Origin of the sequence: Nocardia sp. NPDC060249 (genome assembly GCF_042728755.1) — a bacterium.
Classification (GTDB): domain Bacteria; phylum Actinomycetota; class Actinomycetes; order Mycobacteriales; family Mycobacteriaceae; genus Nocardia.
Genome location: NZ_JBHXAQ010000002.1, coordinates 1,328,137 through 1,411,463, shown reverse-complemented (window position 1 = coordinate 1,411,463; position 83,327 = coordinate 1,328,137). Strand labels below are relative to the sequence as shown.

The window sequence follows — 83,327 nt, the reverse complement described above, 5'->3', positions numbered from 1 at the left end:
TTTCGATCGCGGCGGTGACCGCGGCGGCTACCGCGGCAGCAACGACGACCGCCCCCGCGGCGGTTCCGGCGGCGGCTTCCGTCGCAACGAAGGTGATGACCGTTCGCGCGGCAGTGACCGTGGCGGCAGCTCCGATCGCGGTGGATTCCGTCGCAACGAGGGCGGCAGCGACCGTCCAGGTGGCGGCTTCCGTCGTAGCGACAGTGATGACCGTTCGCGCGGTGGCTCCGATCGCGGCGGCTACCAGAAGCGTGACGACAAGGGTGGATACCCGCGTCGTGACGACAGCGGTAGGGGCGGCTACCAGCGTCGCGACGACAATGACCGTGGGCAGAGGCGGGACGACGACCGCGGTCGTGGCGGCTTCAAGCGTGACGCGCGCTCCGGTGGCAGCCAGGGCAAGTTCGTCGGCGAGGACGGCAAGCCGCTCGACGGCACCTACCGCGAGAAGCGTCGTGAGCGCGACAGTGATGTGCTCGGCGTGGTCTCGGCGGCGGCCGCCTCCGATATCGACGAGTCGATCACCGATGACGACAGCACGGCCACGCCCGGTGCGTCGGCAGGCACCTCCGCGGCGGCGAGCGACAAGCTCGCCACCGACGAGTCGGTGGCGTCCACTGAGCAGTCCGAAGACAACGCGAGCTCGGCCACGGCGCGGGTAGCCGACACCGACGACAAGGCGATCATCGACGGCGGCGAAGGTGACCGTCCCCGTGACGCCGACGAGTCCGATAGCGACAGCTCTCGGGCCGACGCGGATCTCGACAGCCGGTCCGGTGCCGCCGATCGCGGCTCGGACCGTAGCGACCCGATCGACGTAGACCGTGACGATTCCGAGTTCGACGAGAGCCCGCGCAACGCCGATCGTGACAGCGTTGCCCGAGGCGAGTCGGATCGCGACGATCGCTCGCGGGGGACCGACCGTGACGACCGTTCCAGCGGTTCGGATCGGGCCGGCGGTGACGCCGATCGTGGCGAGCGGCGTGGGTTCGCGGATCGCGGTGCCCGTTCGGACCGTGACGACCGGTCGCGCAGCGGCTCGGCGTCCGGTGGTGCGTCGCGGTCGGGTGACTTCGGCGATGACCGTCGTCGTGGCGGTGAAGGTGCTCGTACGACGGGCGGGCGGCCGGATGATCGCCGGGCGGCTCGGCCCGAAGAGCCCGATCTGCCCGAGGACGTGCAGGCTTCCGATCTGGATCCGGCCGTGCGCCGCGACCTGCTGAGCCTGGACAAGAACAACGCCGATTCGGTGGCCCGGCACATGGTGATGGCCGTCGAGTTGCTCGAGGACGACCCGCGCCTGGCACTGGCACACGCTCGGGCCGCGCGGCAACGTGCGGGCCGCATCGCGGTGGTGCGTGAGACCGCCGGTGTGGTGGCCTACCACGCCGAGGAATGGGCTGAGGCTCTCTCGGAGCTGCGGACCGCACGACGCATGTCGGGCGGCGCCGGGTTGCTCGCGGTGATGGCGGACTGCGAGCGCGGTCTCGGCAGGCCGGAACGGGCCATCGAGCTCGGTCGCAGCGAGGAAGCACAGACGCTCACCGGTGACGAAGCCGCCGAGCTGCGGATGGTCGTCGCGGGCGCCCGGATGGATCTGGGTCAGTTCGACCAGGCCGTCGTGACGCTGCAGGCCTCCGATCTTGACCCGTCACGCACGGGCTCCGCCGCCGCGCGCCTGTTCTACGCCTACGCCGACGCGCTGGTGGCGGCAGGCCGTACCGAGGACGGCCTGCAGTGGTTCCTCAATGCCGCGGCCGCCGATCTCGACGATGAAACCGACGCCGAGGAACGGGCAACCGAACTCACCGGCGACGCGCAGTAGAACTACAAAGGCCGCAGGCCCGGGAACACACAGGCTTCCCGGCCCGCGGCCTTTTTGCGTATCACCGGAGGTCGGATACGCAGCGGTGTCTGCTGGATGGTTTCACCGGAGCATCGCCGACTCGGGTATGGCGCAGATGTACTCGGTCTGCTCGGGCGGTGGACCGGCCTCCTGTGGAGCGGGCAATCGAGCATGCTGCGTGAGCAGGGCCTACTTCGGTCGGCAGCCGGGGGCTGGTGCACCGGTGAGCGTGCGCGACGCGCTGGGTGAGACATCCACAACTGGGGACATCGCGCACAAACACAGGGCACATGCTCGATCATGAAGAGTGCGAGCGCTATTCGACAGCCGAGGGGAACCGAAGCTGTCGGTGCCTTCGCCTAGGGTCGCAGAGATGTCCGACCCGGCAGAGACGATGAAGTGAGGGTGGATGGACCGGCTACGCGATCGATACGAGGCATTGCTGCTCGACCTGGACGGAACGCTGTACCGTGGACCCGATGTGATCGAAGGTGCGCCCAAAGCGCTCGCCCCGAACGGTGATTCGGCACAACGGCTCGTGTACGTCACCAACAACGCCGCACGTGGTCCCGGTGCCGTGGCGCACCACCTGGACGAGCTCGGCTACCCGGCCACCGCGGACGATGTGGTGACCAGTGCGCAAGCCGCCGCCCGCATGCTGGCCGAACGGCTGAGCCCCGGCGACCGGGTGCTCGTCGTCGGCACCGACGATCTGGCCGCCGAGGTGAAGGCCGTCGGCCTCGAGCCCATCCGCCGGTTCGGCGAGACCCCACCGGCGGCAGTCGTGCAGGGTCACTCACCGACGACCGCGTGGCCCGATCTCGCCGAAGCCGCCTACGCCTTGCGCGCCGATGCGTTGTGGATCGCCGCCAATGCCGACCGCACCCTGCCCAACGAGCGCGGGCTCGCCCCCGGCAACGGCTCGATGGTCGCGGCCCTGGCGACCGCCTCCGATCGTGCGCCCCTCGTAGCGGGCAAGCCCTACGCGCCGCTGATGGAAGACGCGATCGACCGGGCGGGCACCCGCCGCGCCCTGGTCGTCGGCGACCGGCTCGACACCGATATCGAGGGCGCCAACGGCCTGGGTCTCGACTCGTTGCTGGTGCTGACCGGAGTCAGCACGCTCGATGAGGTGATCGGCGCGCCCGCCGCCCGGATTCCGACCTATATCGCCGCCGACCTCGACGCCCTCAACAACGAGACCGTGGCGGAGGCGGCCGCACCGGCGGACATAGCGGAACTGTTGCGACAGTATCCCGGCCGGGCGGTACGGGTGCGCGCGGCCGATTCGGAAATCCGATAGCGTTGACGCCACGATGAGTACTGCGAGTTCACCGCCGAACGGCGCGTCACAGCCACCCCGGCCCGGGATTCCCGTGCCGGGTGCTCACCTGCCCGGCGCACCGGTGCAGCAGGAACCGGCCGATCCGTACCGGATCAAGACCGAGGTCGACGCGCTCCTCGCCGAACTCGGCCCGTGTCCCGTCGCCGGTCCGGCGGAGAACACCGAGGTCGGTGCCGACATCACCCGCCGTGCGCGCATCCTCGAGCAGGCGCACGACGTACTGGTGGACGCGCTGGCGACAGTGGACAAGATCTGAGGTGGCCAGACGAGCGCGAGTGGACGCCGAACTGGTTCGCCGCGGATTGGCGCGATCGCGAGAACACGCGGTCGAACTGATCAGCGCGGGCCGCGTCCTGATTGCCGGAACCGTCGCCGTGAAACCGGCGACGGCGGTGGAGACGGGAACCCCGCTGATCGTGCGGGAAGAACCCGACGAGGTGTCGTGGGCCTCGCGGGGCGCGCACAAACTGCTGGGCGCGCTCGCGGCGTTCGAACCCGAGGGGCTCGGCCTCGCGGGTAAGCGGTGTCTGGACGCGGGCGCGTCGACCGGTGGGTTCACCGACGTGCTGCTCAACAAGGGCGCGCGTGAGGTGGTCGCGGTCGACGTGGGCTACGGCCAGCTGATCTGGCGGTTGCAGAACGACGACCGGGTCCGCGTGTTCGACCGCACCAACGTGCGCAACATCACCCCCGAATCCATCAGTGGCACAGTCGAAATCGTTGTCGGTGACCTGTCCTTCATCTCGCTCGGGCTCGTCCTGCCTGCGCTCGCGGCGTGCGCTGGCGACGGCGCCGATCTGCTGCCGATGGTGAAGCCGCAGTTCGAGGTCGGCAAAGACCGGGTCGGTTCGGGTGGTGTGGTGCGTGACCCGGCGCTGCGAACCGAAGTGGTGTGTGAGGTGGCGACCGCCGCCGCCGCGCTCGGACTGCGCACCCTGGGTGTGGTCGCCAGCCCGCTGCCGGGCCCGTCGGGCAATGTCGAGTACTTCCTGTGGTTGCGCAAGGTCGGTCCGTTCGACTACGACGCCGAGCAGGTGCGGTCGCTGGTCGCGCAGGCTGTCGAGGAGGGTCCGCAGTGAGTACGCATGCCGGCGGCAGGGAGATCCTGCTCGTCGCCCATCCCGGTCGCGCGGAGATCATCGAGACCGCGCACCGGGTGGCGAAGATCTTCGCCGAAGCGGGGATCTGTCTGCGGGTGCTGGCCGACGAGGCCGACAGCACCCGGTTCGAGGACGAAGCCGGATATCCGGTGCGGGTGGTGCCGCACAGCCCGTCCGCGGCCCAGGGCTGCGAGATGGTGCTCGCCCTCGGCGGTGACGGCACGTTCTTGCGCGCGGCCGAACTCGGCAGGCCCACCGGTGTGCCCGTGCTCGGAATCAACCTGGGCCGCATCGGTTTTCTCACCGAAGCCGAGGCCGAGCACCTCGACGAGGCGCTCTCGCAGGTGGTCGATCGCGACTACCAGGTGGAAAACCGGATGACCATCGACGTCACCGTGCGCGTGGACGACACGATCGTCGAACGTGGCTGGGCGCTCAACGAGGCCAGTCTCGAGAACGCCCAGCGGATGGGTGTCCTGGAAGTGGTGCTCGAAGTGGACGGGCGGCCGGTCTCGGCGTTCGGCTGCGACGGCATCCTCATCTCCACCCCCACCGGGTCGACCGCCTACGCGTTCTCGGCGGGTGGGCCGGTGGTATGGCCCGAAGTCGAGGCGATGCTGGTGATTCCGAGCAATGCGCACGCGTTGTTCGCGCGGCCACTGGTGACCAGCCCGGATTCGCGGATCGCGGTGGAAACCGTGGCGACCGGGCACGATGCGATCGTGTTCCTCGACGGCAGGCGAACCCTCGCGTTGCCGCGTGGTGGCCGTGCCGAAGTGGTGCGCGGCGAACATCCGGTGCGCTGGGTACGGCTGGATTCGGCGCCCTTCGCCGACCGGATGGTGCGCAAGTTCCAACTGCCGGTCACCGGCTGGCGGGGCAGACAGCGAACGGAAGAGCACTGATGCTGACAGAGATCAGGATTGACGGACTCGGTGTCATCTCGACGGCCACCGCGCAGTTCCATGCCGGTCTGACCGTGCTCACCGGTGAGACCGGTGCGGGCAAGACCATGGTGGTCACCAGCTTGCATCTGCTCAGCGGTGCGCGCGCCGACGCGGGACGGGTGCGCCTGGGCGCGGCGAAAGCCGTGGTGGAGGGCCGTTTCGTCGTCGACGACGTGAACGACGCGGCACGCGCGGCGGTCGGTGAGGTGCTGGAATCGGCGGGCGCCGAGGCCGACGAGGACGGCAGCGTGATCGCGGTCCGCACCGTCAACAGCGACGGGCGTTCGCGCGCGCATCTCGGCGGGCGCGGGGTGCCCGCGGCGGTGCTCGGTGAGTTCACCTCCCGGCTGCTGACCGTGCACGGCCAGAACGACCAATTGCGGTTGCAGCGGCCCGAACAGCAACTGTCGGCACTGGACCAGTTCGCCGGCGACGGCGTCGCCGGACTCCTGCGCAAATACCAGGTGCATCGTCGGTCCTGGCTGGACGCGCGAACCGAGCTGCTCGAACGCACCGCGCGCAGTAGGGAATTGGCGCTGGAAGCCGACCGGCTCAAGCACTCGCTCACCGAGATCGACGGCATCGCGCCCGAACCCGGTGAGGACACCCGCCTGGTGGCCGAGATCCGCAGGCTCAGCGACCTCGATTCGCTGCGCGAGGCGGGCGTCGCCGCGCACGAGTCACTCTCGGGCCCGACCGACGCACCGGCCGACGGTGGCGGCGTGCTCGATCTGCTCGGCGGTGCCCGCGCCCGACTGGATTCCGCCGACGACCCGGCCCTGGCCGCGCTGGCTCCGCGGCTCGGTGAGGCGATCGCGGTGGTGGTCGACGTGACCACCGAACTCAGCAGCTATCTGTCGGAATTGCCGTCCGATCCCAGCGCGCTGGACACGATGCTCACCCGTCAGGCCGAGCTCAAATCGCTGACCCGCAAATACGCATCCGACATCGACGGTGTGATCGCGTGGGCCGAGGAGTCGCGCTCGCGCCTCGACTCGCTCGATGTGTCCGAGGACGCGCTGGCCAAGCTGGCCGGTGAGGTCGAGACGGCCGCGGGCAAGGTGCGCGAGGCGGCGCGCAAACTCAGCGCCGCGCGCGCCAAGTCGGCGGGCAAGCTGGCGAGCGCGGTGAGTACCGAACTCGGTGGGCTCGCGATGGGGAAGGCGCGCCTGGAAGTCCAGGTCCGCCCGCTGCAGGCAGGCCCGCAGGATTCGGCGCCGCTCGATGTCGACGGCGCGCACCTGCACGCGGGGTCGAACGGGTGCGACGAAGTCGAATTCCGGCTCTCCGCGCACTCCGGGGCCCAGTCGCTGCCACTGAGCAAAAGCGCGTCCGGCGGCGAACTCTCGCGGGTGATGCTGGCCCTGGAAGTGGTGCTCGCCGGTTCCGATCACGGCGCGACCATGGTGTTCGACGAGGTCGACGCGGGTGTCGGCGGCCGGGCCGCGGTGGAGATCGGCAAGCGCCTGGCGCGCCTGGCCCGCACCCACCAGGTCATCGTCGTCACTCACCTGCCCCAGGTAGCGGCCTTCGCCGACACCCATCTGGTGGTGAACAAGTCCGATGATGGAAAAGGCAAGGTGGACAGCGGCGTTCGCACCTTGACCGACGACGAACGAGTGGTGGAACTGGCCCGCATGCTCGCGGGCCTCGATGACACCGAGACCGGCCGCGCGCACGCGGAAGAACTCCTGGAAACCGCAAGGGCCGAACGAGCCCCGGCTTAGTCGATCAGGTGCTGTAGGCGACGAAGGAGCGAGCAGCACCTGATCGACGGAACACAAGGGGCGCGCGAACTCGGGCGCTCCGGCGCTCCGGAATTACCGCAGGGCTTTGCGCACGCCGCCGAGGAACTGGTTGATCAGCTGACGCAGGCCGAACTCGAGCGCCGAGGCGGGCACAGGCAGCGACGGCTCGGACTCCATTGTGTACACCACCTTGGTGCGGCCATCGGCGGTGTCGGCGAAGTCGACCGTGCCGATATGACGCTTGACCGGCGCACCCTTGACGATCTTGTATTCCATCCGCTCGCCGGGAACCAGGGCGGTGGTCTCCTCGGTGATGCCGACCTTGCCGATGCCGAGCAGGTACTGGGCGCCGACGCCCGAGGCCGGATCGCCCGCTGTGACGAGCTTGATCTGGATCGGCAGGTACGGGCTGAGGCTGTCACGCTCGGTGAAGAGGCGGTAGACGATGTCGCGAGGTGCGTCGAAGACCGTTTCGACGGTGCTACGTGGCATGGATGTGTCTCCTGTCCGAAATGTCTGTGACCCGGAGCATACGGGTAGTCGTCACCCGGGCTCCGACCGGCGCGCCTCCACCAAAGGTTGAGGGTTTGGCTTCATCATCGGCCTCATGAAGATGCCGGCGCTGTTGTCACGGAACACGGAAACGCTGCCCGGTGTCGCCGGGATCGCCCGGGTGGATCGCGATACCGGACGATTGCTGCGGCGCGTCGGTCCCGGGGACGTGGTCGTCCTCGACGAGACCGACCTGGACCGCCACACCGCCGATCGGTTGGTCGAGGCGGGGGTGCTCGCGGTGATCAACACCTCGCCGTCGATTTCCGGCAGGTACCCGAATCTGGGCCCGGAAGTGTTGGTGGCCAGCGGGATCGTGCTGATGGACACGGTGTCCTCCGACGCGTTCGGCAGGATCAAGGACGGGGCCAAGGTCCGCATCGACGGCGGCATCGTCTACGCCGACAGGCTCACCAAGAAGGAACCCGAAGTCCTGGTCGAGGGCATCGAGTTCGACGAGTCGACCATCGCCGACCGGATGATCGAGGCACGCAACGGCCTCGCCGATCATCTCGACGCGTTCGCGGGCAACACCACCGAATTCGTGCGCACCGAGAGCGCACTGCTGATCGATGGTGTCGGCGTGCCCGATATCGAGCTGGACATGCGTAACCGGCACGTGGTCGTGATCGCCGACGGTTCGGGCCATCTGGCGGAATTGCAGCGGCTCAAGCCGTTCATCAAGGAGTACGCGCCGATTCTGATCGGTGTGGGCAGCGGCGCCGACACCTTGCGCAAGCTCAAGTACACGCCCGACCTGATCGTCGGTGATCCCGACGAGATCAGCACGGCGACATTGAAATCCGGTGCCGAGATGATCCTGCCCGCCGACACCGACGGCCATGCCAAGGGCCTCGAGCGCATCCAGGACCTCGGTATCGGCGCCACGACGTTCCCGTCGTCGGGTTCGCCGACCGATCTCGCGTTGATGCTGGCCGACCATCACGGCGCGTCGATGATCGTCCTGGCGGGCGCACCCGCGTCGCTCGAGGACTTCTTCGATCGTGGCCGTCGTGACAGCAATCCGGCCACCTTCCTGACCCGATTGAAGGTCGGCGCGAAGCTGGTCGACGCGAACGCGGTGTCGACCCTGTACCGGCACCGATCCGCGGGCGCGGCGGTGGCGCTGGTGGTGCTGGCCGCCCTGGTGGCGATCGTGGTGGTGATCCTGGCCTCGCACAACGGTTCCGAGGTGCTGAACTGGGCGATCGAGTACTGGAACAGCTTCGTCCTGTGGGTGCGTGGTCTGCTGTGATCTCACTGCGTCAACACGCCATCTCGATCGCGGCGATCTTCCTCGCACTCGCGGTCGGCGTGGTGCTCGGGTCACACACCCTCGCGGGCGACATGATCTCGGGCCTCCGGTCGGACAAAACCGACCTGAACACGCAGGTAGACGAACTGAGCGCGGAGAACGCCCACCTCACCGCCCGCCTCGACTCCGCCGACCAGTTCATCGCGGGCTCGGCGGCCCGCATCCTGAACGGCACCCTGGCCGATCGCACCGTCGTCGTCCTGACGACCCCCGATGCCGACCCCGCCGACATCGACGGCGTGAGCAATTCCCTGCTCACAGCGGGCGCCACAGTGACCGGCCGCATCGCCTTGACGGAGTCCTTCGTCGACGCGGGGGAGGGCGACCGCCTGCGCTCCACCCTGACCAATATCGTCCCCGCGGGCGCTCAACTGAACACCGGCGCCGTGGACCAAGGCAGCCTCGCGGGCGATCTCCTCGGCCTGGCCCTACTCCAGGACCCGGCGACCAACCACCCTCGCAGCACTCCCGAGGAACTGGCTCTGATCCTTGAAACCCTTCGGGGCGGCGACTTCCTCACCTACGCCGACCCCCCGACGCGACCCGCGCAACTAGCCGTCGTCATCACCGGCAACGGCGTCGAACCCGACGCGGGCCAGGGCGCGACTGTCGCCCGCTTCACCGCCGCCCTGCGCGCCCGCGCCGCGGGTACCGTCCTCGCGGGCCGCGCGGGCGCCGCCGAAGGCAACGCCCCCATCGCCAACGTCCGAGCCCAGGCGCCCCTCGCGACAACAGTCACGACGGTAGACAACATCGACCGCGAAATAGGCCGAGTAACAACTACACTCGCGCTGACCGAACAACTCGCCGGCGGCGCCGGCCGCTACGGAACAGGCCCGACGGCGACCTCACTGACTCTGGTAGCCATGCCCCGTTGACGGAGCATCTCACCGCCATCGATCGAGATGCCGAAGGGTGACGCACTGCGCGGTGCGTCACCCCCTCACCGGGTCCAACTCGGGTATGGAACCCAACACACCTCACCCGTCTGTCCGCCGGAACCGTCCGCCCGTCTTCGCGCCCGGCCCTCGAGCCACCACAGTTGATCGGGGAGGTAGACGGCAGTTGTCGTCAGTGCGGCGGAATGTGCACGTCAGCCGAATTTTTGACAATTCGATGGCATTCGGCCACAGCTCGCCCGGTGCTGTCGGCGCCGGGACCAGCGGTGATCCGCTCGGCGAGAACTCAGGGTAACTTCTCGGGCAGGCTCAGAGGTCGATCAGCGCCTCTCCGCAGGCCCGCGAACCCAACACGCCGCCCGCTAACGACCGGCAAAATACGCGGAGAGACGCACTAGCGGTACAGTGGTGGTCCGTGGGTCATCAACGGAATCAGGCTAAAAGTGCCACCAAGCACATCTTCGTGAGCGGTGGCGTCGCCTCCTCATTGGGTAAGGGTCTCACCGCCTCCAGCCTCGGTCAGCTCCTGACCGCGCGCGGTATGCGGGTGACGATGCAGAAGCTCGACCCGTATCTCAATGTCGATCCGGGCACCATGAACCCGTTCCAGCACGGCGAGGTGTTCGTCACCGAAGACGGCGCCGAGACCGACCTGGACGTGGGTCACTACGAACGTTTCCTCGATCGCGATCTCACGATGGACGCGAACGTGACCACCGGCCAGATCTATTCGACGGTGATCGCCAAGGAGCGTCGCGGCGAGTATCTGGGCGATACGGTGCAGGTCATTCCGCATATCACCGACGAGATCAAGAGCCGCATCCTGGCGATGCAGGGTCCCGATCTCGAGGGGCATGTGCCGGATGTGGTGATCACCGAGATCGGTGGCACCGTCGGTGACATCGAGTCGCAGCCGTTCCTCGAGGCGGCCCGCCAGATTCGTCACGACGTGGGTCGCGACAACGTGTTCTTCCTGCATGTGTCGCTGGTGCCGTACCTGGCGCCCTCGGGTGAGCTCAAGACCAAGCCGACGCAGCATTCGGTGGCCGCGCTGCGCAACATCGGTATCCAGCCCGACGCGCTGATCCTGCGATGCGACCGCGAGGTCCCGCAGGGTCTCAAGAACAAGATCGCGCTGATGTGCGACGTCGATGTGGAGGCGTGCATCTCCACGCCGGACGCGCCGTCGATCTACGACATCCCGAAGGTGCTGCACAGCGAGGGCCTCGACGCCTATGTGGTGCGCAAGCTGGGGCTGCCGTTCCGCGATGTGGACTGGAAGGTGTGGGGCGATCTGCTCGATCGCGTGCACAGCCCGCGCGAGACCGTCGAGGTGGCGCTGGTCGGCAAGTACGTCGATCTGCCGGACGCTTACCTGTCGGTGACCGAGGCGCTGCGCGCGGGCGGTTTCGCCCACCGCGCCAAGGTGAACATCCGCTGGGTGCCCTCGGACGAGTGCGAGACCGAGGCCGGTGCCCAGGCGGCGCTGCGTGATGTCGACGCCGTGCTGATCCCCGGTGGGTTCGGCATCCGCGGCATCGAGGGCAAGCTCGGGGCGATCGGCTACGCCCGTCGCCGCGGTATCCCGCTGCTCGGTCTGTGCCTCGGTTTGCAGTGCGTGGTCATCGAGGCGGCGCGGTCGGTCGGTATCGCCGACGCGAACTCGGCCGAGTTCGAGCCCGGGACCAAGAACCCGGTCATCTCGACCATGGCCGACCAGGAAGACGTGGTCGCCGGCGAAGCCGATCTGGGCGGCACCATGCGACTGGGCGCCTACCCCGCCACATTGAAGAAGGGCTCGGTCGTCGCGCAGGCGTACGGCACCGAGAACGTGTCCGAGCGGCACCGGCACCGGTTCGAGGTGAACAACTCCTACCGTGACGCCATCGCCAAGAGCGGGCTGGTCTTCTCCGGCACCTCGCCCGACGGGCACCTCGTGGAGTTCGTCGAGTACCCGGCCTCGGTGCATCCGTTCTTCGTCGCCACTCAGGCGCATCCGGAGCTCAAGAGCCGTCCCACCCGGCCGCATCCGCTGTTCGCGGCGCTGATCAACGCCGCGTTGAAATACAAACTGGCCGAACGCCTTCCCGTAGACTTCCCGGAGGAAGAGCTCGCGGAGCAGACCGCGGAAGCCTAGGAATATCGGCGATAGGAACGCATGAGCGAGCCCGGTAGTCACGACTTCGAGACGGTGTCGAGCCGGGTGCTCTACAGCGGCGCGATCCTGGCCCTGCGCCAGGATCAGGTCAGGATGCCGGACGGCCGGGTCGCCGAGCGCGAGGTGATCGAGCACCACGGTGCTGTCGCGGTGCTCGCGCTCGACGACGACGGCAACGTGGTGCTGATCCGGCAGTACCGGCATCCGATCGGCACCCGGCTGCTGGAGCTGCCCGCCGGGCTGCTCGATATCGACGGTGAGGACCCGCTCACCGCGGCCAAGCGTGAGCTGGCCGAGGAGACGGGCCTCGCCGCCGCGCAGTGGTCGGTGCTGGTGGATGTGGCATTGTCGCCGGGTTTCACCGACGAGGCGCTGCGTGTGTTCTTCGCGACCGGTCTCAGCGCCACCGACCGGCCCGACCCCGAGCACGAGGAAGCGGATCTCGAGCTGGTGCGGCTGCCGCTCGACGAGGCGGTGCGCGCCGCGCTGGCGGGGCAGATCGTGAACGCGACCGCGGTCGCCGGAGTGCTCGCCTACGCGGCGGCCCGGGTGAGCGGGGTTGCGTTGCGCGCTGCCGACGCACCGTGGCCCGGTCAGCCGACGAGGTTCCTGCGGCGCAAAGCCGCCGAGGCGCAGTCGGCGCCGACTCCCGGTAACCACGCGTGAGCAGGTCAGCGGCCCGCGCTTCGGCAGCGTTTCCCGCCACCGCGGTCGGCGGGGACTAGACAGGGCACGGCGTGCTCGAGCGGGAGATCGACGCCTATCTCGACCATCTCGCGGTCGAGCGCGGAGCCGCGCGCAACACCCTCGGCGCCTACCGTCGCGACCTCGCTCGCTACCGGAGTTTCTTGACCGGGCGCGGTGTCGCATCGTTGGGTGCGGTGGCCCAGGGCGATGTCGCCGAATTCACCATGGCGTTGCGCGCCGGCGGCGCCGATCATCCCGCGCTGGCCGCGGGTTCGGTGGCGAGGGCGCTGATCGCGGTCCGCGGGCTGCACCGGTTCGCCGCCGCCGAGGGCATCACCGATACCGATGTGGCGCACGCGGTGAAACCCCCCGCGCCCGGTCGCCGGTTGCCCAAAGCGCTGCCCTACGACCAGGTTCTGCGACTGCTCGAATCGGTGGGTGGCGAACCGGAGGGTTCCGACGGTGGCCCGCGCGGACTGCGTGACCGAGCGCTGCTGGAGCTGCTCTATTCCACCGGCGCGCGCATTTCGGAAATGGTGGGACTCGACGTCGACGACATCGATGCCGAGCAACGCTGTGTGGTGCTGCACGGCAAGGGCGGAAAGCAGCGTCTCGTTCCGATCGGCCGTCCGGCTCTGGCGGCCGTCGACGCGTATCTGGTGCGCGGTCGGCCCACCCTCGCCGCGAGCGGAAAAGGTTCCGGCGGAGCTCTTTTCCTCAACGCCCGCGGCGGCAGACTGTCGCGGCAGAGCGCGTGGCAGGTCTTGCAGACCGCCGCCGAACGCGCCGGAATCGGGGCGACGGTCTCGCCGCACACCCTGCGCCACTCCTTCGCGACCCACCTGCTCGACGGCGGCGCCGATGTGCGCGTGGTGCAGGAACTGCTGGGCCATGCCTCGGTGACCACCACCCAGATCTACACGCTCGTGACGGTGAGCACGCTGCGTGAAGTGTGGGCCACGGCCCACCCCCGCGCGACGTGAACCGGCACCTCCGATACCCGCTGAGCAGGTATCGTGCGAACACGCCCGGCGTTGCCATGCCGTACCTCACGGGTCCGAGCGGTAGCGTCTACCCAGAGTTGGACCGTACGAAAGCGAGCCGGTCCCCGATCGGCCTCGCTACCCTCGACAGGGGTTACCGGCAAGGAAAACGTATAAGGAGCAGCGGATCGTGACGACAGCGGAAACACCGTGGGACGGTGGACCGGAACAGGTCGCCGAGGCCGTCGAGATGGGCCCGACCGGCCGCCCGCTGCGACTGGTACCCGACCCACCCCAGGTCCAGCGACATGGCGACGCACTCGTCGTCGCCATGTGCAACCAGAAGGGCGGGGTCGGAAAGACCACCTCGACCATCAATCTCGGTGCGGCACTGGCCGAGTACGGTCGCCGGGTGCTGCTCGTGGATCTCGACCCGCAGGGTGCGCTCTCGGCCGGGCTCGGGGTGGCACACCACGATCTCGAACTCACCGTGCACGACCTGCTGATCGGCGGCAAGGCCAGGGTCGACGACGTGCTGCAGACCACCAAGGTCGACGGCATGGATCTGTTACCCAGCAACATCGACCTCTCCGCCGCCGAGATCCAGCTCGTGAACGAGGTCGGCCGCGAACAGTCGCTCGGTCGCGCCCTGCACAGCGTGCGCGATCGCTACGACTACATCCTCATCGACTGCCAGCCCTCGCTCGGCCTGCTCACGGTCAACGCGCTGGCCTGCTCCGACGGCGTGATCATTCCGATGGAATGCGAGTACTTCTCGCTGCGCGGGCTCGCGTTGCTCAACGACACCGTCGAGAAGGTGCGCGACCGTCTCAACCCGCGGCTGAGCCTCTACGGCATCGTGGTCACCATGTTCGATGCGCGCCTGCTGCATTCGCGTCAGGTGATGTCGCGGGTGGTCGAGGTGTTCGGCGACCTGGTCTACGACACCGCCATCTCGCGCACCGTGCGCTTCCCCGACGCCAGCGTCGCGGGCGAGCCGATCACCACCTGGTCGCCGAAATCGGGCGGCGCCGAGTCGTATCGAGCGATGGCCAGGGAAGTCATCCACCGGTCTGGCCGGTGATCGGAGCTACACCTGCGGTGCAAGCAGTACCCGAAGACGCGGTGCCGGCCGCGGGCAAACCCGGTTTTCATCTGCGGCTCACCAATTTCGAGGGGCCGTTCGATCTGCTGCTGACGTTGATCAGTTCGCGCAAACTCGATGTCACCGAAGTCGCGCTGCACCAGGTCACCGACGAGTTCATCGCCTACACCAAGGCCTTGACCGCCGAGCTGGCCGAGAACACCAAACTGCGCGCGGACAAGATCCTCGACCAGACCACCGAATTCCTCGTCGTCGCCGCCACTTTGCTCGACCTCAAGGCCGCTCGGCTGCTGCCCTCGGGTGAGATGACCGACGCCGACGATCTCGAACTCCTCGACGCGCGCGACCTGCTGTTCGCGCGATTGCTGCAGTATCGCGCGTTCAAGCAGGTGGCCGAACTGCTCGCCGAGCTGGAAGCCGCGGCCCTGCGCCGGTATCCGCGCTCGGTGGCACTCGAGGAACAGTTCGAAGGGCTGCTGCCCGAGGTGACTATCGGTGTCGATATCGCCGCGTTCGCCGAGATCGCGGCGGCGGCGTTCCGGCCACGTCCGATCGCCGAGGTCGGGCTCGGGCATCTGCACATGCACACCATCTCGGTCGCCGAGCAGACCGAACTGGTGCTCGCCCTGTTGAAGCAACGCGGGCCGGGCGGCTGGACAACGTTCGCCGAATTGGTGGTCGACTGCACAGTCCCGGTGGAAATCGTGGCGCGGTTCCTGGCGTTGCTGGAGCTGTACCGCGGTAAGACCATCGCCTTCGACCAACCCGATCCGCTGGGGCCGTTGGCTGTCAGCTGGCTCGGCGAGCTCGACCCGGACGCGGAAGCAGCGGCGTTGACCTTCGAGGAGGATTACGGATGACGGAAGCAGTGGCGGAATTCACCTCCGAGCCACTCGACGACCTCGAACTGCGGTCGGCGCTGGAGGCGATGCTGCTCGTCGTCGATGCCCCGGCACCGACAGAACAGCTGGCAGCGGCCTTGGACGACACCAGCGAGCGGGTCGAAACCGTCCTGCGCGCGATGTCGGCGGAACTGAGCGCGCGGGGCAGTGGTATCGACCTGCGTTTCGTCGGTGACGGATGGCGCTTCTATACTCGACAGGAGTACGCGCCCTATGTCGAGCGGGTACTGCTCGACGGGGCCCGGACGAAGCTGACCCGGGCCGCCTTGGAAACCTTGGCGGTAGTGGCCTATCGCCAGCCGGTGACCCGCATGCGGGTCAGCGCGGTCCGAGGGGTGAACGTCGACGGAGTGATGCGCACGCTGCTGGCCAGAGGCTTGATCGCGGAAGCGGGTCAGGACCCCGAAACCAACGGCACGCTGTACCGCACCACCGAGTTGTTCCTCGAACGGATCGGGCTCGCCTCTCTCGGCGACCTGCCACTGCTGGCGCCGCTGCTTCCCGGCGTCGATCTGATCGACGAGATCAGCGAGAGCCTGGAAACCGATCCCCGGTTCACCAGGCTGAAGAAACCCGCCGAGTCCGATATGGATCTCGGCACCGACGATTGACAGGACAGATGAATAATTCCGCTCGCCGAGATGGCACACCGGATCGAAGAAATCGCAGCGACCAGCCCCGAAGTGGCGCGAATCGAACCGCGGGCAACCGTGGCGAGGGTGCGCGTACCGGGCAGGGTGGCTCCCGCGCAGGGGCTCCCGGCCGCCGCGGCACCGGCGCGGGTGGCTTCCAGCGCGGCAATCAGACAGCAGCCCGGTCCGCGGGCAGCTACCAGCGTGACGCCGAGTCCGGCGGCCGCCGTGGTGGCTCCACCGGCGGTTACCAGCGCGATGACCGTCGCAGCGCCCCGGCCGGTGGCGACCGCCGTGGTCCGTCTGCCGGTGGTTACCAGCGTGACGACCGTCGTGGTGGCCCCGCAGGCGGAGGTCAGCGTGATGATCGTCGCGGCGCCGGCGCCTCCAGCGGTGGCGGCTACCCGCGTGGTGACGCCGATCGCGGACAGCGTGGTGGCACGGCCGGTCAGCGCAGCGGCGCTTCGGCCGGAACACAGGCCTTCGCGGCTCGCAAGAAGTCCACGAAGCCGCAGAAGAAGGTCGTCGCTCCGACGATCCTGAACAACGCCAGGCCTGCGCGCCACCAGCACTCCGACGCCACCGAGGGCCCCAAGAAGCTGCCATGGGGCGAAGGCGAACGGTTGCAGAAGGTGCTCGCCAAGGCGGGTGTGGCTTCGCGTCGCGCCGCCGAGGAGATGATCGCGGCCGGTCGCGTCGAGGTCGACGGCAAGATCGTGCGTGAGCAGGGTCTGCGCATCGACGCCGAGAACGCGGTCGTGCGCGTCGACGGCACCCGTGTGGTGGTCCGCGACGAACTGGTGCACCTGGTGCTGAACAAGCCCAGGGGCTGGCAGTCCACCATGTCCGACGACCTGGGGCGCCCCTGCGTCGGCGATATCATCGCCGAGCGGATCGCCGCTGGTCAGCGACTGTTCCACGTCGGCCGTCTCGATGCCGACACCGAGGGTCTGCTGCTGGTCACCAATGACGGAGAGATGGCGCATCGACTGATGCACCCTTCGTTCGAAGTTCCCAAGACCTACTTGGCCACCGTCGACGGCGAAGTGAACTACCGCTTGGTCGGCAAGCGCTTGCGCGAAGGTGTCGAGCTCGAGGACGGGCCCGCCAAGGTCGACAAGTTCATGGTGCTCGAGGCCTACCAGGGCCGGTCGCTGGTGAAGCTCGTGTTGCACGAAGGCCGTAAGCACATCGTGCGTAGGCTGCTCGACGAGGTCGGCCACCCGGTGATCCGGCTGGTGCGCACCCACCTCGGCCCGGTGGCACTGGGCGACCAGCGTCCCGGCACGCTGCGGGTGCTCGGCCGCGACGAGATCGGCAAACTCTACGAGGCGGTGCAGCTGTGAACGGTGTGGACTTTCCCCTGGAATTCGCCGGCGACCGGATGACCGGTGACGCGACGCTCGTCGTCGCGATGGACGGTCCTTCCGGCACCGGCAAGTCCAGCGTGTCGCGTCGGCTCGCCGCGCGCCTCGGGGCCCGCTACCTCGACACCGGCGCCATGTACCGGGTCGCCACCCTGCGCGTGCTGCGCGCGGGCGTCGAACTGACCGATGCGGTTGCGATCGCGGAAACTGTTGCGGCACTGCCGCTTTCGATCGGCACCGACCCCAGCCACGAGGTGATCGAACTCGACGGTGAGGACGTCTCGGCGGAGATCCGCGGCGACGCCGTCACCAAGGCGGTCTCCGCTGTTTCCGCGGTGGCACAGGTGCGCGAGCAGCTCGTTGCCCTGCAGCGCGAGATCGCGGCGATGGCCGGACGCATCGTGGTCGAAGGCCGCGATATCGGCACCGTCGTGCTCACCGGCGCCGACGCCAAGATCTATCTCACCGCCTCCGCGGAGGCACGCGCGCAGCGGCGCAACGCTCAGAACATCCGCGAGGGCCGCGGCGACGATTACGCGGCCGTGCTGGCCGACGTGCAGCGCCGCGACACCCTCGACTCCACCCGCACAGTGTCGCCGTTGCGCCCCGCCGCCGACGCGGTGCTCGTCGACACCAGCGACCTGACGATGGCACAGACCATCGAGGAGCTGTATCGCGTGGTGGCTCAGCAGCTTTCGGCCACGACAGGAGGTCCGCGATGATCGAAGAGATTCTCGTAGGCGACGGAACCTGGACCGACGAGTCCGAATGGGAAGTCCTCGACATCGACGGGGACGGCGAAGGCGAACAGCACGTCGCCATGCCGACGCTGGCCGTGGTCGGGCGCCCGAACGTGGGCAAGTCCACCCTGGTCAACCGTATTCTCGGCCGCCGCGAAGCGGTGGTCGAAGACGTTCCCGGCGTCACCCGTGACCGCATTTCATACGAGGCCAACTGGGCCGGGCGCCGCTTCATGGTGCAGGACACCGGCGGGTGGGAACCCGACGCCAAGGGTCTGCAGCAGCACGTCGCGCGCCAGGCCGAGGTGGCGATGGAGACCGCCGACGCGATCCTGCTCGTCGTCGACGCCACCGTCGGCGCTACCACGACCGATGAGGCCGCGGTGCGTAAGCTGCGCCGCTCCAAGATCCCGGTGATCCTGGTGGCCAACAAGGTCGACGACCAGAAGGTCGAACTCGAGGCGGCCTCGCTGTGGTCGCTGGGTCTGGGCGAGCCGCGCATGGTTTCGGCCGCGCACGGTCGTGGCACCGGTGACCTCCTCGACGACGTGCTCGGCGCGTTGCCCGAGACCCCGCGGGAAGGCACCGCCGTCGCGGGACCGCGTCGCGTGGCACTGGTCGGCAAGCCGAACGTCGGCAAGTCCAGCCTGCTCAACAAGCTGGCGGGCGACGAGCGTTCGGTGGTCCACGATGTCGCGGGTACCACCGTCGACCCGGTCGACTCGCTGGTCGAACTCGGCGGTAAGACGTGGAAGTTCGTCGACACCGCCGGTCTGCGCCGCAAGGTCTCCAATGCCACCGGTACCGAGTTCTACGCCTCGCTGCGGACGAAGTCGGCGCTGGAAGCCTCCGAGGTCGCGATCATGCTGATCGACGCCTCGGTGCCGATCACCGAACAGGACCTGCGCGTGATCAGCCTGGTCGCCGACTCCGGTCGCGCGCTGGTGCTGGCGTTCAACAAGTGGGACCTGGTCGACGAGGACCGCCGCTACATGCTCGAGCGCGAGATCGATCGCGATCTGGTCCGGGTGCCGTGGGCGCAGCGGGTGAACATCTCCGCCCACACCGGCCGCGCCGTGGCGAAGCTGGTGCCGCAGATGGACACCGCGCTCGAGTCCTGGGACAAGCGCATCTCCACCGGCCGCCTCAACACCTGGCTCAAGGAAGTCATCGCGGCCACCCCGCCGCCGATGCGTGGCGGCCGTCAGCCCCGCGTCATGTTCGCCACCCAGGCGAGCACTCGCCCGCCGACGTTCGTACTGTTCACCACCGGGTTCCTCGAGGCGGGCTACCGCCGCTTCCTGGAGCGCCGCCTGCGTGAGGAGTTCGGTTTCGACGGTTCGCCGGTGCGCATCTCGGTGCGTGTGCGCGAGAAGAAGGAACGCAAGAAGTAGTTCGAATGCCAGACGAGTGAGCCCCGGCGAATATCGCCGGGGCTCTTCGTTTTTCAGTCGCCGAGCACGCGGTCGAGCAGATGGTCGACCAATTGTGTTGCGCGCGAGGCATAGTCGTCGTTGGTGAGCATTCCTTGCGTCAGTCCGCCGACGGCGAGCAGGATCACCTCGGCATCAGCGGTGAGCGTTTTCTCGTCGGCGCCGGGACCGCGCAGCTGCCGTAGTTGTCCCGCGACCGCGTCGACGATGTAGTTCGGGGCGCCCGCGGTATCGGCGGATTCGACATCGGGGCCGGTGAGCGTCGCGGCGTGAAAGATGCCGAGAACGACAGCGTCGCGCCGACTGGCCTCGTCGAGGGGCAAGACCGAGATCAGGATCGTGCGCACGATATCGCGGGGACCGGCGTCCGGTCCGAGCGCCGCGAACCCCTGTGCCATCCGGGCACCGGAATCCTCGACGACAGCACGGTGTGTGGCGAGCAGGAACTCGCGTTTGGTGCCGAAGTAGTACTGCACCGACCGCACCGAGACCCCGGCTTCGGCGGCCACGGACTGGAAGGTCGCGGCGTCGAGTCCGCCCCGGGCGATGACCCGCCGCGCAGCACCGGTGATCGATCTGCGCCGTTCTTCGTGATCGGCCAAACGCGGCATCGCGCCTCCTTCTGTCCCAGCAGATTTTCATGGTACGCCCATATCACCTTTGTGGTACAGTGATATCACCAACGAGAAACAGGGGTGGTCATGGCCAAGATCGGGCGATTCAAGAACGACAAGGCGCGCGAGGAGTACCTGCGGACCTATCGAGAACTGGAAAAGCAGTGGCGGATCCCCTCGACCACGCGCGACATCAGCACCTCCTTCGGCTCCACCCGCGTCCGCACAGCCGGTGCGGGCGACGGCGTGCCGATCGTGCTGATGCACTCACTCGGTGGCAACAGCCTGTCCTGGGACCACGTCATCGAGGACTTCGCGCGCGACCGCGTCGTCCACATGCCCGAGATGATCGGCGCTCCCGGCCTCAGTGTGCAGACCGCGCCGATCGACGAAACGGGCTTCGGTGACTGGTTCGGCGAGGTCCTCGACGGTCTCGGCGTCGACCGGGTTCACCTGGTCGGCTACTCGCAGGGCGCGTGGCAGGTGATGGTCATCGCCACCTCTCAGCAGGCGCGGCTGGCGAGCGTGAACGTGGTGGAACCCAGCGGCACGTTGACGAAGATCAAATGGAGTCTGCTGTGGATGATGCTGCGCGTGGGAGCCCGGCCCACGGACAAGAACCTCCGCACGATGAACGCGCGGCTCAACCCCGGCGTCACCCTGACCGACGCGGAATTCGCCGGTGTGAAGGCGGCTCTCGGATACATCCCCACGATCGGCTACCCGAAGATGTTCACCGACGAGCGGCTGGCCACCATCACCACACCGACTCTGGCACTGATCGGGTCGGAGTCACTGGTGGTCGATCCGCAACTCGCCGCACAGCGCCTGCGCGACAACCTGCCCACCTGTGAGATCGAGATCGTTCCCCGTGCCGGACACGGCCTCTTCCACCAGTTCCCGAAACTGGTCACCGCGCGCATTCTCGACTTCACCCGCCGCTACGAGCCGACGGACGCCCGCCACGGCGAGTAGTTCGCCGCCGCCACGACTCGCCGTTGCCGTCCAGGTGCCACCACGCCGCGTGCGCGATCGCGTCCGTGATCCCGGCCGCCGGCCTGATAATCGTCTGAGAACACTCGGGTGGTGGACACCTTGGCAATGTCGGGCACGTTGAGAGCGGTAAGAGGTCTTCTACGGCCTCCGCGAGGAGTGCGTCATGAGTCTTATCGGAACCCTGGTCGGCTACGCGTTGACCATATTCTTGCTGCTGCTGATCGCCCGGATGGTGGTGGACTGGATCGAAGCGCTGGGCAACGGACCCCAGTGGGCCCGCAAGGCCAGGGAGGTCACCCACGCCGCGACCGAACCGGTGATCGCCCCGGTGCGCAAGGTGCTCAAGCCGATCCGGATCGGCGACTTCTCGTTGGACCTGGCCTTCACCGCCGTGTTCATCGCTGTCCTGATCCTGCGAGCGGTCGCCTTCAGCCTGTAGCCGAGGTGGCGCTGCCGACGGGACGGTGAGAGGTCGGTGAGCTCAATGGCTCGGCGTCGACGGGCAAGCCCGCGAGCAGGGCCAGTGACTGTTCGGAATCGGAACCCGGCTCGGCGTGGTAGACGACCAGTGTCTGCCCCGGCGCGCCGTTGACCGTGAAGGTCTCGTAGGACAAGGTGAGCTCGCCGACCAGCGGATGGACGAAACGTTTCTCGCCTGCGGTTTTCGCACGGACGTCGTGCTTGGCCCAGAGGCGGCGGAATTCGTCGCTCTTCAACGACAGTTCGCCGACCAGCTCGGTCAGGCGCGGGTCGTCGAGATCGGTGCCCGTGCCGACCCGCAGGCCGGCCACGGTCTCTGCGGCGATTCTCGGCCAATCCGGAAAGACGTTGCGTGCCTCGGGGTCCAGGAACACCATCCTGACCTGATTGACTCCCGGCGCCGAGCACGAATTCAGCGCGAGGGCCGACGGTGTCGCGGCCAGAACATCCATATACCGGCCGAGTACCAGCGCCGGGGTGTGCGACCAGGTGCGCATCAGGCGCAGCAGGCTCGGCGTGACGCGTTCCGGTCGTCGCGGTGCGCGGAGGCGTCGCGGTGCCGGGCGCGCCAATTCCCGCAGGTGCGCGATGCCGTCGTCGTCGAGGGAGAACACCCGGGCCAACGCCGCCACGATCTGATCGGACGGATGCTTGTCTCGGCCCTGTTCGAGCCGGATGTAGTAATCGGCGCTCATCCCGGCCAGCATGGCCACTTCTTCGCGCCGGAGCCCGGCTACGCGGCGCTGACCGCCACCGGCCATTCCGAACTCTTCGGGGCCCACCTGCTGGCGTCGGGCCCGTAGGAACGCACCGAGGCGATTGTCGGAATCCATGCTTTCGAGGGTAGGCCGACCTCGCGGCGGCTGGGTGGCCCTCGCGCTACCAGGAAGTGTGCGACCTGGCACGTGTCGGGGACCGAGACGAGCGTTGTGGCCATGACGAACAACAACATCGAAGACCGAGTCGCCGTGGTCACCGGAGCGTCCAGCGGTATCGGTGCCGCCACCGCGCGACGGCTGGCGGCCGAGGGCATGAAGGTCGCACTGCTCGGGCGGCGTAAGGATCGGCTGGAAGAACTCGCGGATGCTCTCGGCGCGAACATTCTCGCGGTGACTGCCGACGTGAGCGTGCGGCAGTCGGTCCTGGACGCCGCAGCGCAGGTGCGTGCCGCGTTCGGCTCCGTCGATCTGGTCGTCGCGAACGCGGGCAGCATGCTCGGCGCGCCGTTCGAGCAGGCCGAGATCGACGAATGGGACCAGATGGTGGGGACGAACATCAACGGATTGCTCTACACCGGAAGAACTTTCATCGATGATCTGCTCGTCACCGCGGCTGCCGGTCGCCGCGCTGACCTGGTGTTCGTCGGTTCCATCGGCGCCCACACCGCGTTCCCGAACTACGGCGTCTACTGCGCCACCAAGGCGGCGGTCGCGCACCTGACCCGCAACCTGCGCATCGAGTTCGGCCCACGCGGAGTTCGGGTCAAGAACATCGAACCCGGATTCGTCGATACCGAACTCGGCGCGGGAATGCGCGATGACCACCGGCGTGCTGAGCTCGACGCGTGGCGGGACGGACTGGAAATCCTGGTCCCCGAGGACATCGCCGACGCGATCGCCTTCGCCGTCTCGGCACCACGCCGAGTGAACGTCGCCGAACTCATCGTCGTACCCACCCAACAGGGATGATCGCGGACTGCCGCCGAAACCATTCGGCGGCAGTCGTTTTCGTTGCCGAATTGGTACGGCCGTGCCCGGATTGCCTGGATACTCGAAGGGGTCACCCGCGGATCGCGTGCGGGGGAGCAGGGGAGAGGACTCGGGATGGCCCTGGTTGTGCAGAAATTCGGCGGTTCGTCGGTCGCCGGCGCGGAGCGGATCCGGCGGGTCGCCGAGCGGATCGTGGAGACGAAGAAGCAGGGGCACGATGTGGTGGTGGTCTGCTCGGCGATGGGGGATACCACCGATGAGCTCCTCGAACTGGCGGGCCAGATCGCCTCCGCGCCGGACCCGCGCGAGCTGGACATGTTGCTCACCGCCGGTGAGCGGATCTCGAATGCCCTGGTAGCCATGGCGATTCATGCACTCGGTGCGGAAGCCCGATCGTTGACGGGCTCGCAGGCCGGCGTGATCACCACCGGCACCCACGGCCGCGCCAAGATCATCGAAGTCGACCCCGGCCGGGTGCGCCGCGCTCTCGACGACGGCGAGGTGGTGCTGGTCGCCGGATTCCAAGGCGTGAGCCAGGACAGCGACGATGTCACCACGCTCGGCCGTGGCGGCTCCGACACCACCGCCGTCGCGCTGGCCGCGGCGTTGAACGCCGATGTCTGCGAGATCTACACCGATGTCGAAGGAGTCTTCACCGCCGACCCGCGGATCGTGGCCGACGCCCAGAAACTCGACCAGATCTCCTACGAGGAGATGCTGGAAATGGCGGCCTGCGGGTCGAAGGTCCTCATGCTGCGCTGCGTCGAATACGCGCGCCGCTACCAGGTGCCGGTGCGTGTGCGCTCGTCCTACACCGACACGATCGGCACCACGGTTTTCGGCTCGATGGCCGACATCCCCGCCGACCAGGCCGTGCTCACCGGCGTCGCGCACGACCGCGACGAGGCCAAGGTGACCGTCGTCGGCCTGCCCGACGAGCCCGGCTACGCGGCCGAGGTGTTCCGCGCGGTCGCCGACGCCGAGATCGGCATCGACATGGTCGTGCAGAACACCGGTACCGGCCGCACCGACATCACCTTCACCCTGCCCGCCGCCGACGGCGCGCGTGCGGTCGCCTTGCTGCGCGAGCGTCGTACCGAGATCGGCTTCGCCGACGTCCGCTACGACGACCGCGTCGGTAAGGTCTCGTTGATCGGCGCGGGCATGCGCAACAATCCGGGCGTGACCGCGAGCTTCTGTGAGGCGCTGGCCGCGGCGAATATCAATCTCGACCTGATCGCGACCTCGGAGATCCGCATCTCCGTGCTGGTCCGCGACACCGACCTCGACGAAGCGGTGCGCATCCTGCATCGGGCCTTCGACCTCGGTGGGGCGCAAGTCGCCGTCGTGCACGGGGGAACAGGGCGGTGAGTGTTGTTGACGCCGCGCACGGGCCGGGAGTAATTTACCAATAAGTAAGTTACCGGATCGGAGGGTTCGTTGAGCACTCAGTTGACCACCTTCACCAGGGCGGGACTCGAGTTCGACGTCGTCGACTCCGGTCCGTCCGACGGCCCCGTCATCGTTGCGCTGCACGGCTTTCCGCAGACCGCCACCTCACTGCAACCGCTCACCGCGTTGCTCAACGCCCGCGGCTACCGCACCCTCGCCCCGAACCAGCGCGGGTACTCACCCGGCGCCCGGCCGTCCGGGCGCCTGGCCTACCGCGTGCCGGAGCTCGTCGACGACGTGGTCGCGCTGATCGAGGACATCGATCGCGGTCCGGTGCATCTGGTCGGGCACGACTGGGGCGCGATGGTCGCCTGGTCGCTGGCCGCGGCCAGGCCCGAACTGGTCCGCACGATGGTGACGGTGTCGGTGCCGCATCCCGCCGCGCTGGCTCGGTCGATGGTCAGCAGTGATCAGCTCCTGCGCTCGTACTACATGGCCTTGTTCCAGCTTCCGGTGCTGCCCGAACGCGTGCTCCGCGCGCGGCCCGCGTTGCTGGACGGGTTGCTGGCGAAATCCGGCATGAGCGCCGAGGCCGTCGCCCGGGTCCACAGCGAGATCATCGACTCGGGCGCGCTCACCAGTGCGCTGAACTGGTACCGCGCCCTGGCCTTGACCTCCCGGCGGGCGGTGACCAGGCGTGTCACGGTTCCGGTGACACACGTGTGGAGCACCGGCGACACCGCGCTGTCTCGGCGTGGCGCCGAATTGACCGGCGAGTTCGTCACCGGCGACTACCGCCTGGCAGTACTCGACGGCTCGCACTGGCTGCCCGAGGAGCGCCCGGACGAACTCGCCGACCTGATCGCCGACCGCATCGAGTCGCGGCCGGGCTGAAGCCTCAGCCGATCGGCGAAGAAGCCAACGGCCGCAACGCCGCCGCGGTCGCCGGGATCAGCGGTGCTCGCCGCAGGGCCGCGCGGGCGGCGAGTTGCTCGATGATCCGGCCGCGCACTCCCGGCCATTCGTCGTGCAGGATCGAATAGAACGCGGTATCACGCACCGCGCCGTCGAGCCCACGCGAATGTGCCCGGCGCACACCGTCACTCACCGCGCCGAGGCGTTCGATCGCCGCCCGGGAGCGCAGGTTGCGAGCGTCGGCGCGCAGGGTGACCCGCCGCACGCCCCAGCTGTCGAAGGCGTGGGTGAGCAGCAGCAGCTTGGAGTCGAGATTCACCTGGCCGCCCCGCACCGCGGGGGTGAGCCAGGTGTTGCCGATCTCCACGGCGTCGGGGATCGCCCCGCCCGGCAATGAGGTGACCGGTTCGGCGGACAACGGCCAGCTCAGCGGCCCCTGCCAGTAGTCGAGCCGGGTGAATCGGGTCGCCCCGACCACGCACTCGTCGGCGACGGTGACGATCGCGAAGGCCAGCGTTGTGCCTGCCAACTGCGCCGCTTCGGCCTGGAAGACATAGGTTCGCGCCTCCTGTTCGCCGTGCGGGACGACGGTGAACCCGGCCGGGCCGTCGAGCGCGGCGGCCGCGGCGATCAGTCCGGGGACGTGGTGGGGTGCGAGTGGTTCCAGCCGTGCGATGCGGCCGTGGAGGATAGCGGGTGCGGGCATGGTGACCGGCGTCCCTTCGTCTGAGAGGGTCGCCGACAGCGCGAGGCGTGGACCCTGCTCACGCGGCACGCGATTTCGGCGAAGCGACACGAACGATCCAGCAGCATCGAAAAACTAGATCAAGATAGCCGACGTGATGCGTTCGCTCATTCGAACCCACCCAGATGTCGCGGCCCGGAAAGTTTCGGGCCGCGAGGATCGGTCCTACCGCGCGTCGGCGATCACCGCGACGATCAGTTCCTTCCACACCGACAGGTCTGGCCGATGGTGGGAGAACTCCCGCGTCACGGCACGGTTTCTGTGCGGCGTCGGCACCGAAGTGGTTCGGGGCGTTGCGGTTTCGGGCGTGGTGGGAGTTCGCTGGGCGGTTTCCGTCACGAAGCCGTGTCGGTGGCTCGCGGCGGTACCCACTGGATCGTGACGTGCGTCAGGGCATGTTTTCCCACGTCAGGGCCGTAACGGTTCGATAAATGACATGAATGTCGGCTTCTCGATCAAATGTCCAGTTGTGCGGGGGTTTCGCCAGTTCCGGCCTGTGTTCTGCCGGAATGTAACGCGCGTTATCGAACTGTGTCGCACAAGTGTTTGATGTGATGCAGATCACACCATCTATATTCCGGTCGACCCGGCTGGCAAGCTCGTAATTGCTGAACGTTAACCGTTCGTGATCATCGACCGGGGCGACGCGGACCCGGGATCGCGAACGCCCTGCACCTCCGCCGCGGCGGGCGGTCATCGAAAGATCCGCCACGGATCACTTATCGGCCGCGTCGGGACGGCTGTCCGGAAGGGACCTGATCAGTATGAGCAGCATCTACTTCGAATCGAACAGCAATCTGCCAGTTACCGACCGAAGTCGCCGCGCCGCCACGGCCACCGAATCGGCCATCGCGCCGCTGGCGATGCCGGGTCTGATCCTGGGACTGGTCCTGCTCGGCCTCGGTGTGACCGCTCTGCTGCGCCTGGATGACTGGGTGAGCAACTACGGGTCGGTCCTGGTGGTGCTCGCGTATGTCCTCTACATGGCCGCGGCCGTTCGCCTGGTGCTCTGGGGCGCGGTGACCGTCTGGTCGCTGCACAGGCGATAACCAACGGCGAGCGTTGCGATCGGCGACGATTCCGATAAGGGCGTGATCGCCACTCACCTCTGCTGTGCGAACGAATTGTGCGTGGATTTCGCGCTGTCGCGAAACTTCCGAGCTCGATCAAGGTGCAGGAACCGACCATCCGGCGGAGGTGTGGACATGTCCGATTCTCCTCGTGGATCCACCGATAAGGAACCGGAGCGACGCGGCGCGGTATTGAACCCCACCGTGCCCATGGCGCAGACTTCCGGCGGACGATTCATCGGACCGAACACCGATACCCCGGTCCGGGTCCCGCATTCCGTCCAGGACGACGACACGGCGTCCCCGGTCACCGAACCGCCGGTCGAGACGCCGCCCGATTCGCCCGAGCGAGTCGCGATGCGAGCCAGGATCAAGAAGTTCGTCCTCACCGTCGTCGTCATCGCCGCGCTCGGTGGCGCGCTGTTCGGCTACGACACCGGCGTCATCTCCGGCGTGCTGGTCTACCTCACGCCCGACTTCGCACTGAGCCAGACCCAGGTCGGCGTCATCACGAGTTCGCTGCTCATCGGCGCTGCGATCGGCTCGATCACCGGCGGCTGGATGGCCGACCGGTGGGGCAGACGGATGACGCTGCTGTTCGCCGGCGCCCTGTTCTTCCTCGGCGCGCTCGCCCAGGCACTGGCGCCCGATGCCACGGTCATGATCATCACCCGCCTGCTCCTCGGCGTCGCCGTCGGGACCGCCTCGCTGGTGGTCCCCATGTACGTCTCCGAGATCTCCCCGCCGAGCTATCGTGGGCGCCTCGTCTCGATGAACTCGCTGATGATCGCCAGCGGACAGTTGCTCGCCTACGTCGTCAACGCGCTGCTCGCCCCGACGCAGAACTGGCGGCTCATGCTCGCGATGGCGGCCATCCCGGCCGCGGCGCTCGTGATCGGCATGTATTTCATGCCGGATTCACCGCGGTGGTATCTGAAACAGGGCCGCACCGCCGATGCGAAGAAAGTTCTCGAACAGTCCTATTACCCGGAGAATGTCGAGCCGACGATCGCCGACATCGAACAGTCCGAGGCCGCCGACGCGGCGGTCAAGGACAGTTTGAGCGACCAGTTGCGGAAACCGAAGGTGCGCGCGCTGTTCTACACCGGCGTCGGATTGGCATTGATTCAGCAATTCGTCGGCGTCAATACCGTCATCTACTACGCACCGTCCACGCTCGCCCAGGCGGGGATGGGTGACAATGCGGCGATCACCTCGGCGATCGGCATCGGTGTCGGCGCGGTGATCGGCGTGATGCTCGGGATGAGCCTGGTCGACAAGATCGGCAGGCGCCCACCGATGTTCCTCGGCCTGGCGATCATGGTCGTCGCCTTGGTCGGTATGGGTCTGATGGAACGGCTCACGCAGAGCACTGCCACCGGCTACGTATTGGTGACATTGATGATCGTGTACGTCTGCGCCTTCCAGCTCGGTGTCGGGGTGCCCACCTGGTTGCTGATCTCGGAGATCTTCCCCGCCCCGATCCGCGCCACCGCGATGAGTATCTGCACCTTCCTCATCTGGATGGGCAATTTCACCGTCTCCCTGGTGTTCCCGCCGCTGGGCGAACTCTGGGGCGCGTCGACGATGTTCTTCCTCTTCGCGGTCGTTTCCGCGCTGTCGCTGGTGTTCTGCTACCGCCGGGTGCCCGAGACCATGGGAGAGTCCCTCGACGACATCACGCGCGAAGCGGAGAGCTGACTTCCGGCGCGTTCCGCCGGTCTGCTATCGGTGCCGGCTGTCCACTCCGAGCAGTCCGAGGGCGAAATCCGCGTAGGCGGCGGCTATCTGTTCGGGGGAGGACGGGCCGTCGAGCCGGAACCACTGGGGGAGTGCGGTACACATTGTCGCGATGGCACGTCCCGCGTCGCGGGCATGGTCGGTCGATCGGTTGGCCTCGGTCAGGGCGGTGTCGATGTCGGCATCGAGAAGGTATTGGATCTCGTTGCGGGAGGCGGTGATCCGATCACGATCGGCCGGGTTCAGGCTGCGCATCTCGCTGGCGCCGATGAAGGCGAGTTCGCGTCGGTGCGTGTGGAACAGGGCCAGCGCTTCGACGACACGGGTCACTCGTTCGCGGCCGTTCGTGCCGTCGAGGCGTGCCGCGCGCACCCGCCGGTGCAATTCGTCCATGGTCAGGTCGAGCGCGCGGACCAGCAGGTCTTGTTTGTCGCGGTAGTGGTGGTAGACGCCGGGCACGCTCATGCCCACCCGCGCGGCGATCGAGCGCATCGTGGCGCCGTGATACCCGGTCTCGACGAAGGAATCGATGGCGGCGGCGAGCACCGGGTCGATATCCAGTGGCGGGAACTCACGCCAGGAACCCGGTGCCTCGGGGCGGGGCGAGCCGGGTTCCACGGGCGCGGGGCTCTCGGTGGGGCGCGTGGGGCGCGAATCGGTCGCGCGCAGTTCGGGGAGTGCGGCACCGGTGGTGCGCTGGTCGCCGATCAACCGGGTCACCGTTGTGCCCAGCTCGGCGGCGAGAGACCGCAGGCGCGCCACCGAGGCGCCGGTCTTGCCCGTCTCGATGGCGCTCAGCGTGGCCGCGCTGACCCCGATCCGCTGCGCGGTCGCCCGCAGTGACAACCCCGCCGCGGCCCTCGCCTGGCGCACCCGCGCCCCCACCGCCTGCTGTTCGGCCGCCGTCGACTTCATGGTGTTCAGAATAGCTGAACAAACATCGTGGCCCTACCAGGCCTGTTGACAGTATGAATCCACCCATGCGACTGTCGTAACAGTCAATGTGCCGAGCGATCGTTCGGCCACCGAGCCGAGGAGCGGACCCGTGCCGATCGACCTGTCCTATCCGTCCGAGGTGCAGAGCCTGGCCGACCGCACCCGCGCCTTCGTCCGCGACCACGTGCTGCCGGTCGAAGACGCGCACGACGGCGACATCACCGCGGCCGGTGGTGAGAAACTGCGCGTCGAACTCCAGCAGGCCGCCCGTGACGCCGGTGTCTTCGCCCCGCACGCGCCGCTCGAATACGGTGGCCACGGTCTCGACATGTCGAACCGTGCCCCGGTGTTCGAGGAGGCGGGCTACTCGCTGTTCGGCCCGACGGCCCTCAATATCGCCGCCCCCGACGAGGGCAATGTGCACATGCTCGCCCACATCGCCGACCCGGAGCAGAAACAGCAGTTTCTCGCGCCGCTCGCTCGCGGCGAGGTGTGTTCGGCCTTCGCCATGACCGAACCCGCCCCCGGCGCGGGCTCGGACCCCTCCGCGCTGCGCACCTGCGCGGTCCGCGCCGACGGCGGCTGGCGCATCACCGGTCACAAATGGTTCATCACCGGCGCCGACGGCGCGGGCTTCTTCATCATCATGGCCCGCACCTCCGGCGAGCCGGGCCAACGCGGCGGCGCCACGATGTTCCTGGCCCCTGCCGACAGTCCGGGCATTCGCGTCGGCCGCCATCTCGACACCCTCGACAAGTCGATGATCGGTGGCCACTGCGAGGTCTTCTTCGACGACCTGCTCGTCCCGGAGTCGGCGGTACTCGGCGAAGTCGACCGCGGCTTCGAATACGCCCAGGTGCGCCTCGGCCCCGCCCGCATGACCCACGTGATGCGCTGGCTCGGCGCCGCCCGTCGCGGCCACGACGTCGCGGTCGCGCACGTGGCGGACCGCGAGGGCTTCGGCGCGCGCCTCGGCGACCTCGGCATGGTCCAGAAGATGATCGCCGACAACGAGATCGACATCGCCGCCACCCGCGCACTGCTGACCCGCGCCTGCTGGGAACTCGACCGCGGCGAGCCCGCCGCGAACGCCACCTCCATCGCGAAAACCTATGCCGCCGAAGCGATCTTCCGCATCGTCGACCGGAGTATGCAGATGTGCGGCGGTCTCGGTGTCTCCGCCGACCTGCCGCTGGCGCGACTCTCGCGCGAGGTGCGCCCCTTCCGGATCTACGACGGTCCCTCCGAGGTGCATCGCTGGGCCATCGCCAAACGCGCGGTGAGCGCCGCCAAGCGTGCGAAGCGAGACTCCGAATGACGCTGCCGGGCATGGACATCGCCGCACTCGAACAGTTCCTGCGCGCCAACGGCGTCGAGGTGCGGGGCGAGCTGCGCGTCGAACTGATCAGCGGCGGCCGGTCGAATCTGACCTTCGCCGCCGCCGATGACGTCTCGCGCTGGGTGGTGCGCCGCCCGCCGGTCGCCGGGCTCACCCCGTCGGCGCACGATATGGCCCGCGAATACACCGTCACCAGCGCGTTGCAGGCATCGGCTGTGCCCGTGGCGAAAACGGTCGCCTTCGACGCGACCGGGTCCGCGCTGGGCGCGCCGATGACCGTCGTCGAGTTCGTCGACGGGACAGTGTTTCGCGACCAGGACGATCTGGCCGCGCTCACCGATGAGCAGGTGGACTCGAGTGTGCGCGAACTGGTCCGCGTCCTCGCGGATCTGCACGCCGTGGACCCGGTCGCCGTCGGCCTCGAATCATTCGGTCGGCCCACCGGTTTCGTCACCCGGCAGGTCAACCTCTGGGCATCCCAATGGGAGCGGGTCAAAACCCGCGAGCTGCCGGATGTGGCAGCCCTGCATGCCGCACTGGCCGCCGCGATTCCCCCGGAGACCTCGGCCTCGATCGTGCACGGGGACTTCCGTATCGACAACACGATTCTCGACAGTGTCGACCCGAAAACCGTTCGTGCCGTGGTCGATTGGGAGCTGTCGACCCTCGGTGACCCGCTCACCGATGTCGCCCTGATGTGCGTCTACCGGTCGCCGATCTTCGATGTGATCCTCGGGACCAGTGCGGCGTGGACCAGCCCGCGCCTGCCGAGCCCCGACACCCTCGCGCAGGCCTATGCCACCGCGTCCGGGCGTGAGCTCGACAACTGGGGCTTCTATCTCGCCCTGGCCAACTTCAAACTCGGCATCATCGGCGAGGGCATCACTCATCGCGCCCACCAGGGCTCCGACACCGGTTCCGCCGCCGACCGGGCCGCCGAGGCCACCCCGGAATTCATGGCGGCCGGCCTGCGCGCGCTGAAAGGATCCGCGTAGTACCGCTGCGCGGTCGAGGCGAACGCCGCCCGGCGTGTGGTGCGAGTTATCCGATGAGCTCCGGGGGCAGGAACATCACGCCGAGCTGCGCCGCGATCGCGCTGGTGTGATCGACGATGCGGTCGGTGTCCACCTCGAGCACCCCGGAACGCCAGGCGGACAGCAGTTCGATGAAGCCGCCGATGCCGGCCAATGTGCTCATCCGCATGGCGGTTTCGTCGACGTCGGGACGCAGATAGGGCCACGCGGCGGCGATGAGCAGATCGGTCGCGTCGGTGAGCATCGTCTTGCGGCGCTGTTCGAGCACGGCGCTGCCCGCGTGGTCGGCCAGCAGAATCCGGGCGCGTCCGCGCAGATCGGTCTGCAGTTCGACGGCACAGGCGATGGCCGCGCGGGTGATCTCGAGGGGGGTCCGGTCGGCATTCTCGGCGACGACGCTCGCCAGTTCGGCGAACACCCCGGCGCACACCTCGTCCCAGACCTCGGCCAGTAGTTCGTCGCGGTCGGCGAAGTGCTCGTAGAAGTAACGATCGTTGAGCGAGGCCCGCTGGCAGACCCCGCGCATGGTCACCGCGGCCCAGCCGTGGTCGAGCCAGATATCGAGGGCTGCCTCGACCAGGCCGACCCGCCGCTGCGCCCTGCGCTCCTCGGCGGTCCGCCCGCCCCAGGTCCGGGCCGGTGCGCGCACATCCATGGTTGACAAAGTACTCCTCCGCGCGCCTAATTGGTGTCAGGTGCGGCCAATGGTGGCAGATGCCACCAATTAGAGTCGCACCGGGACGACCCGGGAGTTGCCATGCGATTGTTCCCCTTCGGCGGACACCGCCGAACCACTGCCGCCGACGCGGTGGTGACCGGCGCGGGTAGCGGAATCGGACGTGCGTTCGCCGTCGAACTCGGTCGTCGAGGCGGGCGCGTCGTGTGCTCCGATATCGACCCCGACCGTGCGGCCGAGACCGCCGAACTGGTCGAGGTGGCGGGCGGCAAGGCGATCGGCACCCGCTGCGATGTCACGGTGATCGACGAGGTCGAACAACTGGCGGCCACCGCGCAGGACTGGTTCGGCGGCCCGCCCACCGTCGTCGTGAACAACGCGGGCATCGGCGCGGGCGGACCGGTGGTCGGCGAGTTCGCCTTGGACGATTGGCACCGCACGCTCGGGGTGAATCTCTGGGGCGTCATCCACGGCTGCCACGTCCTCGCGCCGATCCTGCGCGCGGCCGGGCGCGGGTCGCTGGTGAACGTCGCCTCGGCGGCCGCGTTCGGCGCGGCACCGCGGATGGCCGCCTACAACGTCAGCAAGGCGGGTGTGCTGGCGCTGTCGGAGACGATGTCGGCCGAGCTGGCCGGCACCGGCGTCGGCGTCACGGTGCTGTGCCCGACCGGCGTGAAAACCAATATCATGACCGCGGATTCGCCGATGGACGACACCGCCGAGCGCCTCGGCGGGTTGCTGCTGCGCTGGACCGGCCGCGCGCCCGCCGCCATCGCCCGCACCACTCTCGACGCGGTGGACCACGGCGAGCTGTATGTGGTGCCACAACTCGAAGCCAAGGTGCTGTGGCAGGCCAAACGCTGGCTACCCGCGACCTACACCCGTTCGGCAGGCCTGTTGGAGCGGGTCGTGCGCTGATCCACACCGAAGGAGATCGAACAATGACGTTCGCCTACCCCGATATGCTCGCCACGATTCGCGCCAAGCAGTGGGCACTGGCCGATATCGACTGGGACGCACCGGGTGCCGACACCATCACCGATGAGCAGCGCCCGCGATTGGCCACCTTCATGGCCGATCTGGTGTGGATCGAACACGTCGGCGCCCGCGGCTTCGCCGCCCTGACCAGCCAGGCGCCACCCGGTCCACTGCGCGAGATCTACCGGTACTTCCACGCCGAGGAACAAAAGCACGCCAACGCCGAACTGGCGCTGATGCGCCGCTGGGGCATGCTCCCCGACGGCGAGGCGATGCCGGTGCCCAACAAGAACATTCGCCTCGTCATCAGCTGGCTCGACCGCTACGCCGACCAACTGACCCTGCCCGTGCTCGGAACCGTCATCCCGTCGCTGGAGACCGCCCTCGACGGCGCGCTGGTGAAGTTCCTGCTCGACGAGGTCGATGATCCGGTGTGCCACGAAGTGTTCCGGCACATCAACAGCGACGAATCCCGGCACCTGGCAGTCGGTTTCCAGGTTCTCGAGCAACTCGGCGCGGGACCGCTGCGCCGAACCGTCATCGAGACCGCCGGTTTCGCGGTGCGTCCGTCGTTCGTGCTCGGCGCGCTGCTCTACGCGCCGCTGCTGTCACGGATGTCGACCAACATCATGGCGCTCGGACTCGACGAGGAGAAGCTGTGGCAGGCGGTGCGCCGTTTCGAGAACGTGGGGGAGCGCAGCCCGGCCATCCGCAGGCTCCCGCTCTACCACGTGGTGAAGATGCACGGGAAGGCCACCATTCACCGCCGTCAGCCGTTCCAGTTGCTGGCCGACGTGTCCAACGCCTGCATCGATCGCTTCCCGATCCGGGTGCTCGGCCGCAGGCCGTCCTGGTCCGACGAGCTCACCTACGAACCGGTGGCGAAATGACCACGCTCCGTTTCGCCGATACCTTCATCGGCCCCCAGCTGCACCGCACTGCCTTCGCGCCCCGGCACGAATTCACCGGTCAGCGGGTCGCGATCATCGGCAGCGGGGCGGCGGCCGCGCGCCTGCTGCCCGGCATCGCCGCCGAGGCCGCTCGGGTGACGGTGTTCCAGACCGAGGCGGTGTGGGTGCTCCCGCGCCTTCCGCTGCCCGCCGCGACGATGCCGCGCCGGACCCCGCAACGGCTCCTGCGGCTCATTGGCCGTGTCAATCTGCGTGCCCAGGTGCGTGATTCATGGTTGCGGCACCGCCTGACACCGGACGACACAGCGGGCGTCGCGGTGCACAACAGTTACTACCGCACGCTGCGGCAACCGCACTGCACCCTGGTGACCTGGCCGATCGCACGGTTGGTGCCGCTGGGCGTGCGCACCGTCGACGGCATCGAGCATCAGGTGGACAGCATCGTCTACGCCGACGACGCGGGCTGTGTCGTACGCACCGTCGCCCGGCCGCGCCGCCTGCATCCGTCGGCCGCACTCGTGAAGGAGATCGCATGAGCACCAAGGGAATCGACCACGAGATCGTCATCGTGGGAGCCGGGTTCTCCGGCATCGGCGTGGCGATCGAGCTACGCAAGGCCGGGTTCGACGACTTCGTGATCATCGACGAGGCCGACGGTGTGGGTGGCACGTGGCACTGGAACACCTATCCCGGTGTGGCCGTGGATATCCCGTCGTTCAGCTACCAGTTCTCCTTCGAACAGCGCACCGACTGGTCGCGGGTCTACGCACCCGGTCGCGAACTCAAGGCCTACGCCGAATCCTGCGTGGACAAATACGAACTCCGTGCGCGAATCCGCTTCGGCACCACCGTGGTCGGCGCCGATTTCGACGAGCGCGCCGACCGGTGGGTGCTGCACACCACCGACGGCGACGACCTGACCGCACGGTTCGTGATCAGCGCGACCGGTGTGCTCACCCGGCCCAAACTGCCCGATATCCCCGGCATCGAGGGCTTCTCGGGCGCGACCATGCACACCTCGCGCTGGGATCATCGCCAGGACCTGCGGGGCAAGCGCGTGGCGGTCATCGGCACCGGCGCCTCCGCGGTCCAGGTGATCCCGGAGATCGCCTCGCAGGTGCAACATCTGACGGTGTTCCAGCGCACGCCGATCTGGTGCCTGCCGCGCCCGGACCTGCCGTTGCCGCTCGCCGCCCGACTGGCGCTGAAGGTCCCCGGCGGACGCACCCTGACCCGACTGGTGAGTCAGACCTACGTCGAGGTCACCTTCCCGCTCGCCGCCCACTATCACCGCTCGCTGCCCACCGCCGCCATCGGCGAACGCGCGGGACTGGCCCACCTGCGGCGTCAGGTGAAAGACCCTGCCGTCCGGGACGCGCTGACCCCGCGATACGCCCTCGGGTGCAAGCGGCCGAGCTTCTCCAACGACTATTTGTCGACCTTCAACCGCGCGAACGTGACTCTGGAAACCGCGGCGATCAGCGAGATCACCGCCACCGGTGTGCGCACCGCCGCGGGTGCCGAACATCGCGCCGACGTGCTGATTCTCGCCACCGGCTTCAAAGTCATGGAATCGGGCAACATGCCGACCTACGACCTGCACGGTGTCGGTGGCCGCGATCTGGAGACCTGGTGGGACGAGAACCGGCTGCAGGCCTACGAGGGGGTGAGCGTCCCCGGCTTCCCGAACTTCTTCTCCATCATCGGCCCCTACGGCTACAACGGCGCCTCCTATTTCACCCTGATCGAGAACCAGACCCGCCACATCCTGCGCTGCCTGCACCACGCCAGGGCCAACGACGCGGACCGCATCGAGGTCACCGAGGAAGCCAACGACCGCTACTTCCGTGAGATGCTCGCCCGTCGCGGTGGTCAGGTGTTCTGGGACGAAAGCTGCGTCACCGCCAACAGCTACTACTTCGACAAACACGGCGACGTACCCTTGCGACCCAACTCCACTCTCGAATCCGCTTGGCGCAGCGGACATTTCCCGCTCACCGACTATGTTTTCTCCTGACAGGCGATCGCAGGAGCGCATCGATCTCATCGAGGTACGTACTGACCGGGCCAACGCTGAGAAGTCCGCTCTGCGCGGTGGTTTCGGCCGCCGCGGGGGCCAGTTGGGTCCGGGCGCGGTGCATGGTTTCTCGATCGCCGACGGCGATGGCCGCGTGCGCCACGATGGCCCACAGCGCTTCGAACAGCAGGTCGCGCGGCGGGGAGATGAGGGTGCGCAATGCCGCTCGCGCGCGGTCGAGCTCGCCTCGCGCGACGAGCAGGGTGGGCTCGACCCAGGATTCATAGGGACCCCAGTCCGTCCGGGGGTCGATCGCGGCGATCACGCCGGTCTCGTGCTGGCGCAGCGCCAGACTCAGGTGGGCCAGCGGCAACAGGCCGCGGTCGAGTCCGGGCATGCCTGCTCCGGTGAGCGAGTCGGCGGCCGCCGCATACGCGGCGTGCGCGGCCGCGAGATCCGGTGTCGCACTGGCACGTAGGGCGCGGTACCAGGTGGTGAACACCTCGACCAGCGGCAATTCGTAGCGCTGGGCGAGTGTGTCCGCGGCTTCGGCGTGCTGGTCGGCGCTGATGTAATCAGCGGCGGCGCAGCGTGTTTGGATGAGAATCAGGTGGCCGAGTACCTCGTAGGTCGCCATTGTGCTGGTGGCCGCGACCGCGATGATCTCGGTGGCTACGGCCTCGCGCCGGTGGGCCAGTCCCGCTCGCTGGAAGCTCTGCATGAACACGCCGTTGAGCGCGAAGGCCAGTAGCGCCGGGTCGTGCAGTCGCCGGGCGATTTCCTCGGCCTGACGGGCGGCACGCAGCGGGCGTAGTCCGGCCTCGGTCGGATTGTCCACCGGCAGGGCGCCGCGCGATTCGACGGCGATGGTCGCGAGCAGCCTGGCCCGGTCGGCGGCATCGTGGGCGGGCAGGCGCAGGAGGGTCTTCTCGGCGATGGCCACGAGCCGTCGATCCTGCGCGGGGTCGTCCGAGCGGGTCCAGATCGCGGGGACGTCGTAGATGCCGATCACCCGCGCGGTCAACTCGGCGTCACCGAGGTCGTCGGCGGCCACCACCGCCGAAATCCGGTGTGCGCGTGCGGCCGCCAGACCGCCGCCGCCCGTCACCGCGAGATCGCGCATGAGGCCCGCGGTCGATTCCAGCCGGGTTCTGGTGCGTGGCGCGACCGTGCTGTCGTAGGCGGCACGCGCCTGTTCCCAGACCCGCACCGTGGGGTCGGTCGCGTCCGGGTCGAGGTATTCGGCCTGGCGGAGCAGGTCGTGTTCGAGGCGGCGCAGTGCCGGTCCGGGGTCGATGCCCAGATCATCGGCGAGCATCCGCCGGGCCCTGGCGAGGACAGCGAGCGCGTCGGCTTGACGGCCGCAGCGGTAGAGGGCGGTGGACAGCAGCCCCCACGCGTCTTCGCGCCATGGATGTTCGGCGACGTGCGCGTCGAGGTCGGGCACCGCCGCGGCAGCGGCACCCAGGGCCAGCTGTGCCGCGGCGCGACGTTCGACGGCCAGCAACCGCTGCTCGGTGAGCCGCGACCGTTCGGGCCGCGCCCATCCCGCGTCGGCGAAATCGGTATAGGCGGGCCCCTGCCACCAGTTCAGCGCGTCGGACAGGAGTGCGAACGACTGTTCCGGCGGAAGGGTTGCCGCCGAGCGCACCGCCTCGTCGAATCGCCATGCGTCGACATCCTCCGCAGCGGGTCGTAGCGCGTATCCGTGCCCTTCGGTGACGAGCAGACGTGGCGGTGTGCGAGGCGCACGATCGGGTTCGAGTGCGCGCCGCAATCCGGCGACGAAGGTGCGGACCGCACCCACCGCGTTCGTGGGCGGCTCGTCCCACAGATCCTCGACCAGCCGACCGACCGGAACGACCCGCCGGTGCGCGAGGATCAGCCGGGCGAGCACCTCGCGGTAGCGCGGACCGCGCAGCGCGACCGGTGCACCGCGGTCGTCGTAGGCGATGACCGGTCCGAGCACCTGAAACCGCATCAGGCCAATGTAGTGCGCGTTCATCGGCTGCTCATCGCGACACCGCACGCTCGAACTCGATCCGCGCAGACCCCGCGGAACACCTTCGAACGAAGTGAGCCCATGCGATGACCCGCACCATTCCCGGATTCGACTACCACCGCGTTCCGGTCGCCGACGATGTCGCCCTCCACGTCGCCGTCGCCGGTTCGGGAGCCCCGATCGTGCTGCTGCACGGCTTCCCGCAGACCCACCTGATGTGGCGTCACGTCGCCGCCGACCTGGCTGCCGACCACACGGTGATAGTGCCGGACCTGCGCGGCTACGGCGACAGCGACAAACCCGCCGAAGCCGGCACCGAAACCTACTCCAAGCGGCGAATGGCCGCCGATGTCGTCGCCTCCGCCGCTGCCTTCGGGCACGATCGCTTCGCGCTCGCCGGTCACGACCGCGGCGCGCTGGTGGCCTTCCGTGCCGGGCTCGACCACCCCGGCACGGTTACTCACCTCGCCTGCTTGGACGTGCTGCCCACCCTCGACATGTGGGAAGTGCTGCACGGCTCGACCGCGGCCATCGGATTCCACCTGTACCTGATGGCACAGCCCCCTGGACTGCCCGAACAGATGATCTCCGCCAGCGCCGACGCGTTCTTCGGCTATTTTCTCGACCGATGGGCCAAGACTCCGGACGCGATCCCCGCGCCCGTGCGCGCCGCGTACCTCGCCGCCTGCCGCGACGCTGTTCCCTCGATCGTGGCCGACTATCGAGCCTCGGCGACCATCGATATCGACCACGACCGCGCCGACCGCGCGGCAGGCGCCAGGCTGTCCATGCCCGTGACAGTTGTGCAGCAGGACTGGGGCGCCGCACTCGGATTCGACGCGGTGGCACGGTGGTCGAGCTGGGCGCCGGACCTCGACCACCGCACCGTCGAGGCGGGTCACTTCATGGCCGAAGAGGACCCCGAGACCGTCGCCGTCGCCCTGCGTGAGCTGGTTCGGCGCTGAGGTCGGCGCGGCACCGCTCAGTGCGAGACGGTCAGGTTCGGCAGGCTCGTTGTTCGGCGCGATGGGTGAGTGCGTCGACGATGCGTTGCCAGGCGGGGGATACCTCCGAGATGCGGGACGCGACCAGTTCGGTGGAGCGGGTGAGCCCGCGGTTGTGGGCGATTTCCCACGCGTCGAGGTCGTCGATGAGGCGATCGAGGCGCGGGTCGTGGGGGTGCCAGTCGACCGAGTCGTCGACCGCGCGGTACAGGCGGGTGGTTTCCGGGTCGTCGAATTCGGTGTTCTTCTCCCGGATCCGCTGCGGGATCGTGTCGGCGTCCAGCGCTTGCACCAGGATCCAGGCGTCACGCTCGAGCCGCACCCGCTGTTCGCTGATGCCGAGACCGCGCATCCGGTCCAGGAGGGCGACCACCTCGGCGGGGAGGAAAAGGCTTTCGCCGCTGGCCAGTTCGGCGATCCGGTGGCGGTACTCGGCGAGCCGATCGATCTTGCGCTGGAGCGCGGTGTCGATATCGCTGATGGCCGTGGCGAATTCGGCCGGTTGGGCGTGCAGCAGCGCGTCGATGCGGGACAGCGGAACACCCGCGTCGGCGAGGGTTCTGATCCGGATGAGATCGACCGCCGCCTGCGCGGGGTAGCGGCGATAGCCGGAGGCGTCGCGCTCGGGCTCGGGCAACAGGCCGACCTGGTGGTAGTGGCGTACGGTGCGCACGGTCACGCCGGCGGTCGCCGCGAGTTGGCCGATGGTGAGCACCGCGCCGATCTTAGCGGCGACGAACCTGGTCGACGACATCGCGGACCGCCTCGACCACGGCATCGGGGCGATCGAAGCAGAGCCGGTGGTGCGCGGTATCGGTGAGAATGCGCTGTTGCCCCCGGGACACCCCGCGCACCACGGCCGCGTCCATCCGCCGCCTGCCGTCGTGGATCTCGGCCAGCGCCTCGGGCGACCGAGTGGGGTCGGCATCGAGCACGCTGAGCGCCACCAGCGCGACGTCGGGAAGGGCGGGCCCGGCGTGCAGTTCGGCGGCCAGTTCGGGCAACCGGTCGCGCTCGGCGAAGCCCGCCCGGATCCCTTCGTCGCTCGTCTTGGCCTCCGCCAGCGCTCGCCGCACCGGTTCCGGGTAGTCCGTGAGCAGCTCGGCCTGCATCGCGCGAAGGGCTGTGCGCAGGTGTTCGAGCTGCTCGGCATCGGGTGCGGGCGCCGCGGCCGCGGCCAATCCCATCGACGGTGGCATGAACTCGTCCCAGTCGCGGTGCAAGCCGTCCATCCAGACCAGTCCGGCCACTTCCTCTGGGTACAGCTGCGCGAACCGGTGTGCGTAGAGGCATCCGAGTGAGTGGGCGGCCAGTACATAAGGGCCGGGGAGGTCGTCGAGGGTGCTCAGCAGCTCGTGCAATTCGGTGGCAACCGCGGTGGCGGTGCGGGGCAGGGGCAGCGGATCGCTGTAGCCGGTGCCGCCGCGGTCGTACACGACGGCGGTAGTGAACTGCGAAACCTGCTGTTGCACACCGAAATAGTCGAGGCCGATCGCGCCGGCACCGGGCAGGAAGACCACCGCCGGTCCACCACTGCCCGTCCGATGGACGAAAAGGTGGGTGCCGTCGAGCTCGGCGAACCCACCGACCGGTGGTGCGGGCTTCGTCGAGGAGGTGTTGTAGTTCGTCATGCGACAAGGGTGCAACCCTGACGCTGCGTCAAGGTCAACCTCCGCGTCGGCTACACCGCGAGCGCAGGCGCGGCGGTGGTGGGCGTGGCCGGCGGGCGGTAGGTGCGCCACGCCTCGGCGAGGCGCTCGACTGCGGCGGTGAGAGTCTCCAGCGGATGCAGGAAGTGGATCCGCAGATCATGGTCGCTGCCACCGGTCGGATCGAGACCGCCGCCCGCGAGGATCGACACACGGTGTCGCAGTGCGGCTTGGGCAAACGAGGCGCCGTCGCCGTGAGGCAGCCGGATCCAGAGTGTCTGTCCGCCCCGGACCGGCGGCGCGTCCCATGCGGGGATTCGGCGCGCGAGCTCGGCGCGCAGGTGGTCGTGGCGACGTTCGCGTTCGGCGGCCTGACTGCGCAGCAGACCGCCCAGCCGGGGCAGTAGCTCGGCCGCGGCCAGTTGGGCGGGAAGGTTACCGCCGAGATCGTGTACCGCGCGCAGCCTGGCGAGCTTGCCGACGACGGGGGTCGCCGCGCGAATCCAGCCGATGCGCAGTCCGCCCCAGACGCTCTTGCTCAGCGAACCGATGGTGATCACGGTGCCGGCGAACACGGCAAGGGGTGGCGGAGTCTCGTGCCCCGGAAAGCCGAGTTCGGCGAGCACCTCGTCGTCGATCAGCGCAATCCCCTCCGCTGCCGCTGTTTCCGCGAGGCCGCGGCGCGCGAGCGTGGACAGCACCGACCCTGTCGGGTTCTGGTAGGTGGGGATCACGTAGGCGAGAGTGGGCCGGCGGTCGCGGATCGCACCCGCGAAACCGTGCAGTCCGGGCGGCAATCCGGAGACGACCGCCGCTTCCGCGCGGAAGGCTTCCAACGCCCCCGGGTAGGTCGGTGCTTCCACGAGGACGTGATCGCCGGGCCGAAGGTAGGCCATGGCCAGCAACGACAGCGCTTGTTGCCCACCGGCGGTGACGAGGATCTGCCCCGCCTCGGTCGGCAGCCCGCGCCCCCGGTAGTACTCGGCGACGGCTTCCCGCAGCGTCGGATGGCCCGACGGGTAGTAGCCGATGTCGTCGGTCGTCGCGGCCAAGGCGGGCAGCATCGCCGCGTAGGACTCGGCCACCGCGACGGGCGGCCGGTCCGGGGCCGCGCACGCCAGCGAGATCACGTCGGACCGCGGCTCGAGCAGGTCGAGGAACATCGGCTCACTCGTGGTCTCGGGCGGTTCGACCCGTGGCGTCCCCGCGACCCGGGTGCCGCTGCCCTGGCGTCGCACGATCCGGCCTTCGTCCCGCAGCAGGTCGTAGGCCGCGACCACGGTGCTCCGCCCGACCGACAAGGCGACGGCGAGCGTCCGATCCGGCGGCAGCAGCGCCCCCGGCGGCAGTTCGCCGTCCTCGATCAGCCCGCGCAACGCCGCCGCGAGCAGGGCGTACAGGGGCCCACGCCCCGCCGACCAGCGACCGAGCCGATCTGTCACATCAATTGGCTCCATAGGCAAACCAATTATGCCCGTTTGGCGCTGGATCGGCGCCCCGGGCGGCCCGACGATGATCACCATGACAGCCTCGAGCACCACCGGTTCCGTCTCGATCCCCGCGGCTATCGCCGCCCTGCCCGGCCCGTTCCAGCAACACGAGTTGGCCACGGTCAACGACACCGTCGTCCGCCTCGCGCGGCTGGCGGGTGAGTTTGCCTGGCACCACCACGACGAAGACGAACTGTTCCTCTGCTGGGACGGCACGTTCCGTGTCGAACTGGAAGACCGCGCACCCGTGGTTCTGCATCCCGGCGAAATATTCGTGGTGCCCAGGGGAATTCGGCACCGGCCGGTCGCCGACGAGGTCGCGCACGTGCTCTTGATCGAGCGCCCGGAGACCGCGCAGTACGGCAACTGACCGCCGCGCGCACGTCACACCCGCGAACTCACCGGCCCGGATTCCACGGGCACCGTGCGAAGAAGCTCAGCCACCTCCGCGGGTGTGGCGGACGGAAAGAGCTGCCGCACACCGATCATCGCCAGAAGCCGGTCCTGATCGGCACCGACGCCCATCCGCGACACCACATCGTGGGCGGAGCGATTGGCTTCGGCGATCTCGTCGGCTTTGCTCAGGCGGGTGAGATTCTCGCCCACGATCTTGTCGAGGTCGGTGGAACGCTTGTAGAACAACGCGGTGATCCCGACCGGCACCGCGCCCATGATCGAGGTCGCCGCGGCGGCGTCGCGATTGCCGAACGCGACCATCGACGCCGCGGCGAGCACCACCACGACGCCGCAGCACCCGCTGATCATGTACGCCCAGAAGAAGGCTGTGCTCTGCGCCATCGCGCTGCGCACCTGGCGAAGGTATTCCTCCGTGCGATGACGCGGCGTCCCGGTGCTGTCGGCGGTCGGATCCGCTGTTTCGGTCGGCGTCGAGACCACCGGGACGGTGGCGTCGCCGGTCATGGTGATTTCGATGGCCCGCTTACTGATGCGCCGGCTGAATGTGGCGGAGAACCACGCTGACACCGCGGCGATCATCGTGGGGATCAGCCCACCCAACCCGATCAAGGTCAAGACTTCGTCCACCGTATTCCCCCGAATCAAGCGCCGACACCCCGCGAACGTTCACGCGCACTCTACCGCGAGCCGGTTGTCCACTCGCACAGGGCGATCGGTGTTCGCCGCTCGTCCGGTCGCCGGCTTCGACGGCTGGCATAATCTTCGACACCGACGAAGGAAGAACTCCGATATCGCGTTGCCCCACGGAAACGAAAACAGCACGGCGCGCGGAGGGAATGCGCGCCGTGCTGTCGACGAACCGAAAATTTACGCCGAGGCCTGCTCGTAGGCCGAGATGACGTCCGCCGAGATCCTGCCGCGGCTGGACACCGTGTGCCCGTTCTGCGAAGCCCACGCCCGGATCTCGGTCAGATCGTTGCGACGGGTGGATTCGGCCGCCGGTGCCGCGCCGAGACGACGTGCGGCGCCCGCCTTCGCGCGGCCGGTGCGGCGCGCGTACGGAACCCACTGTTCGAATACCTCACGCAACTGCGCCGCGTTGGCATCCGACAGGTCGATTTCGTAGGCCGCCCCGTCGATTCCGAATGTGACAGTCGCATCGGCAGCCGACGTGCCATCGAAATCATCGACAAGTGTGACAACGACTTTGCGCGCCATGGGAGTCCTGTTCGTTCGGGTGCCGAGAATTACCGTCGTTGATCTTAGTTGACGACGGCGCGGGTTATTCCCTCGGCATCAGTCGCGATCAGCTCGCGCGGCGTTGCGGCTCACCACGGTAGCGGGTATAGCCGCCGTCGACTTTCAGTAGCTTCCACAGCTGTCGGGTCACCGGGTTCATCATGCCGAGTTCGTCGACCAGCGTGCGGATGTCGCCGAAGAATCCACTGAGGATCTGGCGGGAGGTGGGGCTGCGCCAGAACGCGTCGTCGAATACGTCGTCGGGGATGTCGAACTTGGTGGCGAAGGATTTCGACGGCTTGACCAGTTCGTCGGCCAGCCAGCGCATCGCGATCGGAAACGCCACCGCGCAGACCGCGGTGCGCACTGGACCCATCCGGGCGACGTGGGTGCGCAGGAACTCGTTGGCGAACGAGATATGGCGCGCTTCCTCGGCGATATGGATCTGCATGATCCGCAGCAGGGCCGGCTGGGTCTCTTTGTCGGAGCGGATCAGCGCCTTCTGATAGTGGTCGATCGGTTCCTCGCCGCCGAGGATGCCGATGAACAGAATGGCCCAGAAATAGCCGCCCGCGACGCCGATGAACGGCGACATCCTCCGGAACATCGGCCGCATGCCCGGCACATCGTCGCCGATGCGATTGACCAGCTCCTGGAACATCTGGATGTGGTTGCACTCCTCGGTCATCTCGTGGAGGCAGTACCGGAATTCGGGGGAGCCGTTGGGCAAGGTCATCGCGTACTGCATCATCCCGCGGATCAGGATGGATTCGAACGCCAGCCCGACCTTGGCCGCGTTGGCTTGCCGCCACCGCCCGATCTCGATCCGGCGCTCCAGTGGCAGGTTCTGATACCAGCTCGTGGCGCCGAGTGGGTCGAGCTCGTCGGAGAGCACCCAGCGAGGATCGTCGCGATCGATCGCGAGTTCCGGTGCGTCCCAGTCGATGTCGAGGTAGGGGTCGAACCGGCGATGGACCGACCCTTCCGACAGTGTGTGCAGGGTTTCGGCGTACTCGGCAGCCGCGGTTTTCGAGAACGTCATTGTTTCTCTCCGTTGTCACCTGGACAGCCATCGAGCGGCTGATCCTCAATGTAAATGTAACGCACTGTCGCAGGTAATTCTAGAGGGAGTCAGTCGGCGCGCGGGATGCGTCCGTCGATGTCGGTGAACCCGTAGTCCTCGGCGAGGTCGGCGACTTTCCAGGACTTCCCGGAGCGAGTCGACCGGCCCGGGTCGGCGGCCAGCGCCACCACGGCGCGCCCGGGGAAGCGCGGGGTCTCGGCGGTGTCGAGATCGAAGGAGCCCTCGCCGGGCAGGGTCACCCGGCGGCGGCCGTGCTCGTCGGCCGGCACCAGTTGCAGCAGTTCGGTATCCACGATTCCGGGCCAGATCGAGACGGCGGTCGCCCCGGTGCCGACCAGGTCGTGGGCGAGGTCGGCGGTGAGCCGATCCAGCGCGGTCTTGCCGACGCCGTAGACGGCATTGTGCATGTACCGCCGTGCGCCAGGGGAGGAGACATTGACGATGAGCCCGGCCGACTCGATCAGCAGTGGCGCGGCGAAAACGCTGGCCACGTAGTGCGATCGCACGCCGATCTCGAAGGTCTCGTCCCAGGCCTTGGGCGGCACGTCCCAGAACTTGCGGCCCAGCCAGCGGGCGGCGGCGGGGGAGTTGTAGACGTTGTTGACCAGCACGTCCAGGCGGCCCTGCTCCTCGCGGATCCGGGCGAAGAGCTTGTCGACCGCATCGTCGTCGCGGTGATCGCAGACCGCCGCGACGCCGTGCCCGCCGAACTCGCTGACCATCGCGGCGGTCTCCTGCACGGTGCCGGGCAGTCTGCCCGGCTCGGTGGTGCGCCCGGTGACGTACACGGTCGCGCCCGCCGCGCCCAATTCGAGGGCGATGCCTTTGCCGATGCCACGACTTGCCCCGGTGACGACCGCGACGCGCCCGGCCAGAATCTTGGGTGTTCCGCTCATGACCTCCGGACACTACCGTCAAATCAGAACACGTTCTAGAAATTGGAGGCGGTAGTGGAGCAGAGATTCCTCGACACGGGCGGAATCCGGATGCATGTCACCGAGCAGGGGCAGGGCTACCCGGTCGTGTTCTGTCACGGCTTTCCGCACACCGGGTTCATCTGGCACCGGCAGATCGACGCTGTAGCCGAGGCGGGATTCCGGGCCATCGCGCCCGACCTGCGCGGGTACGGCCGCACCGAGGCGCCCGCTGACGTCGCCGCCTACACCAATGCGGCCGTGATCGGCGACCTCCTGGCACTGCTCGACGACATCGGCGCCGAGAAGGCCGTGTTCGTCGGCCTCGATTTCGGTGCCCAACTGGTGTGGGAACTGTCGCTACGCGCTCCCGAACGCGTGGAAGCCGCTGTGGTGCTGAACAATCCGTATTCGCCGCGCCCGCCGCGCCCGCCGTCGGCCTTCTGGACCAAGGCTGCCCAGCGGCACTTCCTGCACCTGTCCTACTTCCAGGAACCCGGCGTCGCCGATGCCGAACTCGCCGCGCGACCGAGGGAATTCCTGTCCCGCGTCTACTTCTCCCTCTCCGGCGACTACCACTATCTCGACACCTGGAAGAACCCGCCGGGTCTCGGGTACCTGGATGTGCTGCCCGAGGCGCCCGCGCTGCCGTGGACCTGGCTCACCGAGGACGAATTCGACACCCTCGCCACCGAATTCGAACGCACCGGTTTCACCGGAGGCTTGAACTGGTACCGCAACCTCGATCGCAACTGGGAGCTCACCGAGCCCTTCGCCGAGGCTCGGATCGAGGTCCCGACCTATTTCCTCTACGGCGAGAACGACCCCGACATGGAGGGCTTCAGCGGTCGTGACCCCCTCGCCACGCTCCGCGCGAATGTCACCGACCTTCGCGCAGTCGTGGAACTTCCGGGCGCGGGCCACCTCGTCCACCTCGAGCGAACCGACGCGGTCAACGATTTCCTGATCGCCGCACTGCGGGGGGCCGGCGTCGACCAGCGCACACGGTCGTAGGGCAGGCCGCCTCGCGGTGAGGCTGCTCGCGTATGTCGCTCGGTGGAAAATCGCGAAGTGGCGGTACTTTTGGTGGGAGGCACATCAGGCGGACCACGTGAAAGGATGCGGCCTCTTGGAGATTGCGCTCGGAACCGGCGAACGGATGGCGAGCTAGTGTTCGCGCGCTGGGGAGATCTGGTCCATCGATTCCGGTTCGCGGTACTCGGCGTCGTCGTGGCCGCATTGCTGGCGCTGGGCGGGTACGGCCTGGGGCTGCACGACGAGCTGAGCTCGGGCGGCATGGACGATCCCGGGTCGGAATCCGCGCTGGCAGGGCGATTGGCGGACAGTGCGTTCGGGCGCAACCACGACCTCGATGTGGTGGTGCTCTACACCGCGCCGCCCGGCAGGACCGTCGACGATCCGGAGTTCAGCCGCAAGATCGTCGACAACCTCAACGGTCTGCCGCGTGCGTATCCCGGCGCGATAGCGGGCGTCAACGGGGCCTACTGGCCGACGGAAACGGGCCGGGCGAGTGGTCCCCTGTTCGCCACGCCCGACCGCACCCGCGCGGTCGCCGCCGTCGCCATCGTCGGCGACAACGACACCGAGATGCTGCGCAACACCAGAAAGGTGAAGGACGCCTTTACGATTCCCGGTGTCGAGGTGCAGGTGGGCGGCCTGCAACCGGTGGCGGGAACACTCAACGACACGCTGTCCGACGACATCCGGCGGATGGAAGTCCTCGCCTTCCCGGTGGTCGCGCTGCTGCTGTTCTTCATCTTCGGCGGTGTGGTGGCGGCCGCGCTGCCGTTGATCGTCGGCGGGCTGACGATGGCGGGCGCGAGCGGGATCGTGCGCACCTTCACCTACGTCACCGAGGTGAACTCTTTCGTCGCGCCGGTTGTTTCGATGATCGGCGCCGGATTGGCCATCGACTACGGGCTGTTCATCGTGAGTCGCTTCCGTGAGGAACTCGCCGAAGGTCACGACACCGCGACGGCGGTGCGGCGCACGATGACGACCGCGGGGCGCACCGTGGTGTTCTCCGCGACGATGATCATCGCCAGCGCGGGCGGCATGCTGCTGTTCCCGCAGGGGTTTCTGAAATCCATCGCCTACGGTGCCATCGCGACCGTGTCGCTGGCGGCGCTCACCGCGATCACCCTGCTGCCCGCGATGCTCGCGATTCTCGGTGCGCGCGTGGACCGGTGGGGCAGTAGACGTCTCCGGAGGACGAAGTCCGCGCTCGAAGTGGAGAACGGTTTCTGGGGTCGCAGCACCCAGTGGGTGATGCGGCATCCGGTGAAGATCGCGAGTGTGCTGTGCGTGGTGCTGGTGCTGCTGATACTGCCTGCCCGCAATCTCGCCTTCGGCGGCTTCAGCGAGCGATATCTGCCGCCGGACAACAGCACTCGCGTCGCGCAGGAGCAGATCGACGCCACCTTCCCCGGTCGCAGATCCGATCCGATCGACCTGATCTTCGTCTCCGATGACAGCGTCGCGATCGGGACGGCCCTGAAACTGGCCAACCAGGCACCCGGGCTGGCGGCGAAGTTCGAACTGCCGTCGCGCTCGCCGGTGCAGTCGGATGTCTACCGCACCACGACCACACTCACCGACTCCGATGCGGCCGGCGACACCATCGACTACCTGCGCGGCATCGAACTTCCCGACGGGGTCCAGATGCTCGTCGGCGGCGTCCCCACCATCCAGAAGGACAGCATCGACGCGCTGCTCGAGCGCATCCCGTGGATGATCGCGCTCGTCCTGCTCGTCACCACAGTGCTGATGTTCCTGACCTTCGGTTCGCTGATCCTGCCGATCAAGGCCGCGCTGATGAGCGCGCTCGGCCTCGGCTCGACGCTGGGCATCCTCACCGTGATCTTCATCGACGGTCACGGTGCGAGCCTGCTGAACTTCACCCCGCAACCCATCCAGGCCAACATGCTGGTGATGATCATCGCCATCATCTACGGCCTGTCCACCGACTACGAGGTCTTCCTGCTGTCACGGATGGTCGAAGCGCGGGCCGCCGGTGCCTCCACGACGGAGGCTGTGCGCATCGGCACCGCGCACACCGGCCGCATCATCACCGCCGCCGCCCTGATCCTGCTCGTCGTCACCGGCGCCTTCGCCTTCTCCGACCTGGTCCTGATGCAATACGTCGCCTACGGCATGATCGCGGCGCTCATCATCGACGCCACCGTCCTGCGCATGCTCCTGGTGCCGGCGACGATGAAACTGCTCGGCGACGACTGCTGGTGGGCCCCCGCCTGGATGAAGACCGTCCACGCCAGCGTCGGACTGGGCGAATCACCGTCACCGGCGACTACCGCGGCAGATTGTCGGACCTCTGACATACGGTGACCGAAGATCTGTCAGGTCGTGAGTTCGGTTGCCAGGAAACGGAGTAATGATGAGCCGTCATATCCAGATCACCTTCGACGCGCACGATCCGGCCGCGCTGTCGACTTTCTGGCGGGATGCGCTGGGGTATGTGCATCCGGGGCCGCCGGGCGTCGAGGTGCCTGCCGGGGTCGACCCGCTCGTGGTGTGGGATCAGTTCCTCGCGCGGATCGGGGTTCCGGCGCAGGAGCGGAACTCGAAGTCGGCGATCGAGGATCCGGAGGGCCACGGTCCGCGGGTGTTCTTCCAGCGGGTACCCGAGGGCAAGGCAGCGAAGAACCGGGTCCACCTCGATGTGCGGGCGGCGCCCGGGTTGCAGGGGGACGAGCGGATGGCGGCGTTGGAGACCGAGTGCGCGCGACTGGTCGCGCTGGGTGGGAAGCGGGTCGAGCGCTTCGAGCCCGAGCCGCCGATGAGTGCCGGGTGGATCGTGATGACCGACCCCGAGGGCAACGAGTTCTGCCTCGACTGACCGGTGTGGCGCGCCGCGCGGGAGAAGCGAGAGTTTCGCCGTGCGGGCCAAGGGTCGGCGCTACCGTGAGATGACCACGACGACGTGGTCACGTGGCTGCCACCGGAAGGAAGCCCGGGGATGCGGTATTTCGACTTTCGCGCAACTGCGATCGCCTACGACGAGGCGGGTACCGGGCCCCCGATCGTCTTCCTGCACAACCTCGGCGGTGACCGCCACATCTGGCGTGCCCAATTCGATGCCCTGCGGCAGACGCATCGGGTCTTCGCGATCGACCTCATCGGCTACGGCGATTCCGACGCCCCCGACGACGGATACACCGTCGAGAACTATCTCGCCATGGTCACCGCGTTCTTCGAGGAACAGGATCTACGCGATGTGACGCTGGTCGGGCACTGTTTCGGCAGCGCGCTGTCGCTGCTCTACACCCAGCGCAATCCCGACCGGGTGCGGTCACTGGTACTGAGCAGTCCGTTGACCCCGGCCACCCTGCGCCCGACCCGGACCGGGTGGGCGGCTCAACTCGGTCGGCGCGTGCACCTCGACGCACTGCTCGCACGTGTCCGTGTTCCCGGCCCGGTGGCGGGACTGATCGTGGCAGAACAGCTGGGTTCGGAGAAAGCGCCGCACGCGGCCGACATCGTCGCGCACCTGCGCGAGAGCTGGACAAAACCCCGCCGGCTGATGGTCACCGCCGCTATCTCCCGGGAGATTCCGCGGCTCGGCGAACTGGACGAGTTCGTGCCGCCCCGCGACTTTCCGCCCATCACCACGGTCTGGGGCAGTCGCAACCGAGTGCTGTGCGCTCGGGCAGGCGCCACACTGAACCGCACCTTGGCGCCCTCGCGGGCGATTGTCGTCGAGGGCGCGGGGCACCTGGTGATGGTCGAGGCGCCTGATCAGGTCACCGCGGCGGTTCTGGCGGCGACGACGGGCACCCGCGTCGTCGATTCCTAGTACGAGCGAACCCGAACCCCGCTCCGCCGCGACATGCGGTGGAGCGGGCGCTGTGGCTCGGTGAACCGAACTTGTCGGTGCGCGAAGTTAGTCTGCTCTCATGGACGGACCGGACTCTGCGCTACGCCGCTTGACCCGCGAGGCGGGAAAGCTGTTGCGGCCATACGGCTTTCACGGAACGGAAGCATCCTGGACCCAGGTCACCGAGGGCGGCGTCGCCGCGATCCGCCGCACCCGCGTCCAGCGGACCTGGACGGATGGTCAGCAGGCGCTCGGATTCGGTCTCGAGCTCAGCGCGACGCCGACTGCCTGGTGGGAATTCTGCGCATGGCGCGACGCTGAGCGAGACCTCCCGCCGACAGCGCTCGAACACGCGACCGGGCCCGGGTTGATCGACAACCACGGTGTGAGCGCGGAGCTGACCGAGTTGTGGTCGCTGCGCGTCGATCCGGCCCACCGCGAGCGCCCCGCACTCCAGGCCGACGTCGACACCGTGCGCGCCGACTTGCCGGTGCGCGTGCATGCCTACGCGCGCCGCGCACTGCGACTGCTCGAACCGGACGCCTACCTGGACGAACTACTGGCGGACCCGAATCCACGGCCCGCAGTGCAGGAGGCGATCATCGTTCTGCTCGCCGAACACGGACCCGGACCGCGACTCGATAACGCGGTGACCCGGTTCCGGTTGTCCGCCGCCGATCCGAACGGGCCGGGCGCCGAGAACGTCATCGCCTACCTGCGTGGCCGAGCCGTTCGGGTCTGATCGCCCTGCTCGAGCAGCCGGACGGACGACTCGCCATTATCATTCCGCCCGTGGACGATGCGGTACAGGAAGATGCTCGGCGGATTCGGCCCGGCAACCGGAAGGACTTCGGTGCCGCCGCCGAACTCTTGGCGGCATCCCTGGCGGACGATCCGGCGACCCTGTGGCTGCACCCGAAGGAATCCAGCCGCCGAACCCGGCTCGTCCGCTCGTTTCGATCCTCGCTCGATGACGCCCGCGATTGCAGCGACGGCGTCGACCTCGCGCTCGACAGCACCGGCGCGATCGTCGGCGTCGCGGCATGGCTGGCGACCTTCCACATCCTGCCCCGAGCGACGCTGGGCCGACAGCTGACATCGATCCACACCTACGGTTCGCACGCCGGGCGCGCACGCGCCGGTGCGCGCGCGACCTACGCGGCAGGCGTGCAGGAGCAGCATTGGCACCTGCTGGCGGTGGGTGTCTCCGCGGCGGCGCGTGGGCGCGGACACGGACGGGATCTGATCGCGGCGGGAATGTATCGAGCCGCTGCCGACGGCGTCCCCGTCCACCTGGAAACGACGAATCCCCACAACCTGTCCTTCTATGAACGCCTCGGATTCGACACGACCGCGGTGCTAGACCTGCCGGGCGGCGGCCCGCGCAGATGGCTCATGCGTCAAGTGCCCCAACCGGTCCCGAATCCCGCTCGGGACCGACGGCCACGCAATACCTGAAGGCGGTACGAAACGCGAGAAGTTCGCGATGGAAATTGTTGTGGCAATCCATGACAATTCCGCGGAAAGGGAATTGGAACGTCAAAACCTGTGCGCGGTGATAGCGGCCGGAGTGGTGACCGTGATCTGATCGAGATGTCCCGAAGCTGGGATGCTTCACAGAGTCCACATAAGGATGACCGTATGAACTCCAGAATTTCCCGTCCGCTCGCCGTCGCCGCGATCGTGCTGTCCGCCGGTGCGATCGGCGCCGGTACCGCCACGGCCGCGGCGCCCGCGCCCGTCTCGGGTTCGGTGGAAGTGTGTGTCCCCCTTCCGCTCCCGGTGCTCGAGGTCAGCCTCTGTCTGTAACCGGCTGATACGGCTAAATGCGGCGGTGGCGACACCGTTCACGGAGTGAAGATGTGCGCGGCTCCGGTTCGGATCCGCCACCGCCGCACCGTCGTGGACCCGCAGGCCCGCGGGCTTCTTTGTCGGAAAGCATCATTGATCCAGCCTTCTCTTGACCTTTGTCACAAGTGAAGGTTGGACGGGGGATTGTTGTTCACGGTAGTTTGGGGGCTTGCCCAGTGATCTGGGTGGGAAGGATTCATCATGGCTGGCGCAACGTCCATCGAGCCGTTCCTGACCGTTTCGGGGCGGCCGGTGTCGAACCCCTTGAAGGATGTGCGGACGATATCCCGCCAAATGGTGGTGCATTTCATCGAGAATGTCGTCCCGTGCGGCACGCTGCCCGGCGAAGCGCTCGACGGAGATGTCACCACGGTGACCCGTGTCTGTCTGGAGCTCACCAGGAGCATGCTCGACGGCCGCGATATCCCGGGACGGGTGGAACGAGTACAGGCCGCCGCCGCCGATTGGGCGCGCGAGGGAATCCCGATCGACACCATTCACGACGCCGTGCACGAGGGCTTCAAACTCGGCTTCGATCTCGTCATCACCAATGTCACCAATCATGACTACGACACCGTGGTCGGGGTGGCTCGACGGCTGATGGACGCACAGAAAATGATCACTTCGGCGGTCTCGGTGGCCTACGTCCGCGAATTGCGATCGGTGGACAGTGAGCATCACACCGCGGTGCACACCCTCACCTCGGCCCTGCTAGGCGGTCAGAACACCTCGACGATGGCGCGGGAATGCGGCATCGAAGTCGCCGATCGCTATCACGTGATGGCACTGGAACTACCGCCGCACGCAGAGGAATTCGATCCCACCCTCGACGCGAAAGTCGTCGCTCGACGCAAATTACGCCGGGTGCAGGCCGAACTGGCGGACCGATGTGACGGGAAAGTGCTGTCGCTGTTGAGCGTGGACGGCGGCACACTGCTGCTGCCCGCGCACGAATTCTCCCAGACGGAATTGGACGAGCTGATCGTTCACCTGTCCGCCGCGGCACAGGTGCCCGTGCGCGCGGTGGCGACGTCGGCGACGCCGGCCGAAATCCCGCGAGCCGCGGAGCAGGTCCACGAACTCGTCGAAATCGTGCATCGATTCGGTGGTCCGAGCAAGGTATATCGCCCCCACGAATTGGCTTTCGAATATCAACTGACCCGGCCGGGTCCCGCGCGCGACTATCTGAGTTCCATCGTCGATTCCCTCGAAGCGCATCCGGAGTTGTTGCGGACGCTCGAGGTGTACATGTCCACGAATATGCAGCGCTCGCGGACCGCGCGCGCCATGTTCATCCACACCAATACCGTCGACTACCGATTGAAACGGATCGGCCAGATGACCGGGTTCGACCTCAACGACGTGTCCGGCCTGTGCCACCTGCGCGCAGCGCTGTTGATCCGGGCCCATCGTGGATCCGGATCAACAGAGCTCTATCGAAGCCCGAGCGAAACCAGTTCGCGCGCAGGCTGATCACATGGGATAGAGCGGGTGCTTGCGCGGGTTGAATTCCGGCTTGACCGGCGGCTTGTCGCGCAGCAGGCGCAGTGCGTGCCGGATCTCGAGGCGGGTGCGTGAGGGCTCGATCACCGCGTCGATGTAGCCGCGCTCGGCGGCGACCCACGGGGTGGCGATGGTCTCGTTGTACTGGTTGATCATGAAATCGCGTGCCGCGGCGCGGTGTTCCTCGGGGACAGCGGCCAATTGGCGTTTGGCGGCCAGGTCTACCGCGCTCTCGGCGCCGATCACGGCGATCCGGGCGGTCGGCCAGGCGAAGCTGACGTCGGCACCGACCTGACGGCACCCCATCATTCCGTAGGCGCCGCCATAGGACTTGCGCACCACCAGGCTGATGATCGGTATGGTCGCCTCGATGATCGCCCGCGGCATGCGGCCACCACGGATGATCACGCCCGCGTCTTCCTGATCGAGGCCGGGCAGCACGCCGGGGGTGTCGGTGACGAAGATCAGCGGGATGTTGAAGGCGTTGCACAGCCGGATGAAGTAGGTCCCCTTGTCGGAGCAGGCGGCGTCGACGGACCCGCCGAGGACCAGTGGCTGATTGGCGATCACGCCGACCGGGTAGCCGTCGACCCTGGCGAACCCGGTGATCAGGTTCGGGGCGAAAGCCGCTCGGATCTCATGGAATTCACCATCGTCGAACAGGCGCAACAGGACGTCGTGCATGTCGTAGCCCGCACGATCGGAATCCGGGATGATCGTCTCGAGTTCCAGGTCGTAGGCGGTGATGTCGGGTTCCAGGCCGGGATTGACGATCGGCGGCTGCTCGAGGCAGCTCGACGGCATGTAGCTGAGGTAGTTGCGGGCCCAGTCGAAGGCTTCCTGCTCGTTGTCGGCGACGTGATGCAGGGTGCCACGTTTGGCCTGCACCTCCGCCCCACCGAGCGCCTCGGCGCTGATGTCCTCCCCGTTGACGGCCTTGATCACGTCAGGCCCGGTGACGAACATGTAGGTGTCCTTCGTGCCGACGAGCACGTCGGTGTTGATCGGCCCGTAGACCGAGCCCGCGGCGCATTTGCCGAGCATGATCGACACCTGCGGCACATAGCCCGACAATTTCTCCAGCACCCGGGTCATATCGCCGAACGAGGCGAGCGAACCGGCCGCGTCCTGAACCCGCGCGCCGGGGGACTCGTTGATCGTCACCACCGGGCAGCCGTTGTCGAACGCGAGTTTCAGCGCCTGCATGAACTTGCGCGCCGCCGTGATGCCGACGGACCCGCCGTACACGGTCGGATCGTGAGCGATCACGATCACTGTCCGGCCGTGGATCAACCCACGACCGGTCACCAGTCCGTCACCGTAGAGGGCATCAGGCTGTCCGGGCTGACGGGCCAACGCTCCGATCTCGATGAATGTTCCGGGGTCGAGCAGCATGTTCATCCGCTCGCGAACGCTGGGAACGCCCTTCTTCGCTCGCTTGGCTACGGCGGCCTCACCTGCCGGTTCCGCGGCGATCGCCAGAATCTCGGCCAGCCCGTCGAGCTTCGCCTTGGTACTTACCACGCTTACTGCCACCTTCCAACCAACTCAAATGCTGTGCGCGACGGTAGTCGAATCGCGGTGGGGCAGCGCGATAAGCGGGGGAGGCGGGAGAGGTCACAAAGTCTCGGTCGGCTATCTCATCGCATTCTCTACACCGAGCTCAGCTGTCCTCGCGGGTGGACGTGGAGACCGGCCAGATCGGCAGGCGCAGCGCGGCGGCCGATCTGGCCAGCACAACGGGGCTGTTCGGCGCCACCGCGGCGATCCGCTCGTAGGGATCGCCCGGTGCCGGGCGGGGATCCGATTCGCCCTTGTTGGGCCACAGCGCGGCCGCGCGTTCGGCCTGGGCCGCGATCGTCAGTGACGGATTGACGCCGAGGTTGGCCGAGATCGCCGAACCGTCGACGACGCTGAGACCGGGGTAACCGTGGACCCGGTGGTAGGGGTCGATGACGCCGTCGCTCGGATCGGTGCCGATCACGCAACCGCCGATGAAGTGGGCGGTCATCGGGACGTTGAACACATCCGGCCAGGTACTGCCCGGTGTGGCACCGAGTTTCGCGGCGACGTGCCGGGTCGCCTCGTGCCCGGGTGGGATCCAGGACGGGTTGGGTTCGCCGAATCCCTGCTTGCTGGTGAACCGGCGACCGAACACCCCGCGCCGGGTGTAGGTGGTGATCGAATTGTCCAGACTCTGCATCACCAGCAGGACCAGCGTGCGTTCGCTCCACCGGGTGGTGCGCAGCAGCCGCACGGTCTGTACCGGGTGCCGCCCGGCGATGAGCAGCACCCGCGACCATCGTGGCAGCCGCTGATCGCCGTCGACCAGGTAGGTGTTGAGCAATCCCATCGCATTGGAACCCTTGCCGTAGCGCACGGGCTCGACGTGGGTGTTCGGCGTGGGGTGGAACGAGGACGTGATCGCCACGCCCTTGGTGATGTCGACGGCGGGGTCGACCTCGGTGCGTCCGGCGCCGAGGATGGCTTCGGAGTTGGTGCGCGTGAGCACACCGAGCCGCGGCGAGATCTCGGGAAGTACCGCGGTGTCGCGCATGCGGAACAGCAGGTGCTGGGTGCCCCAGGTGCCGGCGGCCAGGACGACCTGCCGCGCCGACAGAGTGGCGCGGCGTTTGCGGACCCAGCTTCCGGTGCGTTCGGTGTCGACCAGCCAGCTGCCGTCGGGCTGTGGCCGGATCGCGGTCACCGTGGTCATCGGCGAGACCACGGCGCCGGCCTGCTCCGCCAACCCGAGATAGTTCTTGACCAGGGTGTTCTTGGCGCCGTGACGGCAGCCGGTCATGCATTCCCCGCACTCGATACAGCCGGTGCGCTCGGGGCCGACGCCGCCGAAGTAGGGGTCGGCGGCGGTCCGGCCTGGTTCGCCGAAGTACACCCCGACCGGGGTCGGCACGAAGGTGTCACCGACTCCCATCTCGTGGGCCACCGACTCGATGATCGTGTCGGCCGGAGTCATGTGCGGGTTGCGCACGACGCCGAGCATCCGGCGGGCCTGGTCGTAGTGGGGGCTGAGCTCGGCGTCCCAGTCGGTGATGCCGGCCCACTGACGGTCGCCGAAGAACGCCGCGCCAGGTTTGTAGAGGGTGTTGGCGTAGTTGAGCGAACCGCCGCCGACCCCGGCGCCGGCCAGAATGAAGCAATCACGCAGGCGGTGGATGCGCTGAATCCCGTAGCAGCCCAATCGTGGGGCCCACAGGTAGCGGCGCAGATCCCAGTTGGTCGCCGCGAAGTCCGCGTCCGCGAACCGGCGACCGGCCTCGAGCACGCCGACGGCGTACCCCTTTTCCACCAGGCGCAGGGCGGTGACACTGCCGCCGAACCCCGACCCGACGATCAAGACGTCGTAGTCGTAGGACGTGGTGGCGCTATCGGAGGAGGCTTCTGACACGGACCCGACGGTAGAAGCCCACGTGCCGAAGCGACCGATTCGGCGCGCGGGCTGGCAGAACTCACGATCTCGGGCGCGTGATTGTGGAACGGATGACAGTCGATGGCCCGCCCGTGCCCACGCTCGGCGGGACGGGCGCGATGGCACCTCGAATATGTTGTAGGTCAACATGATTGATAGGATTTCGAAGTGAGTGGATGGTCCGGGACCGCAGACCTTGGCCGTCCACTCGCCTAGGGGAGATACTTGTTCAACCAGCGGGCATCGTGACGCCCGCCAGCCGTCATCTCAGCGCCTTCGACCGGTCGCGTCCGCCGGGTTGTATGGTGCTCGGCGGCCGCTCGTGCCTTGGCTACGTGCCGGTAACCCGCGCACGGTGCTTGTATATGGGGCACGGGGGTGCAGACTGCGCACGGACCGGGAGTTGCAAATCTCACCCGCAGGACGATGTCCTGGGTAAATGGAAGGAGTCGGCGAGTGTTCAGCCGTATCGCCATCGTGAATCGGGGCGAGGCCGCTATGCGCCTCATCCATGCCGTCCGTGATCTGGCGGCGGCAACCGGGCTACCGATCGAAACCGTAGCCCTGCACACCGACGTCGACCGGACTGCCACCTTCGTCCGGGAAGCCGATCTCGCCTACGACCTCGGTCCGGCCTCGGCGCGCCCGTATCTCGACCTCAAAGCCCTCGAGAACGCCCTCGTGGCCACCAAGGCCGACGCGGCCTGGGTCGGCTGGGGGTTCGTCGCCGAGGATCCCGCGTTCGCGGAACTGTGCGAGCACATCGGCGTCACCTTCGTCGGGCCCAGCGCCGAGGCGATGCGCAAGCTCGGTGACAAGATCGGCGCCAAGCTGATCGCCGAGGAAGTCGGCGTGCCCGTCGCGCCGTGGAGCCGGGGCGCGGTCGACACCGTCGAAGACGCCATCGAAGCGGCCACCGAGATCGGCTACCCGCTGATGCTGAAGGCCACCGCGGGCGGCGGCGGTCGCGGTATCCGCGTGATCACCAACGAGGCCGAACTCGTCGACGCCTACGAGCGCACCAAGCAGGAGGCCGCGCGCGCCTTCGGCAGCGGCGTCGTCTTCCTGGAGCGCCTGGTCACGGGTGCCCGCCACGTCGAGGTCCAGGTGATCGCCGACGGCCAGGGCACCGCGTGGGCGCTCGGCGTGCGTGACTGCTCGGTGCAGCGACGCAATCAGAAGGTGATCGAGGAATCGTCCTCTCCCGTGCTGAGCGCCGAGCAGACCGCCGAACTCAAGGGCTCCGCCGAGCGCCTGGCGATCGCGGTCGGGTACTGCGGCGCGGCGACCGTCGAGTTCCTCTACCACCCCGGTGACCAGCTGTTCGCGTTCCTCGAGGTCAACACCCGTCTGCAGGTCGAGCACCCGATCACCGAGCTCACCACCGGTTTCGACCTGGTGCACGCGCAGCTGCGGGTGGCCTCGGGCATCAAGCTCGAGGGCGAGCCGCCGGTCGAGCGCGGCCACGCCATCGAAGCCCGCCTCAACGCCGAAGACCCCGATCGCGACTTCGCGCCTGCCCCGGGCCGCATCGTGCGCCTCGATCTGCCCGCCGGACCGGGTATCCGCGTCGACACCGGCGTCAGCCAGGGTGACACGATCCCCGCCGACTTCGACTCGATGATCGCCAAGATCATCGCCTACGGCCGCGATCGCGACGAGGCCCTCGGCCGGCTGCGCCGGGCCATGTCCCAGACCCGCGTCGTCATCGAAGGCGGCGCGACGAACAAGAGTTTCGTCCTCGATCTGCTCGACCAGCCCGAGGTCATCGACGCCAGCGCCGATACCGGCTGGATCGACCGGGTGCGCGGCGAAGGCCGCCTGGTGACCCATCGGCACTCCACCGTCGCGCTGGCGGTGGCCGCGATCGACGCCTACGAGGAAGACGAGCGGGTCGAGCGGCACCGGCTGCTCTCGACCGCGTCCGGCGGGCGTCCGCAGGTGCAGCACGAGAGCGGACGGCCACTGGACCTGAAGCTGCGCGGCGCCGGGTACCGCGTACGCGTGGCCCGGATCGGCGCGCACCGCTTCCGCGTCGGCATCGAGGCCGGTGGCGAATTGCGCACCGCCGATGTCGATCTGGAGCGTTTCGATCACCACACCGGTCAGATCGTCGTCAACGGCACCCGCTACCGCCTGATCACCGGCACCCACGGGCCCACCCACGTGGTGGACGTCGACGGTGTGACCCACCGGATCAGCCGCGACGAGGGCGGTGTCGTCCGCTCGCCCGCTCCCGCGCTGGTCGTCGGCACGCCGCTCGAGGTCGGCGCCGAGGTCGAGGCCGGAGCGCCCGTGCTGGTGCTGGAGAGCATGAAGATGGAAACGGTGCTGCGCGCGCCGTTCCGGGCACGCTTGAAGGAATGCGCGGTCTCCGTCGGTACCCAGGTGGAAGCGGGTGCGCCGCTGCTGCGGCTCGAGCCGCTCGCCGACGGCGACGAAGCCGCCGAAGCCGAGACCACCGGCACCGTCGAGCTCGATCTGCCCAGCGCGCCGACACCGTTGCGCGCACACGAGCGGGTGGCTCGCGGCCTGCAGGACCTGAGCAGCCTGCTGCTCGGCTTCGACGTGGACCCGCACGACGACCGTCGCGTCCTCGACGACTACCTCACGGCCCGTCGCGAAGCGGTCGCCGACAGCCTGCGCCCGCTCGCCGAAGAGCTCGAACTGGTGCAGATGTTCGCCGATCTCGCCGAGCTGAGCCACAACCGGTCGGCCGACGACGATCACGGCCAGGGCCACGTCCACAGCGCCCGCGAGTACTTCCACACCTACCTGCAGAGCCTCGATGTCGAGCGGGCCGGGCTCCCCGAGTCGTACCAGGCCAAACTCGGTACGGCGCTGCGCCACTACGGGATCACCGAGCTGGACCGCACGCCCGACCTCGAAGCGGCGGTCTTCCGGATCTTCCTCGCTCAGCAGCGACCCACCGACACCGTCACCGTCGTCACCGCGCTGCTGCGCGAATGGCTGAGCGAGCCGATGCCCGACCAGGTGCTGCGCGAACCGGTGGGCCTGGCGCTGGAGCGTCTCGTCGCGGCGACGCAGGTGCGTTTCCCGGTGATCGCCGATCTCGCCCGCGGTCTGGTCTACGCCTGGTACGGCCAGCCGCTGCTGCGCCGCAACCGTGCTCGCGTGTACACCAACGTCCGCAAGCACCTGAGCTACCTGGACGCGAACCCGGCCGCCGACGATCGCGGCGCCAGGATCGCCGAAATGGTGCGCAGCACCGAACCTCTGGTGCGCCTGCTCGGCCAGCGGCTCGAGCGCGACAAGCCCGACCACACCTCGATGCTCGAGGTGCTGACGCGGCGCTACTACGGCAACAAGGGTCTCACCGGCGTCCGTACCGAACAGGTCGGCGACACCACGTTCGTCGTGGCCGAACGCTACGGTTCGACGCTGGTCTCGACCGCCGTGGGTTTCGACAAGCTCGACGCCGCGCTGGACGGGCTCGCCGAACTGGCGAGCGGTGCCGTCTCCATCGACGCCGACATCTACCTCAGCTGGGAATCGCAGCCCGAGGACTTCGACGCGATGGCAGCGGCCCTGCAGGAGGTGCTCGGCGCGCACCCGGTGCCGAATCAGGTCCACCGGATCACCGCCACCGTCGCGGGCAGCGGCGGCTCGGTCATGCACCACCACTTCACCTTCCGTCCGTCGGTGACCGGCATGGCCGAGGAACGGCTGATCCGCGGGCTGCACCCCTACATCGCACAGCGGATGCAGCTGGAACGGCTGCGCAAGTTCGACCTCACCCGGTTGCCGTCCTCGGACGAGGAGGTCTACCTGTTCCGCGCCGTGGCCAAGGAGAACCCCTCCGACGAGCGTCTGATCGCTTTCGCCCAGGTCCGTGACCTCGCGGCGCTGCGCGATCACGACGGCCGGCTGGTCGCCCTGCCCACCGCCGAGAGCGCCATCGCCACCTGCGTCGACTCGATCCGGCGGGCCCAGTCGCGGTTCCCCTCGGCCAAGCGGCTCAACACCAACCGCATCGTGATGTACATCTGGCCGCACATGGATGTCACCCGCGCGGAGCTCGAGACCATCGGCGGCCACGTGCTGCCGACGGCCGCGGGTGCCGGGCTCGAGGAGATCCTGCTCATCGCCCGCCAGCGCGATCCCGAGACCGGCGAGCTCACCAAGGTCGGCGTGCGTATCTCGTTCCGGCCCGACGGCGGATCCGAGGTGACGGTCGGCGAACGAACCGACGACCCTGTCGAGCCGTTGGACGAATACCGGCAGAAGGTGCTGCGCGCCGCGGCCCGCAACACCGTGTACCCGTACGAATTGACGTCGCTGCTCGGCGACTTCGCCGAATACGATCTCGACGCCAACCACGCGCTGGTGCCGGTCGATCGGCCCAAGGGCCACAACACCGCGGCGATCGTCGCCGGTGTGGTGACCACGGCGACCGCGCAGCATCCGCAGGGCGTCACGCGCGTGCTGCTGCTCGGTGACCCCACCAAGTCCCTCGGCGCGCTCTCGGAGCCGGAATGCCGCCGGGTGATCGCCGCGCTGGATCTGGCCGAGAGCCTGCAGGTGCCGCTCGAGTGGTACGCGCTGTCCTCGGGCGCGCGGATCTCGATGTCCTCGGGTACCGAGAACATGGACTGGGTCGCGGCCGCGCTCAAGCGGATCGTCGAATTCACCCAGGGCGGTCGCGAGATCAATATCGTGGTCGCCGGCATCAACGTCGGCGCGCAGCCGTACTGGAATGCCGAGGCCACCATGCTCATGCACACCAAGGGTGTGCTGGTCATGACGCCCGACTCGGCCATGGTGCTCACCGGAAAGCAGTCGCTCGACTTCTCCGGCGGCGTCTCGGCCGAGGACAACTTCGGCATCGGCGGCTACGACCGGGTGATGGGCCCGAACGGGCAGGCGCAGTACTGGGCGCCGAACCTGTCCGCCGCCCGCGATGTGCTGATGGCCCATTACGACCACACCTACGTCGCCCCGGGGGAGCAGGCGCCGCGTCGGGCCGCGACCGGCGATCCCGTCGACCGCGATATCTCGGCCTTCCCGCATGCGCTGGCGGACAGCACCTTCGCCACCGTCGGCGAGATCTTCTCCGCCACCGCCAACCCGGATCGCAAGAAGCCCTTCGACATTCGCACGGTGATGCGGGCACTGGCCGACCAGGACCACCCGGTCCTGGAGCGCTGGGCCGGGATGGCCGACGCCGAGACCGCGGTGGTGCACGACGCGCACCTCGGCGGAATCCCGGTGTGCCTGTTGGGCATCGAGTCACGCAATGTGGCGCGACGCGGCTTCCCGTCCACCGACGGCCCCGACACCTACACCGCGGGCACGCTGTTCCCGCGTTCGTCGAAGAAGGCCGCACGGGCCATCAACGCCGCCAGCGGCAACCGGCCGCTGGTGGTGCTGGCGAACCTGTCCGGCTTCGACGGCTCGCCCGAATCGATGCGCAAGCTGCAGCTCGAGTACGGTGCCGAAATCGGCCGCGCCATCGTGAATTTCGACGGCCCCATCGTGTTCTGCGTGATCTCGCGCTACCACGGCGGTGCGTTCGTGGTGTTCTCGAAGGCGCTGAACCCGAACATGACCGTGCTCGCGCTCGAAGGGTCGTTCGCCTCGGTGCTCGGCGGCGCGCCTGCCGCCGCGGTGGTGTTCGCCGGTGAGGTGAAGGCCAGGACCGCGGCCGATCCGCGCGTGCGGGAGCTGGAAAGCCGGGTTGCCAATGCCGTCGGCACCGACCGCGCGACGTTGAGTGCCGAACTCGACGAGACACGGTCCTCGGTGCGCGCGGAGAAGCTGGGCGATGTGGCCGCGGAATTCGACCGCGTGCACAACATCCAGCGCGCGGTCGAGGTCGGCTCGGTGGACGCCATCGTCAGCGTCGCGGATCTGCGTCCGCGGATCATCGGCGCGATCGAGGCGCGACTGCCCGCGTAGTCCCCGGCAGAGTAGTCCCCGGCAGACCGGGCTCGGTATCGGACCGAGCCCGGTCTGCCGGCGTTTGTGCAGAGTCGCCGGCGTGGTCCTGACCACATCGAACGCCCCTATATCCTGGACCTTCGCATCACGAGTAGGAGCGTTCCGATGGCCTTGGCCCGACACTGCGACCGCGATGGTTGCGATAGCTGGCAGCGCATCGATCACGACGTCAGCCACCGATGGATCACCGTCGACCTCGGTGCGGGCGAGGTGCGGCACTTCGATACCCGCGACTGCCTGCTGCACTGGGCAGCGGCCACCAGCGTCCCGAACGAGGTCTATCCGGCTGTGTAATTTCTCAGCTTCGCCACCTAGGGTCGGGTCCAGCGCAGCACGCCGACCTGCAGAGGAAGGAGTCTGGCGAGACATGCCGAGTATCACAACATGCCGAGACGCACTCGAATTGGCAGTGCGTGCTCCCTCGGTGCACAACACCCAACCGTGGCGCTGGCGAATCCAGCGTGGCCGCGTCGATCTGTTCGCCGATTTCGGGCGTCAGATCACTGCGACCGACCCCCTGGCACGCGCTCTCGTGGTGAGCTGCGGCGCCGCGCTGCATCATCTCGAAGTGGCTTTCGCCATGCTGGGCTGGCAGGCCGAGATCGATCGGCTGCCCGATCCGGATCGACCCGATCACCTCGCGACGGTGCGGTTCACGCCGCGCCCGCCGTCGGATCTCGATATCCGGCTCGCCGCCGCCATCCACCTGCGCCAATCCGATCGGCGCCGCTATCCCGGCAGGCCGGTGCCCGCGCGCGACCTGCGGGCGGTGTCGCGATGCGCGGCCGAGTTCGGGGCCGCGGCCCGGCACGTCCCGGACAGCATGCTCTCCCAACTGGCCGCTCCCATGCGCCGAGCCGCCGCCCGGCACGCGACGGACACGAAGTATCTGGCGGAACTGGAGCAGTGGAGCGGCTGCCACGGCGAGCCCCACGGCGTCCCTGCCCGCAACGCGCCCGCCGCCCGGGCCTCGGACGAACTCCCGGTGCGGGTCTTCTCCGAAGCGGAACTGTCCGAGTACACCGACGAACCCGACTCCGCCCACTGGCTGGTCGTGTGCACCCCGCACGACAACCGCGTCTCCCAGCTGCGCGCTGGTCAGGCGACGAGCGCGATCCTGCTGCAGGCCACCTACCTCGGCCTGGCGACCAGCCTGCAATCCGAACCCCTCGGCATGCTGGATCTACGCGACCAGATCCGCACCACGGTCCTGCAGGAATGCGCTTATCCGCACGTCATGATCCGGGTCGGCGTCATGCCGCCCGCCGCGGCGCCCTTGGAATCCACCCCGCGCCGCCCGGTGACCGAGGTCATAGAGACGAACTGAATCGCCTGCTCGACCGGTGTTCGGACCGGGGCTAGGCGAGGGGCGGCTGATTGCTCCGGCGGTTTGCGGGCATATCCCCGACAGGGCGGTCTCGTCCTCGAAAGGAGCACGCGCGATGAATCAGTCAGAGAAGCAGTTTCCCGATGACGCTCGGACCACTCGAACCCATGCGGGCGAGTCGATCAGGGACACCAGGAATTGGCCCGGATTGATTCTCGCCGCTGTCGGGTTGGTGCTGCTCGGTCTCACGCTCACCGCGGCCGGGTACGGCTTCGCAGGCTGGGCCGTGATCGCGGGCGTGGCGTGCGCGGTGTGTCTGGTGGCGGGGATCGGGCTCGTGGTCGCGGAGCACCGGCGGGTGAAGGCGCAGGAGGGTCTCGCCTTGGGCGAGCCGAGGGGACACTGAGGTGGTCGTCCTCCGGGCGCCGCGCGTCTACCGGCCGCAGGCCGACACCTGGCTGCTCAGTCGTGCGATGCGTGAAGTGCCGTCGCTCCCCGGCGGGCGGGTGCTCGACGTCTGTGCGGGGACCGGCGCGCTCACCATGGCCGCCGCCGCGGCGGGTGCGGGCAGTCTGACCGCCGTCGACCTGTCCTGGTCGGCGCTGATGTCGACGTGGATGAACTGCCGGTTGCGCGGCATCGCGGTGGAACTGCTGCACGGCGATTTCGGATCCGCGCTGCGGCTGCCGCGCTTCGACGTGGTGGTCGCGAACCCGCCCTATGTTCCCGCGGGCCGGGCGACCGGTCGCGGTGCGGCGCTGGCCTGGGACGCAGGCCACGACGGCCGCAGCGTGCTCGACCGGTTGTGCGCGATGCTGCCGGACCTGCTCACCGAGCGCGGCGTCGGGCTGATCGTGCATTCGGCGATCAGCGATCCCGAGCGCAGCCTGTGCCAACTGCGCGAGCGGGGCGAGAACGCCCACGTCGTGGCGACCGGAACGGTGCCGTTCGGGCCGGTCATGCGCTCTCGCGCCGGATGGCTGGCCGCCAACGGCTTCATCCGGCCCGGTCAGCGCGAGGAGGAACTGGTGGTGATCCGTGTCGACCGAACATCGTCTCCCGTCGCCGACCCCGCCTGAGCCGCGGCGGGTCGTGCTCACCGACGGCGGGCCCGCGCTCATCGACGGTCCCGTCGACATGGTCACCGTCGACGGAACGGTCCTGCACTGCGACCGTTTCGTGGTGGCGCTGTGCCTGTGCCGCCGGTCGAGCACCTACCCGCTGTGTGATACGAGCCACCGGCGGCGACGTCATCCGAGGAGTGCCGAATGACGGTTCTGCGATCACTGCCGCGCCCGCGCGGCGAGTTGTCTGCCGCGGTCATCGAATCGCTCACGCGGACACCGGGTTCGGTGGTGCCAGACGCCGTCGCACTCGACCCCTACGGCGAGGATCTCCTGCTGACCCTGCACACCTGCTACGAACTGCACTATCAGGGCTTCGCCGGTGTCGACGAGAACTGGGAGTGGGACCCCGACCTGCTGCGCTTGCGCGGTCACCTGGAGAGCCAACTGCTCACAGCCCTGCATGCCGATGTCCCGGGCGGCGACGATGTCGATGCAGAACTCGACCGTCTGCTCGAACCGACCCGTGACGCCGACGGCATCGCCGGATTCCTCGCCGAGCGGGGGACACCCGACCGATTGCGCGAATATTTCGTCCACCGCTCGATCTACCACCACATCGAAGCCGACCCGTATGCCTGGGTGATCCCGCGCCTGCGCGGGCAGGTGAAAGCGTCGCTGGTGGCGGTCGAGTTCGACGAGTTCGGCGCCGGCCGCGGCGAACGCGTGCACGCGCGACTGTTCGCCGATCTGCTGTCCGGCGCCGGTCTGGAGCCGGGCTACCTGCACTACTTCGACACGGTGCCGGCGCCGATGCTGGCCCTGGTGGACATGATGACCCTGTTCGGTCTGCATCGTGGCCTGCGCGGCGCGCTGATCGGCCATTTCGCGACCGTCGAGATCACCTCGCCGCCTGCCTCGCGCCGCTTGGCCGCGCTCGCTCACACACTGCTCCCGCATCCCGCGTGCGCGCATTTCTACGCCGAACACGTCGAAGCCGACGCCGTGCACGAACAGGTGATGCGTCGCGACGTCGTCGCCGGTTTACTGGCCGCCGAACCCGGCCAGGCCGCCTCGATCGTGTTCGGCATCCAAGCCACGAACCTGCTCGAGGACCGCTTCGCCGATCACGTACTGACATGCTGGAACGAGGATCGCAGCTCGTTGCGCGAGACGCTCAGTGCACCCGTCGCACCTGCGTGAAGGTGATCGCGACGGGGTAGCCGCCCTGTTCCCGGTCGTAGGCCTCGTGGTCGGCGGTGAGATGGTCGGTGATCGTGTGCATCACGTGCCAGCCGAATCCGGTCGTGTCGATCGGGTGGTCGCTGCCGCAGACCGCGGTGACCTCGATCCGGATCCGGAATCCGTCCGCGGTCACCTCGCAGTGGATCTGGGAATCGGGCGTCGCGTCGAGGATCAGGCACGTGGCGGCCTCGTCGAGCGCGACGCGGATGTCGGCTACCTCGTCGACGGCGAAACCGGCGATCAAGGCGACCGTTTCGGCGACCGCCCGGAGCATCACGACCTGGTTCAGGTCGGCGTCGATCTGGACGCGGGTCGATGTCGCAGGCGTCGAGTCGGTGATGATTCGGTCGCTCGAATCCACGATGTCCTCCTCCCGAGCATGCGCCGGAGTGGGTTCATCGAGCGCATACCCAGGATCAGGGTGAGCGAAACAGCGTGTCAGTGACCTGATTCCGATCGGGAGGCGTCATCGATCGACAGGTAATACCGGAACAGCGGTCGCACACCGACCAGATCCAGTGCTCGCTCCACCTCACGGGTACCGGTGAGCAGGCGGATATCGACCCGGTGCGTCCACGCCTCGATCTTGGCCTCGCGCAGCGTCGCCGCGACACGGATGCTCAGGAATTCGGTGTCGCGCAGGTCGATGACGACCACGCGTGCGCCCGACCGCACCGAGCGATCGAGAAGCGAACGGAATCGCGGCAGTCGCGCCGCGTCGAGCTCGATGCCGCCGTGGAGTACCCAGCAGCCAGGTCGTCCCGGGTCGCGCACAGCCAACTCGGCCGCGGCGTCCGCGGAGCGTCCGCGTCCGCGGTACCAGCGCAGCCGACTCGAATGGCGGCTATCCGTGACGACAGACATAGAACCTCCTGTGCGACAGGGTTTTTCCGGTCGTCGCTGCCGAGGGGCGTCTACCGGCTCGAGGGGGAGCGGCAGACGAGGACCGGGGTCGGCTGGAGGTCTCAACCTGGAACAATTCTGGCATGTGCCGACGCCGCTGTCACTGCGTCGGCGTCGGCTCGGCGAGCGCTTGCTCACGCAGCAAGGCCAAGGTCCGCGACAGGATCCGCGAGACCTGCATCTGCGAGACACCCAGGTGCTCGGCGATCTGGCCCTGCGTCTGGGACTCGTAGAAACGCATGATCAGCACCTGTCGTTCCTCGGCGGGCAGCGCGGCGATCAGCGGCCGGACCGCCATCGCGTCCTCGGTGAGCTGGTAGCAGGGCTCGTCGCTGCCGAGGGTATCGGTGATCGGCTGAGTGGAGTTGTCGCGGCCGTCGTGGGTGACGCCGTCGATGGAGTTGGTCTGGTAGCCGTTGCCCGCGACCAGCGTGCGGGTCACCTCGACCAGGTCGACGTCGAGCTCGTCGGCGAGTTCGTGCGCGGTCGGGAACCGTCCGAGCCGCTGCGAGAGTTCCTCGGTGGCGGGGCCGATCCTGAGCTGGATCTCCTTGAGCCGGCGCGGCACCCGGACCGCCCACGTGCGATCACGGAAGTGCCTGCGCACCTCACCCATGATCGTCGGGATCGCGAAGGACAGAAAAGACGAGCCGCGAGTCACGTCATAGCGATCGACGGCGAGCACCAGGCCCACCCTGGCGGTCTGTTCGAGGTCGTCGAACTGCTCACCGCGGCCGTTGAACTTTCGCGCGATGTGATCGGCGAGCGGCAAGCACAGTTCGATGACCTGCGCGCGCACGGGGTCGTGGTGTTCGTCGCCGGGCGGCAGTGCCCGCAACTTCTCGAACCACGGTTCGATGTTGTCGTAGCTGTCGCCGTGCGAATGGGATCGCCGGGCGGTCGAACGGTCGGCCGAAGCTATCGTTGATTCCCATGTCATCGCTACTTGCCTCACTTCCAGGCGGTTGCAGATGTGTTCATGGGGTACCCACCGGGACCCAGGGCTATGCCCTACCCACGAGGCTAGCGCGCGATGGTCACGACTTGGCAGGTCCGTGCAATCGCCGGATCCAGCCGAATTCGACCGTGGTGGGGTAGCCGTCGCGGGCCGCGTCGAACCCGGCGTAGTCGGTGCGCAGCGCGTCGGTGAGCGTCGCGACGACGTGCCAGCCGAAGGATTGCTCATCGAGGGCGGCGGGCTCTCGGGCCACGGCGCTCACCCGGGCGCCGAGCGCTCCGTCCCGACCGGTGAACGAACAATCGAGCACCGAGTCCGGCGTCGCGACCAGCATCAACGCGGTGGCGACCTCGTCGAGGGCCAGCAATAGATCGGTGACTTCGTCGAGCGCGAAGCCCCCGACGAGCAGCACCGTCTCGGCGAGCGCGTGCACCATGCTCAGCTGGTCCAGTTCGGCGGGCACCTGGAACCCGACGGTCCGCGGGCGGGGAGCGGTATCGCGATCTCGAGCCCGCACGCCACCTCCCTCATCCACCACCGTTTCCCGGAGGTTACCCAGTAACCGCCGGGTCACGCCTCGATCTCATTTCGGGTCGTTGCCCGTCGACTCCGGTTCTCCCGGCCGCCTGCCACGAGTCTTGCGCATCGCCAGTACCACCGCGACGAGGGCAACCAAAGCCACGATCGCAATTATCTCCATACGCGCCGCTTACCCCACGACCCGGGATCGAACCGCTGTTTGCCGCGCCGATAACGCGGTAGTCCCCCCGGGGATAGTACTTCCGAACTGGAGGACGTCGACCATGGGTTTTCCCGAACAACAGCAGAAAGTTCCGGGTGTGCAGTCGCAGATGACGCCGGTCCCCGATTGCGGGGAGCACAGCTATCGCGGATCGGCCAAGCTGGCGGGTAAAGCGGCGGTGATCACCGGCGCCGACAGCGGGATCGGCCGGGCTGTCGCCATCGCTTTCGCTCGTGAAGGCGCCGATGTGCTCATTTCCTACCTGGACGAGGAGTCCGATGCGCTGGAGGTAGCCGAGTGGGTGGAGCAGGCCGGACGGCGGGCCGTGCTGGTCCCGGGTGACCTGTCCGATTCCGCGCACTGTCGCGCGGTGATCGCGCGAGCGGTCGAGGAATTCGGCACCGTGGACGTGCTGGTGAGCAATGCGGCGTATCAGATGACCCATACCGATCTGTCCGAGATCACCGACGAGGAGTTCGCCTATACCTTCGCTGTGAATGTCGGCGCGTATTTCCATCTGGTCCAGGCGGCAGTGCCACACATGCGGCCGGGGTCCTCGATCATCGGTAGCTCCTCGGTCAATTCCGACATGCCGAATCCGACTCTGGCGCCGTACGCCGCGACGAAGGCGGCGATCTCGAATCTCTCCGCCAGTTTGGCACAGTTGCTCGGCGAGAAGGGGATTCGGGTGAACAGTGTGGCACCGGGCCCGATCTGGACCCCGCTGATCCCGTCCACCATGCCACCGGAAAAGGTGGCGAAATTCGGCGACAACACACCGTTGGGACGGGCGGGGCAACCCGCGGAACTCGCTTCGGCTTATGTTCTGCTGGCGGCCGAAGACGGCAGCTACATTTCCGGGGCCAGACTCGCAGTGACCGGCGGCAGACCCATCCTCTGATCTCCTCAGCGCGACGAAGGGACGACGAAATACTATGACAGACCACGATATTCCGTCCGAGTTCACCCATCCGCCGACTCCGCCCGACGAGGACGCCGCGACACCGTGTGAGCAGGCGGGTCCGGCAGCCGACCAGGAAGGGCCCGCTTTGCGCAGCCCCACGGGTGCACCGATTCCCGGTGACGCGAGCCTGCGCGCCCAGCAGGGCCCTCGGCTGACCACCCCGCAGGGCGCGGGGGTGGCCGACACCGATCACGCGCTCAAGGCGGGACAGCGCGGCCCGACACTGCTGCAGGACTTCCACCTGCGCGAGAAGATCACCCACTTCGATCACGAACGCATCCCCGAGCGGGTGGTGCACGCTCGCGGCACCGCCGCTCACGGTGTGTTCATCGCCAACGGCGCCGCGGCGTCGCTGACGCGCGCGAAGTTCCTGGCCGCCGACGCGCGCACCCCGGTCTTCGTCCGGTTCTCCACGGTGCTCGGCTCACGCGGGTCGGCCGACACGGTGCGCGACACCCGTGGTTTCGCGGTGAAGTTCTACACCGGCGAGGGGGTCTACGACCTGGTCGGCAACAACATTCCGGTGTTCTTCATCCAGGAAGCGATCAAGTTCCCCGATGTGATCCACGCCGGCAAGCCCGAGCCGGATCGCGAGATCCCGCAAGCGCAATCCGCGCACGACACCTTCTGGGATTTCGTCACGCTGCACACCGAGGCGACCGCGCATACCTTCTGGAACATGTCGGACCGGGCGCTGCCGCGGTCGTTGCGGATGATGGAGGGATTCGGTGTCCACACCTATCGGCTGGTCGCCGAGGACGGCACGACGAGTCTGGTGAAGTTCCATTGGAAGCCGCGCCTGGGCGTGCATTCGATGCTGTGGGAGGAAACGCAGCTGACGGCCGGGTTCGACCCGGATTTCCATCGCCGGGATCTGGCCGACACGATCGCGGCCGGCTTGGCACCGGAATGGGATTTCGGTGTGCAGGTATTTCCCGATACTCCCGATCATCTCTTCGAGGGCATCGATCTGCTCGACCCGACCAAGATCGTCCCCGAGGAACTCGCGCCGGTGCAGACGATCGGTACCCTGCGCCTCACCGCGAATCCGGAGAATTTCTTCGCCGAAACCGAGCAGGTCGCTTTCTGCCCCACCCACCTGGTTCCGGGCATCGAGGTCACCGATGACCCGCTGCTCCAGGGCCGGTTGTTCTCCTATCTCGACACTCAGATCAGCAGGCTCGGCGGCCCGAATTTCACCCAGTTGCCGATCAATACGCCGCACGCCGACGTCAACGACCTCTTCCGCGACGGTATGCACCAGGGTGCCGTGCACCCCGGAGTCGCTGCCTACAAACCCAATTCGCTCGGCGGCGGATGCCCCTACGCGGCGAGTTTCGCCGGCGAAGCCTATGTCGAATCACCGACACCCATTCCGCCGCCGACCGCGAAACTACGGACGTCGGCCAACAGCGCGGGATCGGTGTCGTTCGCCGACCACTACTCGCAGCCGCGCATGTTCTATCGCAGCCTGACCACCGGCGAACAGCGACATCTGGCCGATGCGTTCTCCTTCGAACTCGGCAAGTGCCAGTCCGAGTCGATCCAGCGGCGCGCTCTGCAGATGCTGGTCAATGTCGACGACGGACTGGCCGGCTACGTCGCCGGGCAACTCGGGCTCGACAAGCCCGCCCCGAACAGCGATCACGTAGATCTCGCGCCGAGTCCGGCGTTGTCGCAGCGACACGGCAGTTTCCCGGTGGACGGGCGAACGGTGGCCGTGCTGGTCGACGACACCACATCGGGCGACGCGGTGCGCGAGGTCTCGACCGCGCTGGAAGAGGCCAGAGTCCGGCCGATGGTCGTCGCGGCGCGCGGCGGTGTCATCGACGGTGTGCCGGTGGCACGGACTTTCGCCACGATGCGATCGGTCGAGTTCGACGGCGCGCTGTTGCTGGCCGAGCCGGCGGATGCGAGGGTGAACCTGCTGGTCGAGGAGATGTGGCGGCACGGCAAGGCGATCGCCGCGGTCGGCACCGCGGTCTCGGTGCTGCAGCGCAACGACATCGAATCCGACGCGCCGGGAATCACCGTCGCCGACACGGTGGCCGCGACGAGCGCGCTGCTCACCGACCTGGCCGAGCATCGTGCGTGGGCGCGCATCGAAGCCGACTCCTGACTTCGCGCCGACACTGTGCGCGTGCGTCGTTTCGAGTACGTGTGCGCGGGCATCCCACCACTGTGGCGATCAGCCGAATGTGGAACGGGCGCCGAAGAACCGGCTCAGCCACGCTTTCGTAGGACGGTGTCGACACCGGAGTTACCTCGGGGCAGGTCGAGCGCACCATCACGATGCCAACGACGTCATCGCGGTGTGGCTCGACCTGCGTCGCGGCCTTTCGCGGGTGCCCAATGTCGTGCGCCCGCCGCAACACCGACGACAGGAGGCGATGATGTTCGCGATCGAGCGCACCGAGTCGGCCACGGTGCCACCACCGCCGGAACCCACACCACCGGGCCCCCCACCGGACCCGTTCCTGCCGAACCCGGGCGATCCGGTGCCGGCCCCACCCAGCCCGCCGACCCCGCCCGGTCCGGATCCGATTCCTCGGCCGCCGAGCCCGCCCGGTCCGGATCCGGTGCCCCCGCCGCCGGTCCCGCCCGGCCCCGATCCGGTACCCGCGCCACCGGCTCCGCCCGGACCCGGTGATCCGGTGCCCGTTCCGCCGGACCCGCCCGGTCCCGACCCGGTGCCACCGCCGCCGGTCCTTCGAGGTCTCGCCGGGACAGTCGATCCCGGCCCGGCCCACCGGACCGCGTTCTCGGTACCGCCGCGTCCCGCACCGGCGGTGCGGCGATAGGGAATCAGGAAGGTCGGCCGATGGACCACAGCACCGCCCCGCTGGTCGCCGCGGTCGCCGACTACCGTGGGCTCAGCCGCTACGGATTCACCCCACCGGCACATCGCCAGGGGCGCGGGATCGATGCCCGCGTGCTCACCGCACTCGGGCCCGACGCGTTCGCCTCCGACATCCTGGCCTCGCCGGGACTGGACGACCGGCTTGCGCGCGGCGGGTTGCTGCGCGCGGCCGAGGACCTGATGGCCGACGCGGTCGGCGCGGATGCCGCCTTCTTCTCGACCTGCGGTAGTTCACTGTCGGTGAAGGCGGCGATGATGGCCGTCGCGGGTGGTGACGACGGCGGTCTGCTGGTGGCACGGGACTCGCACAAATCGATCGTGGCCGGACTGATCTTCTCCGGTGTCCGCCCACACTGGATCACCCCCCGCTGGGATGCCGACCGGCATTTCTCCCATCCGCCCTCGCCGGCTCAGGTGGAGCAGGCGTGGCGGGAAAATCCGGACGCCGCGGGAGCTTTGATCGTCAGCCCCAGCCCCTACGGCACCTGCGCCGATATCCGGGGAATCGCGGAGGTCTGTCATGCGCGCGGCAAGCCGCTGATCGTCGACGAGGCGTGGGGCGCGCATCTGCCCTTCCATCACGACTTGCCCACCTGGGCGATGGATGTCGGTGCCGACGTGTGTGTGGTGAGCGTGCACAAGATGGGCATGGGTTTCGAGCAGGGTTCGGTGTTCCACGTGCAAGGCGACCTGGTCGATCCGAAGCGGCTGAGCCGCTGTGCCGACCTGCTGATGACGACGAGCCCCAACGTGCTGATCTATGCCGCGTTGGACGGATGGCGAAGGCAGATGGCCGAATTCGGCCACGATCTGCTCGATCGTGCCCTGACGATGGCCCGTGGAACCCGCGCCGCGATCGACGAGATCGCCGGGCTGGAGGTCATGCACGACGAACTCCTCGGCGTCGAGGCGTCTCACGATCTGGATCTGCTGCAGGTACTGATCGACGTCTCCGGCACCGGCGCGAGCGGCTACCAGGCCGCCGACTGGCTGCGCACCCACCGTCGGCTCGACGTGGGTCTCAGCGATCACCGTCGAGTGCTCGCGACCCTGTCACCGGCCGACGACGAGGTGAGCGCCGCCGCGCTCATCGATGGGCTCGCGCTGTGGCGTGCAGGGCTCGGCGACCCCCGCCCACCCACCATCGTGCTCCCGAAACCCGAAGACCTGCAACTGGATACGGTGATGCTGCCCCGCGACGCGTTCTTCGCCGCCACCGAAGCGGTACCGGCGGAGCGCGCCGTCGGCCGGATCGCCGCCGAGCAACTCACCCCGTACCCACCCGGCATTCCCGCGATCGTGCCGGGCGAGCGGATCGACGCGGCCGTCGTGGAGTATCTGCGCACCGGCGTCGCCGCGGGCATGAACGTGCCCGATGCGAGCGATCCACGCCTGGACACCTTCCGCGTGGTGGCCGGACGTCACTGACCGACGGGGTCCACCTGGGCGCCTTCGTGCGCGGTCAGCAGGACATGGTCGAGCCGCGTGCGCAACCGCACCTCGTCACCGGCCACGGTCGGCAGTTGGGCCACCACGCGTTCGGCGATGACGCGCAGCTTCACGTTGGTCTCCTGCGAGCGCCACTGGAGTACCCGGAACGCCTGGTCGGCGTTGACGCCGTAGGCGAGCATCAACGCGCCTTTGGCCTGTTCGATCACCACGCGCGCCTCCAGCAGCCCCGGCAGGGTGCTGTCGAGCGCCTCGCGCCGGTACTCGGCCGCGGTGTCGGACAGGTCGATGTAATAGCCCTCGGTGCCGATCACCGTCCCGTCCACGTCGGCGAGCGGCTCCGACACGACCAGCACATCGCGGACCCGGCCGTACGTATCGATGATGCGGTGGTGGCTGGAGAACGCGCCGCTGTCCTCGACCGAGGTGATCATGGCCGCGACCCGATCCCGATCGTCGGGATGCTTGTGCGAGAGCAACATCTCGGTGGTCGGCACGGTGCCGGGCTGGTAACCGTGCATCCGCGCGACCTCATCGGACCATTCCCATTGCCGGGTGGCGAATCGAAACCGGAAGCGGCCGACCGTCAACGAGTCGCCGACCCCGATCACGCGTTCGACAAGTGCGCGCTCTGTGGTGGATGCGTTGCCCAGTTCGGTCATGTGTCGATTATTCACCCTGGACCTCGCGCCTGTTTGCACCTGACAGACCCGGGTAGGCCGTCGATGGGTCCCCAGGACGGCCCACGGCCACCGAGTGGCCGACAAACAGCCTGAAAGGAATGCCATGGGTATCGCTGACAAGGCGAAGAACAAGGCCGACGAGCTGGCAGGCAAGGCCAAGGAAGCCACCGGCCGTGCCACCGACGACCGCGATCTGGAGAACGAGGGTCGTGGTGATCAGGCCAAGTCGAACCTGAAGGACGCGGGCGAGAAGGTCAAGGACGCTTTCCGCGACTGACCGGCCATGCCGCCCGGGTCATCGGTCCCTCACCGGACCGATGACCCGCGCCCGCTCCGCAGGTGCTGGAGGTGAGGAAGTGTCCGCGCATGTACCGACGGTCGGCGTCGAGGAAGAGTTCCTGCTGACCGATCCCGAGTCCGGCGCGCCCGCGCCGAAGAACACGCTCGTCGCCGAGACGGCGAAGAAGGCCGGGATCGATCTGCAGCTGGAGCTGACGAGCTGTCAGGTCGAGACCAGCAGCGCGGTGCACTCCGAGATCGGCGCCTTGCTGGCGCAATTGCGGAGCGCACGGCGCCGGGTGGCCGAATGCGCGGCCGAGCACGGTACCCGCTTGCTGGCGGTGGCGGTGCCGCCGACCGTCCCCGAGGGGTACCCGGTCACCGATACGCCGCGCTACCAGCGCATCGCGCACGCTTTCGGCATGATCGCCCACGAGCAGGGGCTGTGCGGGTGCCACGTGCACGTGGCGGTGCCCGATCGCGAAACCGCGGTGCTGGTGAGCAACTATGTCCGACCACGTTTGCCGGTACTGCTCGCCTTGACCGCGAATTCGGCGATCTACCGTGGCAGCGAAACCGGCTACGCGAGTTGGCGCAGTATTTTGTGGCGCCGGTGGCCCAGCGCGGGTCCGCCGCCGTATTTCGCGTCGCTGCGTGAGTACGAATCGATCGTCGCGATGATGCGATCCAGCGGCAGCATCCTGGACAACAAGATGGTCTATTGGGACGTCCGCCCGTCGGAGTCCTTTCCGACGGTCGAAATCCGCGTGAGCGATGTTCCGGCGACCGCTGAGGAATCCGCGCTGCTCGCGGCGCTCATCCGCGGAATCGTCACCACCGCGCTCGACGCGATCGCGCAGGACATCCCCGCTCCGGCGGTGCCCGGCGAAGTCCTGCGCGCCGCCTATTGGAACGCCGCGCGATCCGGGCTCGACGGCAACGGCCTCGACCTCGTGGCGCGTCGCGTCGTTCCCCATCAGGACCTGCTGGCCGCGCTCGTCGACGACATCGCGGCGGCATTGCACCGTTGTGGTGACCACGCCTTCGTCACCGATGCGATCAGGGCGCTCGGCGAGCGCGGAAACGGCGCGCGTCGGCAGCTGGTGGCGATGCACCGACGACGCGAAATCGCTGATGTGATCAGCGAACTCGCCGACGCCACCCTCGAGGGCTGCCGCTGATCGCGACGTCGAGCGCATCGGATCCATCACAACCGGTGACACGATCGATCCGGCGTGCTGAAATGGAACCACCAGCCGGCCTTGAGTCACCAGGACCGGCCGGGGCAGTGTGTACACCTGCCGGTGTCGAGGGATCGAGCACTCGTGAACAACCGTTCCGGCCATGGCGACCGACCGTCGCGGATCAGTGAATCCGACTCGGCGCTGCGTGCGGAAGTCACCCTGCACCCCACGGCCACTGTCGTGCACGTGTACGGCGAGATCGACGCCTGCAACCTGCCCCAATGGCGCACCGTCCTCGACCGGGCAGGCACCGCACAGGGGGAGCCGGGTCACCTGGTGATCGACATCAGCGACGTGACGTTCATGTCCTGCCGGGCGATCCTCGACATGGCGACCCGCGCCCAGCGCGGTCAGCTGCGCATGAGCGTGGTCAATCCCGTGCCGTCGGTCACCGACCGGATCATCGTCGCGGCCGGTCTCACCGAGTGGCTACCCGTCTACCCGAGCCGCGCCGAGGCATTGGCCGCCGCGCGCACGCAACCGCAGTCCACCCGGACGATTCCACCGGCGTCGTGGTCGACGACGTAGACCTGGCCGGGTTCACTCGTGCGCGGCGGAGTCCGTGAGAATCGGCAGCAACGCCTTGGCGCTGACCATGTGGTCCTGTCCGGCGAGTACTTGACGCGTCGCCTGGGGAATCGCCGCGGCGAGTTCTCGGGACACCTGATGCATACCGGGCGGGTTCTTCTCCCCGACAACGACTTTCACGGGAATCCGGATCTTCTCGAATCGCTGCACCGGGGGAAGTGTCTCGGTGATCGCGATGTCGTACATCAGGGTGGGAGCGAGTGCCTTCATCGTTTTCCAGCCGGGGAACAGCGGTAGCAGCGCGACGAACGCGCCCGGCATCCCGATTCCGCGCAGAAACGCCTTCAGCGCTCGCGCGTTCTTCGCCTGGTCGAGCAGCGCGCGCACCGTCGCGGCCAGTTCGGCGTAGGACGCCCGTTCGGCCTCGTCGTGGACATAGGGCGCGTCGTAGATCACGACCCTGTCGAGCTTGTCCGGCATCCGGACCGCCGCCTCGAGGGCCAGCGCGGCACCCGACGAATGCCCGTAGAGAATCGCGCGCCCACCGGCGGTATCGACCATCGCCTCGATGTCGTCGACTTCACGCGCGATCGCATACGGCTGCACGTCCCCGCTTTCCCCACGCCCGCGCCGGTCGTAGTTGTAGACGGTGAAGCGTGTGGCGAACACCCGCACGTCGCCGGCGATCGGGCGAAACCGCCGGAAACACGTCGCGCCGGTGATGTACACCAGCGCCGGGCCGTCACCGGACACGTCATAGGCGAGTTCGGTGCCGTCCTTCGACGTAGCGATCCTCATAATTCGTTCCTTTCGGTGCCCGGCGCCCGCGGATCCCCGATCGATCCACTGTCTACCAGTACGACGATGTCGCTCGCGGAAACTCATCGGTGCGGCCGCCGGTCGTGCTGTCCGGCGAAACCACGGCGGATGTGGTCGAGGTGCACCGTGTTCGTCGGCCGGATTGGTAGCGTGGCCGATGTACGCACAGCGGTTGCGTATGTGCTGGTAGCGGGCCCGGAAGGGTCTGTGCGGAGTCGGTGCCCCACGACGAGAGGCCGTTCGATGCGAGCGCGGATCACTGTGACCGTCGACGGGCGGACGCGGGTGGTGGACGTCGACACCCGGACCACCCTGTTGGATGCCCTGCGTGAACAACTGGGCGTCACCAGCCCGAAGAAGGGCTGCGATCGCGGGCAATGCGGGTCGTGCACCGTCCTGCTGGACGGTCGCAGGGCGACGTCGTGCCTCGCGCTGGCCGTCGCGCACGACGGGGCGACCATCGTCACCGCCGACGGACTGGCCGACGGTGACGACCTGCATCCGGTCCAGCGGGCATTCCTCGAACACGACGGCTTCCAGTGCGGCTACTGCACGCCGGGCCAGATCTGTTCGGCGGTCGGCATGCTCGACGAGGTGAAAGCGGGCGCCCCGAGTCACGTGACGACGGATCCGACGGGCGAGATCGTGCTGAGCGACGACGAGATCCGGGAACGAATGAGCGGCAACCTGTGTCGCTGCGGGGCGTATCCGAACATCGTCGCGGCGATTCAGGAGGTCGCTCGATGAGGGAATTCGCCTACGAACGCGCCACCGACGCGGGGCAAGCGGTCGCCGCGGTGCTGGCCGAGCCCGACGCCGTATTCCTCGGTGCGGGAACCAATCTCGTCGATCACCTCAAACTCGGGATCATCGCGCCGGGCAAGCTCGTCGATGTCAGCGGGCTGCCGCTCGATCAGGTGACCCAGCTGCCCGACGGCGGTATCCGCATCGGGTCGGCGGTGCGCAATGCCGATCTCGCCGCCCATCCTGCCATCCGGGCGCGGTATCCGATGCTGTCGGCGGCGCTGCTGGCCGGCGCATCCGCCCAGCTGCGCAATCTCGCCACCACCGGCGGAAATCTGTTGCAGCGCACCAGATGTCCCTACTTCCAGGATTCGACTGTGCCGTGCAACAAGCGCGAGCCGGGCAGCGGATGCTCGGCGATCGGCGGATTCGATCGCGACCAGGCCATCCTCGGCGCGTCCGAGCAGTGCATCGCCACCCATCCCTCCGACATGGCGGTGGCGATGGCCGGGCTGGGTGCGGTGGTGCGGGTGCTCGGCGCCGTCGGGGAGCGTGCGATCCCGCTGGTCGACCTCTACCGGCTGCCCGGCGACGAACCCGACCGGGACACGGTCCTCGAGCACGGTGACCTGATCACCGCCGTCGACCTGCCCGCGCTCGAGTGGGCGAGCACCTCCACTTACCGCAAAGTCCGCGATCGTGCGTCGTTCGCGTTCGCCCTGGTCTCGGTGGCGGCTGCCGTCGACATCGCCGACGGCGTGGTGCGGGATGCGCGGATCGCGCTCGGCGGTGTCGCCGCCACACCGTGGCGAGCATTCGCCGCCGAGACCGCACTGCGCGGCCGGGCGGCCACCGAGGAGAACTTCGCCGCCGCGGCGGATACCGAACTCGCCGATGCGCGTGCGCAGCGGCAGAACGGTTTCAAGATCCCCTTGGCGCGCAATGTCATCGTCGCGACCCTGCGCGAGCTGAGTGAGGCGCGATGAACTCACCGGCGGTCGGCAGCTCACCCACCCGGATCGACGGACCGGCCAAACTTCGCGGTGCCGCACCCTACGCGATGGAACATCCGCAACCGGATCCGTTGTACGGGTACGTGATTCAGTCGACGATCATCCGCGGCCGGATCCGCGAGATCGACACCTCGGTGGCCGAGCGGATGGACGGCGTCGTCGCGGTGCTCACCCACCACAACGCTCCCCGGCTGGCCGTCGACGACGACAACGAACTGTTCATTCTGCAGGACGCCGAGATCGCATTTCGCGGGCAGGCGATCGGCGCCGTAGTCGCGACGAGCCTGGAGGTGGCCTGCGAAGCTGCCGCTCAGGTGGGTGTGACCTATGACGAGCGGCCCGCCGACGTCACCCTCGATGCCGAGCTCCACAACCCCGGGGAGGTGAGCGGCGGCTTTCCCGCCGACACCGCGATCGGTGACGTCGACGCAGCCATGGCCATCGCCCCGGTCACTATCGACCACACCTATACCACCGCGATGGTCCACAACAACCCGATGGAACCGCACGCCACCGTCGCGCACTGGACCGACGACACCCTGACGCTGTTCGACTCCACGCAGGGCCCGCATGTGGTGCGCGCCCAGCTCGCGCCCCTGTTCGGCTTGGCGCCCGAGCGGGTGCGGGTGATCGCGCCCTTCGTCGGCGGTGGCTTCGGGTCCAAGGGCGAACCGCACGCCAATATCGTGCTCGCCGCGATGGCAGCGAAACTCTGCGACGGGCGGCCCGTGAAACTGCCGCTGACCAGGCAGCAACTGTTCTCCCTCGCCGGTTATCGGACACCGACCAGCCAGCGGATCCGGCTCGGCGCGCACCGCGACGGCACCTTGACCGCGATCGCCCACGACGCGATCGCGCAGGCCTCCGTGGTGAAGGAATTCGCCGAACAGACCGCCGTGGTCACCCGCGTGATGTATTCGGCGGCCAACCGATCGACCTCGCACCGTTTCGCGGCACTGAATGTTCCCGTCTCGTCGTGGATGCGGGCGCCCGGGCACTGTCCGGGCATGTACGCCGCGGAGACGGCGATGGACGAACTCGCGGTGGCCCTCGGCATGGACCCGATCGCCTTGCGTATCCACAACGAACCCGAGGTCGACCCGGAATCGGGGCGCCCGTTCTCCACCCGGGGGCTGATCGAATGCCTGCAGACCGGGGCGCGGCGCTTCGGCTGGGCGGAGCGCGACCCGGCGCCGAAGTCGCGACGCGAAGGCCGATGGCTGATCGGATCCGGGGTCGCCGCGGCGACCTACCCGGCCGACACCGCCTCGGGCAACAGCGCCCGCGTGCGCTACCTCGGCGACCGCTACGAAGTCGCCATCGACGCCGTCGATATCGGCACCGGCACCTGGACCTCCCTCGGCCAGATCGCCGCCGACGCGCTCGGTGTCGACTCGGACCGAATCGAGCTGCGCATCGGCGACTCCGATCTCCCCAAGGGGACGGTCGCGGGCGGTTCGACCGGTATGGCGTCCTGGGGCTCGGCCGTAGTGGCGGCCGCGCTGGCCTTCCGCGACCGATTCGGCCCGGCGCCCGCCGACGGCGCCGAGATCACGGTCGAGGCCCCCGAATACCCAGGGCGAGAGAACTTTTCGACCCATGCGTTCGGTGCGCACTTCGTCGAGGTCCGCGTGCACACCGACACCGCCGAGATCCGGGTTCCGCGCGTGGTCAGCGTCTTCGGCGCGGGCCGCATCATCAATCCGCGGATGGCCCGTTCACAATTCCTCGGCGCCGTCACCATGGGTCTGTCCATGGCACTGTTCGAACAGAGCGAGTTCGATCCGCGCCTGGG

Annotated in this window: 80 protein-coding genes (1 of these 80 running past the window's edge); 57 read left to right on the top strand and 23 right to left on the bottom strand. The window is 68.0% G+C overall.

Going from position 1 to position 83,327, the window contains the following annotated elements; translation table 11 throughout:
- Positions 1–682 precede the first annotated feature (682 nt).
- From ACFWFP_RS13885 to recN, 6 genes are all read left to right on the top strand, one after another.
- Entirely contained in the window at positions 683–1,825 is a 1,143-nt protein-coding gene (locus ACFWFP_RS13885) for a hypothetical protein (RefSeq protein WP_379295141.1), read from the top strand.
- Positions 1,826–2,255: 430 nt separating this feature from the next.
- Entirely contained in the window at positions 2,256–3,149 is an 894-nt protein-coding gene (locus ACFWFP_RS13880; RefSeq protein WP_379295097.1) for an HAD-IIA family hydrolase, read from the top strand.
- Positions 3,150–3,162: 13 nt separating this feature from the next.
- On the top strand, positions 3,163–3,447 hold the full coding sequence (locus tag ACFWFP_RS13875; RefSeq protein ID WP_379295096.1) for a hypothetical protein: 285 nt from the start codon (positions 3,163–3,165) through the stop codon (positions 3,445–3,447).
- Between the two features lies 1 nt (position 3,448).
- A complete protein-coding gene (locus ACFWFP_RS13870; protein ID WP_379295095.1) occupies positions 3,449–4,270 on the top strand; it encodes a TlyA family RNA methyltransferase in 822 nt (273 codons plus the stop codon).
- Positions 4,267–5,196: an NAD kinase gene (locus ACFWFP_RS13865; RefSeq protein WP_379295094.1), complete on the top strand. Its 930-nt coding sequence runs from the start codon at positions 4,267–4,269 to the stop codon at positions 5,194–5,196. The genes ACFWFP_RS13870 and ACFWFP_RS13865 overlap by 4 nt, the downstream gene beginning before the upstream one ends.
- The gene (recN, locus tag ACFWFP_RS13860; protein WP_379295093.1) at positions 5,196–6,965 is read left to right on the top strand and encodes a DNA repair protein RecN; all 1,770 of its coding nucleotides are present in this window, start codon (positions 5,196–5,198) and stop codon (positions 6,963–6,965) included. Before ACFWFP_RS13865 ends, recN begins: the two co-directional genes overlap by 1 nt.
- Before the next feature lie 93 nt (positions 6,966–7,058).
- On the opposite strand, the gene ACFWFP_RS13855 is transcribed toward recN, so the two are convergent.
- The gene (locus ACFWFP_RS13855; RefSeq protein WP_379295092.1) at positions 7,059–7,478 is read right to left on the bottom strand and encodes an SRPBCC family protein; all 420 of its coding nucleotides are present in this window, start codon (positions 7,476–7,478) and stop codon (positions 7,059–7,061) included.
- Positions 7,479–7,593: 115 nt separating this feature from the next.
- Here ACFWFP_RS13855 and steA point away from each other — a divergent pair, with 115 nt between their 5' ends.
- From steA to der, 11 genes are all read left to right on the top strand, one after another.
- Positions 7,594–8,793, top strand: a complete 1,200-nt coding sequence (gene steA / locus ACFWFP_RS13850; RefSeq protein ID WP_379295091.1) for a putative cytokinetic ring protein SteA — start codon at positions 7,594–7,596, stop codon at positions 8,791–8,793.
- On the top strand, positions 8,790–9,731 hold the full coding sequence (locus ACFWFP_RS13845) for a copper transporter (protein WP_379295090.1): 942 nt from the start codon (positions 8,790–8,792) through the stop codon (positions 9,729–9,731). The genes steA and ACFWFP_RS13845 overlap by 4 nt, the downstream gene beginning before the upstream one ends.
- 436 nt (positions 9,732–10,167) lie before the next feature.
- Positions 10,168–11,889 (top strand): CTP synthase, encoded by a 1,722-nt coding sequence (locus ACFWFP_RS13840; RefSeq protein ID WP_379295089.1) that lies wholly within the window; start codon positions 10,168–10,170, stop codon positions 11,887–11,889.
- 21 nt (positions 11,890–11,910) lie between these two features.
- Positions 11,911–12,576, top strand: a complete 666-nt coding sequence (locus ACFWFP_RS13835; protein WP_379295088.1) for an NUDIX domain-containing protein — start codon at positions 11,911–11,913, stop codon at positions 12,574–12,576.
- 71 nt (positions 12,577–12,647) lie between these two features.
- Positions 12,648–13,580 carry a site-specific tyrosine recombinase XerD gene (gene xerD, locus ACFWFP_RS13830; RefSeq protein WP_379295087.1) on the top strand — a complete coding sequence of 311 codons (933 nt, stop codon included), beginning with the start codon at positions 12,648–12,650 and terminating at the stop codon, positions 13,578–13,580.
- Between the two features lie 250 nt (positions 13,581–13,830).
- A complete protein-coding gene (locus ACFWFP_RS13825) occupies positions 13,831–14,664 on the top strand; it encodes a ParA family protein (RefSeq protein ID WP_379295140.1) in 834 nt (277 codons plus the stop codon).
- 17 nt (positions 14,665–14,681) lie between these two features.
- Positions 14,682–15,545, top strand: coding sequence for a segregation and condensation protein A (locus tag ACFWFP_RS13820; protein ID WP_379295086.1), 864 nt, complete (start codon positions 14,682–14,684; stop codon positions 15,543–15,545).
- Positions 15,542–16,198: an SMC-Scp complex subunit ScpB gene (scpB, locus tag ACFWFP_RS13815; protein WP_101463266.1), complete on the top strand. Its 657-nt coding sequence runs from the start codon at positions 15,542–15,544 to the stop codon at positions 16,196–16,198. Before ACFWFP_RS13820 ends, scpB begins: the two co-directional genes overlap by 4 nt.
- 8 nt (positions 16,199–16,206) lie before the next feature.
- Positions 16,207–17,565 carry a pseudouridine synthase gene (locus ACFWFP_RS13810; protein ID WP_379295085.1) on the top strand — a complete coding sequence of 453 codons (1,359 nt, stop codon included), beginning with the start codon at positions 16,207–16,209 and terminating at the stop codon, positions 17,563–17,565.
- Positions 17,566–17,603: 38 nt separating this feature from the next.
- Entirely contained in the window at positions 17,604–18,308 is a 705-nt protein-coding gene (gene cmk / locus ACFWFP_RS13805; RefSeq protein ID WP_379295139.1) for a (d)CMP kinase, read from the top strand.
- Complete coding sequence (der, locus tag ACFWFP_RS13800) at positions 18,305–19,720, top strand: ribosome biogenesis GTPase Der (RefSeq protein WP_379295084.1); 1,416 nt, start codon at positions 18,305–18,307, stop codon at positions 19,718–19,720. Before cmk ends, der begins: the two co-directional genes overlap by 4 nt.
- A gap of 53 nt (positions 19,721–19,773) precedes the next feature.
- On the opposite strand, the gene ACFWFP_RS13795 is transcribed toward der, so the two are convergent.
- Complete coding sequence (locus ACFWFP_RS13795; RefSeq protein ID WP_379295083.1) at positions 19,774–20,370, bottom strand: TetR/AcrR family transcriptional regulator; 597 nt, start codon at positions 20,368–20,370, stop codon at positions 19,774–19,776.
- A 90-nt stretch (positions 20,371–20,460) separates the two neighbouring features.
- Between ACFWFP_RS13795 and ACFWFP_RS13790 the strand changes: the two genes are divergently transcribed.
- A complete protein-coding gene (locus ACFWFP_RS13790) occupies positions 20,461–21,348 on the top strand; it encodes an alpha/beta fold hydrolase (protein ID WP_379295082.1) in 888 nt (295 codons plus the stop codon).
- 184 nt (positions 21,349–21,532) lie between these two features.
- Positions 21,533–21,808 (top strand): YggT family protein, encoded by a 276-nt coding sequence (locus tag ACFWFP_RS13785; RefSeq protein WP_379295081.1) that lies wholly within the window; start codon positions 21,533–21,535, stop codon positions 21,806–21,808.
- Here the strand turns inward: ACFWFP_RS13785 and ACFWFP_RS13780 are convergent.
- Entirely contained in the window at positions 21,798–22,682 is an 885-nt protein-coding gene (locus ACFWFP_RS13780) for a helix-turn-helix transcriptional regulator (RefSeq protein ID WP_379295080.1), read from the bottom strand. The genes ACFWFP_RS13785 and ACFWFP_RS13780 overlap by 11 nt on opposite strands.
- A 102-nt stretch (positions 22,683–22,784) precedes the next feature.
- Here ACFWFP_RS13780 and ACFWFP_RS13775 point away from each other — a divergent pair, with 102 nt between their 5' ends.
- The 3 genes from ACFWFP_RS13775 (at position 22,785) to ACFWFP_RS13765 (ending at position 25,844) form a co-directional block, all read left to right on the top strand.
- On the top strand, positions 22,785–23,537 hold the full coding sequence (locus tag ACFWFP_RS13775) for an SDR family oxidoreductase (protein WP_379295079.1): 753 nt from the start codon (positions 22,785–22,787) through the stop codon (positions 23,535–23,537).
- A gap of 135 nt (positions 23,538–23,672) precedes the next feature.
- Positions 23,673–24,929 (top strand): aspartate kinase, encoded by a 1,257-nt coding sequence (locus tag ACFWFP_RS13770; RefSeq protein ID WP_379295078.1) that lies wholly within the window; start codon positions 23,673–23,675, stop codon positions 24,927–24,929.
- A gap of 69 nt (positions 24,930–24,998) precedes the next feature.
- Positions 24,999–25,844 (top strand): alpha/beta fold hydrolase, encoded by an 846-nt coding sequence (locus ACFWFP_RS13765; protein ID WP_379295077.1) that lies wholly within the window; start codon positions 24,999–25,001, stop codon positions 25,842–25,844.
- 4 nt (positions 25,845–25,848) lie between these two features.
- On the opposite strand, the gene ACFWFP_RS13760 is transcribed toward ACFWFP_RS13765, so the two are convergent.
- Both ACFWFP_RS13760 and ACFWFP_RS13755 read right to left on the bottom strand, forming a co-directional pair.
- A complete protein-coding gene (locus tag ACFWFP_RS13760) occupies positions 25,849–26,571 on the bottom strand; it encodes a GNAT family N-acetyltransferase (RefSeq protein WP_379295076.1) in 723 nt (240 codons plus the stop codon).
- A gap of 427 nt (positions 26,572–26,998) precedes the next feature.
- Complete coding sequence (locus tag ACFWFP_RS13755; RefSeq protein WP_379295075.1) at positions 26,999–27,307, bottom strand: hypothetical protein; 309 nt, start codon at positions 27,305–27,307, stop codon at positions 26,999–27,001.
- A gap of 67 nt (positions 27,308–27,374) precedes the next feature.
- Here ACFWFP_RS13755 and ACFWFP_RS13750 point away from each other — a divergent pair, with 67 nt between their 5' ends.
- Together ACFWFP_RS13750 and ACFWFP_RS13745 are read left to right on the top strand one after the other, a co-directional pair.
- A complete protein-coding gene (locus ACFWFP_RS13750) occupies positions 27,375–27,659 on the top strand; it encodes a hypothetical protein (protein WP_379295074.1) in 285 nt (94 codons plus the stop codon).
- Positions 27,660–27,815: 156 nt separating this feature from the next.
- Entirely contained in the window at positions 27,816–29,381 is a 1,566-nt protein-coding gene (locus ACFWFP_RS13745) for a sugar porter family MFS transporter (RefSeq protein WP_379295073.1), read from the top strand.
- A gap of 24 nt (positions 29,382–29,405) precedes the next feature.
- On the opposite strand, the gene ACFWFP_RS13740 is transcribed toward ACFWFP_RS13745, so the two are convergent.
- Positions 29,406–30,335, bottom strand: a complete 930-nt coding sequence (locus ACFWFP_RS13740) for a TetR family transcriptional regulator (protein ID WP_379295072.1) — start codon at positions 30,333–30,335, stop codon at positions 29,406–29,408.
- Between the two features lie 130 nt (positions 30,336–30,465).
- Here ACFWFP_RS13740 and ACFWFP_RS13735 point away from each other — a divergent pair, with 130 nt between their 5' ends.
- On the top strand, positions 30,466–31,674 hold the full coding sequence (locus tag ACFWFP_RS13735; protein WP_379295071.1) for an acyl-CoA dehydrogenase family protein: 1,209 nt from the start codon (positions 30,466–30,468) through the stop codon (positions 31,672–31,674).
- Positions 31,671–32,690 (top strand): phosphotransferase family protein, encoded by a 1,020-nt coding sequence (locus ACFWFP_RS13730; RefSeq protein WP_379295070.1) that lies wholly within the window; start codon positions 31,671–31,673, stop codon positions 32,688–32,690. The genes ACFWFP_RS13735 and ACFWFP_RS13730 overlap by 4 nt, the downstream gene beginning before the upstream one ends.
- A gap of 46 nt (positions 32,691–32,736) precedes the next feature.
- Here the strand turns inward: ACFWFP_RS13730 and ACFWFP_RS13725 are convergent, their stop codons facing one another.
- Positions 32,737–33,384, bottom strand: coding sequence for a TetR/AcrR family transcriptional regulator (locus ACFWFP_RS13725; RefSeq protein WP_379295069.1), 648 nt, complete (start codon positions 33,382–33,384; stop codon positions 32,737–32,739).
- A 102-nt stretch (positions 33,385–33,486) separates the two neighbouring features.
- Between ACFWFP_RS13725 and ACFWFP_RS13720 the strand changes: the two genes are divergently transcribed.
- The 4 genes from ACFWFP_RS13720 to ACFWFP_RS13705 are packed head-to-tail and all read left to right on the top strand — an operon-like array spanning position 33,487 to position 37,311.
- Positions 33,487–34,323 (top strand): SDR family NAD(P)-dependent oxidoreductase, encoded by an 837-nt coding sequence (locus tag ACFWFP_RS13720; protein ID WP_379295068.1) that lies wholly within the window; start codon positions 33,487–33,489, stop codon positions 34,321–34,323.
- Positions 34,324–34,346: 23 nt separating this feature from the next.
- A complete protein-coding gene (locus ACFWFP_RS13715) occupies positions 34,347–35,273 on the top strand; it encodes a ferritin-like domain-containing protein (RefSeq protein WP_379295067.1) in 927 nt (308 codons plus the stop codon).
- Positions 35,270–35,830: an NAD(P)/FAD-dependent oxidoreductase gene (locus ACFWFP_RS13710; RefSeq protein ID WP_379295066.1), complete on the top strand. Its 561-nt coding sequence runs from the start codon at positions 35,270–35,272 to the stop codon at positions 35,828–35,830. Before ACFWFP_RS13715 ends, ACFWFP_RS13710 begins: the two co-directional genes overlap by 4 nt.
- A complete protein-coding gene (locus tag ACFWFP_RS13705; RefSeq protein WP_379295065.1) occupies positions 35,827–37,311 on the top strand; it encodes a flavin-containing monooxygenase in 1,485 nt (494 codons plus the stop codon). The genes ACFWFP_RS13710 and ACFWFP_RS13705 overlap by 4 nt, the downstream gene beginning before the upstream one ends.
- Here the strand turns inward: ACFWFP_RS13705 and ACFWFP_RS13700 are convergent.
- The gene (locus ACFWFP_RS13700; protein ID WP_379295064.1) at positions 37,289–39,292 is read right to left on the bottom strand and encodes a BTAD domain-containing putative transcriptional regulator; all 2,004 of its coding nucleotides are present in this window, start codon (positions 39,290–39,292) and stop codon (positions 37,289–37,291) included. The genes ACFWFP_RS13705 and ACFWFP_RS13700 overlap by 23 nt on opposite strands.
- Before the next feature lie 107 nt (positions 39,293–39,399).
- On the opposite strand from ACFWFP_RS13700, the gene ACFWFP_RS13695 reads away from it, so the two are divergent.
- Positions 39,400–40,278 carry an alpha/beta fold hydrolase gene (locus tag ACFWFP_RS13695; protein WP_379295063.1) on the top strand — a complete coding sequence of 293 codons (879 nt, stop codon included), beginning with the start codon at positions 39,400–39,402 and terminating at the stop codon, positions 40,276–40,278.
- Between the two features lie 31 nt (positions 40,279–40,309).
- Here ACFWFP_RS13695 and ACFWFP_RS13690 read toward each other — a convergent pair whose 3' ends face one another.
- Genes ACFWFP_RS13690 through ACFWFP_RS13680 form a run of 3 tightly spaced genes read right to left on the bottom strand, consistent with a single transcriptional unit; the run spans position 40,310 to position 43,408 of the window.
- The gene (locus ACFWFP_RS13690; protein WP_379295062.1) at positions 40,310–41,071 is read right to left on the bottom strand and encodes a MerR family transcriptional regulator; all 762 of its coding nucleotides are present in this window, start codon (positions 41,069–41,071) and stop codon (positions 40,310–40,312) included.
- Positions 41,043–41,948: an alpha/beta fold hydrolase gene (locus ACFWFP_RS13685; protein ID WP_379295061.1), complete on the bottom strand. Its 906-nt coding sequence runs from the start codon at positions 41,946–41,948 to the stop codon at positions 41,043–41,045. Before ACFWFP_RS13685 ends, ACFWFP_RS13690 begins: the two co-directional genes overlap by 29 nt.
- A gap of 50 nt (positions 41,949–41,998) precedes the next feature.
- Complete coding sequence (locus tag ACFWFP_RS13680; RefSeq protein ID WP_379295060.1) at positions 41,999–43,408, bottom strand: PLP-dependent aminotransferase family protein; 1,410 nt, start codon at positions 43,406–43,408, stop codon at positions 41,999–42,001.
- Between the two features lie 79 nt (positions 43,409–43,487).
- Here ACFWFP_RS13680 and ACFWFP_RS13675 point away from each other — a divergent pair, with 79 nt between their 5' ends.
- Positions 43,488–43,826 (top strand): cupin domain-containing protein, encoded by a 339-nt coding sequence (locus tag ACFWFP_RS13675; protein ID WP_379295059.1) that lies wholly within the window; start codon positions 43,488–43,490, stop codon positions 43,824–43,826.
- Positions 43,827–43,840: 14 nt separating this feature from the next.
- On the opposite strand, the gene ACFWFP_RS13670 is transcribed toward ACFWFP_RS13675, so the two are convergent.
- From ACFWFP_RS13670 to ACFWFP_RS13655, 4 genes are all read right to left on the bottom strand, one after another.
- Positions 43,841–44,500, bottom strand: a complete 660-nt coding sequence (locus ACFWFP_RS13670; RefSeq protein WP_379295058.1) for a hypothetical protein — start codon at positions 44,498–44,500, stop codon at positions 43,841–43,843.
- Positions 44,501–44,740: 240 nt separating this feature from the next.
- Complete coding sequence (locus ACFWFP_RS13665; protein ID WP_378630144.1) at positions 44,741–45,091, bottom strand: Lsr2 family protein; 351 nt, start codon at positions 45,089–45,091, stop codon at positions 44,741–44,743.
- Between the two features lie 88 nt (positions 45,092–45,179).
- Positions 45,180–46,154, bottom strand: coding sequence for a diiron oxygenase (locus ACFWFP_RS13660; protein WP_379295057.1), 975 nt, complete (start codon positions 46,152–46,154; stop codon positions 45,180–45,182).
- 89 nt (positions 46,155–46,243) lie between these two features.
- Entirely contained in the window at positions 46,244–47,092 is an 849-nt protein-coding gene (locus ACFWFP_RS13655) for an SDR family NAD(P)-dependent oxidoreductase (protein WP_379295056.1), read from the bottom strand.
- Positions 47,093–47,182: 90 nt separating this feature from the next.
- On the opposite strand from ACFWFP_RS13655, the gene ACFWFP_RS13650 reads away from it, so the two are divergent.
- The 8 genes from ACFWFP_RS13650 (at position 47,183) to ACFWFP_RS13615 (ending at position 55,289) form a co-directional block, all read left to right on the top strand.
- Entirely contained in the window at positions 47,183–48,124 is a 942-nt protein-coding gene (locus tag ACFWFP_RS13650; RefSeq protein ID WP_379295138.1) for an alpha/beta fold hydrolase, read from the top strand.
- A gap of 156 nt (positions 48,125–48,280) precedes the next feature.
- The gene (locus ACFWFP_RS13645) at positions 48,281–50,476 is read left to right on the top strand and encodes an MMPL family transporter (RefSeq protein WP_379295055.1); all 2,196 of its coding nucleotides are present in this window, start codon (positions 48,281–48,283) and stop codon (positions 50,474–50,476) included.
- 49 nt (positions 50,477–50,525) lie between these two features.
- Entirely contained in the window at positions 50,526–50,987 is a 462-nt protein-coding gene (locus ACFWFP_RS13640) for a VOC family protein (protein WP_379295054.1), read from the top strand.
- Positions 50,988–51,107: 120 nt separating this feature from the next.
- Positions 51,108–51,944 (top strand): alpha/beta fold hydrolase, encoded by an 837-nt coding sequence (locus ACFWFP_RS13635; protein WP_379295053.1) that lies wholly within the window; start codon positions 51,108–51,110, stop codon positions 51,942–51,944.
- Positions 51,945–52,044: 100 nt separating this feature from the next.
- On the top strand, positions 52,045–52,707 hold the full coding sequence (locus tag ACFWFP_RS13630; RefSeq protein WP_379295052.1) for a hypothetical protein: 663 nt from the start codon (positions 52,045–52,047) through the stop codon (positions 52,705–52,707).
- Positions 52,708–52,757: 50 nt separating this feature from the next.
- Positions 52,758–53,423 carry a GNAT family N-acetyltransferase gene (locus ACFWFP_RS13625; RefSeq protein WP_379295051.1) on the top strand — a complete coding sequence of 222 codons (666 nt, stop codon included), beginning with the start codon at positions 52,758–52,760 and terminating at the stop codon, positions 53,421–53,423.
- 183 nt (positions 53,424–53,606) lie between these two features.
- A complete protein-coding gene (locus tag ACFWFP_RS13620; RefSeq protein WP_165610405.1) occupies positions 53,607–53,774 on the top strand; it encodes a hypothetical protein in 168 nt (55 codons plus the stop codon).
- Positions 53,775–54,017: 243 nt separating this feature from the next.
- Positions 54,018–55,289: a PucR family transcriptional regulator gene (locus ACFWFP_RS13615; RefSeq protein ID WP_379295050.1), complete on the top strand. Its 1,272-nt coding sequence runs from the start codon at positions 54,018–54,020 to the stop codon at positions 55,287–55,289.
- On the opposite strand, the gene ACFWFP_RS13610 is transcribed toward ACFWFP_RS13615, so the two are convergent.
- A complete protein-coding gene (locus ACFWFP_RS13610) occupies positions 55,290–56,843 on the bottom strand; it encodes an acyl-CoA carboxylase subunit beta (protein WP_379295049.1) in 1,554 nt (517 codons plus the stop codon).
- A 139-nt stretch (positions 56,844–56,982) separates the two neighbouring features.
- Positions 56,983–58,728, bottom strand: a complete 1,746-nt coding sequence (locus ACFWFP_RS13605; RefSeq protein ID WP_379295048.1) for an FAD-dependent oxidoreductase — start codon at positions 58,726–58,728, stop codon at positions 56,983–56,985.
- Between the two features lie 477 nt (positions 58,729–59,205).
- Here ACFWFP_RS13605 and ACFWFP_RS13600 point away from each other — a divergent pair, with 477 nt between their 5' ends.
- The 7 genes from ACFWFP_RS13600 (at position 59,206) to ACFWFP_RS13570 (ending at position 68,304) form a co-directional block, all read left to right on the top strand.
- Positions 59,206–64,668, top strand: coding sequence for a carboxyl transferase domain-containing protein (locus tag ACFWFP_RS13600; RefSeq protein ID WP_379295047.1), 5,463 nt, complete (start codon positions 59,206–59,208; stop codon positions 64,666–64,668).
- 147 nt (positions 64,669–64,815) lie between these two features.
- Positions 64,816–65,004 carry a hypothetical protein gene (locus ACFWFP_RS13595; protein ID WP_379295046.1) on the top strand — a complete coding sequence of 63 codons (189 nt, stop codon included), beginning with the start codon at positions 64,816–64,818 and terminating at the stop codon, positions 65,002–65,004.
- 73 nt (positions 65,005–65,077) lie between these two features.
- Positions 65,078–66,037, top strand: coding sequence for an Acg family FMN-binding oxidoreductase (locus ACFWFP_RS13590; protein ID WP_379295045.1), 960 nt, complete (start codon positions 65,078–65,080; stop codon positions 66,035–66,037).
- Positions 66,038–66,152: 115 nt separating this feature from the next.
- The gene (locus tag ACFWFP_RS13585; protein WP_379295044.1) at positions 66,153–66,443 is read left to right on the top strand and encodes a hypothetical protein; all 291 of its coding nucleotides are present in this window, start codon (positions 66,153–66,155) and stop codon (positions 66,441–66,443) included.
- 1 nt (position 66,444) lies between these two features.
- Positions 66,445–67,116, top strand: a complete 672-nt coding sequence (locus ACFWFP_RS13580) for a HemK2/MTQ2 family protein methyltransferase (RefSeq protein WP_379295043.1) — start codon at positions 66,445–66,447, stop codon at positions 67,114–67,116.
- Positions 67,076–67,309 carry a CDGSH iron-sulfur domain-containing protein gene (locus ACFWFP_RS13575; RefSeq protein ID WP_379295042.1) on the top strand — a complete coding sequence of 78 codons (234 nt, stop codon included), beginning with the start codon at positions 67,076–67,078 and terminating at the stop codon, positions 67,307–67,309. The genes ACFWFP_RS13580 and ACFWFP_RS13575 overlap by 41 nt, the downstream gene beginning before the upstream one ends.
- Positions 67,306–68,304, top strand: coding sequence for an iron-containing redox enzyme family protein (locus ACFWFP_RS13570; protein ID WP_379295041.1), 999 nt, complete (start codon positions 67,306–67,308; stop codon positions 68,302–68,304). Before ACFWFP_RS13575 ends, ACFWFP_RS13570 begins: the two co-directional genes overlap by 4 nt.
- Here the strand turns inward: ACFWFP_RS13570 and ACFWFP_RS13565 are convergent.
- The 4 genes from ACFWFP_RS13565 to ACFWFP_RS13550 form a co-directional block, all read right to left on the bottom strand.
- Positions 68,279–68,707, bottom strand: a complete 429-nt coding sequence (locus tag ACFWFP_RS13565) for an ATP-binding protein (RefSeq protein WP_379295040.1) — start codon at positions 68,705–68,707, stop codon at positions 68,279–68,281. The genes ACFWFP_RS13570 and ACFWFP_RS13565 overlap by 26 nt on opposite strands.
- A gap of 77 nt (positions 68,708–68,784) precedes the next feature.
- Positions 68,785–69,210 (bottom strand): STAS domain-containing protein, encoded by a 426-nt coding sequence (locus ACFWFP_RS13560; protein ID WP_379295039.1) that lies wholly within the window; start codon positions 69,208–69,210, stop codon positions 68,785–68,787.
- Positions 69,211–69,349: 139 nt separating this feature from the next.
- Positions 69,350–70,189: an RNA polymerase sigma factor SigF gene (locus tag ACFWFP_RS13555; RefSeq protein ID WP_379295038.1), complete on the bottom strand. Its 840-nt coding sequence runs from the start codon at positions 70,187–70,189 to the stop codon at positions 69,350–69,352.
- A 97-nt stretch (positions 70,190–70,286) separates the two neighbouring features.
- The gene (locus tag ACFWFP_RS13550) at positions 70,287–70,724 is read right to left on the bottom strand and encodes an anti-sigma factor (RefSeq protein WP_379295037.1); all 438 of its coding nucleotides are present in this window, start codon (positions 70,722–70,724) and stop codon (positions 70,287–70,289) included.
- 286 nt (positions 70,725–71,010) lie between these two features.
- Between ACFWFP_RS13550 and ACFWFP_RS13545 the strand changes: the two genes are divergently transcribed.
- The 4 genes from ACFWFP_RS13545 to ACFWFP_RS13530 all read left to right on the top strand — a co-directional run bounded on the left by ACFWFP_RS13545 (position 71,011) and on the right by ACFWFP_RS13530 (position 76,201).
- Entirely contained in the window at positions 71,011–71,850 is an 840-nt protein-coding gene (locus ACFWFP_RS13545) for a glucose 1-dehydrogenase (RefSeq protein WP_379295036.1), read from the top strand.
- Positions 71,851–71,884: 34 nt separating this feature from the next.
- Positions 71,885–74,032 carry a catalase gene (locus ACFWFP_RS13540; protein ID WP_379295035.1) on the top strand — a complete coding sequence of 716 codons (2,148 nt, stop codon included), beginning with the start codon at positions 71,885–71,887 and terminating at the stop codon, positions 74,030–74,032.
- Between the two features lie 271 nt (positions 74,033–74,303).
- A complete protein-coding gene (locus ACFWFP_RS13535) occupies positions 74,304–74,714 on the top strand; it encodes a hypothetical protein (protein WP_379295034.1) in 411 nt (136 codons plus the stop codon).
- A 20-nt stretch (positions 74,715–74,734) separates the two neighbouring features.
- Positions 74,735–76,201, top strand: a complete 1,467-nt coding sequence (locus ACFWFP_RS13530; RefSeq protein WP_379295033.1) for an aminotransferase class I/II-fold pyridoxal phosphate-dependent enzyme — start codon at positions 74,735–74,737, stop codon at positions 76,199–76,201.
- Here ACFWFP_RS13530 and ACFWFP_RS13525 read toward each other — a convergent pair.
- Positions 76,195–76,884: a PAS and ANTAR domain-containing protein gene (locus ACFWFP_RS13525; protein ID WP_379295032.1), complete on the bottom strand. Its 690-nt coding sequence runs from the start codon at positions 76,882–76,884 to the stop codon at positions 76,195–76,197. The two genes, ACFWFP_RS13530 and ACFWFP_RS13525, sit on opposite strands and share 7 nt — an antisense overlap.
- Before the next feature lie 124 nt (positions 76,885–77,008).
- On the opposite strand from ACFWFP_RS13525, the gene ACFWFP_RS13520 reads away from it, so the two are divergent.
- From ACFWFP_RS13520 to ACFWFP_RS13510, 3 genes are all read left to right on the top strand, one after another.
- Positions 77,009–77,182 carry a CsbD family protein gene (locus tag ACFWFP_RS13520; protein ID WP_101463217.1) on the top strand — a complete coding sequence of 58 codons (174 nt, stop codon included), beginning with the start codon at positions 77,009–77,011 and terminating at the stop codon, positions 77,180–77,182.
- 79 nt (positions 77,183–77,261) lie between these two features.
- Entirely contained in the window at positions 77,262–78,365 is a 1,104-nt protein-coding gene (locus tag ACFWFP_RS13515) for a glutamate--cysteine ligase (protein WP_379295031.1), read from the top strand.
- Between the two features lie 144 nt (positions 78,366–78,509).
- Positions 78,510–78,956: an anti-sigma factor antagonist gene (locus ACFWFP_RS13510; protein WP_379295030.1), complete on the top strand. Its 447-nt coding sequence runs from the start codon at positions 78,510–78,512 to the stop codon at positions 78,954–78,956.
- A gap of 12 nt (positions 78,957–78,968) precedes the next feature.
- Here the strand turns inward: ACFWFP_RS13510 and ACFWFP_RS13505 are convergent, their stop codons facing one another.
- A complete protein-coding gene (locus tag ACFWFP_RS13505) occupies positions 78,969–79,754 on the bottom strand; it encodes an alpha/beta fold hydrolase (protein ID WP_379295029.1) in 786 nt (261 codons plus the stop codon).
- A 264-nt stretch (positions 79,755–80,018) separates the two neighbouring features.
- On the opposite strand from ACFWFP_RS13505, the gene ACFWFP_RS13500 reads away from it, so the two are divergent.
- The 3 genes in view from ACFWFP_RS13500 to ACFWFP_RS13490 are tightly spaced (each overlapping or abutting the next) and all read left to right on the top strand, a layout consistent with a single transcriptional unit that may run on beyond the window.
- Positions 80,019–80,522 (top strand): 2Fe-2S iron-sulfur cluster-binding protein, encoded by a 504-nt coding sequence (locus tag ACFWFP_RS13500; protein WP_379295028.1) that lies wholly within the window; start codon positions 80,019–80,021, stop codon positions 80,520–80,522.
- A complete protein-coding gene (locus tag ACFWFP_RS13495) occupies positions 80,519–81,505 on the top strand; it encodes an FAD binding domain-containing protein (RefSeq protein ID WP_379295027.1) in 987 nt (328 codons plus the stop codon). The genes ACFWFP_RS13500 and ACFWFP_RS13495 overlap by 4 nt, the downstream gene beginning before the upstream one ends.
- On the top strand, positions 81,502–83,327 hold the 5' portion of the coding sequence (locus ACFWFP_RS13490) for a xanthine dehydrogenase family protein molybdopterin-binding subunit (protein WP_379295026.1). 241 nt of this gene lie beyond the right edge of the window; only the first 1,826 of its 2,067 coding nucleotides appear in the window; the start codon lies at positions 81,502–81,504; the stop codon falls past the right edge of the window. The genes ACFWFP_RS13495 and ACFWFP_RS13490 overlap by 4 nt, the downstream gene beginning before the upstream one ends.

Bases quoted from the DNA above. Each gene is read 5' to 3' on its own strand.
- ACFWFP_RS13585 (WP_379295044.1), top strand. From the start codon at position 66,153: ATGAATCAGTCAGAGAAGCAGTTTCCCGATGACGCTCGGACCACTCGA.
- ACFWFP_RS13750 (WP_379295074.1), top strand. From the start codon at position 27,375: ATGAGCAGCATCTACTTCGAATCGAACAGCAATCTGCCAGTTACCGAC.
- ACFWFP_RS13530 (WP_379295033.1), top strand. From the start codon at position 74,735: ATGGACCACAGCACCGCCCCGCTGGTCGCCGCGGTCGCCGACTACCGT.
- steA (WP_379295091.1), top strand. From the start codon at position 7,594: ATGAAGATGCCGGCGCTGTTGTCACGGAACACGGAAACGCTGCCCGGT.
- ACFWFP_RS13590 (WP_379295045.1), top strand. From the start codon at position 65,078: ATGCCGAGTATCACAACATGCCGAGACGCACTCGAATTGGCAGTGCGT.
- ACFWFP_RS13665 (WP_378630144.1), bottom strand. From the start codon at position 45,091: ATGGCGCGCAAAGTCGTTGTCACACTTGTCGATGATTTCGATGGCACG.
- ACFWFP_RS13855 (WP_379295092.1), bottom strand. From the start codon at position 7,478: ATGCCACGTAGCACCGTCGAAACGGTCTTCGACGCACCTCGCGACATC.
- ACFWFP_RS13690 (WP_379295062.1), bottom strand. From the start codon at position 41,071: ATGTCGTCGACCAGGTTCGTCGCCGCTAAGATCGGCGCGGTGCTCACC.
- ACFWFP_RS13650 (WP_379295138.1), top strand. From the start codon at position 47,183: ATGCATGTCACCGAGCAGGGGCAGGGCTACCCGGTCGTGTTCTGTCAC.
- ACFWFP_RS13770 (WP_379295078.1), top strand. From the start codon at position 23,673: ATGGCCCTGGTTGTGCAGAAATTCGGCGGTTCGTCGGTCGCCGGCGCG.
- ACFWFP_RS13725 (WP_379295069.1), bottom strand. From the start codon at position 33,384: ATGGATGTGCGCGCACCGGCCCGGACCTGGGGCGGGCGGACCGCCGAG.
- ACFWFP_RS13635 (WP_379295053.1), top strand. From the start codon at position 51,108: ATGCGGTATTTCGACTTTCGCGCAACTGCGATCGCCTACGACGAGGCG.
- ACFWFP_RS13825 (WP_379295140.1), top strand. From the start codon at position 13,831: ATGGGCCCGACCGGCCGCCCGCTGCGACTGGTACCCGACCCACCCCAG.
- ACFWFP_RS13615 (WP_379295050.1), top strand. From the start codon at position 54,018: ATGGCTGGCGCAACGTCCATCGAGCCGTTCCTGACCGTTTCGGGGCGG.
- ACFWFP_RS13675 (WP_379295059.1), top strand. From the start codon at position 43,488: ATGACAGCCTCGAGCACCACCGGTTCCGTCTCGATCCCCGCGGCTATC.
- scpB (WP_101463266.1), top strand. From the start codon at position 15,542: ATGACGGAAGCAGTGGCGGAATTCACCTCCGAGCCACTCGACGACCTC.
- ACFWFP_RS13755 (WP_379295075.1), bottom strand. From the start codon at position 27,307: ATGACCGCCCGCCGCGGCGGAGGTGCAGGGCGTTCGCGATCCCGGGTC.
- ACFWFP_RS13655 (WP_379295056.1), bottom strand. From the start codon at position 47,092: ATGAGCGGAACACCCAAGATTCTGGCCGGGCGCGTCGCGGTCGTCACC.
- ACFWFP_RS13775 (WP_379295079.1), top strand. From the start codon at position 22,785: ATGACGAACAACAACATCGAAGACCGAGTCGCCGTGGTCACCGGAGCG.
- ACFWFP_RS13660 (WP_379295057.1), bottom strand. From the start codon at position 46,154: ATGACGTTCTCGAAAACCGCGGCTGCCGAGTACGCCGAAACCCTGCAC.
- ACFWFP_RS13545 (WP_379295036.1), top strand. From the start codon at position 71,011: ATGGGTTTTCCCGAACAACAGCAGAAAGTTCCGGGTGTGCAGTCGCAG.
- ACFWFP_RS13710 (WP_379295066.1), top strand. From the start codon at position 35,270: ATGACCACGCTCCGTTTCGCCGATACCTTCATCGGCCCCCAGCTGCAC.
- ACFWFP_RS13700 (WP_379295064.1), bottom strand. From the start codon at position 39,292: ATGCGGTTTCAGGTGCTCGGACCGGTCATCGCCTACGACGACCGCGGT.
- ACFWFP_RS13535 (WP_379295034.1), top strand. From the start codon at position 74,304: ATGATGTTCGCGATCGAGCGCACCGAGTCGGCCACGGTGCCACCACCG.
- ACFWFP_RS13720 (WP_379295068.1), top strand. From the start codon at position 33,487: ATGCGATTGTTCCCCTTCGGCGGACACCGCCGAACCACTGCCGCCGAC.
- ACFWFP_RS13620 (WP_165610405.1), top strand. From the start codon at position 53,607: ATGAACTCCAGAATTTCCCGTCCGCTCGCCGTCGCCGCGATCGTGCTG.
- ACFWFP_RS13760 (WP_379295076.1), bottom strand. From the start codon at position 26,571: ATGCCCGCACCCGCTATCCTCCACGGCCGCATCGCACGGCTGGAACCA.
- ACFWFP_RS13685 (WP_379295061.1), bottom strand. From the start codon at position 41,948: ATGACGAACTACAACACCTCCTCGACGAAGCCCGCACCACCGGTCGGT.
- ACFWFP_RS13695 (WP_379295063.1), top strand. From the start codon at position 39,400: ATGACCCGCACCATTCCCGGATTCGACTACCACCGCGTTCCGGTCGCC.
- ACFWFP_RS13785 (WP_379295081.1), top strand. From the start codon at position 21,533: ATGAGTCTTATCGGAACCCTGGTCGGCTACGCGTTGACCATATTCTTG.
- ACFWFP_RS13740 (WP_379295072.1), bottom strand. From the start codon at position 30,335: ATGAAGTCGACGGCGGCCGAACAGCAGGCGGTGGGGGCGCGGGTGCGC.
- der (WP_379295084.1), top strand. From the start codon at position 18,305: ATGATCGAAGAGATTCTCGTAGGCGACGGAACCTGGACCGACGAGTCC.
- recN (WP_379295093.1), top strand. From the start codon at position 5,196: ATGCTGACAGAGATCAGGATTGACGGACTCGGTGTCATCTCGACGGCC.
- ACFWFP_RS13505 (WP_379295029.1), bottom strand. From the start codon at position 79,754: ATGAGGATCGCTACGTCGAAGGACGGCACCGAACTCGCCTATGACGTG.
- ACFWFP_RS13810 (WP_379295085.1), top strand. From the start codon at position 16,207: ATGAATAATTCCGCTCGCCGAGATGGCACACCGGATCGAAGAAATCGC.
- ACFWFP_RS13495 (WP_379295027.1), top strand. From the start codon at position 80,519: ATGAGGGAATTCGCCTACGAACGCGCCACCGACGCGGGGCAAGCGGTC.
- ACFWFP_RS13595 (WP_379295046.1), top strand. From the start codon at position 64,816: ATGGCCTTGGCCCGACACTGCGACCGCGATGGTTGCGATAGCTGGCAG.
- ACFWFP_RS13730 (WP_379295070.1), top strand. From the start codon at position 31,671: ATGACGCTGCCGGGCATGGACATCGCCGCACTCGAACAGTTCCTGCGC.
- ACFWFP_RS13835 (WP_379295088.1), top strand. From the start codon at position 11,911: ATGAGCGAGCCCGGTAGTCACGACTTCGAGACGGTGTCGAGCCGGGTG.
- ACFWFP_RS13570 (WP_379295041.1), top strand. From the start codon at position 67,306: ATGACGGTTCTGCGATCACTGCCGCGCCCGCGCGGCGAGTTGTCTGCC.
- ACFWFP_RS13715 (WP_379295067.1), top strand. From the start codon at position 34,347: ATGACGTTCGCCTACCCCGATATGCTCGCCACGATTCGCGCCAAGCAG.
- ACFWFP_RS13500 (WP_379295028.1), top strand. From the start codon at position 80,019: ATGCGAGCGCGGATCACTGTGACCGTCGACGGGCGGACGCGGGTGGTG.
- ACFWFP_RS13795 (WP_379295083.1), bottom strand. From the start codon at position 20,370: ATGCCGCGTTTGGCCGATCACGAAGAACGGCGCAGATCGATCACCGGT.
- ACFWFP_RS13525 (WP_379295032.1), bottom strand. From the start codon at position 76,884: ATGACCGAACTGGGCAACGCATCCACCACAGAGCGCGCACTTGTCGAA.
- ACFWFP_RS13555 (WP_379295038.1), bottom strand. From the start codon at position 70,189: ATGACATGGGAATCAACGATAGCTTCGGCCGACCGTTCGACCGCCCGG.
- ACFWFP_RS13880 (WP_379295097.1), top strand. From the start codon at position 2,256: ATGGACCGGCTACGCGATCGATACGAGGCATTGCTGCTCGACCTGGAC.
- cmk (WP_379295139.1), top strand. From the start codon at position 17,604: ATGACCGGTGACGCGACGCTCGTCGTCGCGATGGACGGTCCTTCCGGC.
- ACFWFP_RS13520 (WP_101463217.1), top strand. From the start codon at position 77,009: ATGGGTATCGCTGACAAGGCGAAGAACAAGGCCGACGAGCTGGCAGGC.
- ACFWFP_RS13640 (WP_379295054.1), top strand. From the start codon at position 50,526: ATGAGCCGTCATATCCAGATCACCTTCGACGCGCACGATCCGGCCGCG.
- ACFWFP_RS13630 (WP_379295052.1), top strand. From the start codon at position 52,045: ATGGACGGACCGGACTCTGCGCTACGCCGCTTGACCCGCGAGGCGGGA.
- ACFWFP_RS13790 (WP_379295082.1), top strand. From the start codon at position 20,461: ATGGCCAAGATCGGGCGATTCAAGAACGACAAGGCGCGCGAGGAGTAC.
- ACFWFP_RS13560 (WP_379295039.1), bottom strand. From the start codon at position 69,210: ATGTCTGTCGTCACGGATAGCCGCCATTCGAGTCGGCTGCGCTGGTAC.
- ACFWFP_RS13745 (WP_379295073.1), top strand. From the start codon at position 27,816: ATGTCCGATTCTCCTCGTGGATCCACCGATAAGGAACCGGAGCGACGC.
- ACFWFP_RS13875 (WP_379295096.1), top strand. From the start codon at position 3,163: ATGAGTACTGCGAGTTCACCGCCGAACGGCGCGTCACAGCCACCCCGG.
- ACFWFP_RS13540 (WP_379295035.1), top strand. From the start codon at position 71,885: ATGACAGACCACGATATTCCGTCCGAGTTCACCCATCCGCCGACTCCG.
- ACFWFP_RS13705 (WP_379295065.1), top strand. From the start codon at position 35,827: ATGAGCACCAAGGGAATCGACCACGAGATCGTCATCGTGGGAGCCGGG.
- ACFWFP_RS13780 (WP_379295080.1), bottom strand. From the start codon at position 22,682: ATGGATTCCGACAATCGCCTCGGTGCGTTCCTACGGGCCCGACGCCAG.